General features: G+C 72.7%; 97 protein-coding genes and 6 pseudogenes (1 of these 103 only partly in view). 44 read left to right on the top strand and 59 right to left on the bottom strand.

Annotated features, from left to right (window positions below; genetic code table 11):
- Positions 1 to 536, bottom strand: a 536-nt coding sequence (locus AB0F03_RS02700) for an IS110 family transposase (RefSeq protein WP_361985839.1), incomplete at its 3' end; no start/stop codon positions are given.
- 432 nt (positions 537 to 968) lie between these two features.
- Between AB0F03_RS02700 and AB0F03_RS02705 the strand changes: the two genes are divergently transcribed.
- The 3 genes from AB0F03_RS02705 to AB0F03_RS02715 all read left to right on the top strand — a co-directional run bounded on the left by AB0F03_RS02705 (position 969) and on the right by AB0F03_RS02715 (position 3,660).
- Positions 969 to 1,235 (top strand): chaplin, encoded by a 267-nt coding sequence (locus AB0F03_RS02705; protein WP_361985841.1) that lies wholly within the window; start codon positions 969 to 971, stop codon positions 1,233 to 1,235.
- A gap of 112 nt (positions 1,236 to 1,347) precedes the next feature.
- Complete coding sequence (locus AB0F03_RS02710) at positions 1,348 to 2,940, top strand: sulfite oxidase (RefSeq protein ID WP_361985843.1); 1,593 nt, start codon at positions 1,348 to 1,350, stop codon at positions 2,938 to 2,940.
- Positions 2,941 to 2,997: 57 nt separating this feature from the next.
- Positions 2,998 to 3,660: a fasciclin domain-containing protein gene (locus tag AB0F03_RS02715; protein ID WP_361985845.1), complete on the top strand. Its 663-nt coding sequence runs from the start codon at positions 2,998 to 3,000 to the stop codon at positions 3,658 to 3,660.
- A 258-nt stretch (positions 3,661 to 3,918) separates the two neighbouring features.
- On the opposite strand, the gene AB0F03_RS02720 is transcribed toward AB0F03_RS02715, so the two are convergent.
- Together AB0F03_RS02720 and AB0F03_RS02725 are read right to left on the bottom strand one after the other, a co-directional pair.
- Positions 3,919 to 4,740 (bottom strand): HD domain-containing protein, encoded by an 822-nt coding sequence (locus AB0F03_RS02720; RefSeq protein ID WP_361985847.1) that lies wholly within the window; start codon positions 4,738 to 4,740, stop codon positions 3,919 to 3,921.
- Positions 4,741 to 5,107: 367 nt separating this feature from the next.
- Positions 5,108 to 5,992: an AraC family transcriptional regulator gene (locus tag AB0F03_RS02725; RefSeq protein WP_361986680.1), complete on the bottom strand. Its 885-nt coding sequence runs from the start codon at positions 5,990 to 5,992 to the stop codon at positions 5,108 to 5,110.
- A 145-nt stretch (positions 5,993 to 6,137) separates the two neighbouring features.
- On the opposite strand from AB0F03_RS02725, the gene AB0F03_RS02730 reads away from it, so the two are divergent.
- Positions 6,138 to 6,941: an alpha/beta hydrolase gene (locus AB0F03_RS02730; RefSeq protein ID WP_361985848.1), complete on the top strand. Its 804-nt coding sequence runs from the start codon at positions 6,138 to 6,140 to the stop codon at positions 6,939 to 6,941.
- Between the two features lie 180 nt (positions 6,942 to 7,121).
- On the opposite strand, the gene AB0F03_RS02735 is transcribed toward AB0F03_RS02730, so the two are convergent.
- From AB0F03_RS02735 to AB0F03_RS02755, 5 genes are all read right to left on the bottom strand, one after another.
- A complete protein-coding gene (locus tag AB0F03_RS02735) occupies positions 7,122 to 8,417 on the bottom strand; it encodes an FAD-dependent monooxygenase (protein WP_361985850.1) in 1,296 nt (431 codons plus the stop codon).
- 40 nt (positions 8,418 to 8,457) lie between these two features.
- On the bottom strand, positions 8,458 to 10,344 hold the full coding sequence (locus AB0F03_RS02740) for a hypothetical protein (protein WP_361985851.1): 1,887 nt from the start codon (positions 10,342 to 10,344) through the stop codon (positions 8,458 to 8,460).
- 741 nt (positions 10,345 to 11,085) lie between these two features.
- A complete protein-coding gene (locus AB0F03_RS02745) occupies positions 11,086 to 12,027 on the bottom strand; it encodes an alpha/beta hydrolase (protein ID WP_361985853.1) in 942 nt (313 codons plus the stop codon).
- A 392-nt stretch (positions 12,028 to 12,419) separates the two neighbouring features.
- Positions 12,420 to 13,016 carry an NAD(P)-binding domain-containing protein gene (locus tag AB0F03_RS02750; protein ID WP_361985855.1) on the bottom strand — a complete coding sequence of 199 codons (597 nt, stop codon included), beginning with the start codon at positions 13,014 to 13,016 and terminating at the stop codon, positions 12,420 to 12,422.
- Between the two features lie 41 nt (positions 13,017 to 13,057).
- Positions 13,058 to 13,876: a 3'(2'),5'-bisphosphate nucleotidase CysQ gene (locus AB0F03_RS02755; RefSeq protein WP_361985857.1), complete on the bottom strand. Its 819-nt coding sequence runs from the start codon at positions 13,874 to 13,876 to the stop codon at positions 13,058 to 13,060.
- Between the two features lie 138 nt (positions 13,877 to 14,014).
- Between AB0F03_RS02755 and AB0F03_RS02760 the strand changes: the two genes are divergently transcribed.
- A complete protein-coding gene (locus AB0F03_RS02760; RefSeq protein ID WP_361985858.1) occupies positions 14,015 to 14,923 on the top strand; it encodes a LysR family transcriptional regulator in 909 nt (302 codons plus the stop codon).
- Positions 14,924 to 15,326: 403 nt separating this feature from the next.
- Here the strand turns inward: AB0F03_RS02760 and AB0F03_RS02765 are convergent, their stop codons facing one another.
- Entirely contained in the window at positions 15,327 to 16,460 is a 1,134-nt protein-coding gene (locus AB0F03_RS02765; RefSeq protein ID WP_361985860.1) for an NAD(P)/FAD-dependent oxidoreductase, read from the bottom strand.
- 111 nt (positions 16,461 to 16,571) lie between these two features.
- Here AB0F03_RS02765 and AB0F03_RS02770 point away from each other — a divergent pair, with 111 nt between their 5' ends.
- Positions 16,572 to 17,300 (top strand): TetR/AcrR family transcriptional regulator, encoded by a 729-nt coding sequence (locus AB0F03_RS02770; RefSeq protein WP_361985862.1) that lies wholly within the window; start codon positions 16,572 to 16,574, stop codon positions 17,298 to 17,300.
- Between the two features lie 420 nt (positions 17,301 to 17,720).
- Here the strand turns inward: AB0F03_RS02770 and AB0F03_RS02775 are convergent, their stop codons facing one another.
- The 7 genes from AB0F03_RS02775 to xylB all read right to left on the bottom strand — a co-directional run bounded on the left by AB0F03_RS02775 (position 17,721) and on the right by xylB (position 27,114).
- Positions 17,721 to 19,244, bottom strand: coding sequence for an aldehyde dehydrogenase family protein (locus AB0F03_RS02775; protein WP_361985864.1), 1,524 nt, complete (start codon positions 19,242 to 19,244; stop codon positions 17,721 to 17,723).
- 56 nt (positions 19,245 to 19,300) lie between these two features.
- Positions 19,301 to 20,605: a GAF domain-containing protein gene (locus AB0F03_RS02780; RefSeq protein WP_361985866.1), complete on the bottom strand. Its 1,305-nt coding sequence runs from the start codon at positions 20,603 to 20,605 to the stop codon at positions 19,301 to 19,303.
- 74 nt (positions 20,606 to 20,679) lie between these two features.
- A complete protein-coding gene (locus AB0F03_RS02785; RefSeq protein ID WP_361986682.1) occupies positions 20,680 to 21,279 on the bottom strand; it encodes an N-acetylmuramoyl-L-alanine amidase in 600 nt (199 codons plus the stop codon).
- A 47-nt stretch (positions 21,280 to 21,326) separates the two neighbouring features.
- Positions 21,327 to 22,340 (bottom strand): acetamidase/formamidase family protein, encoded by a 1,014-nt coding sequence (locus AB0F03_RS02790; RefSeq protein ID WP_361985868.1) that lies wholly within the window; start codon positions 22,338 to 22,340, stop codon positions 21,327 to 21,329.
- A gap of 128 nt (positions 22,341 to 22,468) precedes the next feature.
- Positions 22,469 to 23,953 carry an APC family permease gene (locus AB0F03_RS02795; protein ID WP_361985870.1) on the bottom strand — a complete coding sequence of 495 codons (1,485 nt, stop codon included), beginning with the start codon at positions 23,951 to 23,953 and terminating at the stop codon, positions 22,469 to 22,471.
- 455 nt (positions 23,954 to 24,408) lie between these two features.
- The gene (locus tag AB0F03_RS02800; RefSeq protein WP_361985872.1) at positions 24,409 to 25,617 is read right to left on the bottom strand and encodes an ROK family transcriptional regulator; all 1,209 of its coding nucleotides are present in this window, start codon (positions 25,615 to 25,617) and stop codon (positions 24,409 to 24,411) included.
- A 51-nt stretch (positions 25,618 to 25,668) separates the two neighbouring features.
- Positions 25,669 to 27,114 carry a xylulokinase gene (gene xylB / locus AB0F03_RS02805; protein WP_361985874.1) on the bottom strand — a complete coding sequence of 482 codons (1,446 nt, stop codon included), beginning with the start codon at positions 27,112 to 27,114 and terminating at the stop codon, positions 25,669 to 25,671.
- A 153-nt stretch (positions 27,115 to 27,267) separates the two neighbouring features.
- On the opposite strand from xylB, the gene xylA reads away from it, so the two are divergent.
- Entirely contained in the window at positions 27,268 to 28,434 is a 1,167-nt protein-coding gene (gene xylA / locus AB0F03_RS02810) for a xylose isomerase (protein WP_361985876.1), read from the top strand.
- A 54-nt stretch (positions 28,435 to 28,488) separates the two neighbouring features.
- Here xylA and AB0F03_RS02815 read toward each other — a convergent pair.
- Positions 28,489 to 29,170 (bottom strand): annotated as a pseudogene (locus AB0F03_RS02815) (esterase-like activity of phytase family protein); the annotation flags it as partial.
- 231 nt (positions 29,171 to 29,401) lie between these two features.
- On the opposite strand from AB0F03_RS02815, the gene AB0F03_RS02820 reads away from it, so the two are divergent.
- Positions 29,402 to 29,584 carry a hypothetical protein gene (locus AB0F03_RS02820; protein WP_361985878.1) on the top strand — a complete coding sequence of 61 codons (183 nt, stop codon included), beginning with the start codon at positions 29,402 to 29,404 and terminating at the stop codon, positions 29,582 to 29,584.
- Positions 29,585 to 29,714: 130 nt separating this feature from the next.
- On the opposite strand, the gene AB0F03_RS02825 is transcribed toward AB0F03_RS02820, so the two are convergent.
- Both AB0F03_RS02825 and AB0F03_RS02830 read right to left on the bottom strand, forming a co-directional pair.
- Positions 29,715 to 30,602 carry a hypothetical protein gene (locus tag AB0F03_RS02825; protein WP_361985880.1) on the bottom strand — a complete coding sequence of 296 codons (888 nt, stop codon included), beginning with the start codon at positions 30,600 to 30,602 and terminating at the stop codon, positions 29,715 to 29,717.
- A gap of 142 nt (positions 30,603 to 30,744) precedes the next feature.
- Positions 30,745 to 31,041, bottom strand: coding sequence for a hypothetical protein (locus tag AB0F03_RS02830; protein ID WP_361985881.1), 297 nt, complete (start codon positions 31,039 to 31,041; stop codon positions 30,745 to 30,747).
- Between the two features lie 97 nt (positions 31,042 to 31,138).
- On the opposite strand from AB0F03_RS02830, the gene AB0F03_RS02835 reads away from it, so the two are divergent.
- The gene (locus AB0F03_RS02835; protein ID WP_361985883.1) at positions 31,139 to 32,044 is read left to right on the top strand and encodes an oxygenase MpaB family protein; all 906 of its coding nucleotides are present in this window, start codon (positions 31,139 to 31,141) and stop codon (positions 32,042 to 32,044) included.
- Here the strand turns inward: AB0F03_RS02835 and AB0F03_RS02840 are convergent.
- Positions 32,021 to 32,554 (bottom strand): PadR family transcriptional regulator, encoded by a 534-nt coding sequence (locus AB0F03_RS02840; protein ID WP_361985884.1) that lies wholly within the window; start codon positions 32,552 to 32,554, stop codon positions 32,021 to 32,023. The two genes, AB0F03_RS02835 and AB0F03_RS02840, sit on opposite strands and share 24 nt — an antisense overlap.
- A gap of 108 nt (positions 32,555 to 32,662) precedes the next feature.
- Between AB0F03_RS02840 and AB0F03_RS02845 the strand changes: the two genes are divergently transcribed.
- Positions 32,663 to 33,418, top strand: coding sequence for an alpha/beta hydrolase (locus tag AB0F03_RS02845; RefSeq protein ID WP_361985886.1), 756 nt, complete (start codon positions 32,663 to 32,665; stop codon positions 33,416 to 33,418).
- Between the two features lie 16 nt (positions 33,419 to 33,434).
- Here the strand turns inward: AB0F03_RS02845 and AB0F03_RS02850 are convergent, their stop codons facing one another.
- Both AB0F03_RS02850 and AB0F03_RS02855 read right to left on the bottom strand, forming a co-directional pair.
- On the bottom strand, positions 33,435 to 34,034 hold the full coding sequence (locus AB0F03_RS02850; protein ID WP_361985888.1) for a class I SAM-dependent methyltransferase: 600 nt from the start codon (positions 34,032 to 34,034) through the stop codon (positions 33,435 to 33,437).
- 124 nt (positions 34,035 to 34,158) lie between these two features.
- Positions 34,159 to 34,587, bottom strand: coding sequence for a PPOX class F420-dependent oxidoreductase (locus AB0F03_RS02855; RefSeq protein WP_361985889.1), 429 nt, complete (start codon positions 34,585 to 34,587; stop codon positions 34,159 to 34,161).
- 89 nt (positions 34,588 to 34,676) lie between these two features.
- Between AB0F03_RS02855 and AB0F03_RS02860 the strand changes: the two genes are divergently transcribed.
- Together AB0F03_RS02860 and AB0F03_RS02865 are read left to right on the top strand one after the other, a co-directional pair.
- Positions 34,677 to 35,090, top strand: a complete 414-nt coding sequence (locus AB0F03_RS02860; RefSeq protein ID WP_356824242.1) for a roadblock/LC7 domain-containing protein — start codon at positions 34,677 to 34,679, stop codon at positions 35,088 to 35,090.
- Between the two features lie 126 nt (positions 35,091 to 35,216).
- Positions 35,217 to 36,008 (top strand): annotated as a pseudogene (locus AB0F03_RS02865) (DUF6397 family protein); the annotation flags it as partial.
- A 523-nt stretch (positions 36,009 to 36,531) separates the two neighbouring features.
- On the opposite strand, the gene AB0F03_RS02870 reads toward AB0F03_RS02865, so the two are convergent.
- Positions 36,532 to 37,398, bottom strand: a complete 867-nt coding sequence (locus tag AB0F03_RS02870; RefSeq protein WP_361985891.1) for an acyl-CoA thioesterase II — start codon at positions 37,396 to 37,398, stop codon at positions 36,532 to 36,534.
- A gap of 19 nt (positions 37,399 to 37,417) precedes the next feature.
- Positions 37,418 to 39,931 carry a DUF3516 domain-containing protein gene (locus AB0F03_RS02875; protein WP_361985893.1) on the bottom strand — a complete coding sequence of 838 codons (2,514 nt, stop codon included), beginning with the start codon at positions 39,929 to 39,931 and terminating at the stop codon, positions 37,418 to 37,420.
- Positions 39,932 to 40,076: 145 nt separating this feature from the next.
- Between AB0F03_RS02875 and AB0F03_RS02880 the strand changes: the two genes are divergently transcribed.
- Positions 40,077 to 40,871 (top strand): metal-dependent hydrolase, encoded by a 795-nt coding sequence (locus AB0F03_RS02880; protein ID WP_361985895.1) that lies wholly within the window; start codon positions 40,077 to 40,079, stop codon positions 40,869 to 40,871.
- Positions 40,872 to 40,885: 14 nt separating this feature from the next.
- Here AB0F03_RS02880 and AB0F03_RS02885 read toward each other — a convergent pair whose 3' ends face one another.
- The 4 genes from AB0F03_RS02885 to AB0F03_RS02900 form a co-directional block, all read right to left on the bottom strand.
- Entirely contained in the window at positions 40,886 to 41,149 is a 264-nt protein-coding gene (locus AB0F03_RS02885; protein WP_361985897.1) for a type B 50S ribosomal protein L31, read from the bottom strand.
- Positions 41,150 to 41,191: 42 nt separating this feature from the next.
- On the bottom strand, positions 41,192 to 41,662 hold the full coding sequence (locus AB0F03_RS02890) for a DUF5709 domain-containing protein (RefSeq protein ID WP_361985899.1): 471 nt from the start codon (positions 41,660 to 41,662) through the stop codon (positions 41,192 to 41,194).
- A gap of 519 nt (positions 41,663 to 42,181) precedes the next feature.
- Entirely contained in the window at positions 42,182 to 43,963 is a 1,782-nt protein-coding gene (locus AB0F03_RS02895) for an ABC transporter ATP-binding protein (protein ID WP_361985901.1), read from the bottom strand.
- The gene (locus AB0F03_RS02900) at positions 43,960 to 45,885 is read right to left on the bottom strand and encodes an ABC transporter ATP-binding protein (protein WP_361985903.1); all 1,926 of its coding nucleotides are present in this window, start codon (positions 45,883 to 45,885) and stop codon (positions 43,960 to 43,962) included. The genes AB0F03_RS02895 and AB0F03_RS02900 overlap by 4 nt, the downstream gene beginning before the upstream one ends.
- A 265-nt stretch (positions 45,886 to 46,150) precedes the next feature.
- Here AB0F03_RS02900 and AB0F03_RS02905 point away from each other — a divergent pair, with 265 nt between their 5' ends.
- Positions 46,151 to 46,888, top strand: a complete 738-nt coding sequence (locus AB0F03_RS02905; protein ID WP_361986684.1) for a L,D-transpeptidase family protein — start codon at positions 46,151 to 46,153, stop codon at positions 46,886 to 46,888.
- A 75-nt stretch (positions 46,889 to 46,963) separates the two neighbouring features.
- Here AB0F03_RS02905 and AB0F03_RS02910 read toward each other — a convergent pair whose 3' ends face one another.
- Together AB0F03_RS02910 and AB0F03_RS02915 are read right to left on the bottom strand one after the other, a co-directional pair.
- Positions 46,964 to 48,910 (bottom strand): N-acetylmuramoyl-L-alanine amidase, encoded by a 1,947-nt coding sequence (locus tag AB0F03_RS02910; protein WP_361985904.1) that lies wholly within the window; start codon positions 48,908 to 48,910, stop codon positions 46,964 to 46,966.
- A gap of 262 nt (positions 48,911 to 49,172) precedes the next feature.
- Positions 49,173 to 50,762, bottom strand: coding sequence for a M1 family aminopeptidase (locus tag AB0F03_RS02915; protein WP_361985906.1), 1,590 nt, complete (start codon positions 50,760 to 50,762; stop codon positions 49,173 to 49,175).
- Positions 50,763 to 50,995: 233 nt separating this feature from the next.
- Here AB0F03_RS02915 and AB0F03_RS02920 point away from each other — a divergent pair, with 233 nt between their 5' ends.
- A complete protein-coding gene (locus AB0F03_RS02920; protein WP_361985908.1) occupies positions 50,996 to 52,642 on the top strand; it encodes a peptide-N4-asparagine amidase in 1,647 nt (548 codons plus the stop codon).
- 88 nt (positions 52,643 to 52,730) lie between these two features.
- Here the strand turns inward: AB0F03_RS02920 and AB0F03_RS02925 are convergent, their stop codons facing one another.
- Entirely contained in the window at positions 52,731 to 53,180 is a 450-nt protein-coding gene (locus AB0F03_RS02925) for a MarR family transcriptional regulator (protein WP_361985910.1), read from the bottom strand.
- Between the two features lie 114 nt (positions 53,181 to 53,294).
- Between AB0F03_RS02925 and AB0F03_RS02930 the strand changes: the two genes are divergently transcribed.
- Complete coding sequence (locus tag AB0F03_RS02930) at positions 53,295 to 55,097, top strand: ABC transporter ATP-binding protein (RefSeq protein WP_361985912.1); 1,803 nt, start codon at positions 53,295 to 53,297, stop codon at positions 55,095 to 55,097.
- Between the two features lie 43 nt (positions 55,098 to 55,140).
- Entirely contained in the window at positions 55,141 to 56,037 is an 897-nt protein-coding gene (mltG, locus tag AB0F03_RS02935) for an endolytic transglycosylase MltG (RefSeq protein WP_361985914.1), read from the top strand.
- Positions 56,038 to 56,049: 12 nt separating this feature from the next.
- On the opposite strand, the gene AB0F03_RS02940 is transcribed toward mltG, so the two are convergent.
- Positions 56,050 to 57,126, bottom strand: coding sequence for an NAD(P)-binding domain-containing protein (locus tag AB0F03_RS02940; RefSeq protein WP_361985916.1), 1,077 nt, complete (start codon positions 57,124 to 57,126; stop codon positions 56,050 to 56,052).
- A gap of 221 nt (positions 57,127 to 57,347) precedes the next feature.
- Between AB0F03_RS02940 and AB0F03_RS02945 the strand changes: the two genes are divergently transcribed.
- The gene (locus AB0F03_RS02945; RefSeq protein WP_356824227.1) at positions 57,348 to 57,770 is read left to right on the top strand and encodes a secondary thiamine-phosphate synthase enzyme YjbQ; all 423 of its coding nucleotides are present in this window, start codon (positions 57,348 to 57,350) and stop codon (positions 57,768 to 57,770) included.
- Between the two features lie 65 nt (positions 57,771 to 57,835).
- On the opposite strand, the gene AB0F03_RS02950 is transcribed toward AB0F03_RS02945, so the two are convergent.
- A complete protein-coding gene (locus tag AB0F03_RS02950; protein WP_361986686.1) occupies positions 57,836 to 58,624 on the bottom strand; it encodes a LuxR C-terminal-related transcriptional regulator in 789 nt (262 codons plus the stop codon).
- Positions 58,625 to 58,894: 270 nt separating this feature from the next.
- Complete coding sequence (locus AB0F03_RS02955) at positions 58,895 to 59,293, bottom strand: DUF5997 family protein (RefSeq protein ID WP_361985918.1); 399 nt, start codon at positions 59,291 to 59,293, stop codon at positions 58,895 to 58,897.
- A 121-nt stretch (positions 59,294 to 59,414) separates the two neighbouring features.
- On the opposite strand from AB0F03_RS02955, the gene AB0F03_RS02960 reads away from it, so the two are divergent.
- A complete protein-coding gene (locus AB0F03_RS02960) occupies positions 59,415 to 60,191 on the top strand; it encodes a LysR family substrate-binding domain-containing protein (protein WP_361985920.1) in 777 nt (258 codons plus the stop codon).
- A gap of 66 nt (positions 60,192 to 60,257) precedes the next feature.
- On the opposite strand, the gene AB0F03_RS02965 is transcribed toward AB0F03_RS02960, so the two are convergent.
- From AB0F03_RS02965 to AB0F03_RS02975, 3 genes are all read right to left on the bottom strand, one after another.
- The gene (locus tag AB0F03_RS02965; RefSeq protein ID WP_361985922.1) at positions 60,258 to 61,760 is read right to left on the bottom strand and encodes an MFS transporter; all 1,503 of its coding nucleotides are present in this window, start codon (positions 61,758 to 61,760) and stop codon (positions 60,258 to 60,260) included.
- Positions 61,761 to 61,846: 86 nt separating this feature from the next.
- Complete coding sequence (locus tag AB0F03_RS02970) at positions 61,847 to 62,554, bottom strand: HAD family phosphatase (protein ID WP_361985924.1); 708 nt, start codon at positions 62,552 to 62,554, stop codon at positions 61,847 to 61,849.
- A gap of 20 nt (positions 62,555 to 62,574) precedes the next feature.
- Positions 62,575 to 63,051 (bottom strand): Lrp/AsnC family transcriptional regulator, encoded by a 477-nt coding sequence (locus tag AB0F03_RS02975; RefSeq protein WP_189300821.1) that lies wholly within the window; start codon positions 63,049 to 63,051, stop codon positions 62,575 to 62,577.
- Between the two features lie 230 nt (positions 63,052 to 63,281).
- On the opposite strand from AB0F03_RS02975, the gene AB0F03_RS02980 reads away from it, so the two are divergent.
- Both AB0F03_RS02980 and AB0F03_RS02985 read left to right on the top strand, forming a co-directional pair.
- Positions 63,282 to 64,802 (top strand): FUSC family protein, encoded by a 1,521-nt coding sequence (locus tag AB0F03_RS02980; protein WP_361985926.1) that lies wholly within the window; start codon positions 63,282 to 63,284, stop codon positions 64,800 to 64,802.
- 240 nt (positions 64,803 to 65,042) lie between these two features.
- On the top strand, positions 65,043 to 66,080 hold the full coding sequence (locus tag AB0F03_RS02985) for a lactonase family protein (RefSeq protein WP_361985928.1): 1,038 nt from the start codon (positions 65,043 to 65,045) through the stop codon (positions 66,078 to 66,080).
- A 121-nt stretch (positions 66,081 to 66,201) separates the two neighbouring features.
- Here AB0F03_RS02985 and AB0F03_RS02990 read toward each other — a convergent pair whose 3' ends face one another.
- The 4 genes from AB0F03_RS02990 to AB0F03_RS03005 form a co-directional block, all read right to left on the bottom strand.
- Positions 66,202 to 67,128 (bottom strand): hypothetical protein, encoded by a 927-nt coding sequence (locus AB0F03_RS02990; protein ID WP_361985930.1) that lies wholly within the window; start codon positions 67,126 to 67,128, stop codon positions 66,202 to 66,204.
- A 124-nt stretch (positions 67,129 to 67,252) separates the two neighbouring features.
- Positions 67,253 to 68,251, bottom strand: a complete 999-nt coding sequence (locus AB0F03_RS02995) for a BadF/BadG/BcrA/BcrD ATPase family protein (RefSeq protein WP_361985932.1) — start codon at positions 68,249 to 68,251, stop codon at positions 67,253 to 67,255.
- Positions 68,248 to 68,925 (bottom strand): uracil-DNA glycosylase, encoded by a 678-nt coding sequence (locus tag AB0F03_RS03000; RefSeq protein WP_361985933.1) that lies wholly within the window; start codon positions 68,923 to 68,925, stop codon positions 68,248 to 68,250. The genes AB0F03_RS02995 and AB0F03_RS03000 overlap by 4 nt, the downstream gene beginning before the upstream one ends.
- Positions 68,926 to 69,157: 232 nt before the next feature.
- Entirely contained in the window at positions 69,158 to 70,246 is a 1,089-nt protein-coding gene (locus tag AB0F03_RS03005) for an exo-alpha-sialidase (RefSeq protein ID WP_361985935.1), read from the bottom strand.
- A gap of 273 nt (positions 70,247 to 70,519) precedes the next feature.
- Between AB0F03_RS03005 and AB0F03_RS03010 the strand changes: the two genes are divergently transcribed.
- Entirely contained in the window at positions 70,520 to 71,113 is a 594-nt protein-coding gene (locus AB0F03_RS03010) for a hypothetical protein (protein WP_361985937.1), read from the top strand.
- A gap of 116 nt (positions 71,114 to 71,229) precedes the next feature.
- On the opposite strand, the gene AB0F03_RS03015 is transcribed toward AB0F03_RS03010, so the two are convergent.
- From AB0F03_RS03015 to AB0F03_RS03030, 4 genes and pseudogenes are all read right to left on the bottom strand, one after another.
- Positions 71,230 to 72,495 (bottom strand): hypothetical protein, encoded by a 1,266-nt coding sequence (locus tag AB0F03_RS03015; protein WP_361985939.1) that lies wholly within the window; start codon positions 72,493 to 72,495, stop codon positions 71,230 to 71,232.
- 156 nt (positions 72,496 to 72,651) lie between these two features.
- Entirely contained in the window at positions 72,652 to 72,855 is a 204-nt protein-coding gene (locus AB0F03_RS03020; RefSeq protein ID WP_361985941.1) for a hypothetical protein, read from the bottom strand.
- A gap of 325 nt (positions 72,856 to 73,180) precedes the next feature.
- Positions 73,181 to 73,453, bottom strand: a pseudogene (locus AB0F03_RS03025) (HEAT repeat domain-containing protein); the annotation flags it as partial.
- A 144-nt stretch (positions 73,454 to 73,597) separates the two neighbouring features.
- Positions 73,598 to 75,283, bottom strand: coding sequence for a DNA alkylation response protein (locus AB0F03_RS03030; protein ID WP_361985942.1), 1,686 nt, complete (start codon positions 75,281 to 75,283; stop codon positions 73,598 to 73,600).
- Positions 75,284 to 75,354: 71 nt separating this feature from the next.
- Here AB0F03_RS03030 and AB0F03_RS03035 point away from each other — a divergent pair, with 71 nt between their 5' ends.
- Positions 75,355 to 76,119, top strand: a complete 765-nt coding sequence (locus AB0F03_RS03035; RefSeq protein ID WP_361985944.1) for a PaaX family transcriptional regulator C-terminal domain-containing protein — start codon at positions 75,355 to 75,357, stop codon at positions 76,117 to 76,119.
- A 93-nt stretch (positions 76,120 to 76,212) separates the two neighbouring features.
- Here the strand turns inward: AB0F03_RS03035 and AB0F03_RS03040 are convergent, their stop codons facing one another.
- The gene (locus tag AB0F03_RS03040; protein WP_361986688.1) at positions 76,213 to 77,001 is read right to left on the bottom strand and encodes a pectate lyase; all 789 of its coding nucleotides are present in this window, start codon (positions 76,999 to 77,001) and stop codon (positions 76,213 to 76,215) included.
- A 352-nt stretch (positions 77,002 to 77,353) separates the two neighbouring features.
- Between AB0F03_RS03040 and AB0F03_RS03045 the strand changes: the two genes are divergently transcribed.
- The 3 genes from AB0F03_RS03045 (at position 77,354) to AB0F03_RS03055 (ending at position 83,289) form a co-directional block, all read left to right on the top strand.
- Complete coding sequence (locus AB0F03_RS03045; protein ID WP_361985946.1) at positions 77,354 to 77,485, top strand: hypothetical protein; 132 nt, start codon at positions 77,354 to 77,356, stop codon at positions 77,483 to 77,485.
- 915 nt (positions 77,486 to 78,400) lie between these two features.
- Positions 78,401 to 78,946, top strand: coding sequence for a hypothetical protein (locus AB0F03_RS03050; RefSeq protein WP_361985947.1), 546 nt, complete (start codon positions 78,401 to 78,403; stop codon positions 78,944 to 78,946).
- Positions 78,947 to 78,954: 8 nt separating this feature from the next.
- The gene (locus tag AB0F03_RS03055) at positions 78,955 to 83,289 is read left to right on the top strand and encodes a cation-translocating P-type ATPase (protein ID WP_361985949.1); all 4,335 of its coding nucleotides are present in this window, start codon (positions 78,955 to 78,957) and stop codon (positions 83,287 to 83,289) included.
- A gap of 373 nt (positions 83,290 to 83,662) precedes the next feature.
- On the opposite strand, the gene AB0F03_RS03060 is transcribed toward AB0F03_RS03055, so the two are convergent.
- Positions 83,663 to 84,742: an NADH:flavin oxidoreductase/NADH oxidase gene (locus tag AB0F03_RS03060; RefSeq protein ID WP_361985951.1), complete on the bottom strand. Its 1,080-nt coding sequence runs from the start codon at positions 84,740 to 84,742 to the stop codon at positions 83,663 to 83,665.
- Between the two features lie 131 nt (positions 84,743 to 84,873).
- On the opposite strand from AB0F03_RS03060, the gene AB0F03_RS03065 reads away from it, so the two are divergent.
- Entirely contained in the window at positions 84,874 to 85,230 is a 357-nt protein-coding gene (locus AB0F03_RS03065) for a helix-turn-helix domain-containing protein (RefSeq protein WP_361985953.1), read from the top strand.
- 29 nt (positions 85,231 to 85,259) lie between these two features.
- Here AB0F03_RS03065 and AB0F03_RS03070 read toward each other — a convergent pair whose 3' ends face one another.
- The 5 genes from AB0F03_RS03070 to AB0F03_RS03090 form a co-directional block, all read right to left on the bottom strand.
- Complete coding sequence (locus tag AB0F03_RS03070) at positions 85,260 to 86,591, bottom strand: FAD-dependent oxidoreductase (protein WP_361985955.1); 1,332 nt, start codon at positions 86,589 to 86,591, stop codon at positions 85,260 to 85,262.
- Positions 86,592 to 86,862: 271 nt separating this feature from the next.
- Positions 86,863 to 87,531 (bottom strand): helix-turn-helix domain-containing protein, encoded by a 669-nt coding sequence (locus AB0F03_RS03075; RefSeq protein ID WP_361985957.1) that lies wholly within the window; start codon positions 87,529 to 87,531, stop codon positions 86,863 to 86,865.
- Between the two features lie 218 nt (positions 87,532 to 87,749).
- Complete coding sequence (locus AB0F03_RS03080) at positions 87,750 to 88,439, bottom strand: HAD-IA family hydrolase (protein ID WP_361985959.1); 690 nt, start codon at positions 88,437 to 88,439, stop codon at positions 87,750 to 87,752.
- A 9-nt stretch (positions 88,440 to 88,448) separates the two neighbouring features.
- Positions 88,449 to 89,093, bottom strand: a complete 645-nt coding sequence (locus AB0F03_RS03085; RefSeq protein ID WP_361985960.1) for a phosphatase PAP2 family protein — start codon at positions 89,091 to 89,093, stop codon at positions 88,449 to 88,451.
- A 172-nt stretch (positions 89,094 to 89,265) separates the two neighbouring features.
- Positions 89,266 to 89,817 carry a DUF5134 domain-containing protein gene (locus AB0F03_RS03090; protein ID WP_361985962.1) on the bottom strand — a complete coding sequence of 184 codons (552 nt, stop codon included), beginning with the start codon at positions 89,815 to 89,817 and terminating at the stop codon, positions 89,266 to 89,268.
- 179 nt (positions 89,818 to 89,996) lie between these two features.
- On the opposite strand from AB0F03_RS03090, the gene AB0F03_RS03095 reads away from it, so the two are divergent.
- Both AB0F03_RS03095 and AB0F03_RS03100 read left to right on the top strand, forming a co-directional pair.
- Positions 89,997 to 91,667 carry an FUSC family protein gene (locus AB0F03_RS03095; RefSeq protein ID WP_361985964.1) on the top strand — a complete coding sequence of 557 codons (1,671 nt, stop codon included), beginning with the start codon at positions 89,997 to 89,999 and terminating at the stop codon, positions 91,665 to 91,667.
- Positions 91,664 to 92,263 (top strand): MarR family transcriptional regulator, encoded by a 600-nt coding sequence (locus AB0F03_RS03100; RefSeq protein ID WP_361985966.1) that lies wholly within the window; start codon positions 91,664 to 91,666, stop codon positions 92,261 to 92,263. The genes AB0F03_RS03095 and AB0F03_RS03100 overlap by 4 nt, the downstream gene beginning before the upstream one ends.
- A 762-nt stretch (positions 92,264 to 93,025) precedes the next feature.
- Here the strand turns inward: AB0F03_RS03100 and AB0F03_RS03105 are convergent.
- Entirely contained in the window at positions 93,026 to 93,418 is a 393-nt protein-coding gene (locus AB0F03_RS03105) for a VOC family protein (RefSeq protein ID WP_361985968.1), read from the bottom strand.
- A gap of 72 nt (positions 93,419 to 93,490) precedes the next feature.
- Here AB0F03_RS03105 and AB0F03_RS03110 point away from each other — a divergent pair, with 72 nt between their 5' ends.
- The gene (locus AB0F03_RS03110) at positions 93,491 to 94,030 is read left to right on the top strand and encodes a GNAT family N-acetyltransferase (protein ID WP_361986690.1); all 540 of its coding nucleotides are present in this window, start codon (positions 93,491 to 93,493) and stop codon (positions 94,028 to 94,030) included.
- Positions 94,031 to 94,057: 27 nt separating this feature from the next.
- Here the strand turns inward: AB0F03_RS03110 and AB0F03_RS03115 are convergent, their stop codons facing one another.
- Complete coding sequence (locus AB0F03_RS03115) at positions 94,058 to 94,741, bottom strand: glycerophosphodiester phosphodiesterase family protein (RefSeq protein ID WP_361985970.1); 684 nt, start codon at positions 94,739 to 94,741, stop codon at positions 94,058 to 94,060.
- A 413-nt stretch (positions 94,742 to 95,154) separates the two neighbouring features.
- On the opposite strand from AB0F03_RS03115, the gene AB0F03_RS03120 reads away from it, so the two are divergent.
- The 5 genes and pseudogenes from AB0F03_RS03120 to AB0F03_RS03140 all read left to right on the top strand — a co-directional run bounded on the left by AB0F03_RS03120 (position 95,155) and on the right by AB0F03_RS03140 (position 99,581).
- On the top strand, positions 95,155 to 96,552 hold the full coding sequence (locus tag AB0F03_RS03120) for a DUF6421 family protein (protein ID WP_361985972.1): 1,398 nt from the start codon (positions 95,155 to 95,157) through the stop codon (positions 96,550 to 96,552).
- A 38-nt stretch (positions 96,553 to 96,590) separates the two neighbouring features.
- Positions 96,591 to 97,346, top strand: coding sequence for an SDR family oxidoreductase (locus AB0F03_RS03125; protein ID WP_361985974.1), 756 nt, complete (start codon positions 96,591 to 96,593; stop codon positions 97,344 to 97,346).
- Positions 97,343 to 98,413, top strand: a complete 1,071-nt coding sequence (locus tag AB0F03_RS03130) for a low specificity L-threonine aldolase (RefSeq protein ID WP_361985976.1) — start codon at positions 97,343 to 97,345, stop codon at positions 98,411 to 98,413. The genes AB0F03_RS03125 and AB0F03_RS03130 overlap by 4 nt, the downstream gene beginning before the upstream one ends.
- Before the next feature lie 84 nt (positions 98,414 to 98,497).
- Positions 98,498 to 98,860 (top strand): annotated as a pseudogene (locus AB0F03_RS03135) (transglutaminase); the annotation flags it as partial.
- A 10-nt stretch (positions 98,861 to 98,870) separates the two neighbouring features.
- Positions 98,871 to 99,581: a phenylalanine--tRNA ligase beta subunit-related protein gene (locus AB0F03_RS03140; protein WP_361985978.1), complete on the top strand. Its 711-nt coding sequence runs from the start codon at positions 98,871 to 98,873 to the stop codon at positions 99,579 to 99,581.
- A gap of 37 nt (positions 99,582 to 99,618) precedes the next feature.
- Here the strand turns inward: AB0F03_RS03140 and AB0F03_RS03145 are convergent, their stop codons facing one another.
- Together AB0F03_RS03145 and AB0F03_RS03150 are read right to left on the bottom strand one after the other, a co-directional pair.
- A complete protein-coding gene (locus AB0F03_RS03145) occupies positions 99,619 to 100,347 on the bottom strand; it encodes a lysophospholipid acyltransferase family protein (protein WP_361985980.1) in 729 nt (242 codons plus the stop codon).
- Between the two features lie 187 nt (positions 100,348 to 100,534).
- A pseudogene (locus AB0F03_RS03150) lies at positions 100,535 to 100,648 on the bottom strand (DUF4395 domain-containing protein); the annotation flags it as partial.
- Between the two features lie 69 nt (positions 100,649 to 100,717).
- Between AB0F03_RS03150 and AB0F03_RS03155 the strand changes: the two are divergent.
- The 5 genes from AB0F03_RS03155 (at position 100,718) to AB0F03_RS03175 (ending at position 105,316) form a co-directional block, all read left to right on the top strand.
- Positions 100,718 to 101,131: a thioredoxin family protein gene (locus AB0F03_RS03155; protein WP_361985982.1), complete on the top strand. Its 414-nt coding sequence runs from the start codon at positions 100,718 to 100,720 to the stop codon at positions 101,129 to 101,131.
- Positions 101,132 to 101,338: 207 nt separating this feature from the next.
- A complete protein-coding gene (locus AB0F03_RS03160) occupies positions 101,339 to 101,848 on the top strand; it encodes a flavin reductase family protein (RefSeq protein ID WP_361985984.1) in 510 nt (169 codons plus the stop codon).
- A 218-nt stretch (positions 101,849 to 102,066) separates the two neighbouring features.
- Positions 102,067 to 102,852: an electron transfer flavoprotein subunit beta/FixA family protein gene (locus AB0F03_RS03165; RefSeq protein ID WP_361985986.1), complete on the top strand. Its 786-nt coding sequence runs from the start codon at positions 102,067 to 102,069 to the stop codon at positions 102,850 to 102,852.
- A 53-nt stretch (positions 102,853 to 102,905) separates the two neighbouring features.
- Entirely contained in the window at positions 102,906 to 103,868 is a 963-nt protein-coding gene (locus tag AB0F03_RS03170) for an electron transfer flavoprotein subunit alpha/FixB family protein (protein WP_361985988.1), read from the top strand.
- A gap of 149 nt (positions 103,869 to 104,017) precedes the next feature.
- Positions 104,018 to 105,316, top strand: a complete 1,299-nt coding sequence (locus AB0F03_RS03175; protein WP_361985990.1) for an aldolase — start codon at positions 104,018 to 104,020, stop codon at positions 105,314 to 105,316.
- 272 nt (positions 105,317 to 105,588) lie between these two features.
- Here the strand turns inward: AB0F03_RS03175 and AB0F03_RS03180 are convergent, their stop codons facing one another.
- Entirely contained in the window at positions 105,589 to 106,638 is a 1,050-nt protein-coding gene (locus AB0F03_RS03180; protein WP_361985992.1) for a LacI family DNA-binding transcriptional regulator, read from the bottom strand.
- Positions 106,639 to 106,847: 209 nt separating this feature from the next.
- Between AB0F03_RS03180 and AB0F03_RS03185 the strand changes: the two are divergent.
- The 3 genes and pseudogenes from AB0F03_RS03185 to AB0F03_RS03195 form a co-directional block, all read left to right on the top strand.
- Positions 106,848 to 107,765, top strand: a pseudogene (locus tag AB0F03_RS03185) (ROK family protein); the annotation flags it as partial.
- A gap of 267 nt (positions 107,766 to 108,032) precedes the next feature.
- The gene (locus AB0F03_RS03190; protein ID WP_361985994.1) at positions 108,033 to 108,224 is read left to right on the top strand and encodes a hypothetical protein; all 192 of its coding nucleotides are present in this window, start codon (positions 108,033 to 108,035) and stop codon (positions 108,222 to 108,224) included.
- Between the two features lie 152 nt (positions 108,225 to 108,376).
- On the top strand, positions 108,377 to 109,420 hold the full coding sequence (locus AB0F03_RS03195) for an NUDIX domain-containing protein (protein WP_361985996.1): 1,044 nt from the start codon (positions 108,377 to 108,379) through the stop codon (positions 109,418 to 109,420).
- A 14-nt stretch (positions 109,421 to 109,434) separates the two neighbouring features.
- Here AB0F03_RS03195 and AB0F03_RS03200 read toward each other — a convergent pair whose 3' ends face one another.
- Complete coding sequence (locus tag AB0F03_RS03200) at positions 109,435 to 110,139, bottom strand: MBL fold metallo-hydrolase (protein WP_361985998.1); 705 nt, start codon at positions 110,137 to 110,139, stop codon at positions 109,435 to 109,437.
- A gap of 62 nt (positions 110,140 to 110,201) precedes the next feature.
- Positions 110,202 to 111,557 carry a dipeptidase gene (locus AB0F03_RS03205; RefSeq protein WP_361986000.1) on the bottom strand — a complete coding sequence of 452 codons (1,356 nt, stop codon included), beginning with the start codon at positions 111,555 to 111,557 and terminating at the stop codon, positions 110,202 to 110,204.
- A 133-nt stretch (positions 111,558 to 111,690) separates the two neighbouring features.
- Here AB0F03_RS03205 and AB0F03_RS03210 point away from each other — a divergent pair, with 133 nt between their 5' ends.
- Positions 111,691 to 112,833, top strand: the 5' portion of a protein-coding gene (locus AB0F03_RS03210; RefSeq protein ID WP_361986002.1) for a geranylgeranyl reductase family protein. The gene runs 99 nt beyond the window's last position; 1,143 of the gene's 1,242 nt are visible here — the first part of the coding sequence; its start codon is at positions 111,691 to 111,693; its stop codon lies off the right edge, out of view.

The following is a 112,833-nucleotide window of genomic DNA, read 5'->3' on the forward strand; positions in this document are numbered from 1 at the left end:
GGGTGGTCCAGGCGGGGTCCCAGGACGCGTTCGAGGCTCGGGTGGAACTGGGTGAGCAGACCGCGGATGCGGTTGGAGGTGCGGTTGGCCTCGCCGGCCAGGTCCTGGTCGAAGCCGACCAGCATGGTCAGCTCGGCGGTGATCTCGTCAGCAAGGTCGAGGGAGCGAAGGGTGTGAGGCATGGTGCGGGCGGCATCCGCGATGACAGCGGCGTCGCGGGCGTCGGTCTTGGCCTCACCCGGGTAGAGGTCGGCGATCCGGCGCATCGCGAGTCCGGGCAGGTAGGCGACCTGGCAGCCGGCATCGCGGGCGACGGTCAGCGGCAGGGCGCCGATGGATGCGGGCTGGTCCACGACCACCAGGACGGTGCCGAACTTGGCTTTGAGCTTGTCGAAGACGGCCCGCAACTGGGGTTCGCCGTTCGGCAGGGCCTTGTCGAAGACCTTCTTCCCGGCCGGGGTGAGTCCGTGGCCGTGATGGTTGTTCTTGCCGACGTCCAGGCCGAGGAAGACGCCCGTCCCGTCGATGTCGATCATCGTGCCCCCACATGCGTCGACGCTGTGCCGGCCTCGGCGGTGGGGCCGTTCGCGCGCATCCACGTTATGCAGACCTGCCGCCCGCGAGCTGCCCGGCATTGCGCCGGGCCGGGCGGTGGCCGGGCCTCTGATCAGCGTCTGTGACGGCACCCCTCGGGCCCGGTGACACCACCCCCCAGGTCATCCGATCGACAGGGGGCAACAGTCATGCCGGGCCCGGAGGCCAGCGGCCCTCTTGCAGGACCGCGAAGAAGATAACGGGGGATACCGCAGGCGCTCGCCGGGCCGCTGAGCTCCGTTGCTCCTTTCGAGTGGCTGTCGCGCATTCCAGCAAGCCGGAGCCTGCGGCAGTGCGGATTACTCGTGTCCGTCGCAAAAGCGGCGGATCCGGCGGACTCATCACGCCGGACGTCTTCAGAAGAGGAAAGCGTCATGGGAATGCGTACGAGCAGGAGTGCCGGCCTTTTGGCGGTGGCCGCTGCCATGGTGCTGGGCGGGGCCGCCGCGGCATCGGCGGACAGTGGTGCTCAGGGTGCGGCCGTCGGTTCGCCGGGTGTCGCCTCGGGCAACCTGATTCAGGTGCCGGTCCACGTCCCCGTCAACGCCTGCGGCAATACGGTCGATGTCATCGGCCTGCTCAACCCTGCCTTCGGCAACACCTGCGTGAACGTCAGCCGGGGCTGGGGCATGGGGCACTGACCGTCCTGGCGGCCACTACGTAGGCGTCGCAGGTGCGGATTGGTCCGGAAAAGAATTCCATCCGATGGAGTTCCGGACCAATCCGCCCACCTCGCACCACCGGATTACCCACGTGAGCGACGAGAAGAAGAAACCGCGGAATCCGGGGAGAAGGACACGGCTCGCGCTGAGTGCGCTGAGCGGTCTCCTGGCTGCTCTCGCCGCTCTCGCCGCGGCTGAATCGGTGGCGGCGGTCGTACGTCCGCAGGCCGGTCCCGTCGTCGCGGTCGGCGGGGCCGCCATCGACCGTACGCCCATCGCCGTGAAGGACTGGGCGATCCGTCATTTCGGGACCGACGACAAGCTGGTTCTTCAATGCGGCATCCTCGCCGTCCTCGCGCTGTTCGCACTGGCCCTCGGAGTTCTCGCCCTGCGCCACCGACGCATCGGCGCCGCCGGCGTCCTGCTCTTCGGCGTGCTCGGAGCGGTGGCGGCCACCAGCCGGCCGGATTCCTCGAGCTTCGCCGACGCGCTGCCCTCCATTCTGGGTGCGGTCACCGCGGCCCTGCTCCTGTACGCCCTCATCGGCCGGCTTCTGGCACCGTCCCGCGAACCGACGACGAACGAACCGGACGGATGGGACCGGCGCGGTTTCGTCATCACGGCGATCGCCGCCGCTGCCGCCTCAGCCGGAGCCGGGGTCCTGGGCCGGGCCCTGAACGGCTCCAGCAGCCAGAAAGCCGTCGCATCCCGCAACAACCTGAAACTGCCGCCCCCGAACTCGCGTGCCCCTGCGGTTCCACGGGGCGCCCAGGTCCGAGTCGCGGGCGCCAGCACGTTCATCACACCGAACAACGAGTTCTACCGCGTGGACACGGCCCTGGTGGTGCCCAAGGTCGACGCCACTGCCTGGCGGCTGCGCATCCACGGCGACGGTGTACGCCGTCCGGTGACGCTGTCGTTCGACGACCTGCTGCGGCGTGAACTGATCGAGCGGGACATCACGCTCACCTGTGTGTCCAACGAGATCGGCGGCCCGTACGTGGGCAATGCCCGCTGGATCGGTGTGCGGCTGGCCGACCTGCTGGCCGAGTGCGGGGTCGCACCACCCTCCCGGGGCGGCCCGGCCGATCAGCTCGTCGCGCGTTCCGTGGACGGCATGACCATCGGCAGCCCGGTCGAGGACGTCATGGACGGCCGCGACGCGATGCTCGCCATCGGTATGAACGGCCAACCTCTGCCGTTCGATCACGGGTTCCCGGTCCGCATGCTGGTGCCCGGCCTGTACGGCTACGTGTCCGCCTGCAAGTGGATCAAGGACATCGAGCTGACCACGTTCGACGCCTACGACTCCTATTGGGTCAAGCGCGACTGGGCCGAAGCAGCGCCCATCAAGACTCAGTCCCGGATCGACACTCCGAAGCCGTTCGCCCGGCCCGAGGCGGGCACCGTCATGGTGGCCGGTGTCGCCTGGGCCCAGCATCGCGGCATCGACAGGGTCGAGGTCCGCGTCGACGACGGCCCCTGGCAGGAAGCCACTCTGGCCGCCGAGGACTCGTACGACACCTGGCGTCAGTGGTCCTACGCCTGGCAGGCCACCAAGGGCGGTCGCACCCTCACCGTGCGGGCGACCGACCGTACCGGCGAGGTGCAGACCGACACACGCGCCCGCACCGTCCCTGACGGCGCCAGCGGATGGCACTCCGTTGTCGTGACCGTCGAGTGACCCACAGACCCCTGACCAGGCGGCAATCCCGCCGCACCTAGCAACAGGAGAGACATCATGCAGACCCTTACCCGCCGTATCGCCCTGACCGTGGCCACTGCGGCCGTCCTGCCGCTCGCGCTGACCGCCTGCTCCAGCAACGACAGCGACTCGGGCAAGTCGGACTCCAGTGACAAGGCGTCGTCGTCCGCGCCCACCTCCGAGGGCGACACGGCCGGTTCCGGCAACAGCGTCGCTGCCACGGACGAGCCGTTCGGCCCGGCCTGCGCCTCCGTGCCCAAGAACGGTGCCGGCTCCTTCGACGGCATGGCCAAGGACCCGGTCGCCACCGCCGCCTCCCACAACCCGGCACTGTCCACGCTGGTGACCGCGGTGAAGAAAGCCGGCCTGGTCGACACCCTCAACAACGCACAGAACATCACGGTGTTCGCCCCCACCAATGACGCCTTCGCCAAGCTCCCGAAGGCCACCCTCGACAAGGTCCTCAACGACAAGGCGCAGCTCACCAAGATCCTGACCTACCACGTCGTGGGACAGAAGCTGTCGCCCAACGACCTGGAGAACGGATCCTTCGCCACGTTGGAGAAGTCCGAGCTGACCACTTCGGGCTCGCAGGAGTCCTACACGGTCAACGACACCGCCAAGGTGGTCTGCGGCAATGTCAGGACCGCCAACGCCAACGTCTACATCATCGACTCGGTCCTCATGCCCAAGAAGTGACGGCCTGCCCGGTTCGCCGGACGCGCTCGGGTCGCGTCCGGCGAACCGGCCGCGGCGGCCTGACGCCCACGACGAGAAACTCGGCGACCGGCGCGACGCCGGTCACAGCCGCCGGCGCAGCCGGGGCCCCGTTGTGACGTCTCACCGCGACGGGACTCTCCGGCCACACGGGGGCCCTGTACGCAACGCCGCCTCTGGGCCTCGTGATCGGCCCGGTGGTCGAGAATGATCTCGCTCGTCGGCGTGGATGGCTGTCCGTCACTCTTCGAAGGGTGCGGCAAGCAGGAGATCCTCCACGGTGGGCACCTGGAAGTCCGACAGGTGACGGCGGCCGACCTCGGCGAAGGGATGCATGAGTACTGACATCGGCTTGGTGCGGCACAGCGAGAGTATGGTGTCGAGGGCGTCCTGTGTGAACCCGGCCCTGGGGAAGGCGGCGAGGATTTCGGTGAGAGCGTCGGCCGGGATCTGCTGGAGGCCGTTCCCGGTGAGATCGAGGCCGGAGCCGGCGGAGACCATGCCGATCTCCGGCCTTTTCCGGCTCGCGATGCCTACGTTGGTGTGCAGGGCGATGGCATCCCAGACGACTTCCACTCGTTCGGCTGGCACGTGCCGTCCCCGCAGGAAATTCCGGGCGGCGTCGGCGCCGTCGACTTCGAAGCGCTCATTCGGGGTCTGATAAGCCTTCACCAGCCCGAGGTCGTGCAGGACCGCTGCAACGAAGGCGAGTTCACGGTCGTAGCGGATGCCGCGTCGGTCGAACATCAGTGAGCCGTACAAATACGTTCGCACGACATGGTTGAAGAGGCTCTCCGAGGAGACCTTCCTCGCGAATTCCGTGACCGCCCGCGTCAGTTCACTGTCGGGGATGCGCACCCCGGCCACGACCGTCGACAGGGTCGTGCCACGCGAATGCGAGGAAGTGTCCTGCGCTTTCGCTCCTGGAACCGCGGCAGCGGCGGATGAACTCGACAGTGCGGCGGCGAGCGCGGAGGCCGCGCCGACGGCAGCGACACCGGCAGCACGCTCCAGCGCCGTGCGCCGGGTGACTTCCTTCGCCTCATCGGCCCTTTCAGACACGAGATCCGTCTTTCCGTCGGGGTTGGTTGGATGCCAGAAGCGTATGAACGGCGTTGCCTTTTCCGGCAGTAGCTAAATTGCCGAGAACCTACGCATTTTCGCCAGGAGCGAGGTCTTCACGGCAGGTGGTGCGCGGCCCGCCGACAGCGACGAGCAGGAGCGGCGAGCGCGGCGACGACGGGCCGAGGGCGCCGTCATCGGTCCGCAGGGCGAACGCCGGCGACCGCGAGTGTCTGGTCCGGCTCACGCGTCGGCTGGGCATGGGGTGAGGGCAGTCGGCCGCCCATTTGACTGGGGCCGGCAACAGCGCGAAGGCGAAGAGCGCCCAACCCCGAGCGGTCCGTGATCGTGAGGGGGCGCGGCGAGGTCAGGCCCCGCGGGTGTCGGGCGCGCCATAGGCGGCGCGCCAGGCGGCGGGGGGCGTGGCTGCCTGACGCCGGAAGAAGGCGGTGAAGTTGCCTGCGTCCCGGAAGCCGAGGCGTCGGGCGCAGCCGGCGACCGGCAGGTCGGTGTGGGCGAGGAGTCTCCTGGCTTCCAGCAGGATGCGCTGGTCGAGGAAGGTCTTGGCGCCCGTGCCGGTGGCTGCGCGTGTCGCTCGGGTGAGGGTGCGCACGTCGTAGCCGAGTGCCCGCGCGTAGTCGGCCACGTGGTGCCAATCGGTGAAATGTTCCTCGACGGCGGCCCGGTAGGCGCGGAACACCTCCGTGGACCGGTTGGCGGCCGGGACCGTGTCGGTGAGGGCTGGTGCGTCGTGGAACGCGCGCAGGACCAGCGCAGCCAGCAGGTGGGAGAGCAGCGCGGGAGATGCCAAGTGCGGGGTGTGCGCTGCCGCGTCGTGCTCGCGGCCGAGGTGTTCGGCCGCCAGCAGAGCCAGGGCCAGACGCTGCCGGTCCAGGTGCCGGCACACCGGGGCGGTGACCTCCGAGGTGGTGAGGCCGCGGAGGAAGCCCGGCCGGAAGAGGACCAGTGGGCCGTCGCAGGCGTCGATGTCGCTCCAGCGGTGCACCATGCCGGGCCGGATCCATACGGCGCTGCCTTCCGCCAGCCGGTAGGTGCGGAAGTCCGCCTCGTGGGTGCCGGTGCCGGAGGCGATCAGGGCGAGCACGTGGAAGTCGGGGCGCTGGGGGAGTACGCGACGGCGGTGGGTGTCCATGGAGCGCAGCGCGGCGAAGTCGAGGACCTCCACGCCGTGGGGCGAGCCGACGGCAGGCGAATAGCGCAGCTGTCGCACAGTGTGATGTCCGCTTTCCACAGCCACCATGCTCCTTTCCACCAGGGAGCGGGCCGTCTCTGACCTACCGTCGTGCCTGCGCCTGACAGGCAGGTCAGGCTACCCGTTCAAGGCTGCGACCCGCGCGACGTCGATCGCCTCACGCAGCCAAGTTGGAGGTGTGGCGATGACGGAAACGACAAGGCTGGTGCCGGTGACGGGCGGAGCCCTGGACGTGCGGGTCGGGGGCAGTACCGGACCGGCGCTGGTGTTCGTCCACTACTGGGGCGGCTCCGCCGACACCTGGAACGAGGTGATCGGTGAGCTGCCGCCCGAGCAGGCGACAGTCCGCTTCGACCAACGCGGCTGGGGCACCTCGCGGGCACTGCCCGGCCCCTATCACCTCGACCAGCTCGCCGACGACCTCGCTCGCGTCGTCGATGCGTGCGTGCCGGGGCCGTACGTCCTCGTCGGCCACTCGATGGGCGGCAAGGTGAGCCAGCTCGTCGCGGCCCCCCGGCCGTCCGGCCTGGCCGGCGTGGTGCTCGTCGCGCCCGCACCGCCCGAGCCGCCCGCCACGATGACCGAGGAGTACCGGAAGGGACTGTCCCACGCGTACGACTCGACCGAGACGGTGCGACACGCCCTCGACCACGTCCTGACCGCCACACCGCTGCCGGAGACGGCGCGGGCCACCGCGGTGCGCGACAGCCTCGCCGCCGGACCCGAGGCCCGGCAGGAGTGGCCACTGCGCGGAATCGCGCAGGACATCACAGGCGCCGTGCGCGGCATCACAGTTCCGGTGACCGTGCTGGCCGCGGAGCACGACGTGGTGGAACCGCCGAGCGTGCTCCGTGAGTGCCTCCTGCCGCACATCCCGCGCGCGACCCTGAACGTCGTCCCCGACGCCGGCCATCTGCTCCCCGTGGAAGCCCCGCGCGCCGTCGCGACCGCTCTCGGGGACTTCCTCCAGGTCCTGCCCGCCGGGTGACGCTGTGCCGGCGCCGCGCGAACTGGGTGAACACGCCGCCTCGGTGGTCGCCAGGTGGTCGTCGCCACTCGGCGTGGGGGCGCCAACCCGACCCTTGCCCACTTCGGCGCAGCCGCGGAGATCTTCCTCGTCCGCGAACCCTGAAGCGTCCGTCTCAGGACCGTATTCAGCCGGGGGCGATCAATCTTCCCCGGACTCACGCAGCCGGCACAACGCTCGCCCGAGCACAGCCGGCCGCAACAGTTTCGACGGCGGATCAAGTAGGGCCAAGACCCGGATGAGCTGGGCCGCGACCGTGGGGGTGGTAGCCGCCGCGGCCATCAGCCGGCTCATCATGGCGCCCTGCATCTTCTGTATCAGATTCGCAGGTTGTCCCGGCTCGTCGGCCATCCCCCACGGCGCGGTCAGAATACGCGTCGCCTGGGCGAAGAAGTTCGCGGCGACGTCGCGCCGGCCGGCTGAGAGCGTGTCGCGCAGCGCGCGGGCCTCCAGCGCCGCCACTGTCAGGCCCTGCGCGTTGACCGGGCTCAACGAGCACAGAGCGTCCCCGACGACGACCAGCCCGTCCGGAAGACCGGCGAGTTGGTCGTACCGGCGCCACCGAGTCGCGGGAAAGCGGTAGGCGACAATGTCGCTGAGCGCCTCGGCGGTCTTCAGCGCTGAGACCACGTCGTCCGGGGCCGCCGCGGCAACAAACTCCGCGAACCCGGCCTCGTCGGTCGGTGGACGCGCGGCGGGGCCGGTCCCGGTGACGGTCAGTACGTGCTGGCCGTCCTCGACCGCCAGCAACAGCAGCCCGCGGCCGTTGGCCTTGACGTCGCCGCCGATGAGCAGCGCCCGGTCGTGCTGGGGCGGGAGCCGGACAAGCCGGCTGGCGTAGGCGACGTCGACGTTGACGCGTTGCTCGGCGGGACGTTCGAATCCGAGTTGCTCGAGCCAGACCGGCGTGCGGCTGCCCCGGCCCATCGCATCGACCACCAGGTCGGCATGCAACGTCTCTTCGCTGCTGCTGGGCTCTTGCGGCAGGATGCGTACTCCGGTGATCCGCCGGTCATCGCCGATCAGCCCGACCACGTCAGTGCCGAGCTCCATCCGCAGGCCGTCCTGGGCGACCAGCCGCCGGCGCAAGTGGCGCTCGTAGAACGGCCGGGTGGCGTGGACGGAGTGCGCACCGACCGGCACTCGCGGCAATTCCTTCCCGCCGAGGTAGAAGCGGTAGTCCGACAGCACATCCGCCACAACCGCGCCATCGGCGCTCATCTCGTCGACCAGACCGGGAAAGATTTCGTCGACGACTCGTGCCCCGGCCGGAAGCAGGTTGTGGGCATGCCGGCCCTGAGGGACGCCCCGGCGGTATTCGCCGGGGGCCGGGTCCCGGTCGACAACCGTGACCCTCCGGTAGAAGTTGGTGAGCACTCCGGCGGTGAGGAGACCGGCGAAGCCGGCACCGAGGACGACTGCGTTTTCGTTTTGCATGAGACGTGATGCTCGGCGCTCCCTCCTGCCCAGAAACAGGTCAACCGGTGTCCACCGGGTGTCCGTAGACCTCGCGTTCCCACATCCAGTCCACGATGTGAGCCACTGCCAGGTCCCGGTGCCGGCGGTAGGTGCTGAAGGACAGGTGCAGCGACTGGGCCACGCGCTCCTGCGGGCCGGCCGGGTGCAGGAAGGTGCGGTCGACCACCTCGAACAGGCCGCGGCGGTCGGCCCGCAACGGCTCGGCGGCCATCGCGAGGAGCTCGTCGAGTCCCGCGGCTGATGACCGCACGACCCGCGATCGCATCAGCGGATTGCGCCTCAGAGCCTGCGGCACGTGCAGATCGCGCAGCGCCGCGCGGACCGACTGGGCGAACTCCGCCTGAGAGAGGACGAGTTCGGCCGACTGCTCCTGCGCCGGCCGGGCCGGGGCACCCACCTCGCGGGCCGCGATGAGCTCGAGCCACTCGGCGAGGCCGGTACGCCGCCAGTCGTGGACGAAGACCGGGTAGGTGGTATCCCCGATCGTGTACGTCGCCTCGGCTGCCGGCCAGAAGTCCAGATAACCGAGTGTCGGCCCCCACAATCCGGCATCCGCGTACGCCCCCACCAACGTCCAGGCCGAGCCATCACGAGTGAGGATGTCGAGGACCTGGCACACGGCGAACAGAGTCAGCGACGGCGAGGAAGCCTGCCCACGGTCACGGTCGAGGAAGAACCGCCAGGCCCGCACGTGCTCGCCGGGGCGTGCCGCGCCGTGCCGTCGGGTGTACTGCCACATGCTGTCGACACCCGGATCCACCCCCAAGTCCTCGGCGCACAGGTCGAGGCAGGCGCCGAACCCCTGCGGCTCCCCGTCCGGTCCGCGAAAGATCCGGAAGGCTCCGGGCTGGCGCCGCATCCAGTACGCCACCAGCTCGGCCTGTTCCGCCCCCTGAGCGCGGGTCGTCATCTCGACGATCGGGGCCGTGTCTTCCGGCCGCAGCGCATCGATGTGGTGATCGACCGGCCGTGCGGCCGCGACGTATGCCGCGAGCCTGGTCCGCGGGCAGGTCACGACTATGGCGTCGGCCAGGAGCCGTTGCTGCTCCCGTGCGTCCGGCGCCGAGCGGATCCGCGCGACCAAGTCGGCCCGCACCTGGTGATGCACCTCGGCGTAGCGCTCCGGGTCGCGCCATCGAAGGTCGGCGTCAAGGACGTCGCGGACCATGTCGTGCAGGAACAGACCGTAGAAACCCTCCTCGACGAACGACAACGTACGCAGCCACGTGAACAGCTCCCCGGCGTTGTCGCCGAGCACGGATCGCAGGACGTTCTCGGTGATGACGTTGGCGTGCGCGCAGACTTCCAACGCCAGCCGATGGCGCGGTCCCGGTACCTCGTCCAGGGTGCGGGTCAGCAAACCGCGCACCACGTCGGGCAGGTCCCCGAGTGTGCGCGGCAGAACGCCACCGCCCCGCCGCACCGCGTCCACGAGCATGGACAGGGTGAGTGGGTGGCCATGGCTGATGTCGAGCAGGTGCTCGTGGAACTCGGCGGGGACGTTCTGTCCCGCCAGGTAGGCGCGGCCGTCGCGCGGCGCGAGGTTTCGCAGCGCGACGACCCGGATCAGCTCGCGCCAGGCGGGGTCGGACAGCCATGGCGACGAGGGCGGTCGTCGTGCCGCGATGACCACGACCACGTCGGCGGGCAGCGCGGGCAGGAATTCGTCCCGTACCCAGTCGTCGATCGGGGCGAGCAGCTCGTAGGTGTCGAGGAACAGCACCGCGCGGCCGCCGATGGAGTGCGCTGCAAGGGAACTGGGGACCGGCGGCACGTGGCGGCCGTCGATCGTGATCGGATCGGCGCCCGCAGTCACGGCGACCTCGGCCAGAACATCCAGCAATGCGCTCTTGCCGATTCCGCCGGGACCGTGAAGAAAAAGCACGCCTCCTGCGCCCAGCATTGACCGGAACAGCTCGATCTCACCGATGCGCCCCGCAAAGGCACGTCGTCGTAGCTCACTCAGCCGTTGCCTGATGATCGTCACATCGCGACACTACCCATCATCGAACAGCACGTGCTGGCGGCCAGGTTGCGGCAGATCGCTGTTGCGACAGAGGACCGATTCCTGTCGATCTGCAGGCGCAGCATGACGGTCATGGTCCTGGCGCCTACCAGCCGGCCCCGGACACTCCGACCTTGCGCCGCGCCCGCGGCTGAGCGGTGCTGCGCGCTATGAGCGGCATCCTCGTCCGGGAGGCGGCCGTAGGCGGCCTGGCGAGCACGGCTCGGCGGTCTACATCACCGACGCGCGTCGCCCGGCGTGAGCAGACTACTGACTTCACTCGTTTCTTTGACTTCCTCTCCCCTCCGGCGCTCGATGGCCGCGCGGAGCCGGGGGCGTGAAGGTGCAGGACGCTGACGACGGGGTGGCGGACGTGCTCTCATCCGCTGAGACACAGGTGGACGTCGCGCGAGGCTCATCGGATGCGGTCGGCTTCATTGCGGGTGGACAGTTCTCCCGCGAGGTCGGTCAGTGCCCTGCTGCAGGGGTCCCGGCCGGCCTCGACGCGCAGCACCGATGCTGTTGGCGGTGACCTGCTCGTGGTCGACCCAGAAGTTGTGGGGTCGCGGGACGCCAGGCCCCCGCCGCGCCTTTGCGTGGTAAGCGGCAATGGTGGGCGGGTCAGTCGTTGAACGCCGTGGCCACAGCATCTGCGAGCTGATTCAAGACGTCCCGTGAGAGCTGCACCGACCCGGTGAACGAAAGGAAAGCGTGGGTGGCACCCTTGATCGGGAGGTGCGTGACCGGCACGTCGGCGTCGGCGAGCTTCTGCGCGTACCGGTCACCTTGGTCCCGCAGCGGATCGTGTTCGGCAGTGACGATGACGGCGGGAGGAAGCCCAGCCAGCTCGTCGGAGCGCGCCGGCGAGACGCGCAGGTCCGCGCCTTCGTCGGGCGTGTTGAGGTAAAGGCCCCAGAACCATTCGAGCCAGCTGCGGCTCAGCAACGGTCCGGCCATGTTCTCGTACATGGAGGGGCTGTCGTCGAACCGGTCGAGCGCCGGGTACGCCAGTACCTGCAGTGCGATGTGAGGTCCGCCGCGCCGCTGTACTTCCTGCACGAGGGCCGCGGCGAGGTTGCCGCCGGCGCTCTCGCCGAACACCGCAATGCTTTGCCCGTCGCCGCCGAAACTTCCAGCGTTGGCCGCGACCCATGTCAGGGCGGCGTAGGCGTCTTCGATCCCTGCCGGGAAGCGGTGTTCGGGCGCGAGCCGGTAGTCGACGGAGACCACGATCGTGCCGGAGCGGTTGGCCACGATGCGGGCGATGTGGTCCTGGCTGTCGAGATCTCCGAGGACCCATCCGCCACCGTGGAAGAAGACCGTCACGGGCCGCGGCCCGGAGCGCGGGAGGGTGGTGGGGGCGTAGATGCGGATGGGGACCTCAAGGCCTTCGGCCGCGGCCACTGCGTCGTGCACGCTGCCGACGGGCTCGACATCGCCCGCTAGGGTGGAGAAGCTGCTCACGAGGTGGCGGTTCTCCTCGACCGTTCGACTCTCCGGTGCCGGTTCGCGTCCTTCGGCCAACTTCTCGAGCAGGGCATCGATCTGAGGGTCGAGGGACATGATGAGGGCCTTCCTGGAGCTGGCGAAACGACATAGATTCAATGACTGTTCCAAGCCCTACACGTCGCGGCAGTGGAGCAGCGGCAGCGCGATGCCGTCCGGCGCTGCGCGACCCCGGTCACGGCCGGGCCCGCGCTCCACGCGTACGCGCACTTGGATCGGCGAGTGTGAGGCCGGTGTCGGCGGTCGCCGCCGCGGGTGTTCGCGGGCAGATGCGGGACCAGTTCGGCAACCGCGTACGCCGGTTGGACGGGCCGATTCCTCGGTGCGAAGCCGACGGCCTGGGTAAGTGCGGCCACGGGTCGCTGTCCGGTGCCGGATCGCCGGCCCTCGCTGCGCTGTCGTATCTGTTCTGACTGTGGGGCCGCCGGCGGCGGTGCACCGGGTGCGGATCAGCGGGCGATCGAGATCGCGAAGGGCGCAAATCCGGTGGAACGGATCACGTGTGGTACGAACAGTATTGCGGCCTCCGTGGCGCGGGCGGTCTGGATCCCGCCGAGATCGGTGATCCACGCCTTTTGCCAGCCGAGGTCGGTGAGCAGTTCGTGGACGGTTTGCTTGGCCTGCGGGTCGTCGCCGGAGAGGAACGCGGTCGGTGTCTGGGTGAGCGTGGCCGGCGCGGTCATCACAGGGAAGAGCATGGTGTTGAGTGTCTTGACGACGCGCGTTTCGGGGAGCGCTTCCTGGAGTTGCTCGGCGAGGCTTGAGCCGGGGTGGATCAGGTCGGCGGGCAGTCCGTCCGGTCCGTCGACGGTGGCGTTGGAGACATCGACGAGGATCTTGTCGCGCAGTTCCTCGCGCAGAGCGGCGAGCCGGTCCAGCGAGCCGGCGCCGGGGGTGGCGTTGATGACGATCTGGGCTGTCCGGGCGGCGTCGGCGGCGGCGCCGGGCGCGCGGTCCGCCACGGTCACCTCGTGCCCAGCCCGGGTGAGGGCTGTGGCCAGGTTGCCGCCGACGCGGCCGTTTCCGAGAACTGCGATCGTGGTCATGATGATCTGGTCCTTCCGTGCGTGCAGGTCGTGGTGCGCGGTCAGCGTGAGAGCGTGGCGACGGCCTCGGCGTGGACGCCGGGCGCGGCGGCCAGGAAGCTCTCGCTCTGCGGGGTCCAGGGGCTGCCCTCGGCGTCGGAGATCCGTCCGCCCGCCTCGGTGACGAGCAGCGCCCCGGGCAGCAGGTCCGCGCGGGCGCCGGCGAACTGCCAGAAGGCGTCGATCCGGCCGGCGGCCACGTTCAGCAGGTGCAGGGTGGCGGGCACGGAAGTGCGGACGACGAGCGCGTCGAAGAGCATCGAGGTGATCGAGGAGCCGACGCGCCGCACGACCTTCTCGTCCTCGTCCGGCCGGGCCTGGCTGGTGGCCACGATGCTCAGGCCGAGGTCCGCGGTCCGGGAGACGTGCAGCGGCCGGCCGTCGACGTGGGCGCCCCCGCCGGTGAGCGCGGTGTACGTCTCGCCGGTCAACGGCAGGTGGACCACGGTGAGCACCGGCTGGTTGTCGCGCACGAGGGTGGCGGTCACCGCCCACTCCGGCAGGGCGTGCAGGTGGTTGACGTTGCCTTCGGCCGGATCCACGACCCACCATTCGCCGGGCGGCAGCGCCCCGCCGTCAAGCTCGTCCTCCACCCAGCCGGCGTCCGGGCGCAGGCGCGTGAGGCGGGGGCGCAGGATGTCGAGGGCCGTGTCGTCGTTGCCGGCCAGCGCGCGCATCAGCTCTTCTCGGGTCTGGTAGCGGACCACCTCGCCGAAGCGCTCGCGGAGCGCCGAACCGGCCGTGCGCACGGCGATCGCCGTCTGGTCGAGCAGATCGGCGTCCGAGGCGGTGACGTCCGTGGTCCGAAGTGTTTCGGGCATGGTGAACTCCCGTGTCAGCAGGGGGTGGTGAGGCCGTTCGGGCCGAGCTGTGGGCGCTTGTTCAGCGCTCTGGTCTCGACGGTATACAGCCCCTTGATTAACTTCAAATGCATGTAAAGCACGGCTAGGATTACTCACATGCAATTGGATTTGAACCTGCTGGCCGCGCTCGACGCGCTGCTGGAGGAGGGCAGTGTGGCCGGGGCGGCCGCGCGCCTGCATGTCACCGCCCCCGCGATGAGCCGGAGTCTGGGCCGGATCCGGCGCACCACCGGGGATCAGATCCTGGTGCGTACCGGCCGCACGATGACCCCGACGCCGTACGCGATCGCCGTCCGGGAGCAGGTGCACGAGCTGCTTCATCAGGTCCAGGGGGTGCTGGCGCCGAGCCGTGCACTCGATCTGGCGACACTGGAGCGCACTTTCACCCTCCGCTGGCACGATTCCCTGGTCGCCTTGAGCGGTCCCGCACTGCTCGCGGCCGTGCGTGCAGAGGCGCCGGGCGTGCGATTGCGCTTCGTCGCGGAATCGAGCATCGACACGCCCGAGTTGCGGCGCGGCGAGGTGGACCTGGAGGCGAACGCCAACCGCCCGAGCGCACCGGACATCCGTGCCGAGAACGTGGGCGGGTCCCGGCTCGTCATCGTCGTCAGGCAGGGGCACCCCCTCACCCGCGTCAGGACCGTCACCGCACAGCGGTACGCCGCCGCCGAGCACGTCACCGTCTCGCGACGCGGGAACCTCAGCAATGCCCTCGACGACGCCCTCGCGCGGCTCGGCCTCACCCGCCGCGTGGTGGCGACCGTGCCCACGGAAGCGGCCGCGCTGGAGTTCGCGCGCGACTCCGATCTCCTGATCAGCGTCCCCGAAGCCACCACGCGCTCCGCGGTCGCCGACCTCGGTCTGGTCGTGCTCCCTCTCCCGCTCGAACTGCCTTCGGCACCGATATACCTGTCATGGCATCAGCGCTACGACACCGACCACGCCCACCCCTGGCTGCGCGGGCTGGCGCGAACCGCGCTGGCCATGGGCGGAGCGTCGTCGTAGTCTGCGCCGTCCGGCCGCTTCACCCATGCGTGCAGGCGACCATCACGATGCCGCACGGCCGGTCGCTGTGCGGACCCACGTCGGATCACCAGCCCCTGGCGGTAGACGTGCGCGTCCCACCTGGACGGGGTCGTGAAGCCCGAGTTCGCCGAGAAGGCAGGATACGAACGTCTTGACGGTCTTCTGGCCGCTTCCCCCCATGCTGTCGGCCCGCTGCCGTCACGCCTCCGTCCGCTCGCTGGGGCGGTACGCACGCCCCAGCGTCGGCGCGGTCGCTCGGCACGTCGCCGAACGCGGCGGCGATCTGTGACAACGTCAGCAGCGACTCGTCCGTGCGGGTACCGGCCGCAGCGGCGGCCAGACCGACGCCTGAAGCTCACGATCGCGGATCTGTGGGCCCTGCTCACTCGATCGGCTCCTGGCCGGTGAGCAGGTTGAGCAGGCCGGTGGGGGCGTTGTCGCCGAAGATGAGCTGGTGGTTCTTGTCGGATTCGGCGGCGAACCGGGCACTGCGGGGAAAAAGGGCCTGCTCGTACTCCGCAAGGGCGGCTTCGATGTCGTCGGGATGTGCGGCGATGGCTTTGCCGAGTTCGGCGCCGTCGAGCATGGCGAGGTTGGCGCCCTCCCCGGCGAACGGTGACATCAGGTGGGCGGCGTCCCCCAGCAGCGTCACTCCGGGAACGCGGTCCCACCGGTGGCCGATCGGCAGGGCGCTGATCGGGCGTGGGACCAGGGTGGTTTCCCCGTCAGTGATGAGTGCGGTGAGTTCAGGCGCCCATCCGGTGAATTCGGCCGCGACCTGGGCCACCGCCGTTTCGGGACTGGCGAGGACGGCGGCGATCCAGTCCTGCGGTTTATTGAGCGCGACGTACGTGTGCAGTACGGCGCCGGCCTCTCGATGGCCGAGGATCCCCTTGCCGGCCGTGACGGCGAACAGGGAACCGTCGCCGGTGGCCTTGGCCGCTGCGGGGTGGCGTTGGTCGGCGTCGTACAGGTAGGTCTCGATGAACGACGTGCCGACGTACTCGGGCTTCGCGTCGGAGAGCAGCGGCCGGATCATCGACCAGGCGCCGTCCGCGCCGACGAGGAGGCCGGTCGTCGCGGTCGGCCCGTCGGCGAACGTCAGCTCGTGCCTCCCGTCTCCGAGGGCGCGGACACCGGTGACCTTGTGTCCCCACTGGATCATCTCGCCGGGCAGCGAGTTGATCAGGATCCGACGCAGGTCTCCGCGGAGCACCTCGGGGCGCCCGCCTGTGCCGTCGTCGGGCTGGTCGAGCAGGACCGCGCCGTGCTGGTCGAGCACCCGCACGGCCTCGCCGCCTTCGTGGATGATCGCGCGGAACTCGTCGGTGAGGCCGGCCGCTTCGAGGGCGAGCTGGCCGTTGTACTCGTGGATGTCGAGCTGACCGCCCTGTGTGCGGGTGTCCGTCGATGACTCGGCTTCGTAGACGGTCGCGACGATGCCGTGCAGGTGCAGGACCCGGGCGAGGGTCAGGCCGCCGAGCCCGGCGCCGATGATCGTGACGGGAGTGGTCATGGTGGTTTCCCTTTCGACTGAATACGTTCTACTCGGGTACAGTGTTCGCAGTAATGGCGTCACGATAGCACTACTGCGAACAGCGAGCGCAGTAGTGAGGAGGGAATCCCGATGGGCGATGCTCACACGGTGGTCTGGAACCGGCCGGAGCGGGCCGCGAAAGGCCCCGCACCGTCACGCACCCGGGCGGAGATCACCAGCGCCGCCATCGCGATCGCCGACGCCGAGGGCATCGAGGCACTGTCCATGCGGCGCGTCGCCAAGGAACTGGGAACGGGCACAGCCTCGCTCTACCGCTACCTGGCGTCCAAAGACGACCTGCTCGATCTCATGCTCGACGCCGTAGCGGCCGAAGACGGCGGCCCGCCTGCCCCTACCGGCGACTGGCGCGGTGACCTGCGGACACTGGCCTATCGCTCCCGGGCCACCTTCCACCGGCATCCCTGGATGGCCTCCCTCGCGGCAGGGCGCCCATCACTTGGGCCGAACTCCCTCGATGCCATCGAACACGCACTCGCCGCCCTCGAACCCCTCGGCTTCGGCATCGACGTCATGATCACCGTCGTCGAGGCGCTGCACGCCTTCGTCCGCGGCTACGCCATCGGCGAACTCGCCCAACAGGAAGCCGTCCGACGCTCCGGAGTCGGCAACCAGGAATGGATGGACGCCCACGCGCCCTACCTCGACAAAGTCGTCAAGGGCGGGCGCCATCCACTCCTCGCCCGCGTCATTCGTGATGCCGAACTTCCCCACGCGGCCGACAGCGCCGAGCGCGGTTTCCGACTCGGTCTCGAACGACTCCTCGACGGATGGGAGGCCAACCTCCCCATCCGGCCCTGACGATCCGGCAGCGCCAACTGGAGGTTCATCGGGGAACTCCGCACCTGTGCGCCGGCCTCCGCGCGCTGAGCATCAGGACTTCACGATCACCCCTTTGCCCCTGTGGCACGCACCTCGGTCACGCCGCGAGCAGCCGTCGCTCGCGAAACGGATTCGTTCAGGGCGGCCAGGAGGTCGAAGAGCTCTCCCAGAACTGCTGGCTGTTTGGGCGCCGCTGCGGAGTATCGGCGGGTCGCTGCGCTCGTGAGCGGGCGGCCCGTGGAGTGATGTTCTTCGACGCTATTGGTCCGCGACTGGTCCGGCGGGAACTCCCTTGGATGCCAGAAAATAACTTGAAGGCCCCAATTGATTACAGTGGGTACCTGCCGTGTCGGGTTGCCTGGAGCGCAACGATGCCTCCAGGCAACCCGACTTCAGGATCTAGAAGAAGCCAAGTTTCTGAGGGCTGTAAGAACAAAGAAGGTTCTTGGTCTGCTGGTAGTGCTCCAGCATCATCTTGTGTGTCTCGCGGCCGATCCCGGACTGCTTGTAGCCGCCGAAGGCCGCGTGTGCGGGGTAGGCGTGGTAGCAGTTGGTCCATACCCGGCCCGCCTGGATGGCGCGGCCCGCGCGGTAGGCGGTGTTGAGGTCCCGGGTCCACACGCCCGCCCCCAGGCCGTACAACGTGTCATTGGCGGTCTTGATCGCGTCGTCGAAGCCGTCGAACGACGCCACCGACACGACCGGGCCGAAGATCTCCTCCTGGAAGATCCGCATCCGGTTGTCGCCCTCGAAGATGGTCGGCTGGACGTAGTAGCCGCCCTCCAACTCGCCGTCGTACCGCACCCGCTCCCCACCCGTCAGGACTTTCGCCCCTTCCTGCCGGCCGATGTCCAGATAGGAGAGGATCTTCTCCAACTGGTCGTTGGACGCCTGGGCGCCGATCATCGTCTCGGTGTCGAGCGGGTGCCCCGGAGTGATCCGCCGGGTGCGCTCGACCGCCGCCTCCAGGAACTCGGCGTAGTGGCCGCGCTGGATGAGGGCCCTGGACGGGCAGGTGCAGACCTCGCCCTGGTTGAGCGCGAACATGGTGAAGCCCTCGAGCGCCTTGTCCCGGAAGTCGTCGTCGTGCGCCCACACGTCGTCGAAGAAGATGTTCGGCGACTTTCCGCCCAGTTCGAGGGTGACCGGCTTGATGTTCTCGGAGGCGTACTGCATGATCAGCCGCCCCGTCGTGGTCTCCCCGGTGAACGCGACCTTCGCCACCCGCGGGCTCGAGGCCAGCGGCTTGCCCGCCTCCACACCGAAGCCGTTGACGATGTTCAGTACGCCCGGCGGCAACAGGTCCGAGACCAGGCTCAGCCAGTAGTGGATGGAGGCCGGGGTCTGCTCGGCCGGCTTGAGGACCACCGCGTTCCCCGCGGCCAGCGCCGGCGCGAGCTTCCACGTCGCCATCAGGATGGGGAAGTTCCACGGGATGATCTGCGCGACCACCCCGAGCGGCTCGTGGAAGTGGTACGCCACCGTGTCGTCGTCGATCTCGCCCAGCGAGCCCTCCTGCGCCCGGATCGCCCCGGCGAAGTAACGGAAGTGGTCGATCGCGAGCGGGATGTCCGCGGCCAGCGTCTCCCGCACCGGCTTGCCGTTCTCCCAGCTCTCGGCCACCGCCAACGGCTCCAGGTACGCCTCCATCCGGTCGGCGATCTTCAGCAGGACGTCGGAACGCTCCGCGACCGACGTGCGGCCCCACCCGGGTGCCGCCGCGTGGGCCGCGTCCAGCGCCCGCTCGACGTCCTCCGCGGTCCCACGCGCGATCTCGGTGAACGGCTGCCCGTTGACCGGCGACGGATTCTCGAAGTACCGCCCCCGCGCCGGCGGCACGTAGGCACCGCCGATGAAGTGGTCGTACCGTGCCTGGTAGGAGACGATCGCACCCTCGGTGCCCGGCGCCGCGTAACGAGTCATCTGATCTGTGCCTCCCGCTACCGCGCTGCCCGCCGTCGGGCAGCTCTGGCGCGAGGCTAGGCAGGGGGACGTTGCAAGTACGTTGCGCCGCGGGTCGGCCCCGCTGCCCGGACGACCGGCGCCGTCAGCTCGGCCTCCAGCGCCGCGAGCCGGGCACGCACCGGTGCCGTGGGACGCACCGCGGCGAGGACCCGCCACACCTCGACGTCGTCCTCGCCCCACGGCGCGTGCGCCCACTGCGCCAGCAGGTCCGGGTCGCGGTGTGCGATCAGCGCCGCGCGCAATGCGTTGGCGAGCCGCTCCCGCAGCCGGACGATCGCCGGGGACCGCGAGCCGGGCAGCAAGGGGCCGGCGTAGGCCTCCGCCGCCGTGGTGAGCGCACCCGTCTCCAGCCGCCGCTCGACCATGGTGGCGTCCGACTCGACCGCGGCCGTCAGCCGGTACGGCCGCGAGGCGAGCAGCTCCGGCCCCAACAGCCTGCGCAGCCGCGCCAGTTCGGCGCGCAGCGTCACCGGGGTCACCGATTCGTCCGCGTACAGCGCGCACAGCAGCTCGTCACCGCTCAGCCCTGCCGGATGCCGGGTGAGCAGCACGAGTATCTCGCTGTGCCGGCGGCTGAGTCTGATCCGCCGGCCGTCCAGGACGAGTCCGGCCTCGTCCCGTCCCAGCGCGGTCAGCAGCGCTGTATCCCCCGGACGTGCTGGGGTGAGCAGCGCGAGTTGTGCCTCGGCGGCCCGCGCCACCGCCTGCACGAAGCCGAGGCTGTGTGGATGGGCCAGCCCGTCGCCACCGGTGATGTCCACGGCGCCCAGCACCCGTCCGGTGCGCGGATCGTGCACCGGAGCGGCCGCGCACGTCCACGGCTGCACCCGCCGGATGAAGTGCTCCGCCGCGAAGACCTGCACCGGCCGGTCGACCGCCACCGCCGTGCCCGGCGCGTTGGTGCCGACGGCGCTCTCCGACCATCGCGCCCCCGGCACGAAGTTCATCCCGTCCGCCCGGCGCCGGGTCGCCGGATGCCCCTCCACCCACAGCAGCCTGCCGTGCGCGTCGCACACCGCCAGCAGATGCTCTCCGTCGGCCGCGAACGTGCCCATCAGCTCCCGGAACAGGGGCATCACCCGGGCCAGCGGATGCTCCGCGCGGTAAGCGCCGAGGTCGCCGCCGGTCAGCTCCACGCCGGCCGTGCCGTCCGGCCCGACGCCGGCCCGTGCGCTGCGCCGCCACGACTCCGCCACCACCGGCCGCACCGGGCGCGGCACCGTGCCCACCGAGGTGAACGTCTCGTGCGCCCGGCGCAGCACCCGGACGCGCTCGGCGGGGTCGGCGCCCGGCTCCAGGGCCACCCACGGATCGGTCACTGGGCCTCCCTGGTCGGTGAAACGGCGATGACGCGGCGGACACAGACCACTGTGCGACGACCGCCCGGTGTCGGCTAGGTGAAATTGACCATTCTGATGTAGCGCACCCAGTCCCAGTTCGGCCCAGGGTCGGTGTGGTCGGTGCCGGGCACCTGGTAGTGGCCGATGATGTGTTGTCTGTCCCGGGGGATGCCGTACTTCGCGCAGATCGCCGCCGTGAGTTTCGCCGACTCCGCGTAGAGGGCGTTCGTGAAGTAGCCGGGCTGGTCCACCCAGCCCTCGTGCTCGATGCCGATGCTGCGGGTGTTGTAGCTCCAGTTGCCCGCGTGCCAGGCGATGTCGGCCTCCCGCACACACTGGGCGACGTGTCCGTCCGCCGAGCGCACCAGGTAGTGCGCGGAGACCTGCCTCTGCGGATCGTTGAAGATCGCCAGCGTGTCGTCGTACGTCTCCTCCGTGACGTGGATGATCACGCGGTCGATCGCGTAACTGGCGGGGCGGCTGGACAACGTGTAGTTCGAGGCGCCGGCCGGCTGCCATTCGGCGGGCGGATAGTCGACGGTCGCGGTCCGCGCACTCGCGAGCGGGTCGGAAAGCAGCGTGCAGGGGACGGCGGCGAGTGCCGCGCCCTTCAGCAGCCGGCGCCGGCTGAGCCGGGGTCTGACTCGGTCCATGTCCATCGGGGAACGCCTTTCGGAGGTCTGGGGGTACGACGGGGACGTCAGAGGCGCAGGGCCCGCGCGGTGTCCCGCAGCCGTGCGTGCACACCGCGGTACGTCTCGCGCGCGGGCAGCCACTCTTTGCGGAGCTTGGCCACACACGTGTAGTTCGTGTCGCACACGTTGGCCAACGGTGACTCGACCGTCTGCGTGGCGAATTGGTACGCGTCCAGCTCACGGAACCCGTAGTCGCGCACCAGCCACTGCACCAGGTCGAGCTGCGATATCCGGAACGCGTCCTCCAGCGGGCGGGCGGACCCGGTCGAGATGATGTGCGTGTCGGACTCCAGCCGGGGCCACGGTGTGGCGACGTCCTTGAGGAGGTCCACGACCACCACCGTGTTCATCGCGCACTCGACGGCCACGCCGCAGGTCTCGCCCTCGCCCTGCCGGGCGTGCCCGTCGCCGAGACTGAGCAGGGCCCCTTCGACGTTGACGCCCAGATAGCAGGTGACGCCGGTCCGCATCTCGGGCGTGTCCATGTTCCCGCCGTGGGCGTCGGGGACCAGGGCCGAGCGCACCTCCAGGTTGGCGGGGGCCACGCCCACCGTGCCGTGCATGGGGTCCAGAGGCAGTTCCAGCCGGATGTCGTTGTCCTGGGCCCGGAAGAGGGCGGTGCGCTTGTCCCGGTCCAGCTGCCAGATCCAGACCCGCTCCGGCAGCGGAGGCTGGAGGGTGGCCGTGGTGTGCGTTGAGGTGAGCGCGCCGAAGAGGGGGACGGTAGTCGACGCCGCCCAGTCGCGGGCCGGTTCGATCGACACGAAGTGCACAGCCACGGTGTCACCGGGCTCGGCGCCCTCGATATGGAACGGACCCGTCTGCGGATTGAGGTAAGGGAACTCGCACACCTTTGACACGAGGTCCTTCTCGGAGCGGACGCGGCCGGCGAAGCAGTCCTCCGTGTACAGGTCGAGGACCGTACCGGGGGCGATCCGCGCCACGGGCGCCGCTCCACCGAAGGTCCAGGCGTACTGGTCCGGTTCCGGGCGCACGGTGAGGATCCGGGGGTCGGTCATCCTGGCATGACTCCCTTCTGGAGGATGGTCGTCAGGCTCGGGGCCGGGTGGCCAAAGCCGCGGTGTCTCGGTCCGGTGGAGGCGCGGCATCGCCTCGGCCGGGCCGTCGCCCCCGGGCTGAGGGGTCGTCAGCGGGGGACGATGCCGTCGCGCCGGTGGCCGGCGGGGGCGTACTCGTCGAGATGCACCCGCGCGGTCTCGGCTATGCGCTCGGGGTGTCGCCGTATCAGGATGAGCAGTACGACCACGCCCACGGCAATCCACACGCCGACGACCGGACCGGCGTAGGACACCGGGGCCGTCAGTGGGGTCACGAAGTCGAACACCGGGAGGCCGGCGGCCGTCAGCAGCGCGGGGACGAACGCGGCGATGCCGAGCACCGGGAACACCAGGTGCCGTACCGGTTTCAGAGCGGCCCGGCGGGACCGCAGGAAGTGCCCGGCGCAGGAGAGGTTCACCACGATGTAGACGCCGACGACGACCGTGACGATCACGGTGGCGAGGAGCAGGAACGCGGTGACGGGGTCGTAGCCGAAACCGAGCCCCAGTACCGCTGCGACCGCCACGGCGGTCTGCACCGCGATGCCGGCCACCGGGGACCGGTGCCGGGGATGCACTGTGGCGAGGAGGCGGGGGAGGACGCGGATACGGGCCAGGGCGAAGGCGGTGCGGGTCGAGACGTTCGCGCACGCGTTGGCGTTGGCGATCGTGGAGTTGACCACGGCGAGGAACACCAGCACCCAGAAGAGGCCGTACGAGGCCCGGGCGACTCCTTCCCAGGAAGCGCCGCCCGAGGCGCCGAACGTCGCGAAGCGGTCGGGGCCGAAGGAGACGGTCATCGCGTAGGTCGTCAGGACGTAGAACGCGCCGATGCCGAGAGCCGCTCCGAGGACCGCGCGGTGCATCGTGCGCCGGGGGTCGCGCGTCTCCTCGGCGAGCGGCGCCGCCGCCTCGAAACCGGAGAAGGCCAGGACCGTGTACACGGACCCGGCGAACACACCGGCGGCCCCCGGGTGTCCGTCGGCGGTGTGGGACGTACCGAACACCGACAGGGTGTTGGCGCAGCCCGCCCTGCCGATCAGCAGGACCGCGAACACCAGGAAGACCAGGATCTCGAAGACGCCCAGGACGGTGCCGAAGCGGGCCGAGGCGCGGACACCGAGGTAGCCGGCGGCGGTGATCACCACCGCCCCCGCCAGCGACCAGGGCCACCACAGGTCCGCCGGGTACGAGGACCATTCCGCGTGCAGCGTGCCCGCTGCCGTGAAGCCCAGTTGCAGGAGCAGCAGCGGCGGGACCAGCATCTCCACGAAGACGTAGGCCCAGCCGACGAGGAAGCCGACGGCCGGATGCAGACCGCGCGCCGCGTAGGTCGCCACCGAGCCCGCCGCGGGCAGCTCCCGCGCCAGCTCCGCCACGCACGATGCGGTGAAGAGGCAGGCCACGAGGGCGACCAGCACCGCCAGCGGCAGACTCCCGCCCGCGAAGGCGGCGCCGGACGGGATCGACGCGGCCACCGCGGCGGCCGGCGCCATCGCCGTGACGCTCTGGAACAGGACCTCGCGCAGGCCGATGGCGTCGCGCCGCAGTGTCCCGCTCGTCTCCCCGTTCATGTCTCCCCCGATACGTGTCGGCCTGCTGCCACCTGCTGCCCGCGTGTTCCTCTCATCGCACAGACGTCCGACCGGACGTGACGGTCCGTCGGCCGCGTCTCACGTGAATCACGGTACGGCTCGGGTCGGTTGCGCAGAAGAGTCCGCCACGGTTCCGTGGACAACGCGTGGGATGTGGAAAACCCGACCACTCGATCGGGCGATGACAGGGCGTCGGGAGGCCGGCGCCGCTGTGTCCGCGGCACCTCCACCCGTGGTCCACGCCGAACAGCAGGGGCTGGGTGCCTGTGCGGATCGCCGGTCTCCTCGGGCGTACCACTGCGCGCCGCCGGCCGAGCGATCCTCACCGTGGTCCGGCATCCCGCCGGACAGCCGCCGCCCGGCGCGGGGCGGCCAGGACTGGACGAGCGGCAGCTGAACGCGCGGCCTCCCGCAGTCGCCGTCCGCAAGCAGTGTCAGGACCGCCGCGCCACCACCGCCGGATCGTCCAGCACCGCCCGCACCACCGAGTGCGCGGCGCCCAGCAGCGGGCCCTGCGGACCGAGCCGGGACACCGTCACCGGGCAGGCCGGCCCCGTCGTCCGGCCCGTCAGCTCCGTCTCCAGCGACGGCAGCAGCCAGGGCGAGAGTCCGGCCAGGGCACCGCCCATGACCACGGTCTCGGGGTCGAGCAGGTTGACCGCCCCGGTCAGGGCGATGCCGAGGGCCGTACCCGCCTCCCGCAGCGCGGCCCGTACCCGTTCGTCCCCCTCCTCGGCGCGTTCCGCGAGCAGCCCCACCAGATCCTCGCGGGGCTCCAGCCCGGCCGCGCGCCGTACCGCCTCCTCGCCCGCGTACTGCTCCAGGCAGCCCCGGCCGCCGCACGGACAGGGGGGACCGTCCGGCCGGACGGGCACGTGGCCCAGCTCGCCCGCGAATCCCCGGGTTCCGCGCAGCAGGCTGCCGTCCACGACGACCGCGGCACCGATGCCGATCTCCGCCGACACGTGGAGGAAGTCCCCGGGCGTGCCGGCGCCGAGCCACAGCTCGGCCAAGGCGCCGAAGTTGGCCTCGTTGTCCACGGTCAGCGGCCATCCGCCGGGCATCAGGGGGGCGAGATCGGTGTCGTGCCAGTCGAGGTTGGGGGCTCGTACGACCGTGTGTCCGTCCCTCGCCACCAGTCCGGGGACGGCGATCGCGAGCCCGGCGGGCCAGAGCCCCGCCCGTTCGGCCTCCGCGACGACCTGGCGGATCAGTGCCGCAAGCTCCTCGGTCACCGGCTCGGGTGCCCGGCCCCGGTTGGTTCCGCGCAGGTCCGCCCGCGCGCGGACCTCGCCGCGCAGGTCCACCGCGCACACCGCGAGATGGTCGACGCCTATCTCGGCCCCGATACCGGCCGGGCCCCGGGCGCTCACCGTGAGCGCCGACCCCGGCCGGCCCACCCGGCCCGGCCGTTCCGGGCCCAGTTCCTCCAGCAGTCCCCAGCGGACCAGATCGTCCACCAGGGTCGACACCGCCGCCCGCGTCAGGCCGATCCGCGAGGCGACCGCCGCCCGGGACAGCGAGCCCTCCGCGCTGACGGCGTGCATCACCCGGGCGAGATTGCGCCGCCGCATGCCCTGCTGGGTGTCCGGCAGGGCGCGACCGGTGCCCGGTGGGCGCGCCTCGCGCAGCGGTTCGGTCATGCCTCCGTCAATCCTCGGTGTCCGCGGCCCGGCTCCGCGCAGGCGGCCGGGTCACTGGGTCCGCGTTCCCCGCTCCAGCAGCGGGGACGCGTCGGAGAGTACCCCGGTGATCCGGTCCAGCGTCGTCCGGTCCTGCTCCACGGCCTCCAGGACCGGTCCGGCCGCGGTGTTCCAGCGGCGGGCCACCGCCGCGGGATCCTCGCCGGTCAGCAGCCCCGCCGCCTGCGCCGCCGCACCCAGGGCGACCAGTTCCCGGGCCTCCGGTACCTGCACGGGCCGCCCCGACAGTCGGCGCACGGTCTGCTGCCAGGCCGTCCCCCGGGCCCCGCCGCCGATCAGCAGCAACGGAACGCTGCGGTCCGCGTCCGCGTCGAGGACCAGGTCGAGAGCCCCCAGCAGCGCGTGCACGGCACCGTCGTAGGCGGCCTGGAGCAGCTGGCCCGCGGTCGTGTCGTGCCGCAGCCCGTGCAGCAGACCGGACGCGTGCGGCAGGTCCGGGGTGCGCTCGCCGTCCAGGTACGGCAGCAGCGTCACCGAGCCGCCGGGCTCCACGGCCTCCCGGTCGCGGCCCAGCAGGGCCGCGACACGGTCCACGGCGAGCGTGCAGTTCAGTGTGCAGGCCAGCGGCAGCCAGTCCCCGCGTGCGTCGGCGAAGCCCGCCACCGTGCCGGTCGGATCGGTCGGGCGGTGCCTGGAGACGGCGTACACCGTGCCGGACGTACCGAGGCTCAGCACCGGGGTGCCAGGTTGCAGACCGAGGCCGAGTGCCGCCGCCGCGTTGTCACCGGTGCCCGCGGCCACCAGCGTGCCCTTGGAGAACGGCAGGTCGTGGCCATCGCGCACGGTGCCCGCCACCTCGCCGGGCCGCACCACCCGGGGCAGCAGCGCCGGGTCGAGGCCGACGTGCGCGAGCGTCTCCTCGTCGTACGCCTCCGTCCCGGACGCCCACCAGCCGGTGCCCGAGACGTCACCGCGGTCGGTGGTGCCCTGCCCGGTCAGGCGCTCGGTGAGGTAGTCGTGGGGGAGCCGTACCGCTTCGGTCGCGCGGACCGCCTCCGGCTCGTGCTCGGCGAGCCACGCCCACTTGGTGACCGTGAAGGACGCGCCGGGCACGCTGCCGGTGCGCTCCGCCCACGCCTTCGGCCCGCCCAGCTCCGCCACCAGGCGGCGGGCCTGCGGCGCCGAACGGACGTCGTTCCACAGCAGCGCCGGACGGACCGGCTCACCGTGCCCGTCCAGTGTGACCAGGCCGTGCTGCTGGCCGCCGATCGACACGGCCGCCGCCTCGTGCGCCGCGTCGCCGCACTGGCGCAACGCCGCGCACAGCGCGTCCCACCATTGGCGCGGATCACTCTCCCGGGCCGTCCCGGCGGTCACGGTGTGCGGCGCCTGGCCGCTCGCCACGACCTGACCGGTGGCAGCGTCGACGACCAGCGCCTTCGTGGACTGGGTGGACGTGTCCACGCCGACGACGAGCGGACCCTCGGCTGCTGACATCGGGCTCTCCCTCTTCCGCGGCTGCGCGGGATGTGCGGTGGGCTGACGAAGACACCTCGTGGTCGAAACATCTTGTCCCTTCCCACCGGTGCGTGCGCATACTAATTTGTAAAGCGCCATGACGAATAGTCGTACGCAGCAAGGAGCCGCGGCATGAACTACCAGCCCACCCCCGAGGACAGGTTCACCTTCGGCCTGTGGACCGTCGGCTGGCAGGGAAGGGACCCGTTCGGGGACGCCACCCGCCGTGCCCTCGACCCGGCCGAGACGGTGCGGCGCCTGGCCGAGCTGGGCGCCCACGGAGTCACCTTCCACGACGACGACCTGATCCCCTTCGGCTCCTCGGACACCGAGCGCGAGTCGCACATCAAGCGGTTCCGCCAGGCCCTGGACGTCACCGGCATGACCGTGCCCATGGCCACCACGAACCTCTTCACGCACCCCGTCTTCAAGGACGGCGCGTTCACCGCCAACGACCGTGACGTGCGCCGCTACGCGCTGCGCAAGACGATCCGCAACATCGACCTGGCGGCCGAGCTGGGCGCGAGGACGTACGTCGCCTGGGGCGGGCGCGAGGGCGCCGAGTCCGGGGCCGCCAAGGACGTACGCGCCGCCCTGGACCGCATGAAGGAGGCCTTCGACCTCCTCGGCGAGTACGTCGTCTCCCAGGGCTACGACCTGCGCTTCGCCATCGAGCCCAAGCCGAACGAACCCCGCGGCGACATCCTGCTGCCCACCGTCGGGCACGCGCTGGCCTTCATCGAGCGCCTGGAGCGGCCCGAGCTGTACGGGGTCAACCCGGAGGTCGGCCACGAGCAGATGGCCGGCCTGAACTTCCCGCACGGCATCGCACAGGCCCTGTGGGCGGGAAAGCTCTTCCACATCGACCTCAACGGCCAGTCCGGCATCAAGTACGACCAGGACCTGCGGTTCGGCGCCGGTGACCTGCGCTCCGCCTTCTGGCTCGTCGACCTCCTGGAGAGCGCCGGCTACGACGGGCCCCGCCACTTCGACTTCAAGCCGCCGCGGACCGAGGACCTCGACGGCGTGTGGGAGTCGGCGGTGGGCTGCATGCGCAACTACCTCATCCTCAAGGAGCGTGCGGCCGCCTTCCGTGCAGACCCCGAGGTGCAGGAGGCGCTGCGGGCGTCGCGGCTGGACGAGCTGGCCCAGCCGACCGCGGCCGACGGGCTGGAGGCCCTGCTCGCCGACCGCGCGTCCTTCGAGGACTTCGACGTGGAAGCCGCCGCCGCTCGCGGCATGGCCTTCGAACGACTCGACCAGCTGGCCATGGACCACCTGCTGGGAGCCCGGGGCTGAAACGGGGGGCGGGCCGGGGCGAGCGGCAGCAGCTCCCCCCGGCCCGCCCAGGTGTCAGTGCCCCACGGGCAGCCGGAGGTACGTCACGGTCGTCCTGATTCCGCCGTCGACCGGGCGGCCCTCGGCGTCGAAGGCGCCCGCTCCGTCGGTCATCCCGAAGTCGTTGTCGTTGATGAGCGCGAGCGTGTCGTCGTCCACGCGCGCGATGCCTTCGACCTTCCCCGGCGCCCCGTCGACCCCGGCCAGATCCACCACGAGCCGCTTGGACAGCACCGGCACACCCGCGGTCGCCGGGTCGTCCAGCTGCTCCAGCGACGGAGACGTCCTGTCGTCGTCCCACGGGTCACCGAGGATGTCCGGCGTGTGCCGCAGCCGGACCAGTTGCAGTCGGGCCGCCCTGTCCCTGCGCTCCTCGACGAGCAGCCGGTCTCGGCCCACGGCCACCGCGGACGAGGTCTTCAGCTCGGAGGCGTCGTCCTCGCCCGGGGTCGACCACGCCCACCGGGTCGAACCGGTAGGCGTACTCGGCGGTGACGGCCTTCTTGCGCGGCGAGAAACGCAGCAGACGGGTGGTGCGCGAGTCGTCCCCGGCGTGTGCGTCCGGGAGCGAGAGGGGGCTCTGTAGCGCCAGCACCAGGTCACCGCCGGGAAGCTGGGTCAGCCCCTCGAACCCGCGGTCGACCTTGCGGTGCAGCTGGACCGACGGCAGCGCCTCCACCAACGGGTAGTCCGCGCCCTTCAGGCATGTGACTACTCGGCCGGATCGCCGAGAGCGCTGGATGCCAAGGGTGTCCCGGCCTGCTGACATGACGACCGGGCTGACTTCACGGCCTCGACCGCGGGTACTCGTCCGCGACCCGGAAGGGCGCGTCTCAGGGATGTCTCAGGGTTCGCAGCCGGAACCGCGGGGAGCGGGCGGCCGTTCTCAGATCAGAGAGCGGCAGTGGCCGCGAAGGAGGCGACGTACATGTCCAAGAACGCGAAGATCGCCGCAGGGGGCGTGGCAGTCGGGTTGATCCTGCTGATCTGGCTGCCCTGGTGGGTGACGTTCCTGATCGTGGTGGGCGTTCCGGTCGCCGCGTACCTGACGCTGGACCCGTCCCAGCGGCGCAGACTGCGCCGGGTCTCCCGCAAGGAGATCGGCCGCTGACACACCGCGCCCACCGCCGGGGATCGCTCGCGCAGCGCCTGCCCGGACAAGCCGGGCCGCCGGGGATCGCGTCAGCTCGCGGGGCGCGGCTCCCGGTGGCATACGGCGACTTCTGTCCGGCCGGCCCGACTCACAGGGGCCGTACGGCCATCTTGTCCAGCGCCTCCAGCAGGCCCGGCAGCTCCGGGCCCCGGCCCACCGGCAGGACCCCGCCGGGTTCCTCGTCGAGCAGGACGAACGCGATGTCGTCGGTGCGGGCCACGATCGACCAGCCGGGACCGTCGGCGCGCAGCGTACGTGCCTCACCTGGAGCGAAGGACGAGCGGACCCGGCCGAGGGGTGGCGGCGAGTCGAGGTAGGCACGCGCCTGCGCGAGTACCCGGCGCACGCCCGCGTGACCGCCCGTCGAAGCGCCCGCGCCGCCCTTCGTGCCCGGCGTGCCCTTCGCGTCCGCCGTGCCTTCCTCGCCTTCCGGCGTGGACCCGGTCGCTTCCGAGCGCTCAGCAGGAGCGTTGAAGTCGGTGTCGCTGATCTGCTGCCGCCAGGCCGCCCACTGGAGCGCGATCTCGTCGGCTCCTAGACGGCGCTGAGCCGATCCCCAGACTCGGGTGTCCGGTGGGCACAGCGCCGGGCCGCCCGCCGTCTCGGGAGGCGGGTCGTGCGGAGCGGGCACGCCCGGTGCCGCGACGGCGACGGCCAGTGGCCACCCCGGCAGGGCGGTCACGACCGCGTGCTCGTCCGGTGACAGCTCGTACTCCATGCCGCAGTCCCAGGACGCGATCGCCACGGCGACCAGCGAGACGTCGTCGATGACGACCGTCCAGCGGGCGCCGTCCCCGTCCTGGCCCAGCACCAGTCCGTACCCGTCGGCGCGTGGCGCGAGACCCAGGGCCGCGCAGGCCTCCGGGTAGTCGTCGCCCAGCACGCTCGGGAACTGCGCCGGCGTCAGCAGTACCGCCGTCAGCACATAGAGCGCATCGTCCGCGGCGGCGACGGCCGCATCGTCCGTCCCGGCCATCCCAGCCTCCCCAGTGGTTCGTCCATCGGCGCGCACCTTAGTGCGAGCGGAAGCCGCTTGTCACGGGCCCGCACACCAGCGGAGCAGCAGGTTTCCACCTGGACAGGGGCGAAACGGCCACCTTCGGGACGTGGTGTCCTCCTCAGGCCGCGGGCAGCCCGAGGAGGTCGCGGGCCACCGTACCGGGTGACTGGGCGCGCTCCCGGGCCAGGGCGACGACCGCCCGGCAGGCCAGCTCGCTCACGCCGAACGACAGCGCCTCCGGGGAAACCCAGGCCGCCGCCTCCTCGACCCCGTCCTGGTCGTCCTGCGCTCGGGCCACCACATAGACGGCGGCCGCTTCGAACAAGTTGTGCGCGCGCCGCTCCCGGGCACCCGCCGGCTGCGCGTGCGTGGAGGTGCGGAGCCTGGCTGCATATCTGCGGACCATGTCGAACACGTGGATCACCCTCTGCCCGTACAGGATCAGTTCGATTCGTCCAACTGCTTTTCTCCAACGTAGAGTTGTGGTTTCGACGACATAAGGGGACGACGCGGTGAAGCGGTTCGAGCGGCTCGGTCGGATCCGCCTGCTGGACCCGGTGAGGGATGCGCCGGAGATCTACCGGATCAGTGTGACCCTCGAGTTCCCCTGGGACTACACGCGTGCCCTCGAGCTGGCTCTCTACCGCACCTACGCCGTGCCGAGCATCGGGCGGCTGCTGGCGCGGACGGCGGAGCTGACCGAGCGCACGCAGAAGCGGTACGACGACACCTCGCTGCTCCTCGACACCATTGTGGAACACGGCTTCACCGCGGAGCAGGGGCGTACCGCGATCCGTCGCATCAACCAGATGCACCGCAGCTACGACATCAGCGACGACGACATGCGGTACGTACTGAGCACCTTCGTCGTGGTGCCCCGGCGCTGGATCGACGCCTACGGCTGGCGGCGGCTGTCCCGGCACGAAGTCGTCGCGGCCACGGAGTACTACCGCACCCTCGGCCGGCACCTGGGCATCCCCGGCGTCCCGGAGACCTACGAGGGATTCGAGGCCCTTCTCGACGCCTACGAGGAGGCCCACTTCGGGTGGGACGAGGGGGCCCGCCGTGTCTCCGACGCCACCCTCGGCCTGATGACGTCCTGGTACCCGCGGCCCTTGGCGCCGTTGCTGCGTACGGCGACGCTCGCCCTGCTGGACGAGCCGCTGCTGCGCGCCTTCCGCTACCCGCGACCCGGCGCGGCCACCTCCGCGCTGGTGCGTCGCGCCGTGCGGACGCGGGGCCGGCTCGTCCGGCTGCTGCCGCCCCGCCGCACCCCGCACTTCGCACGCCAGAACCGGGAGATCAGGGGATACCCGAACGGCTACCGCGTGGCCGACCTCGGCACCCATCCGGTCCCCGGGCTGCGCGGCTGCCCGGTGCGGCCCCGGGACGGCTCAGCGGCCGATCCCGTCGAGTGACGTCAGGGTGTCACGCAGCCAGGCCAGTTCCGTCCGGCTCGTGGCCCGGGCGATGGTGAGCACACCCCGCCGGAAGGGGTCGTCCAGCTCCTCGGCGCGCAGCGGCCGGTCGCCCTGGTAGAAGAAGCTCGCCGGCTCCTCGAGAAAGGCCAGTCGGCGCCGCAGTACGGCCGCCTGCGCGGCGGGATCCGCCAGGTGCCGGAGGAACGCCAGCAGCGTGAACCAGTGATTCTCGTCGGTGATCTCGCGCTGCGCGGGCTCGGCGAGCCGACGCTTCAGCTCGCGCCTGCCCTCCTCCGTCAACCTCAGCACATGGCGGGGGGCGGCCACGGCACCGGGCTCGGTGGTCCGCACCAGCAGACCGGCCTTCTCCAGCCGCTTGATCGCCGGGTACAGCGTGCTCTCGGCGACGGGGCGCACATGGCCGGTGAGCGCGGCGATGTGACGGCGCAGGACGTACCCGTGCAGCGGGGCGTCGTACAGGAATCCCAGGATGGCGAGTTCGAGCATGACCGCATTCTTCCTCACGCATACATCGCCCCAGCGCTAGTACGTTGACGACGTACCTCGCCGCCGATGTATTTTCTGTTCGAAAGATGTCAGGAGGGGAGGGGCGCGGTGCAGCAGGCCACGTTCGACAGCAGGGGAAGCCGTATCCGATGGACCGAAGCGCCGGGAGCGGAGCCCGCTCGGGTGTATCTGCACGGGCTCGGGTCGATGTCCACCGCGTACCACGCGCACATCGCGGCCAGGGCCGCCCTCGCGGGCCGGCGCACTCTCTTCGTGGACCTTCCCGGACACGGCACGAGCGACCGCCCCCAGGACTTCGGCTACACGCTGGAGGAACACGCCGACGCGGTCGCAGCTGTCCTGGACGCGGCGGGGGCCGCCGGTGCCGAACTGATCGGGCACAGCATGGGCGGCGCCGTAGCCGTCGTGCTCGCCCACCGGCGGCCCGGCCTCGTCTCCCGGCTGGTCCTCACGGAAGCCAACCTGGACGCCTTCCCGCCGGTGACCGCGGCCAGCAGCGAGATCGCCTCGTACGAAGAGGACGAGTTCGTCGAGAGGGGGTACGCGCGCGTGCTCGACGCCGTAGGCCCGCTGTGGGCGGCCACCATGCGGCTGGCCGACCCTCGCGCCCTGCACCGCAGCGCCGTCGGTCTGCGCCGGGGCTCGGATCCGGTGATGCGCACACTCCTGGAGGAGTCGCCCGTCGACCGTGTCTTCCTCCAGGGGGCACACAGTGGTGAACTTCCGGGGCGGGAGGCTCTGGAATCGGCCGGGGTGCGGGTGGTGACGGTGCCCGCAGCCGGGCACAACATCATGTTCGACAATCCCGATGCCTTCGCGGCAGTGGTCGCCGGAATCTGCTGACCCCCCCTCCGGGGCGTCAGTCCTCGCGGACCGCGAGCGCGAGGAACCGCGCGTCCTCGTCGACGTACGAGGTCATGCGCCATCCCGAACGGCCCAGGAGCGGGCGGAGATTGCCCTCGGCGCGCAGGTCGTCAGGGGTGATCCGGCGGCCATGACGTGCTGCCAGGGCCGCGCGCCCGATGGGATGGAAGAGGGCGAGGGTGCCGCCCGGCCTGACCACGCGGGCCAGTTCCCGCAGGTTGTCCGCCGGATGTGGCAGGTGGGCGATCAGGCCGGCGGCGAACACGGCGTCCAGGACCCCTGGGCGCAGCGGCAGCGCGGCGACGTCCGCGAGCAGCAGCCGGCCGTCGCGGTCCCTGCCCGCCCGTACGGCGGTCCGCAGCATCGCCGGGGTGAGATCGGCGCCCAGCACCACCCCGGAGCGGCCCACAGCGGCCCGCAGAGGCGGCAGGGCGCGCCCCGTGCCGCATCCGGCGTCCAGCACGCGGTCACCCTCCCGCAGCCCGAGACCGGTGACGGCGGCGGCGTAGGCGGGCCCGTCGTCCGGGAACCGGCTGTCCCAGTCGGCCGCCCGCGCGGCGAAGAACTCCTGGACGTGTGTGTGGTCGACGCTCATGTTCCGCATGATCTCGCACCGCCACACGGAGAACTCCGGCAAGGAGGTGCTGATACGGCTCGTCGAGTGAGCCGGGCGGGTGCACAACACCCGGCTCCGGGACTCGGACGGCTGAACTCGCCGCTCAGGCCGTCAGGTCCCGCACGGCCACCACGTTGTCGATGGTGACGCGGACGAGCAGTTCGCCCGGCACGCCATTGCGGGCGCCGTACTCCTCGGCGCGCTCCTGACCCATGTACCGGGCGGCGATCCGGGTGGCCCAAAGACGCACCTCGGCCAGGTCCTCCGACAACCCGGCACGGCCGCTCACCACCACGAAGTGGAAGGGTGGACGGTCGTCGTCCACGCAGAGGGCGACCCGGCCGTCACGGGCCAGATTGCGTCCCTTCACCGTGTCCTTGCCGGTGTTGAAGACCAGTTCGTCCCCATCGAGCACGAACCAGATCGGAGCCACATGCGGGCTCCCGTCCGCGCGAACGGTGGACAGCTTGCCGGTGCGGGTGCCGTCCGAGACGAACGCCCGCCACTCCTCATCGGTCATCTTCTCTGCCATGGGCCCATCCTGCTTGCCCGCGCGCCGGTCGTGGGGAAGGCTGGCGGAGAGGTTCCTCCAGCCAGGGGGGACATCACACGGGGAGGGACATGGTGCAGAACCAGGGACTCGGCTGGCTCCTGGACGATCTGACCCAGCGGGTGGACCACGTGCGCCACGCGCTGGTCCTGTCGAACGACGGACTGGTCACGGGGGCGAGTACGGGCCTACGCCGCGAGGACGCCGAGCATCTGGCAGCCGTCGCGTCCGGCCTGCACAGCCTCGCCAAGGGCTCGGGACGCCACTTCGGTGCGGGCAGGGTGCGCCAGACGATGATCGAGTACGACGATGCCGTGCTGTTCGTGACCGCGGCCGGCGCCGGCAGCTGTCTGTGCGTGCTCAGCGGGGCGGAGGCCGACATCGGTCAGATCGCCTATGAGATGACCCTGCTCGTCAACCGGGTCGGCGAACACCTCGGCGTCGGCGCCAGACAACCTGAGAAGACGCGTATCGCGGACGCCTGACCAGCGTTTTCCTCCAAGCGCGTCGAGTTATCCACAGGGTCGCCACGGGTGGCGACGGAGCGGCTACGGTGTGTGCACGGCGAACGCACGGGGCGTGAGCCACTCACTCCACGGGGGAGTACGACCATGTCGGCAAACACCGTCGGCCCGACCCGTTCCAGCCGTTGCACACCGAGTCGTGCCGCTCGGGAACTGGAGCTCAAGCGAGGCGAGTTCGAACTCGCGGTGCACCTCGGCCGCATCCGGACCGTGCCCGACGGGGGCGGGGGCGGGGACCGCCGGGTGGAATGGGCGGAGATCGACCGCCTCCGGTCGCAGGACGGATTCCCCGGTGCCCTGCGCGAGCGGGTGCGGGTCTTGGGCACCGCGGAGGGCGCCGCCCTCATGGACATCTCGGCCGGCCGCTTCACCCGGCTCGCCCGACTGGGCCTGCTCGTGCCCATGACGTTCTACCTCAACCGCTACCGTGCCGTGGTCTGGCTCTATCTGGCGGAAGAACTGCGGGACTTCGCCGCGGACGCGAAGAACACGGGCCTGCTCAAGGGCCGTACACCCGAGAGCCTGCGCGGCCAACTGGCGGCCGGAGTGGATCTGCGGGCCCGCAACTGGCGGGGACGCCGCCTGGGGATCCTGCTGCGGCAGGCGGAGCATCCCTGGGCCCGGGCCGGGGCCGTGGCCGCCTTCCTCACCGCCGCCGAGGTCGCCGACATCGTCAAGGACCCGTACGAGCGTGCCTACCTGAACCGGTTCCGCCCGGTCCCGCCTGGTCAGGGCGCTGCCGGAACGCCCTCCGCGGAGCTTGCCGAGCGAATCATGACCGCCCAGGACACGGATGAACTCGGCTGGCTGCGCAGCGACCTCGCGCGCGCGACGGAAGAGGCCCGCACCCTCTCGCCCGTCCCGCGCCCCGCCGCCCACCGCGTTCCACCGGCGATCCGAGCGGCGGCGCGGCCCATTCCGCCGATGGCGCGCACGGTCACTCGGCCCATTGAGGACACAGCGAGGTTCCCGGGACCGGGGACGCGGTCCGGGCACCACGTGCCGCGACCACTTGAACCGACGGCGCGAGCGTCTGAGCCGACGGCGGGACTGTTCGGGACGCCGGCTCACCGATGCGGGTCGGCGGCGCGAGCGCCCGAGCCGGCGACCCGGCCGCTCGGGCGGGCGACCCGGCTGCCGGGATCGGCGACCCGGCCGGCACAGACGGCGGCACGGCCCCGGCTGCGGGCGGTGCGACCGGCAGCCGTACTCCTCCCGCCGGGGCACGGGGCCGAAGGGACCGGCCAAGCGGCGACCCTCCGCGTACGGCGAACGCCGCGGTCGGTGCCGCAGTCACCGCCGGAAGCCGCGCGGCCGTCCCGTGGTCTGCGAGCCTGGCTGCGGTGGAGAGGTCCACGAGCCGCACGGGTCTGACCACCCCGCCGGCATCCGCCGTCGGGTGTCACAGGGACCTGAACAGGCCTTCCTGGACGACCGAGACGAGCAGCCGTCCCTGTACGTCGTAGATGCGACCGCGGGCCAGGCCGCGCCCGCCGGTGGCGATCGGCGACTCCTGGTCGTACAGGAACCACTCGTCCGCCCGGAACGGCCGGTGGAACCACATCGCGTGGTCCAGGGAGGCCATGTCGAAGTTCCGCGGTCCCCAGAGCGGCTCGACCGGGATGCGCACCGCGTCCAGGAGGGTCATGTCACTGGCGTAGGTCAGCGCGCACGTGTGCACCAGCGGATCGTCGCCGAGCGGGCCGACCGCGCGCATCCACACGGCGCTGCGCGGCTCGGCGCCCTGGATCTCGTCGGTGTTCCAGCGCAGGCGGTCGACGTACCGGATGTCGAACGGCTGGCGGCGTGCCATCCGTTCCAACTGCTCGGGCAGCGCGCCGAGATGCTTGCGTATCTCCTCGGTGACCGTAGGCAGCGACTCGGGGTCCGGTACTTCACGGGCCGGCGGGAGCTGGTGCTCGAACGGTCCTTCCTCAGGCTTGTGAAAGGAGGCGGTCAGATTGAAGATCGTGCGGCCCTGCTGCACGGCCGTGACCCGGCGTGTGGTGAACGAACGCCCGTCGCGGACCCGCTCCACCTGGTACACGATCGGCACGCCGGGACGGCCCGGCCGCAGGAAGTACGCGTGCAGCGAGTGCACCGGGCGCTCGCCGTCCGTGGTGCGGCCGGCGGCGACCATGGCCTGTCCCGCCACCTGGCCGCCGAAAACCCGCTGGAGGGACTCCTGCGGACTACGGCCACGGAAGATGTCGACCTCGATCTGCTCCAGGTCCAGCAGGTCGACCAGTCTCTCGGCCGGATTCGTCATCGGTGGGTTTCTCCTGTGCTCACAGCTGGCCGACATCGGTGACGCGGACGACCGCGCGGCCCTCGGCGTCCGAGGCGGTGAGGTCGACCTCTGCACTGATGCCCCAGTCGTGGTCGTCGTTCGGGTCGTCGAAGATCTGGCGGACGCGCCACAGAGCGTTCTCCGGCTCTTCGTTGATGACCAACAGTTTGGGGCCGCGGGCGTCGGGGCCGGTGCCCAGGTCGTCGTACTCGTCCCAGTACTTGTCCATCGCCTCACCCCACGCGTCGGCGTCCCAGCCGGACTCGGCGTCCATCTCGCCCAGTTCATCGACGTGGTCGAGGGCGGCCAGCTCCACGCGGCGGAACATGGCGTTGCGGACGAGGACGCGGAAGGCGCGGGCGTTGGCGGTGACCGGCTTCACCTCGTCGGCCTTCTCCTGGGCCTCCTCGGCGGTCATCTCCGCCGGGTTGGCCAGCTGCTCCCACTCGTCCAGCAGGCTGGAGTCCACCTGGCGCACCATCTCACCCAGCCACTCGATCAGGTCCTGGAGATCCTCGGACTTCAGGTCGTCCGGGATGGTGTGGTCGAGCGTCTTGTAGGCACTGGCGAGGTAGCGCAGCACGATGCCCTCGGTGCGGGCCAGCTCGTAGTGGGACACCAGCTCGGTGAAGGACATCGCCCGCTCGTACATGTCCCGGACGACCGACTTCGGGGACAGCGGGTGGTCGCCCACCCACGGGTGGCTCTTGCGGTAGGTGTCGTACGCGTGGAAGAGCAGCTCCTCCAGCGGTTTCGGGTACGTGATGTCCTGGAGGCGCTCCATCCGCTCCTCGTACTCGACACCGTCCGCCTTCATCGCGGCCACGGCCTCACCGCGCGCCTTGTTCTGCTGGGCGGCCAGGATCTGCCGCGGGTCGTCCAAGGTGGACTCGACGACGGAGACCATGTCGAGGGCGTAGGACGGCGAATCGGGATCGAGGAGTTCGAACGAGGCGAGGGCGAACGTGGACAGCGGCTGGTTCAGCGCGAAGTCCTGCTGGAGGTCGACCGTGAGCCGGACGATGCGGCCCTCGGCATCCGGTTTGTCGAGCTTCTCGATGATGCCGCCGTCCAGCAGCGAGCGGTAGATCGCGATCGCCCGGCGGATGTGCCGGAGCTGCTGCCTGCGCGGCTCGTGGTTGTCCTCCAGCAGGTGGCGCATCGCCTCGAACGCGTTGCCCGGGCGGGCGATCACCGACAGCAGCATCGTATGCGTCACCCGGAACCGCGAGGTCAGCGGCTCCGGATCCGACTCGATCAGCTTCTGGAAGGTGTTCTCCGTCCAGCCGACGAAACCCTCCGGCGCCTTCTTGCGTACCACCTTGCGCCGCTTCTTCGGGTCGTCGCCCGCCTTCGCCAGCGCCTTCTCGTTCTCGACGACATGCTCCGGCGCCTGCGCGACGACGAGCCCGGCCGTGTCGAAGCCGGCCCGGCCGGCCCGGCCCGCGATCTGGTGGAACTCCCGGGCCCGCAGTGTCCGCACGCGGTTGCCGTCGTACTTGGTCAGTGCCGTGAACAGCACCGTGCGGATGGGCACGTTGACGCCCACGCCGAGCGTGTCCGTGCCGCAGATGACCTTCAGCAGCCCGGCCTGCGCGAGCTTCTCCACCAGGCGCCGGTACTTGGGCAGCATGCCGGCGTGGTGCACGCCGATGCCGTGCCGGACGTAACGGGAGAGGTTGCGGCCGAACTTGGTGGTGAAGCGGAAGTTGCCGATCAGTTCGGCGATCCGGTCCTTCTCCTCGCGCGAACACATGTTGATGCTCATCAGCGCCTGCGCCCGCTCCACGGCCTGCGCCTGCGTGAAGTGCACGATGTACACCGGCGCCTGCCTGGTCTCCAGCAACTCGGTGAGCGTCTCGGTGAGCGGGGTGAGCTGGTACTCGTAGGAGAGGGGCACCGGGCGCGTGGCCGAGCGGACCACCGCCGTGGGGCGGCCGGTACGCCGGGTGAGGTCCTTCTCGAAGAAGGACATGTCGCCCAGAGTCGCCGACATCAGAATGAACTGTGCTTGCGGCAGCTCCAGCAGAGGGATCTGCCACGCCCAGCCGCGGTCACCCTCGGCGTAGAAGTGGAACTCGTCCATGACGACCTGGCCGACGTCCGCGCCCCTGCCGTCGCGCAGCGCGATCGACGCCAGCACCTCGGCGGTGCAGCAGATCACGGGTGCGTCGGCGTTCACGGACGCGTCACCGGTGAGCATGCCGACGTTCTCGGTGCCGAAGATCTTGCACAGCTCGAAGAACTTCTCCGACACCAGCGCCTTGATGGGGGCCGTGTAGAAGGTGACCTCGTCGCGGGCCAGCGCCGCGAAGTGCGCGCCCGCGGCGATCATGCTCTTACCGGAACCGGTGGGTGTCGACACGATCACGTTCGCCCCGGAAACCACCTCGATCAGCGCCTCCTCCTGGTGCGCGTACAGGGTGAGGCCGCGCTCCTGCGCCCACGACTCGAAGGCTTCGTACAGGGCGTCGGGGTCGGCGGTCGGCGGCAGCTGATCGATGAGGGTCACGCCCCCATCTTGCCTGGCCTCCCGCCTGACCGGGGAATCGGCTGCGGCGTCGAAGATCACGACCGCTACGCTGTGTCGCCGGCGCAGCGCCGGTGCACCAGGTCAACTGGACAGCGGCACAAGAGGAACGGGGCGGGAAGCGGCCATGATGGGACCAGCACACTCACTGTCGGGGGCCGCGGCCTGGCTCGGCGTCGGTGCGGCTGCCGCCGCGGCCGGTCATGCGATGCCCTGGCCGGTCCTCCTCACCGGCGCGCTGATCTGCGCCGGTGCCGCGCTCGCCCCGGACCTCGACCACAAGGCGGCCACCATCTCCCGGGCCTTCGGGCCGATCTCCCGCTGGATCTGCGAGATCGTCGACAAGCTGTCGTACGCCGTCTACAAGGCGACCAGGAAGCAGGGCGACCCACGCCGCTCCGGCGGTCACCGCACGCTGACCCACACCTGGCTCTGGGCGGTGCTCATAGGCGCCGGCTGCTCAGCGGCGGCGATCACGGGCGGCCGCTGGGCGGTGCTGACGATCCTGTTCGTGCACATGGTGCTGGCGATCGAGGGCCTGCTGTGGCGGGCGGCGCGCGGTTCCAGCAGCGACGTCCTGGTCTGGCTGCTGGCGGCCGCCAGCGCGTGGATCATCGCGGGAGTGCTGGACAAGCCGGGCAACGGCTCCGACTGGCTCTTCACCGCGCCCGGGCAGGAGTACGTGTGGCTGGGGCTGCCGGTCGTGCTGGGGGCGCTGGTGCACGACATCGGGGACGCGCTGACCGTGTCCGGCTGCCCGATCCTGTGGCCCATCCCGGTGGGCCGCAAGCGCTGGTACCCGATCGGGCCGCCGAAGCCGATGCGGTTCCGGGCCGGCAGCTGGGTCGAGCTGCGCGTGCTGATGCCGGTGTTCATGCTGCTCGGGGGGGTGGGCTGTGCAGCGGCCCTCAACGTGATCTGAGGAACCCTGCCCGGTCAGCTCGTCTCACCCGCGTCCGCCCCGCCGTACCGGCGCTCGAACCGGGCGATGCGGCCCTCGGTGTCCACTGTGCGGGCCTTGCCCGTGTAGAAGGGGTGGCTCTCCGAGGAGATCTCCACGTCGATCACCGGGTAGGTCCGGCCGTCGTCCCAGTCGATGGTCTGCTCGCTCCGTGCGGTGGACCGGGTCAGGAACGCGTATCCGGCGGCCCGGTCGCGGAAGACGACGGGGTGGTAGTCGGGGTGCTTGTCCTGCTGCATGGCGGCTCCTCCTGCGGGGCGGTCGGGCCGGTGGTGTGCGGGTCAGCCGGGGAGCGAGTCCTCGTCGACGATGTGGATCGCGGCCTCCTCCGCAGAGGCGGCGGCACCGTCGATGCCGACGTCGGTGGCCACGAGAGCGGGCTCCTCGTCCTCGTGCGCGCCCTCGTCGGGGGCCACCAGCCGGCCGGAGCGGAGGTTGCCGACCTCGTTGTCGAGGAGTTCCCCGTCCGTGCCGTCACAGTCACCGATGCCGTCGCCGCGGGGAGTGGCCAGGTCGGGCAGCTCCTCGGCGAGCCGCTGGTCGAGGGTCTCGCCCGCCTTGCGTTCGGCAGCCGTCACACCGATGTGTTCCACCGCCCACGGCCGCTCGGGAGGGGACCAGCCGCGGTCGAGCGGTTCGGCGATGCCGTCGAAGTCCAGTGTGTCCTCGACGTCGAGCACTCCCGAATCCTCCGGTATCTCCGATGCATCGGGTTGGTAGACGTCGTCCCCCCAGCCGTCGGCGCTGTCCACGAGTACCTCCAGGTGGTGAGGACGGCCGGGTGCCGCCCCAGCGGACGGCGGGCCGTCGGCGCGCCCGGCACGGGGGGTACGCGCCGCGAACCGAGTGGTTCCCGCGCGTTCCTCCGACCGGTGCCGCTTTCCAGCCTTCCACCCCTGCTCGGCACCGCGCAACGGCACGGGCCCCGGCGAGGAGCCGGGCCTCCGCACCGATGCCGGGTGCGGCCTGCGGGGCACCGGTACGGAGGCCGCACCGGCATGGCCGATCCGTCCCGCCTCGGCCGTGCCGGCACAGGTGCCGCGGGCCGTCGCCCCGTAGCCGGAGAGGACGCCAGGGCCGCGGACCGGCCTATCACCGTCGGCTCAGACACCGGCCCGTGCACCGGCCCCAACCCCGCAAGCCGCGGCGCCGGCCCAGGCCTCGGCCCAAGCCCAGACCCCGGCTCAAGCCCCGCCCTCGGCCCAAGCCCAGGCCCCGCCCTCGGCCCCGGCCCAGGTACCGGCCCATGCACCGGCAACCCAGCCCCACCGTCACCCGTGCCAGGAGCGCCACAGGGCCGCGTACGCCCCGTCCGCGGCGACCAGCTCCTCGTGGCTGCCCAGCTCGCTGATCCGGCCGTTCTCCACGACGGCGATCACGTCGGCGTCGTGGGCGGTGTGCAGGCGGTGGGCGATGGCGACGACGGTGCGGCCGTCGAGGACCCGCGCCAGCGAGCGTTCGAGATGGCGGGCCGCGCGCGGATCGAGCAGCGAGGTCGCCTCGTCCAGGACGAGGGTGTGGGGATCGGCCAGTACCAGCCGGGCCAGCGCGATCTGCTGGGCCTGCGCGGGCGTCAGGCCGAGTCCGCCGGAGCCGACCTCGGTGTCCAGGCCGTCGTCGAGCGCTCGCGCCCAGCCGTCGGCGTCGACCGCGCCCAGCGCCGCCCACAGCTCGGCTTCCGTGGCGCCGGTGCGGGCCAGCAGGAGGTTGTCGCGCAGGGAGCCCACGAAGACATGGTGTTCCTGGTTGACCAGGGCGACGTGCGAGCGTACGCGTTCCGCGGGCATCCGGGACAGCTCCGCCCCGCCCAGGGTGACCCGGCCTGCCCGGGGCGCGTAGATCCCGGCGAGCAGTCGGCCCAGGGTCGACTTGCCCGCGCCGGACGGTCCGACCAGGGCCAGCCGGGTGCCCGGCGCGACCTCCAGGGAGACCGTGCGGAGCACGTCGACGCCCTCGCGGTAGCCGAAGTGCACCCGGTCGGCGCGTACGTCCCGCCCGTCGGGAGCCAGCGCGGCGTCTCCCGCGTCGGGCTCGACCTCCCGCACCCCGACCAGGCGGGCCAGCGAGACCTGGGCGACCTGCACCTCGTCGTACCAGCGCAGGATCAGGTTCACCGGGTCGACGAGCATCTGCGCGATGAGTGCCCCGGTGGTCAGCCGGCCCACATCCAGCCAGCCGTGCAGCACGAGCACTCCGCCGACCATCAGGACCGAGCCGAGCACGATGACGTGCACGGCGTTGATGACTGGGAAGAGCACCGAGCGGAGCCAGAGGGTGTAGCGCTCCCAGGCGGTCCATTCCTTGATCCGCCGCTCGGAGAGGGCGATGCGGCGGGCGCCGAGACGGTGTGCCTCGATGGTGTGGCCCGCGTCCACGGTCTCGGCGAGCGCGGCGGCGACGGCGGCGTACCCGGCGGCCTCGGAGCGGTAGCCGGAGGGTGCCCGTCTGAAGTACCAGCGGCAGCCGGCCACCAGCACCGGTACGGCGAGCAGCACGGCGGCGGCCAGTGGCGGGGCCGTCACCACGAGGCCGCCGAGCAGCAGCAGGGCCCACACGAAACCGATGGCCAGCTGCGGCACGGCTTCGCGCATCGCGTTGGCCAGCCGGTCGATGTCGGTGGTGATCCGGGAGAGCAGGTCACCGGTGCCGGCCCGCTCCAGCACCCCCGGCGGCAGCCCTACGGACCGGACGAGGAAGTCCTCGCGCAGGTCGGCCAGCATCCGCTCGCCGAGCATCGCGCCCCGCAGCCGTACCTGCCGGACGAAGACGGCCTGCACGGCCAGTGCCAGTACGAAGAGTGTGACGGTCAGGCCCAGGTGCAGTTCCCGGGAGTCGTCCGTCACCCGCTGGACCAGGTCGCCGAGCAGGTAGGGACCCGCCATGGAGGCGAGCACGGCGACCGTGTTGACGGTGACGAGCAGCAGGAAGGCCCCGCGGTGCCGCCGGAACAGTTCGGTGACGTACGCACGCACGGTGGCGGCGGTGCCGACGGGCAGGGTGGTGGCGGTGGTCGGGGCCGCCGGGTCGTACGCCGGGGGCGCAACGCCGATCATGCGCTTTCCTCCATCTCTTCCAGTTCCATCAGCACGCCCTCGCCGGAACCGGCGGGCCTCCCGTCGGTTCCGGCGAGTTCCTCACGGGGCGCGGCCAGCTCCTCGTCGGTCTCCCGGGTCACCACGGCCCGGTACCGCGGCTCGCTGTCGACCAGCTCCCGGTGGGTGCCGACCGCGATGACATCCCCCTCGCGGACCAGGACGACCCGGTCCGCGCGGTCGAGCAGCAGCGGGGAGGAGGTGAACGCGACCGTCGTCCGCCCCGACCGCAGCCGGCGCAGACCGTCCGCGATACGTGCCTCGGTGTGCGAGTCGACCGCGGAGGTCGGCTCGTCCAGCACCAGCACCTCCGGATCCGTGATCAGCGACCTGGCCAGCGCGAGTCGCTGGCGCTGGCCGCCCGAAAGGGAGCGTCCGCGCTCGGTGATGCGGGCGTCCATCGGGTCGGCGGCGTCCAGGGAACCCTGCACGAGCGCGTCCAGTACGTCCTCGCACCGGGCCGCGGCCAGCGCGTCCGCGGCCCGGACGGCTCCGGAGGCGGGTACGTCGAGCAGCTCGCGCAGGGTGCCGGACAGCAGCACCGGGTCCTTGTCCTGGACGAGGACGGCGGTCCGGGCGGTGCTGAGGGGCAATCCGTCCAGGGGCACCCCACCGAGCAGCACCGACCGGTCCGGTTCCGACGGGTGGCCGCCCAACCGCTCGGCGAGCGTGCCCGCCGCGTCCGGGTCGCCGCACACCACGGCCGTGAACCGGCCGGCGGGGGCGAGCAGACCGGTCTTCGGGTCGTACAGGTCACCGGCCGGCACCCCGGCCTCAGCATCAGCCCCTGCTTCGGGCTCGGGCTCGGGCTCGGGCTCGGTCGAGGCCGAGTTCTGGTTCCCGTACCTGTCACCGTCCCCGTCCTTGTCCGTGCGGAGGGGAGCCGTGGACCGCTCCAGCGACAGCACCCGGGCGGCCCGGGTGGCCGAGGGGCGGGAGAAGGAGTACGCCATGGCGATCTCCTCGAAGTGCCGCAGCGGGTAGTTGAGGATCATGACGGCGCTGTAGACGGTGACGAGTTCGCCGACCGTGATCCGGCCCTGGCGGGCCAGGTGGATGCCGTGCCAGACGACGGCGATGAGCAGCAGTCCGGGCAGCAGTACCTGGACGGCGGAGATCAGCGACCACATCCGGGCGCTGCGCACGGCGGCGTGCCGTACCTCCTGGGAGGCGTGGCGGTAGCGGTCGAGGAACAGTTCCTCGCCGCCGATGCCGCGCAGCACCCGCAGTCCGGCGACGGTGTCCGAGGCCAGCTCGGTGGCCCGGCCGGCCTTCGCGCGCTGTTCGTCGGCGCGGCGCGTCGCCCGGGGCAGCAGGGGTAGCACAGCGAGTGCCACGACGGGCAGCCCGACGGCGACGACCACGCCGAGCGCCGGCTGGTAGACGACCAGGCCGACGCAGACGATCACGACGGTCAGTGCGGCGGCGGTGAAACGGGAGACGGCTTCGACGAACCAGCCGATCTTCTCCACGTCACCGGTGGAGACGGCGACGACCTCGCCGGCCGCGACCCGCCGGGTCAGGGCGGAGCCCAGCAGGGCGGCCCTGCGGGCCAGCAGTTGCTGGAGGCGGGCGGCGGCGGTGATCCAGTTGGTGACGGCGGACCGGTGCAGGAAGGTGTCGCCGACCGCGATGGCCGTGCCGCAGACCAGCATCAGACCACCCGTCAGGGCCAGCCGGGTGCCGGAGCGGTCGATGACCGCCTGCACGGCCAGACCCACACAGAAGGGCAGGGCGGAGACGCCGACGAAGTGCAGCAGGCCCCAGGCGAGTGCCTTCAGTTGTCCGCCCAGCTGGTTGCGCCAGAGCCACCACAGGAATCGGGGACCCGAACGCGCGTCGGGGACGCCCGGATCGGAATACGGAAGGTCTTGAATCTGCATGACGTCCCAGTGGCTCGTGTCAGGGAGGGGGAGAGGGCGATGAGCGGCAGCAAGCCGTGAAAGGTTCGCGTCGCACGGAGGTGAATTTCAAACGGTTTTCCCGCCGGGCCGCGCCGTGTCCGTGGGTTCCGGCCAGACACGGGGAGCACAGCGCGGCACGTTGTTCGAAGGACCGTCACCCGACACGGTGAACGCCTGAAACGTCGCACAATCGACCGGAGCGTGATGCCACCATGAGCGGGTGCAGATCCACAGTGCGCGGCGCATGACGCTCGCGGCGGCGGCCCTCGGAACCCTCCTCGCGACGCTCTCCGCCTGCGGCACGACCGCCCCCGGACCCGCCTCCGACCGCGGCGCGCAAGGTGCCCATGCCCCGCTCGGGCCGGTTCCCACCGTGTCGTCCGCCCGCACGACCGATCCGACGCGCATCCCGGGCATCGGCGACCGCCTGTACCGACGGATTCCCGCCGGCTCCCGACAGGTCGTGGCCGTGTACGGCGAGGACGACGACTCGCCCGAGTCCAGGCTGGTGCTGTACACGCGGCGCGGCGCCGCGTGGCGCCCGGTGGGCAGTTGGCCCGCTCACAACGGGCGCGGCGGCTGGACCACCGACCACCACGAGGGTGACCAGCGCAGCCCGATCGGCGTGTTCACCCTCACCGACGCGGGCGGTGTCCTCCCCGACCCGGGCACCCGGCTGCCCTACGACCGGGACGAGGACGCCTACGCGCCCCCGGCGGAGTGGGACGAGGCACACCAGCACGACTTCGACTACGTCATCGCCATCGACTACAACCGTCTCCGGGGCACCCCGCCGCGGGACGCCACCCGCCCCGGGGGCCCGGGCAAGGGCGGCGGCATCTGGCTGCACATGGACCACGGCAGCGGCACCTCGGCCTGCGTCAGCGTCTCCAAGGAGGCCATGGAGCACCTGCTGCGCACACTCGACCCCGCGCGCGATCCCGTCGTGGTGATGGGGGACAGGGCGACCCTGATGGCCTAGCGACGGCGCCGGGCCGTGTCGACCTGGCCTGTCGTCCGACCCCGTGCCCCTTCTGCCGTCCCGGCTGTCGCCGCGTCATCGATGCGCCGGGCCGTCCTTGCCTGCCGGAGCGCCCGCCGCCGGGGGTGTGTCCACCACGTCCACGTCGCTGGCGTGGACGTACGCGAGCCGGTGGCCGAGCTGGATCTCGTAGTAGCGCTCCCGGCCCCAGACGACCGGGTTGGGCGTGTCGGTGAAGGACGACCTGGCGGTGTAGGAGCTGCCGACCCGGGACTGCGTGACGTACCGCTGGCCCGCGAGGAGGTTGTACGGGAGCGGTGACTCGGGCTGCTCCGGCACGTCGTCCGGGTAGGCGTCCCCCTCCGGGAGGGCACGTCCGTACACCGGGATCTCGTCCCGGCCCTGCTTCGGCGTGACCATGCGCCCGGCCGCACCGACGGCGGTCGGCTGCTTCTTGGGGTTCTTGAACCACGCTTTGTGGCCCTGGTACCAGATGGCGGTCCAGTCACCGTCGCGGCCGGCGACCGCGAAGGTCTGGCCGGTGGAGACGCGGGAACCCAGGTCGTTGACGTCCTCCGTGGAGTCGTCGCCGTCCGGCTTGCGGCCCGGGTCCTGGATCAGCGGGGCGTTCTCGTCCGGTTCGGTGTGCAGCCGTACGGCACTGGAGCCGTGCGGCGGACACGGTGAACCGCTCTGGGCGCACCCCGTGTACCGCGGCTTGTTCTTGGCGTAGTCCGGCAGAATGGTCACCATGTCGCTGTCGGGTCCCGCCGTCGCCCGCAGCGGCGCGCCGAGGAGGTCGAAGTAGTGCCGCCAGTCCCAGAAGGGGCCGGGGTCGTCGTGCATGTCGGGGATGCTGTCGGCGGTCGGGGACGGCACGTTGTCGTGGCCGAAGATGTGCTGCCGGTCGAGCGGGATGCCGTACTTCTTCGCCAGGTATCGCACCAGGCGGGCCGAGGCCCGGTACATCTGTTCCGAGTACCAGGTGCCGGGCTGCCTGAGGAAACCCTCGTGTTCGATGCCGATGGAGCGGGTGTTCACGAACTGGTTGCCGGAGTGCCAGGCCTCGTCCTTCGTCCTGACGTGCTGGATGACGTGGCCGTCGCTGGAGCGGATCGAGTAGTGCCAGGACGACTCCGTCGGGTCCTGGACGGTTTTGAGCATGTTCGGCAGCACGGCCTCGGTGTCGTGGATGACGATGTACTCGATCGACTGGTCGCGGGGCCGGTCGGCGAGGTCGTGGTTGCCGTACTCGTTGTCGTCGATCTCCTCGTACGGCGCGCCGAGCCAGTCGCAGGACAGCTCGGCCGGGCACTCGACGTTCTTCGGCTGCCGGGCGGCGTGGGGGCGGGTGTGCGGCCGCACGCCGGGGGTGGCGGGAAGGGTGACGTCCTGTCCTTCGGCGGTCGTGCGGTGCGTTCCCCGCCGGATGAGGGCGAAGACGTCGTCGGCGTACGTCGCGGCCGACGTGACGTCCCGGGTGCCCGGGAAGCGGGCCACCGCCTCCCACCAGTCCGCCGGGTCGGCGCTGAGCTTGTTGCCGAGCTGCCGTTGGGTGGCCGCCAGGAGCGCCGCGCCGCCGCGCACGTTCGCGGTGGCGTCCGTCCGCAGCCGTCCGACGGGGGACTGGATCAGCCGGGCCGCCTGCCGCAGGTCCGCGGGCTGTACGGCGCGATCGGAGGCGGCGTCCGTGGTGCCCGCGACGGGCGCCCCCGCCTCCCCCACGAGAGGCGGGGTGAGGCCGCCCTCCGGTGGTCGCGGGCCGGGTTCCCGGGCCGGGGCCTGGCCGCGCTGGGCGTCCACCAGGTGCATCGGCCCGAAGCCGCCCGCGACGCTGGGCGCGCCCGGATGGGAGTCCCACCGGGACTGCATGTAGGACACGCTCATGAGCACGCTGCGCGGTACGTGGAACTCGTGCGCGGCGTCCGTGAAGGCGTCCTCGAGGCGCCGGTCCGCCGCATTGTCGGTGCCGTACATCGGAAGGATCAGCAGGGGCGACAGCACAGCCGCCGACGCGATCACGCATGCCGTCCTGCGGCATCTCCGGACGACTCCGGGCACTTGTGCGGCGACTCTTCTTCTCATTGCGGGGCTCCCAACCAGGCTCGGCACAACCAGGACAAAGGTGTTGCCCTGCCGTCACACCACCCCTCGTAGGTTTCCGTGCCCGGCGCGCCGCGTCGTGGCGAGCGTCACCGGGGTGGACCAGCGGCCCGGCAGAGGCCACCCGGTCGGCGGCAGTCACTCCGCCTCCTGGGGCATGCCGCGCGACCGCGGGCGGCCTTCAGTCCTCGACCGGATCCACCTGCCAGTCGGGGTGGCCGGGCATGGGCGGGGTGTGCGCCCCGTACAGCCACGGGGTCAGGAAGGGGCGCAGGTCCTCGCCCGCGATCCGGGACGCGAGCGCGATGAAGTCCCGGGTGCCGGCCGCGCGGCCCCGGTACTCGGTCACCCAGGCCCGCTCGATCCTGTCGAAGGTCTCGGTACCGACCTTCTCCCGCAGCGCGAACAGCACCAGCGCCGAGCCGTCGTACCGCATGACCTTGAAGAGCGTCGCCTCGGTGGGTTCGGCCGGAGCCCCGTCGTCCTGCCGCCACTGGTCGTGCTGTTCGTAGGCCGCCCGCATCGCGGACTCCAGGCTCACGCCGCCGTGCTCCTCGGAGTACAGACGTTCGTAGAAGCGGGCGTGTCCCTCGCTGAGCCACAGGTCTGACCAGCGCCGGATGGCGACGCTGTCGCCCGTCCAGTGGTGCGTCAGTTCGTGGACGAGGTTGCGTTCGGCGTCGACCCGGTCACCCAGCAGGTCGTCCTTCGGTACGACGGACAGGGACTGGGTCTCCAGCGCCACGGGCAGGTCGGTGTCCCCGACCAGCACGCCGTAGCGGCGGAACGGGTACGGGCCGAGCCGCCGTTCCAGCCAGGCCAGGTGCTCCCCGGTGAGTGAGCGGTGGGCCGCGGTGTCCGTGACCAGGGCGTCGGGGACCACGTCGCGGACGGGCAGCCCGTGCGGGCCGCTGCTGTCGACGAACGTGAACCTCCCGATCGCCATCTGGACCAGTTGTGCCGCGACCGGCTGTTCGGAGTCGTAGGTCCATCGGACGCGGCCGTCCGGCCGCCGGACGGTGCCGACGAGCCGGCCGTTGGCCACCGCGGTGAGCCCCGCGGGGGTGGTGATCCGGAAGGTGACCGGTGCCCGCAGGCTCGGGTGGTCGTTCGCCGGAAAGATCATTCGAGCGCCGTCGGGCTGCGCGCAGAGCAGGGTGCCGTCGGGCGTGGGAACCCAGCCGTAGTCCTGGATGGCGTCGTCGCGGTGCCGGCTGCGGGCCGGGTCGGCGGTGTAGGTGACGCGGACGGTGAACGTGCTGCCGCGGGGAATCGGCTCGGCGGGCGTGACGACGAGTTCGTCGGCTCTGCGGGCGGCGGTGGCCCGCGTGCCGTCGACGGTGACGTGGTGCAGCGTGTTGCCCGCGAAGTCCAGGTCGAAGCGGGACAGGGCCTGGGTGGCGGTGGCGCTGATGGTGGCGCCGGCCTCGAACGGCGTCCGGGGCGCCCGCCAGTCGAAGTCGAGCGTGTAACGGCGGACGGTGTAACCGCCGTTGCCGGCCAGCGGCATCAGCGGGTCGCCGATGCCCGGCGCGCCGGGGGACGGGGCCGGGCCGGCCGAGGCGCCGGGGGCGGGAGTGCCGCGGCTCCCGTGCCTGGCTCCGCCGGCGAAGAGCGCGCCACCGGGGGGTGCGAGGGATCCGGTGAGAGCGAGCGTCCCGGTGAGTGCGACGGCTCCGGTGACGGCGAGGGCCAGCGCCGTGTGCCGTGTGCGGAGGGCCTGGCGGCGACGCGGACGCCGGGGGTCCGGATGCCTGGAGCGCGCCTTCACCGGCGGAGTTCGTGCGGGTCGCGGCATCGGGAGGACCGGCTCGCGGCCGTGTGCCCCGATGGACTGACGGCGGTCATGATCTCCATGGCGGCACTATGACAGGAAAATGTGCTCATATCACTGAATGTCCGTCAAGTGGGTGCTCGTACGGAGGTCGCGTGGGCCGTCCTCATCGCGCCGGTCTGCCCGAGGCGTCATTGCGGGAGCCGGGCCCAGCCCGTAGAACACCGGCCATGAGAAGACGGTTAGTCATGTCCATGCTCGCCTTGGCGGCACTGCTGGCGAGCGCGCTCTTCGGCACGGGGGCCCCGGCCGCCCGAGCCGCCGGCGTACCGGTCGAGTTCGGTGCCGACTGGCACGACCCGGTGACCGCGGCCCCGCCCGTAGGGCGGCCGCACACCCGGTCCTGCCAGGTGACTCTCGCCGACGTGCGGTTCCGCGACTTCACCCCCTACCGGGGCACGTACACACCCCCCGACGGCTGCGGTGACCGCTGGAGCAAGGTCGTCCTGCGCCTCGACGGCAAGGTGAAGGGCCGCCAGTACGACCGTCTCGGCTATCTGCGTGTCGGCGGGGTGGAGGTGCTGCGCACCTCCACCCCGGAGCCCTCGCCCGACGGCATCGAGTGGCACGTGGAGAAGGACGTCACCCGTTACAGCGACACCTTCCGCCGCGCCCGCGATGTCGAGATGCTGATCGGCAATGTCGTCGACGACACGTTCACCGGTGTCATCGACGTACACGTCACCCTGACCTTCTACGCGGGCCGTCCGGCCGCCCCGGCCCCCGACCGCGTCCTCACCCTCGCCGACACCTCCGGCGGCACGACCCTCACCACGCCGCGCAACAGCGAACGGATCGTCGCCGAGGTCTACGCGACCGGATCGGGCGGCGGCTGCGAGGAGTTCTGGTACCTGACCGTGGCCGACCCGGCGTCGTACTCCTGCAAGGCCGACCACGGCCCGTACCGCGAGGTGCAGATCGAGGTCGACGGCCGGCTCGCCGGCATCGCCGCGCCCTACCCGCACGTGTGGACCGGCGGCTGGTCCAACCCCTTCCTCTGGTACGTGCTCCCGGCGCCGCGCGCCTTCGACGTGCGGCCGGTCGAGTACGACCTCACGCCCTTCGCCGGCCTGCTCGACGACGGCCGCCCGCACCACGTCGCAGTCTCCGTCGTGGGTGTGCCCACGGGGCAACAGGGCTGGAGCACCCCCGTGAACGTCCTGGTCTGGCAGGACGCGCACCGCGCCCGGCTCACCGGCGCGCTCACCACGCACCACGCGACCGGCCTCGCCAACTCCTCCGTGTACACGCCCGGCGCACAGAACCGGGTGCGCACCGAGGCCGGGCACCGGCTCACCGTCTCCGGCTACCTCGACACCTCGCACGGCCGGGTGACCACCACCGTCACCCGGACGCTGGCCAACAGCTCCGTCCACCGCTGGACCGACGACGAGACCACGGACGGACTCGACGCGAGCTGGACCGACGACGAGACCGTCACCGTCAACGGCCCCGGGCAGGGACACGATGCCGGACACGGACCCGGGAGCGTTCCCGTGCGGACGACGCACACGCACCGGACGTACACCATGAACGGCGCCACGACCCTCGGCGCGGACAGCCGGCTGCGTACCGTGCTGGCCCTCGCTGACCGGGCCTCGGCGGTGGTCGGCGAAGGCGGCCGGCGCACCGCGTGGTCGCGGCTCGACGACACCTACAGCGGCGACGCGGCGTACACGACCGACGTCCCGCGCGACCAGCGGCACGCGGTCGGCACCTCGACGGAGCGCTACCGCCTCCTCGGTCCGGACGGCTGCCACGACCGTTCGCTGACCACCGTCCAGGGCGTGCTGACGCAGGACCGCAACCGCTGCTGAGACGCGCGCCCCGGGGTGTCCGGCCTCCCCGCGGCGGCTGCCGGCGGCCCCGTCCCGTCTCCGGGGGCCAGGGGCGGGGCCACGGTGGTCAGCAGGGCTGCCGGGCGTCCCCGTCGATCAGTGTGTCGAGCAGCACCCCGAGCACCTGGCGCTCCTTCTCCGTCAGGGGAGCGAGCATCTCCTCGGCCGCCGAGCGGCGTGCGGCACGCAGCTCACGCAGGGCGGTGTGACCCTCGTCCGTCAGCTCGATCCGGGTCACACGCCGGTTCGCCGGATCCGCCACCCGGCGCACCCGGCCGCTCGCCTCCAGCCCGTCCACCAGCGTGGTCACCGCGCGGGGTACGACCTCCAGGCGTTCGGCGAGATCGGCCATGCGCGGAGGGGAGGGGTAGTGCGCGAGGGTGCGCAGCAGCCGGGACTGCGCCGGGGTGATGCCCAGGTCATGCTGTTCCAGATGGCGTTTCTGGATGCGGTGCACCCGGCGGGTGAGCCGTAGCAACTGCTCGGCGAGCAGACCGTCGGGATCGGGGGTGGTCATGCGGGAACAATATCAGGACGCCGTTCATTGTGAGTATAGGTAACAATGAGCTACGATCCATCAGACATCGCCGGCCGACCCCTGACCGGCGCCCGCTCACCTCCGTAGGAGCCCATGCACCCCGACCGTGAACCCGCCTGGACCCCACCTGCCGACGCCGGCGAACAGCCGCGGCAGGTGCGCCGCATCCTGAAGCTCTTCCGTCCCTACCGCGGGCGTCTCCTGATCGTCGGCCTGCTCGTCGGCGCCTCCTCGCTGGCGTCGGTGGCCACGCCCTTCCTGCTCAGGGAGACCCTCGACGTCGCGATCCCCGAAGGCCGCACGGGGCTGCTGAGCCTGCTCGCGCTCGGCATGATCGTCAGTGCCGTCCTGTCCAGCGTCTTCGGCGTGCTCCAGACGCTCATCTCCACCACGGTGGGCCAGCGGGTCATGCACGACCTGCGCACCGCCGTCTACGGCCGGCTGCAAAGCATGTCGCTGGCCTTCTTCACCCGCACCCGCACCGGTGAGGTGCAGTCCCGCATCGCCAACGACATCGGCGGCATGCAGGCCACCGTCACCTCCACCGCCACCTCGCTGGTCTCCAACGTCACCAGCGTGGTCGCCACCATCGTCGCGATGGCCGCCCTGGACTGGCGGCTGACGATCGTCTCCCTCCTCCTGCTGCCGGCGTTCGTGTGGATCAGCCGCCGGGTCGGCAACGAACGCAAGAAGATCACCACCCAGCGGCAGAAACAGATGGCCTCGATGGCGGCCACGGTCACCGAGTCGCTCTCGGTCAGCGGCATCCTGCTCGGCCGCACGATGGGCCGCTCCGACTCGCTCACCGCGTCCTTCGCGGAGGAGTCCGAGCGCCTCGTCGACCTGGAAGTCAGATCGAACATGGCCGGCCGCTGGCGCATGGCCGTGATCACCGTCGTCATGGCCGCGATGCCCGCCGTCATCTACTGGACCGCGGGCCTCGCCCTCCGGTTCGGCGGTCCCGAGGCCTCCCTCGGCACCATCGTCGCCTTCGTCTCGCTCCAGCAGGGCCTGTTCCGCCCCGCCGTGAGCCTGCTCGCGACCGGCGTCCAGATCCAGACCTCGCTCGCGCTCTTCCAGCGCATCTTCGAGTACCTGGACCTGCCCGTCGACATCACCGAACCCGAGCGGCCCGTCCGGCTGGACCGGATCAAGGGCGAAGTCCGCTTCGAGGGTGTCGAGTTCCGCTACGACGGCAAGGGCGGCCCCGTCCTCGACGGCATCGACGTCACCGTCCCCGCCGGCGGCAGCCTCGCCGTCGTCGGCCCGACCGGCGCCGGCAAGTCCACGCTCGGCTGTCTGGTGCCCCGCCTGTACGACGTCACCGGCGGCCGCGTCACCGTGGACGGCGTCGATGTCCGCGACCTCGACTTCGACACCCTCGCCCGCGCGGTCGGTGTCGTCTCGCAGGAGACGTACCTCTTCCACGCCTCCGTCGCCGACAACCTCCGCTTCGCCAAGCCGGACGCCGACGACGAGGACCTCCACGCGGCGGCCAGGGCGGCACAGATACACGACCACATAGCCGCGCTCCCCGATGGCTACGACACGGTCGTCGGCGAACGCGGCCACCGCTTCTCCGGCGGTGAGAAGCAGCGCCTGGCGATAGCCCGCACCATCCTGCGCGACCCGCCGGTCCTCATCCTCGACGAGGCGACCAGCGCGCTGGACACCCGCACGGAGGCCGCCGTGCAGCAGGCCATCGACGCACTCTCGGCCGACCGGACGACGATCACCATCGCCCACCGCCTGTCGACGGTCCGCGATGCCGACCAGATCGTGGTGCTGGACTCCGGACGGGTCGCCGAACGGGGCACGCACGAGGAACTGCTGGAGCTGGACGGCCGGTATGCGGCCCTGGTGCGCCGGGACGCGCAACTGCAACCGACAAGTTGAACAGATGCCAGGTTTGTGACGATATGCGTATTACCGTGCCCGCATGCAGACGAAGACTCCGCCACGGAGCACGATCCGACTGACACGCCGGGGCAGACTCGCCCTCGTCGTGGCCGGCGCCGTCGTCGCCGGTACCGCCGTGGCGGTGCCGCTGCTGACGCTGGTGGACCTCCACGAGGAGACGAAGCCCGCCACGCTGGTCATCCCGGAGGGCTGGCGCGCCGGTCAGGTCTACGACGCCGTCGACAGGGCGCTCGAGCTGCCGCCGGGAAGCACCCGTAAATCCCTCGGCAAGGCCGCCCTGAAACTTCCGGGCGAGGCCGAGGGCAACCCCGAGGGCTATCTTTTCCCCGCGACGTATCCCATCCGGAAAGGGGCGACGCCCGAGTCCCTGGTGCGGCTCATGGTCGACACCGCCAACCGGAAGTACGACGGCGCACCGGTCGCGGCCGGGGCCCAGCACACCGCGATGAACGTCTACCAGGCCGTCACCATCGCCAGCATCGTCCAGGCCGAGGCAGCGACGAAGGAGGACATGGGCAAGGTGGCCCGGGTCGTCCTCAACCGGCTGGAGCGCGGGATGCCGCTCCAGATGGACTCGACCCTCGACTACGCGCTGAACCGCAGCACCCCGCGTACCAGCCAGGACGACATCCAGATCGAGAGCCCCTACAACTCCTACCAGCGCATGGGTCTGCCGCCGACACCGATCGGCAACCCCGGCGACGACGCGATGCGCGCCGTGCTCAACCCGACGCCGGGCGACTGGCTGTACTTCGTCACGGTCAGACCCGGCGACACCCGCTTCACCGCGGACTACGCCGCGCACCTGAGCAACGTGGCGGAGTTCAACGCCCTGCACCGGCGCACGGGGACGGCGCAGCCGCCGACCGGTAGCCCGGCGCAGTCCCCGGCCTCCGCACAGCCCCCGGTCCGCTGACGCGGCGCGAGGTCACGCGGCGACCGGCTCCCCGGCCAGCAGCCGCCTGATGTCCCGGACGGCCGTGCGCCCGGCGCGGTTGGCGCCGACGGTGCTGGCCGAGGGGCCGTAGCCGAGGAGATGGATCCGCGGATCGGCGACCACGCGGGTGCCCTCGACGCGGATGCCGCCGCCCGGCTCACGCAGTCGCAACGGAGCCAGATGGTCCAGCGCGGCCCGGAAACCGGTCGCCCACAGGATCACGTCGGCGGCCACGTGCCGGCCGTCCCGCCACTCCACGCCGTCGGGGGTGATCCTGCCGAACATCGGCTGCCGTTCCAGCACACCGTCGGCCAGACCCTGCCGGACGGCGTCGTTCAGGGGCAGCCCGGTGACCGAGACCACGCTGCGCGGGGGCAGCCCCCGGCGTACCCGCTCCTCGACCAGCGCGACCGCCGCACGGCCCGCCTCCTGGTCGAACGGCCCCTCCCGGAAGACCGGGGGCCGCCGGGTGACCCACGTGGTCGCGGCGGCGTACGGGGCGATCTCCAGCAGATGCTGGGTGCCCGAGGCCCCGCCGCCCACGACCACGACCCGCTGCCCGGCGAACTCCTCGGGCCCGGCGTACTGCGCGGTGTGCAGCTGCCGCCCGCGGAAGTCCTCCTGGCCGGGATAGCGCGGCCAGAACGGGCGGTCCCAGGTGCCGGTCGCGTTGAGCAGCGTCCGTGTCGACCAGGTGCCGTCCGGGGTCTCCACGAGCAGCCGTCCTCCGTCGCCCTCCCGTACGGCGCGTATGTCGACGGGGCGCCGTACCCGGAGGTCGAACGCCCGCTCGTACCGGTCGAAGTACTCCCCGATCACGTCCGCCGAAGGCCGCGACGGGTCGGCGTCCTCGAGCTCCATGCCGGGCAGCGCGTGCATCCCGTGGACCTTGCCGTAAGTCAGCGAGGTCCACCGGTACTGCCAGGCGCCGCCCGGCCCGGGGGAGTGGTCGAGGACGACGAAGTCGCGGTCCGGCTCGAAGCCGCCGCGGCGCAGATGATAGGCGCCGGCCAGACCCGCCTGACCGGCACCTGCGACGACGACATCGACCTCGCGCGTTGCGTTCACGCCTCCCTCAACGGACCCTCCCGCACGGATCTTCCCGACCGGGTGGCGCGTTGGGGCCCGCCGCCGGACAGCGTCCTCGGCCGGGCGGCGGGCGTCGGTCCGGTGGCCGAGGCCGACCAGGTCCGACGCACGTGAGCGCGCGCAGGCCGTGGACACCGTCCATAGCGGAATTCGACGCCGTCACGGCGTGTGGGAAACGGCGTACGGGTCAGGATGGGGTCATGTCCGATGCCTTCACCACGCGCATGCTGAACGTCTCCACCGGCTCCCGGGAACGCGTCGTCGACCTCACCGCCGACTGCGAGGAGTTCCTGCGGGAGGCCGCCGCCGGCCGGGACGGCCTGCTCAACATCTTCGTCCCGCACGCCACCGCCGGGATCGCCGTCATCGAGACGGGTTCCGGAAGCGACGACGACCTCCTCGCGGCCCTGCACACCCTGCTCCCCGCCGACGACCGCTGGCAGCACCGGCACGGCAGCCCCGGCCACGGCCGCGACCACGTCATGCCGGCCATCGTCCCGCCGCACGCGACCCTCCCGGTGATCGGCGGCCGTCTGGAACTGGGCACCTGGCAGTCGGTGTGCCTGGTGGACACCAACAAGGACAACCCCGACCGGCGGGTGCGGCTGAGCTTCCTCGGCTGACCCGACCGGACCAGCCCCTCCCCGTGGCCGGTCCCGCCACCGCGCCACCGCGGCGCGGTGGCGTGTCATGGGGAGCGGGTCCGGGCGGCCCCGGGTGGCCGCGGCGCCGGCACCAGGCCGAGCCGTTGGGCACGCAGCACGGTGCCGACGCGGTCGCGGGTGCCCAGCTTGCGGTAGATGTTCTCGACGTGCTTGTGCACGGTGCGGACCGAGATGCCGAGGCGTCGGCCGATGGCATCGGCCGTGAGTGCGTCGGTGAGCAGCAGCAGGACGGACGTCTCGCGCGGGGTCAGCGCGCAGTCCGCCGCGCGCTGGTCCGGCGACCCGGCCGCACCGAGCGCCCGCCGCCACTCCTGGAGCAACTGCCGCTGCCGCTCGACGGCGGCCAGCAGCGGCTGCGCCCGCTCGGCCATCACCAGGTGGTCGTCGGTGAAGTCGGTGCCGGCGCGGTAGACGAGGCAGCCGGTGATCGGGGCGGTGCTGCCCGGCAGCGGGACGCCCAGCACGTGGTCGACGTCAAGGACCCCGGCGAGCAGCCGCGCCGTGGGACTGCCCGGCCAGGTGGCGCCGACCGCCCGGTGCGCGGTGACCGGCGTGCGGTCGGTCCGGGGCGTGTAGTGGCGGGCGAAGGGGTAGCCGGCGCGCAGCAGAGCGAGGTCGGCGTCGCCGAGCCGGGCCAGTTCCGCGGCGGCGGCGTCGGGCACCGCACCCATGGTGCCCTCGCTCTCGTTCCAGTCGTCCAGCTTGTGGATGGCCGCCTCACCGCCGCACAGGTCCGCCAGCGTCCCGGCCAGCAGGGGCCACAGCCGCTCGGGCTCCCGTTCGTGCAGCGCCGTCACGGCGACGGCCGCCATGCGTTCGTAGGCCCTGTCCAGCCGCACGTGGTCCTCTCCGGTCACCGTGTCCGCCCGTCCTTCCGCGGGCGTACGCACTTGTACGCATACCCCGGCGGTCCCCGGCTGGTACAGACTTCGATCCGGCGACACCGGCCTGCGCGGACGCAGTGCGTCCGACGGGCCGCCGGCACGGGGGAACGGCGGCCCGTCCGGTGCCGTCGGCGACGCGCCCGGCAACGGACGACGCCCCCCGGCAGAGCCGAAGGGCGTCGCGGACGGTCGGGCGGGTCAGCCGCGCTCGGCGCCGCTCTCCTTCTCCTGCTTCAGGTTCTTGATCCGCGCGGCCTCCTTGCGGACCTCGGCCTGCGTGGCGCGCTCCTTCTCCAGCCACTCGGGCCGCTCCTGCTTGAGCGCCTCGATCTGCTCGGTGGTGAGCGGCTCGGTGACCCCGCCGCGGGACAGGCCGGCGATGGACACGCCCAGCTTGGCGGCGACCACCGGACGCGGGTGGGGGCCGTTGTTCCGCAGTTCGCGCAGCCACTCCGGCGGGTCGGTCTGGAGCTCGTTCAGCTCGGCACGCGAAACCACGCCTTCCTGGAAGGAGGCGGGGGTGGCGGGGAGGTACACACCCAGCTTCTTCGCCGCGGTCGCGGGCTTCATCGTCTGGGTGCTCTGCTGCGACTTCATGAGGTCAAGGGTATCGGCCGCGTACGGAAGGCCTGACCATGCCCGCGGTGTGAGGGCCGGCGGTGGCCGTGCCCGAGGGCGCGCGGTGAGGGGGGCCGGTGGCGGACGGTAACCTGGGCTGGTGACAGGCTCGGAGGAATCACCGTCGTTCCGGCTCGCGTACGTTCCCGGAGTGACGCCCGCCAAGTGGGTGAAGGTCTGGAACGAGCGCCGGCCCGGCGTCCCGCTCACCCTCGTCCAGGTCGAGGCCGCCGACGCACCCGGGGTGCTGCGCGCGGGTGAGGCCGACGCGGGGCTGGTCCGGCTGCCCGTCGACCGTACGTACTTCAGCGCGATCCCGCTGTACACGGAGACCTCGGTGGTCGTCGTCCCCAAGGATCACGTGATCACGGCGGTGGAGGAGGTGACCCTCGCCGACCTCGCCGACGAGGTGCTCTTCCACCCCCTGGACGACCTCTTCGACTGGGACGCCCCGCCGGGCGAACCGGCCTTCGAACGGCCCGCCACGACCGCGGACGCGATCGAACTGGTCGCGGCCGGCGTCGGCCTCCTGATCGTCCCCCAGTCCCTGGCCCGTCTCCACCACCGCCGGGACGTGACCTACCGACCGGTTGCCGACGCACCGCAGTCCAGCGTCGCCCTGTCCTGGCCGGAGGACGCCACCACCGACCTGGTGGAGGACTTCATCGGCGTCGTCCGCGGGCGCACGGTCAACAGCACCCGGGGCCGTACGACGGCGAACACCCCGGCCGACCGGACGCCCAAGCGTTCCGGACAGGGCGGCAGCCGGCAGACGCCCGCGGCGAAGGCGCGGGCCAAGTCGGCGGGCGGCACGGCACGCGCCCGCACCAGCGGCGCCAAGCCGGCCAAGCGGGGGAAGCCGCGCCGCAGGTCGTGAGCCCGGCGCGCGCCGCCGCCTCGGCGCGGAGTCTCCGGCCCGCACCCCGCCGCCCGGTCCGGGCGTTCAGGAGGCGCCCCGGACCCGCTCCTCGGTGCCGCCCTCCTGCGAACCCCGCCGGACCGTCTCCCCGGCCCTGCCCGGTTCCGGATGCACATGGCGTTCCCGCAGGTCGGCGATTGCCAGCACGAGTGCGGCCACGATGATCCCCACGGCGGTGAGCAGCCCGAGCTGGACTGCCGTACCGGCACTGCCGTGGTTGGCGAGGTGAGCGAAGTACACCGCGCCCACCACGGCGATGCCGGCCGCCGAGCCCACGCGCTGGCCCGTCTGGAGGACGCCGCCGGCCGCGCCCGCAAGGCGCACCGGGACCCGGGTGAGGGTGAGGGTCGTGTTCGGGGAGACGGTCAGACCGGAGCCGATGCCTCCGATGAGCATCGGCAGCGCCGACGCCCACCCCACGCCCTGCCCGGGCACCAGCTCGACCGCCGCGACCACGCCGAGCAGTCCCAGTGCCACCCCGCTCAGACCGATCACGACCAGCGTGCGGCCGTAGCGCAGCACCAGCCGGCCGCCGACCGCCGCTCCGACCGCCGAGGCCGCCGCGAAGGGCAGCACGCTGAGACCCGCGGCGAGCGCGCTGTACCCCACGTTGTTCTGGAGGTACAGCGTGTAGACGAAGAAGACCGTGGTGAAGCCCGCGAAGTACGAGAGGCTGACCAGGGCGCCGAGGGTGAAGGACCGCAGGGAGAACAGCGCCAGGTCCACCAGCGGGGCGTGCCCGCGCAGCCCCTGCCGTCTCTCCCACACCCAGAACGCACCCAGCAGCACCACGGCCACCGGCATCAGCGCCCACTTCTCCCGCCCGGTCCACTGCTGCTCCTGCACCAGGGGCAGCATGAGCGCGACGACACCCGCGCCGAGGAGCAGTACGCCGAACGGGTCGAACTCCTCGCGCTTTCCCGCCGGTACCGCGAAGCGGGGCAGCAGCCGGAGTCCCGCGACGAAGGCGGCCACCCCGATCGGCAGATTGACGAAGAACACCCAGCGCCAGCCGTCGTCGGTGCCGACGGCGTCGATCAGCAGGCCGCCCGCCAGGGGGCCCACCGCCGTCGAGACGCCGATGACGCTGCCGAGCAGCCCGAAGGCCTTGGCCCGTTCGGCGCCCTGGAACATCTGCTGGATCAGCCCCGAGGTCTGCGGTGCGACCATGCCCGCCGCCGTGCCCTGGATCAGCCGGAACAGCACCAGCCAGGAGGGGCCGGGGGCGAGCCCGCACGCCGCCGAGGCCACCGTGAACAGGGCGAGCCCGACCAGGAAGGCCTGACGCCGGCCGCGCATGTCACCCAGCCGGCCCGCCGGGACCAGGGCGAGCCCGAAGGTGAGGGCGTACCCGGAGACCACCCACGACTGAGCGGCCTGGGAGGCTCCCATCCCGTGTTCCATGGAGGGCAGTGCCACGTTCACGATCGAGGTGTCGAGAAGCGAGATGAAACCCGCCGCGAGACAGACCCCGAGCGCCTTCCACCGCCGGTCGTCGGGGGCGGGCCGGGTCTGAACTGTGCTCATGGGGTCACGCTATGCAGCCACGGCCCAGCCCGCACGGTGAGGCTCGGCGAGCCGGCCCCGGACCGGCGGCCGTCCGGAGCGCCGGTTCAGCGCGCCGCGTCCCTCAGCCACGCGTACACCGAACGTGCCGAGAACTCCTGCTGGCCGCCCCGTACGAGCAGGGCCGCCGTGGCGAACTCGGGGGCGTCCGCGCGGGCACGGACGTACGGAACGGCGACGCAGCGCATCCCGGCCGCGTGGGCGGCGGCCGCACCGGGGGCCGCGTCCTCCAGCACCACGCAGTCCGCGGGTTCCGTGCCGAGCCGGCGGGCCGCCTCCAGGAAGACGTCGGGGGCGGGCTTGCCGCGCGGGACCTCGTCGGCCGAGACCGCCGTGCGCAGGAAGGCGTCCAGGCCCGTGCCCGCCAGGACCGCCTCGATGGCCTCGGGGGAGGATCCCGAGGCCACCGCCATCGGCACGGTCTGGGCGGCCAGACGTTCGACGAGTGCGCGCATCTCCGGGTACGCGCGCGTGCCGGCGCGGGCCAGGTCCAGATAGCGCTGGTTCGCGCGGGCCAGCAGGTCGTCCACCGGGGCGCGCAGACCGTAGCGTTCCCGCCAGATAGCCGCCGACTCCCGGGTGCTGACGCCTACGTAGTCCTCGTGATCCGCCCAGGTGTAGACCGGAACGCCGTGCTCGGCGAGGGTCTGCCGGCTCGCCTCGTAGTAGTGCGGCTCGCTGTCCACCAGCGTCCCGTCGAGATCGAAGATGACCGAGAGAGTGCCGAGACCGCTCCTGGTGTCCAGATCGCTCATGGCGTCCATGATGCCGACCGTCAGGCGCGTGCCGCCCGGCCGACCGACTCCACCAGCGGCAGCAGCCGGTACGGAACGCGTTCGCGCAGCGCCACCTCCGTGCGGGTGCGCACGACGCCGGGGAGGCTGATCAGCTTCTGGATCACGTCCTCCAGGTGGGCGTTGTCCCGGCCCACCACGCGCGCGAGCAGGTCTCCGCCACCCGTGATCGAGAACGCCTCCACGATCTCCGGTACGGCGGCCAGCGCGTCGCCCACGTCGTCCAGATGGCCCTGCGTGACTTCGATGTGCACGAATGCCAGCACCGGATGGCCCAGGGCGGCGGGGGAGAGGGAAGGACCCGTACCGGTGATCACGCCGTCGCGTTCCATCCGGTCCAGCCGGGCCTGGAGCGTGCCGCGGGCGACACCGAGGATGCGGGCGTACTCGCGCACGCTGGTGCGCGGCTGCTCGAGAAGCAGTCGCAGAATGCGGGTGTCGAGTTCGTCCACGGCCATGACGTACGACTGTACCAATGGCCCAGGTCACGGGAGGGGGCCTGGACCCTCCCACCTGGTCCGTTGGCATTCCGTCAACCGCTTCTGTCACGCCGTCACGTAGCCAATGGCCCAGTGATTCGGGCAACACTTGAGCCAGTGACCTTCGTGATGCTCTCATGGGGGTGTCGATGGCGCTGCGGATCCCCGCGGCGCCTTTTCCGTGCCGGTGTTCCCAGGGGAGGGCAGCAGTGCTGAAGAGGGTGTTCGTGGCTCCGGACCCGGGGCGGGGGCGGTTGCGCTTCGCCGCACGGGCCGTCCTCGGCATCGGACTGGCAGTCGTGGTCTGTCTCGGTGCCGGACATTCCCTCCCCGGCGCGGTCGCCGGTGGCCTCGCCGCCCTGCTCGCCCTGTTCACCGTCGCCGACGCGACCGTGCGCGGCCAGGCGGTCACCACCGCCCTGCTGCCCGCCGTGGGCCTGCCGGCGCTCGCCGTGGCGGCCGGGCTGCACGACGTCCCCGTCGCCCGTGACCTGGCCTTCCTCGCCGTCGTCGGCGCCGGCGTGTACGCGCGCCGCTGGGGGCCGCGGGGACACAGCCTCGGCGTGTTCGCCTTCATGACCTTCTTCGTGGCCCAGTTCCTGCACGTCACGCCGGCCCAGCTGCCCGAGCTGTACGCCGCGGTCCTGCTGTCCGTGCTCAGCGCGGCGGCGGTCCGCTTCGGCGCGTGGTGCTACGAGCGTCGGCTGCCCCCGGCCGTCGTACCCGCCCCGCCGGGCGCGACCGGGCTGGCCCGGGTGACCACGCGGCAGGCGCTCCAGGCGACCGCGGGTGCCGGGTTCGCGCTGGTCGCCGGCCAGTTGCTGTCGGGGCAGCGCTGGTACTGGGCCGTCGGCGCCACCTGGTGGATCTTCGTCAACACCGCCTCGCGCGGCGAGACGCTGGTACGCGGCTTCCGCCGGGTCCTCGGCACGGTGATCGGCATCGGCCTCGGCCTCCTCGTCGCCGTCCCCCTGCACGGCGCGCCCGTCCCGACGGCCGCCCTGGTCGCGGTCTGCGTCTTCGGCATCTTCTACACGGCCGCCGTCTCCTACACCTGGATGATGCTCTGGGTGACGCTGCTCGCCGAACTGCTCTACGGCCTGCTCGGCGTCCTCAGCCCCGCACTGCTGGCGCTGCGGCTCGCCGAGACCTGCGTCGGCGCACTCGGCGCCGCGCTCGCGGTCCTGCTCGTGCTGCCCGTCACCACCCACGCCACCACCGACGCGTGGATCCAGCGGGCCCTGCGCTGCGTCCACGCCTGCACGGCGGAGGCCGCGGCACGCCTCGCCGGTTCCGCCACGGCCGACCCGGCGCCGCGGGTGGCCGAACTGGAGCAGCTGCTCGGCCGCGTCCGGCTCTCGGTGGCACCGCTGGTCCATCCGCTGAACCCGATGCCGGCCCGCAAGGCGCGCGCCCGCCGGGTCCTGGCGCTGCTCGACGACTGCGCACGCGAGGTCAGGGGCCTGGTGGCGGTGGCCGCCGACCCGGAGGCCTCCCACGACGCGCGCCTCGCCGCCGCCTGCTGGCGCGTCGAGACCGCCGTCGAGGCCCTCACCGCCGGCCGCGGAGAACCGCTCCACCGCCCCGCCGAATCGCCCGCCGAGCCCGTCCTGGCCCACCTGCACGGCCTGGAACGCGCCCTGGCCGCCCTCGCCGAACCGCTGCGGACACCGTCCGGGCCGAGGCCGGCGGGAGCGGAGGCCCTGGCCGGGCGGCCGGACGGCTTCTGACGCCCGCTGTCGCGTCCCGCCGTGCGCCCGCCGGAGGGCGCCCCACGGCGGGGCGCCCGCGCGCCGGCTCCTGCGGGACCCGTGCCGGCGGCGGTACCGATGCCCTGCCGGGCGCCTCGGGTGTCACGTCCGCGTGATGAACCGGCCGGCCACCCCCTCTCTTGGTCTAGCTTGGTCTAGACCGCGGGCAAGGGGCTGCTACCGTCGGCCCCGGACTGGCTCGACCGAGAGGGGACAGCGGTGGCAGAGGGCGGCAGGCCGGGCAGACGCCGGGCGTTCATCGGCTCGTTCACGGCGGCGGGTGGCCCCGGACTGGTGACCGCCGAGGTGGCACCGCACGGCGGCGCCCTCACCGTCGTCGCCGCCGCGGACGACCTGCCCGACCCCTCCTACCTGGCCCTGTCACCGGACGGCGCCACGCTCTACGCGGTCAGCGAGACGGCCGAGGGCGCCGTCGCCGCCTACCGCGTCACCGGTGACCGGCCGGAACCCGTCGGCGCGCCCGTGCCGGTGGACGGCAGCGGCCCCACCCACCTCGGCCTGTACGCCGGGCACGTGCTGACCGCCAACTACGGCTGCGGCAGCGTCACCGCCGTACCGCTGCGCCCCGACGGCACCCTCGCAGCCAGGGCCTCCGGCCGGCTCCGGCACAGCGGCTCCGGCCCGCACGACCGGCGCCAGCGCGGCCCGCACGCCCACCAGGTGCAGGCCGACCCCAGCGGCCGGTGGGCCGTCAGCGTCGATCTCGGGACGGACTCGGTCCGCGTGTGCACCCTCGTGGACGGCACCCCCGCCGTGCACCGCGAGACCGCCCTGCGCCCGGGCTCCGGCCCCCGCCACCTGGCCTTCCACCCGGATGGTGAGCACGCCTACGTCGTCAACGAGCTGACCCCCACCGTGACCGTGTGCCGCTGGGACGCCGGGACCGGCTCCCTGAAGCCGCTCACCGAGGTCCCCCTGCTGCCCGGCGCCCCGGCCGGGGACGCCTACCCCTCCGGGATCGTCGTCTCGCCCGACGGCCGCTTCGTGTGGACCGCGACCCGCGGCGAGGACGTCCTGTCGGTGCTCGCCGTCGGGGCCGACAGCCTCCGGCTGACCGCCACGGTGCCCTGCGGCGGGCACTGGCCGCGCGCCCTGGCCGAACACAACGGTCGTCTGTACGCCGCCAACGAACGTTCCGGGGACGTGACCTGGTTCACCGTGGACGAGGCGACGGGCCTGCCCCGCTACGACGGCTCGGTGCGGGTCGCCGCGGCCTCCTGCGTCGTCTTCGGCTGAGCACGCCGGGTCCCGGCAAGGCGAAGCGCCCGCCCGGAAAGCGGCGAAGGTCCCCCTCCGGCACGGCGAAGGGCCCGCTCCGCAACGGGAGCAGGCCCTGCTTCGTACGGGCGCCGGCGGGTCAGCGGACCGGCGCGCCCTGTGCCTGCTGCGGGGCGATGCCCAGCGCCGTCGTGTACTTGGCGAGGGCCAGCTTGCCGATCGCCGGGTACGCGCCGAGCGCCTCCGCCGTGGCGCAGCCCGCCTCCGCGGCCGCCTCGGCCGTCAGCGCCGGGTCGATCTCCGGACCGATCAGATACGGCGCCAGGGCCAGCTGTTGCGAACCCGAGGAACGCAGTTGCTCGGCCACCGAGGAGATGGAGCCCTCCTGGTCCAGCGCCGCCGCCATCACCGGCACGGCCAGGCGCGCGGCGAGCAGCATGCCGGTGATACCGGCCGCCTGCACCGCCTCCTCGCCGCCCACGGAGGCCAGGATGATGCCGTCGGCGGCGGTGGCCACCGTGAACAGCCGGGCGCGGTCGGCGCGGGCCAGACCCGCCTCGGACAGCCGCACGTGCAGCGCCTCGGCGAGCAACGGGTGCGGGCCGAGGACATCGGTCAGTTCGGCGGCGACCCGGCTGTCCATCACGGCCTGACGGATGTGACGCAGCAGCGCGCCGTCCGGACCGGCCAGCAGCGGGACGACGACGGCGACCGGGCCGTCGGGCTCCCTGACCCCCTCGACCCCGGCGGCGACGGCCCGCTCATAACGGGCGGTGCGCTCCTCGGCGGCGTGCGCCAGCACGGAGCGGAGCGTGGCGAACTCCGAGTCGTCCCCGTCCAGGTACCCGATCCGGGCGTCCAGGCCGGGCAGCTCGGAGCGGGCGATGCTCACGACCTCCTCGGCGAGGCTGCGCGTGGCGGCGCTGGGCACGCCGGGCACCGCGAGGACGAGCGCCGGCGCGCCCTCGGGAGCCACCAGCGGTTCCGGGCGGCGGTGGCGTCCGGGCTGGCGGGGTCGCGGCATTCGTACGGGCAGGCCGGACGCGGGTCCAGTGGGGGAGCTCATGGCGCCGAATGTTACTGGCTCATCGGGCTACGCCGTTTGGGGAGGGTGCAGGTGAACGGTATCCGTCCGGTTTTGTCTGATGAGTTACGTATGACTGACGCCTGTTCGGGGCGCACTCCGCCGATCACGGGCCGCGACCGGGAACAAACCGCTGGTGAACGTCACGCATCACGCAGAGCATGGCCGTTTCGGTCGGCAGGGGCAGCCGGCCGGCCACCAGCGCCCGGGCGATCCGCACCGAGCCGTCCAGCGGGTCCCCTTCGGCCGGTACCTGCCGGGCGTGCGGCAGCCTGCGCGCCAACTCCTCGCGCACCGGTACGAGGAGCGGGTCGCCCATCGCGAACAGACCGCCGGTGAGCGCCACGTCGGGTGTCCCGTCGGCCGGGCACACGGCGGCGGCCGACTCGGCCATGTGCCGGGCCGCCGCGCGCAGGATGCCCGCGGCGACCGGATCGTCCCCGGCGCACGCGGCCACCCGGGGCGCGAAGGAGGCGAGCACGGCGGGCCGGTCGGTGCGCGGATAGAGCAGGCCGGGCAGCCCGCGCACCGGGCCGAACTGCCGTTCGGCGCCGGCCAGCAGCGGCGCGGAACCGCCGTCCCGGCCGTCGTGGGCGCGCAGCGCCGCCTCCAGGCCCGCCCGGCCGATCCAGGCTCCGCTGCCGCAGTCGCCCAGCAGGTGCCCCCAGCCGTCGGCCCGCCGCCAGCCGCGCAGATCCGTGCCGACGGCGATCAGCCCGGTGCCCGCGGCCAGCACCGCGCCCGGACGAGGCCCGAGGGCGCCGACGTACGCGGTGACGGCGTCCGCGGCGAGCGCCACGGTCCGCACACCCAGCTCCCGCGCCAGGGCGCCGGGCAGTTCGGCGCGCAGGGCGTCGCCCAGGGTGGCGAACCCGGCGGCGCCGACGACGGCCGTGCCCAGCTCGCCCACCCCCGCCTCGGCGGCCATGGCGCGGGCCACCGGGAGGAGTTGTTCCATGAGATGGTCCGGATCGAGGCCGCGCGTGCCCGTGCGGACCGGTTCCCGGATCTCCCGCCGGACCGGGGTCTCCCGCTCCGGGACACCGACGGCGACCCGGAGGCCGGAACCACCGGAGTCCACGGCGAGGAACCCCGGTGAGGTCACGGCAGGCGCCAGTCCACCGGCTGGCCGCCCTGCCGGATCAGCAGGTCGTTGGCCCGGCTGAACGGGCGCGAGCCGAAGAACCCGCCGTCCGCCGACCTGGGTGAGGGGTGTGCGGACTCCACCGCCGGGAGACTGCCCAGCAGCGGACGCGCGTTACGGGCGTCGCGGCCCCACAGGACGGAGACCAGAGGCTTGCCACGCGCCGCAAGGGCCCGGATCGCCTGCTCGGTCACCGCCTCCCAGCCCTTGTCGCGGTGCGCCCCGGGCCGGCGCGGTGCGGTGGTCAGCGCCCTGTTGAGCAACAGCACGCCCTGCTGCGTCCACGGCGTGAGGTCGCCGGTGGACGGCTGGGGCAGCCCCAGGTCGCTGTTCAGCTCGCGGAAGATGTTGATCAGGCTCGGCGGCAGTGGACGCACCTCGGGCGCCACGGAGAAGGACAGGCCCACCGCGTGCCCGGGCGTGGGGTACGGGTCCTGACCGATGATCAGAACCCTCACCTCGTCGAAGGGTTGCTGGAAGGCCCGCAGGACGTTCGGTCCGGCCGGGAGGTAGGTGCGTCCCGCGGCGATCTCCGCGCGCAGGAAGTCGCCCATCTCGGCGATCCGTCCCGCGACGGGTTCCAGGGCCTTCGCCCAGCCCGCTTCGACGATCTCATGCAAGGGTCGTGGTGCCACGGGCGTCACCCTACTGCCGCGCACCCGCCGGCGATCAACCGATGGCCGGAGCACACCCACGGGCGCCCACGGTCCCGCACGCCCGTTCCACCACTGACCACCCGTGCGCCCGGGCAACCGTCCACCGCGACTTGTATGCCCGCACACCGGCCATCGCCGCCCGAGCCTCACTCAGTAGGCCACCGTCACCCGCGAGCCTTGCTCAACCGTCTGTCGCCGCCCCCGAGCCCGCTCAACCGACCACCGCCGCCCGCACGCACAGCACGTCCGGGAGGTGGGCGGCCAGCAGTCGCCAGCTGTCGCCGTCGTCGGCCGATGCGAACACCTCGCCGTTGCGGTTGCCGAAGTACACGCCCGCCGGGTCGGCGTCGTCCGTGCACAGGGCGTCCCGCAGCACCGTGCCGTAGTGGTCCTCCTCCGGCAGCCCCTCGGTCAACGGCTCCCACGTGCCGCCCGCGTCCGCGGTACGGAAGACGCGGCAGCGGTGCCCGGCGGGCACCCGGTCGGCGTCGGCGTTGATCGGGAAGACGTACGCCGTGCCGGCCCGGCTCGGATGCGCGGCCACCGCGAAGCCGAACGTGGACGGCAGGCCCTCGCCGATGTCGGTCCAGTGCCCGGCCGCGTCGTCGCTGCGGTACACCCCCCAGTGGTTCTGGAGATAGAGCCGGTCCGGGGCACCCGCGTCTCTGGCCACCTTGTGGACGCACTGGCCGAACTCGGGGTTCGGGTCCGGCAGGAAGACGGCGGACACACCGGAGTTGGACGGGGCCCAGTTCGCCCCGCCGTCGGCCGTGCGGAACACCCCCGCCGTCGACACCGCCACGGTCACCGCCCGCGGGTCGCGTGCGTCGGTGAGCACCGTGTGCAGGCCCTCACCGCCCCCGCCCGGCACCCAGTGCGAGCGGGTGGGGTGCTCCCACAGCGGCCGGATCAGCTCGAAGCTCTCACCTCGGTCCACCGAGCGGTACAGCGCCGCGGGTTCCGTGCCCGCGTACACCACGTCGGGCTCGGCGGCGGCCGGGTGCAACTGCCAGACACGCTCCAGGGAGGCGCCGGTGTCCCTGGGGAACCGGACGGCCGGCTGCGCCGGTTCGGTCCACGTGCGGCCCAGATCGTCGGAGTGGAACACCGACGGCCCCCAGTGCGCGCTGTCACCGCCCGCCAGCAGCCGGGGCCGCGGGCCCCGGGTGTCGATCGCGACCGAGTACACCGCCTGCGCGTTGAAATACGGGCTCTCGTCGAACTCCCAGGGGCCACCGCCCCGCTTCCGCCCGATGAACAGGCCTTTACGGGTGCCCACCGCGAGCAGTACCTCGGCCATGCCGATCACCTCCGGGACGTCTTTGTCCAGGTAGCCGCCAGATATCGGCCAGTGTGCACCCCACCACTGACACTCTCCCCCGGTGAGGGTGTCACCGCAGGTCACCGTCGTGTCGCCGGCCCGGGGCGAAGATCGGCCCGGGCCCGTTCCGGCATGCGCCTGCGCGAGAGGGGGGCCTCGTGCGACCGTCGGGGAGACGGCTCGTCGTGAGCAACGGAGCGATCTCTCCCGTATGGGAGGGCGGTCCGGCCGGTCGGTGCGCTCGTGAGGAGGATGCCCTTGAAGGCGTTCCGTGGTCCGAAGGTGTGGCTGTGGCGCTGGCGGCGCAACCCGCTCAAACGCCGGGCCGACGTGCTGGAGGCCTGGGTGGTGCTCGGTACCTTGCTGCTGACCGTCCTGGCCGGAGTGCCGGCCGGCCTGGCGGCGGCCCGCTCGGTGGAGCACGGACTCGCCCGCGAGCGTGCCACCTGGCGCCCCGCTGTCGCCTTGGTCGCCGCCCGGATCCCCGGGGTGTCCCGCCCCGCCCCCGGCCACGCCTCCGCCGGTGAGCGGTTCTGGGCCAAGGTCCGCTGGACCGCGGCCGACGGCTCCGCCCACACCGGCCGGGTCCGGGTGGAGCCCGGCGTCGGACCCGGCACGCCGGTCACCGTCTGGACCGATCCGCGGGGCCACCTCGTCAGCCGTCCCACGACCGCGTCGGAGGCCGCCTTCCGGGCCACGCTGATAGGGCTCCTGGCCGGCGTGAGCACCGCCGCCGTACCTTTCATCGGCGGTCTCGCCGCACGAGCCCGCCTGGAACGCCGCCGCCTGGACGCCTGGGACACGGAGTGGGCCCGCCTCGGTCCTCAGTGGGGACGCACGGTCTGAACCGGTCGGCGGGTCGGGGGTTCTGTGCCGGGGGGTGCCTTCCTGTGCCGTGGTGGGGCAGTCGGTTCGGGCCGGTTGCCCCAGGAGTGGCCGCAGTGGTCCCCGGCACGCGCCCCCTACAGGGCTGCCAGCACCTCGCGGCACAGCCGTACCAACTCCTCGTCCGCCGGTATGTCATGGCTCCCGTACGCGCCCTCGCCGCCGGTCAGGTGGCGGTGCCCAGCGGCCAGTTCCGAGGTGAGCAGGCCACGGAGCGGCGCGGCGGCCGGGCCCATCATGAGGAGGCAGCGGGCGACGGGGACACGGGTGTGGGGGGCCTCCGCCCAGGCCGCTCGTAGCACCGGCCGAACAAGACCCGCGTCGGCGGTGACGCGCCACAGCGCGCACGCGGCCGGTACCCGTTCGTGCGCCGGCCCCGACCGGGCGAGCCCGCGCAGCCCGGGCAGGGCGGCGCGGGCGGCCGGCCCCATGCTGCCCAGCGCGCGGACGGCGTGCTGGCGGGCCACCGGATCAGCCCGCGTCAACTCGCGGACGAGGACCGGGAGTACGGCGGACACGTCCCCGTCCGCCGACCACAGCGCGCCCGCCGCGACGGCCGCGTGCCGGGTGTCCAGCAGCCGGCGGAGCAGTGGTCTCGCCTGTGCCGCGGCCCCCAGGTCCGTCAGTGTCTCGATCACCTGGCCGACGACCGCGTCCCGCGCTCGCGCGCCGCCGGGCGTGTCCGACAGCAGCCGTAGCAGCTCCGGGACCGCGTCCGCGTCGCCGGTGGCCCTGACCGCGGTCAGCAGCGGCGCGGCGAGCCGGGCCGCGCTGGGGGAGGCGAGCGGAATGCGGCCGAGCCGGTGCCGCAGAGCGGGGGCCAGGGGAATCGCGGCCCGGCCCAGGTGCGCGACCTCCAAGCCGAGGCCCACGGGTGCCGCCGGGCCGGCCAGGAGCTGCGCCAGGACCGGGACGGCGCGGTGATCGCCACTTCTGGCCAGCGCCTTGAGCGGGCCGCCCAGCGTCGGCGGGCAGCGCTCCCAGCGGTGCGTCCACAGGTCGGGCCGGGTGGCCACGAGCGCGTGGAGGTCGTCCGCGGCGGGCGCGGCCAGCGCGAACAGCTCCGCCAGGACCGAGACCGCCGCGTCCCGTAACCGGTCCTCCTCGGTGCCCAGTTGGGCACCGAGGAGCCGCACCACACCGCTGTGGTCGCCGCGCCAGCCGCGGAACAGCACCGCCGACATCCACGCGGCATTGCACCGGTCCACCGGGTCCGGGCTGGTCAACTGCCCGGCGAGCAGGGCGAGCCGCTCGTCCACCCGGTCACCGAGCGCGCTGTGCAGCGTGCGCAACAGCGCGGCGCCCTCCTCGTCGGAGGGCCGCAGCCGCCGTATGCGGCCCACCAGGGTGTCCGGGCCGCGGTGTTCCGGGGCGAGGACGCGACGCGCGGACCGTTCCCGTAACAGCCGGACCGCCGTCGGCACCAGGCCGGCGGGGAGCCGGCCCGGCGCGCGGAGCGCGAGCTGTCCGAGTGCCGCGAGCCGTAGCGCGGGCGAGGACTACGGTCCGCTCTGTTCGGCCAGGAGGGCCACCGCGGCGTCGGCGTGCGCGGGGTACCGGTGGGCGAACAGGCCGAGGGCCTCCGTGAGGGCGAGCAGGACACAGTCGTCCCGTTCCCCGCGCAGCCGCTGCCGCAGCAGCTCCAGGACCCGCGGCGGCTCGTCCAGGAAGCGCACCACAGCGCCGGCCGCCGCCCGGCGCACGGCCGGCTCCGGGTCCGTGGCGAGCCGGACGAAGGAAGCGGCACCCGCGCGGACCGCCTCCCGTGCCCGCCGGTCCCGGCCCCCTTCCTCGCCGCTCTCCCGGCCGACGCCGCCCAGGTCGCCGACGCGAGTCCCGCCGGTCCCGCCGACGCCGCCGGTCCCCCCGATGTCGCCGACCCCGCCGACCCCGCCGACGCCGCCGACCCCGCCGGCCGGGCGGTGAGGGGGTGGAGGTGGATGGGGTTGCGGTCACCGGACGCGGCGCCGTACCGCCGTCCCACGTCCCCGGCGAGCCGCCACTCGGCGAGGTCCCCCCGATGTCGCCGAGGCCGCCGATGCTGACCAGGAGTTCCACGATGCCGCCCCGGTCCGGCACGTCCTCACGTGCGGCGAGCGCGAACAGGAAGGGGACGCAGGCCAGCGTGGAGTCGTACACCCTGCCCTGGTGGTGCACCGCGCCGTACATCCCGTCGAGCGCGGTGGCCCGCTCGGCGGCGTCCGAGGACGCCAGCGCCCGTAACCGTCCGGGCACGTCCTCCGCGCTGCCGTGCGCGTGCCGCAGCGTGGCCCAGTCGACCTCGTCGATCCCCGTGAACACGTTGTCCTCCCCAGGCGAGCGCCCTCTGATCGGGAGTGTGCACCACGGCGCCGACAGCGGTCCGGAAGCGGATGCTGACTGTGTGCGATCCGTCGGCGATCACCGGCCACGCGTCGAGCTCGCCCGCACGCGCGCGTGAAGGGATCAGTTCCGGCCGGGAAGGGCGCGCTCCAGGATGCGGTCGAGGTCGGTGCCCGCGGGAAGCGTGCCGAAGGAGTGTCCCCAGTCGCCGCCCAGCCGGGTCGCGCAGAAGGCGTCCGCGACCGGGTGCGGAGCGTGCCGGACGAGCAGTGAGGCCTGGAGCGCGAGCGCCATCCGCTCGACCAGCCGGCGGGCGCCCGTCTGATCGGTTCCGGCCAATTGGTCCTTGAGCGCGGTCACGGCCGTGTCGAGGCGGGGGTCCGCCCCGCGCGCGAGGGCGAGTTCGGCGAACAGCGCCTCGGCGGCGCCCGGTTCGCGGCTCAGGGCGCGCAGCACGTCGAGCGCGTTGACGTTCCCGGAGCCCTCCCAGATCGACAGCAGCGGGGCCTCCCGGTAGTGCCGGGGCATGCCCGACTCCTCGACGTACCCGTTGCCGCCCAGGCATTCCAGGGCCTCGGCGGTGAAGGCCGGGCCCCGCTTGGTGACCCAGTACTTGCCGACGGCGGTGGCGATGCGCCGGAACGCCCGCTCTCCGGCGTCCCCGCGCACCGCGCGGTCCGCCGCGCCGGCCAGCCGCAGCGTGAGCGTCGTCGCCGCCTCCGACTCCAGCGCGAGATCGGCCAGGACGTTGCGCATCAGCGGCTGGTCGAACAGCCTGGCACCGAACGCGCTGCGGTGCCGGGTGTGATGCCCGGCCTCGACCAGCGTCTTGCGCATCAGGGTCGCCGAGGACATCACACAGTCGAGCCGGGTGCAGTTGACCATCTCGATGATGGTCTTCACCCCCCGCCCCTCCGGCCCCACCAGCCAGGCCACGGTCCGGTCGAACTCCGGTTCCGAGGAGGCGTTGGACCGGTTGCCCAGCTTGTCCTTCAGGCGCTGGATGCGGAACGTGTTGCGGGTGCCGTCCGGCAGGACGCGCGGCACCAGGAAGCAGGAGAGCCCGCCCGGGGCCTGCGCGAGCACCAGGAAGATGTCGCACATCGGCGCCGAGGTGAACCACTTGTGCCCGCGCAGCGTGTACACGCCCGGTTCGCCGGTGGGCGTGGCCGCGGTGGTGTTCGTCCGGACGTCGGAACCGCCCTGCTTCTCCGTCATGCCCATGCCGGCGAGCAGCCCGGGTTTGTCGGTGGGGACACGCAGCTCGGGATCGTACTCCCGGCTGGTGAGCAGGGGCTCGTACACCTTGGCGAGATCCGGCTGCGCACGCAGGGCGGGGACGGCGGCGTACGTCATCGACGTCGGGCAGCCGTGTCCGGCCTCCGTGTGTCCCCACACCAGCCCGCCCGCGGTCCGGGCCACGTGCGCCCCCGGCCGTTCGTCGCCCCACGGAGCGCCGGCCAGGCCCTCGGCGACCGCGGTGCGCATCAAGTGGTGCCAGCTGGGATGGAACTCCACCTCGTCGACGCGGTGGCCGAAGCGGTCGTGGGTGCGCAGCACCGGCTCGTGCCGGTTCGCCTGCTCGCCCCAATCCTGCGCCTCCACGCTGCCGGCCCGCGCCCCCAGCCGCCGGACGTCCTCCTCGGCCCAGCCGGCGCCCTCCCGGCGCAGCCCTTCGAGCAGGGCCGCGTCCTCGGCGGCGTCGTAGGGGGCGAGTGGCGGGGCCTGGTTGGTGACGTCGTGCGTGGCGTACGGCTGCTGGAGCTGCGGCTCTGACTGCGACTGCGGCTGCGTGGGAATCGAGGCCATAGGAGTATGTTGCACCTTCTCGGCGGTCGCAGCAATATTGCAACAAGGGGGCGCACGTACAGTACGGGCCCATGCGTATGAACCTCTCGGCCGAGCCGGAGCCGGCCGGCCTGCGGCCGCTGTCCGCCCGGTCGGTCGTCCTCAGCCTGCTGCTCGGCGCGCATCCGCCGGAGCTGCCGGTGAAGGACCTGGTGCGGCTCGTGGAGCCGTTCGGGGTCGGAGGCTCCACGCTGCGGGCCGCGCTGAGCCGGATGGTCGCCGCCGGCGATCTCCGGCGCGCGGACGCCGTCTACCGGCTCAGTGACCGTCTGCTGGCCCGGCAGCGCCGCCAGGACGACGCGCTGCATCCCCGCACGCGCGCATGGGACGGCGACTGGGAGATGGTGGTGATCACGGCGACGGGCCGCGGCCCCGCCGAACGTGCCGACCTGCGCGCCCGGCTGACCGCCCTGCGCCTGGCCGAACTCCGTGAAGGCGTCTGGCTGCGTCCGGCCAATCTCGACCGCCCCCTGCCGGCCGGCCTGCGCGAGGTGGCCCTGACGTACCGCGCGCGGCCCGAGGAGCCCCCGGGCGACCTCACCGCGCGCCTCTGGCCGCCGGCGGACTGGGCGGACACGGCGCGTTCCCTGCTGGCTCACGCCACCGGCGCCGGCCACCCGGCCGTCCGCCTCACCGCCTACGCGGCGACCGTACGCCACCTGCTCACCGACCCCGTACTGCCGCCGGCGCTGCTGCCGGCCGACTGGCCGGGGGAGGCCCTGCGTACGGCTTACGCCGCCTATCGGCGGGAGCTGGCCGGAGCGCTGGGCGGGCGGACGGAAAGGGGAGAGGGCTGACCGGGCGGCGATCGGAGGGCAGGCGCGGGGCAGCCGTCGATGACGCCGGGCGTTCCGGGGGCGTCGGTGACACCCCCGGAAGCTCAGCCGGCGCTACTTGTAGGTGATGTCCGAGCCGGCGTACTTGCAGTACGTGCCGTCGGGCCCGGACCCGTTCGTGGTGGGCTCCTTGCCGGTGTTGTTGCCGGTGTACTTCTGGCACGGAGTGATCTTCTTGCCGGTGTCCCCGACGATGGTGATGTTCTTCAGCGTCGCGCTGTCGCCGTAATTGGTGTTGATGCCGACGAGCTTGTTGCCCTTGTAGGTGGCCTCGATGCCGCTGAGGTTGATGGTCCGCTTGTACTGCGTCTTGCAGTTGCCGCAGGACCGGGCGAAGGTGCCGAAGTTCTTCACGGCGAAGCCGGAGACGTTCAGCGTGCCGGCGCCGTTGAACTGGAACACCTTGTCGCTGGCCTCCTTCGCGCCGCCCCCGCTCACGGTGTAGACGTTGGACGACGAGGAGCCGAGGAAGGTGGCCGCGTCCTCGCCGACGTCCTCCCACCACACGTTCTGGAGCGTGCAGCCGCCCAGGCAGTGGATGCCGTCCGCGGCGGGGGCGCCGATGATGACGTTCTTGACGACGGCGCCGGGGGCCAGCTCCAGAATGGGGCCCTGGTCCTCGTCCTGGCTGTCGGAGCCGAGGTCGCCGCTGCCGTACAGCCGCTTCATCCCGTAGTCCTTGGTACCGGACACCGAGATGGTGGAAGAGACGGCCTGGCTGCCGTTGGCCGAGGGCCAGGTGGCCGCGCCGGCCGCCGCCCCCGATGTCATGATCATGCCAAATGTGAGGCCGAGCGTGGCCAGTCCGCCCAGTAATGCGCGTGGGGATGCGTGTGAGGTCATGTCCCGGATGCCTTCTTCCGAGTGGGGTTCGGACATGTAGGTGAAGGGCTGCCGCTCCGCGGAGCGCGGAGCGCACTTGTGTCGCAGCCGGGGCCGCCGTTGCGGCTCGGCGGTCAGGCTCATGAACAGACCGTAGACGGTAAGCGCTTTCTGGTCAACGCTCCGCGCGCTGGTTCTCAGCTACCGGAGCCGGATGGGAAAGGGCTTGTGCGAAGGAAGGTTGGGAGCTCTTCGACTCAGGGCGCTGATCCCCGGCACGGCCCCGGTCCCGCCGCCGCGCCCCCGGCCGGCCTGGGTGAACACGTGGACCGGGATGCCGAGCCGGCCGGTCCGGCGCCCGCGCCGTACACGCGTGGACGCGCGGGAAGTCCGTCCCACCGGCTCGATGGCGCTCACGCCGGCCCTACCGGGCGCGACCGCCGTCGACCACTGGTACCTGCTCGGCGATGTCGAGGTGCCACGCCGGGCCGCACCGCGGCAGTGACCGTCATCGGCGACTCGTTCACCGACGGGCGCCGCTCCACGACCGACGGCAACGACCCCTGGCCCGACCGGCTCTTCGACGCATCCGGAGCCGCCCGCACACCCCGGGCATCGCCGCCCTCGACCAGGCGGCCGGCGGCAGCCGCGTCCCCGCCGACGGACTCGCCCCCATGTGTTCACCCCCTCGACCGCGGCGTCCTCTCCGCAGCGGGGTGGCCTGGCTGATCGTCTCCGAGAGCGTCGACGACAGGTACCGTCGAGGCCCAGCGCGCGGTGACCGCCGACCCGACCACCAGGTACCGGATACCGGCAGATCATGGTCCGCGCCCACGCGCAGGGCATCCGGGTCCACGGCGCGACGCTCACGCCGTCCAGCGGCGACACCCCGGACGACGACCCGGCGGGGGATCGGGAGGCTTCCCGGCAACGGGTCAACGCATGGATCCGCGCGCCCGGCCACATCGGCGCGGTGATCGACTTCGACCGGGCGGCAAACGCGCCCCCGCCGCACCGCCCCGGACCGGCTGCTGCCCGCCCCGCACGCCGGCGACCGGCCGCACCTCGGCCCGCAGGGCCACCGCGTCCAGGCCGCCGCCGTACCCGAAGACCTTTTCCGCCCCGCCCGGTGAGACGCACCGGCCCGGGCGACCCGCACCACGGGCGGTCCGGCTTCGGACGCCCGTGGTCCCGGCCCGGCGGGACGGGTGGCGCCGGCGGGATCCGTGGCGTTCCCTGGGAGAAGGGCGTTCCCCGGAGGCCCGCGCCAAGAGGTGGAACGTCCCGGAGAAGGGCCTTCCCCGGGAGAGGGCCGAGGTCTTCCGGAAAGCGCGAGGCGTTCCCCCGGGCGAAGACGGGATGACCGGTGCCCTCGTGGGCACTCGGCGGGCATACAGGACGAACTCACCCGAGGAGAGTCATGGCTGAGACGAAGTCGTCGTCGGTCCTCACGGCGCCCCTGCGCGGCGCGGCCTCGGTACTGCGCAAGGTGCCCGGCGCCGGGACGGTGGGCAGGGCGGCGGAGGAAACCCTGGACAAGGTCGGCGCGGTCTCGCCGCGCGGACGGCGCATCGCGGTGTACGCCGGGGCCGGGCTGCTCGGTGCCGCGGGCGTGGTGGAGTGGCCCGTCGCCCTCACCGGAGCGGCGGTCGCCTGGCTCACCCAGCCCCGGCCCGCCGTGCCGACGGACGTCGGGCAGGGCGCCGCGGACGCGGGCACGCCCCACCCCGAACCCGCGCACGATCTCGGCACCGCGTCCCTCCGCTCCGGCGGGGAAGGCCCCGGACCGGTGCCGGTGAAGGAGAAGGCGTCCGAGCACCGCGCAACACCCGCCGGGGCCGAGGACGCCGAAGACAGCGAGGCATCCGCTCCACCCGAGGCGGCTCCCGGCGGCGCGGCCCCGGCGCCCACGACGTCCCCCGGGCCCCTCGGTCCGACCGCGCGGCCCGACCGCACCACGCTCTGAGGAGGGTCATGGTCCTCGGCCTGCTGACGGCACCCTCGGCCGCCGCCCGTCTGATCCCGGCGGCACCACGTCTGCTCGCACGGGCGGCGGCACCGGCGGCCGGGATGGCCGCCGGTGCCGCCGCCGGAACGGCACGCGCGGGCGTGCGCGGCGCGGACGCCGCCGCACGGGTCGTACGGGTGGCCCGCAACGCGCTGCCCGGCGCCGGCGATCACTGGCGGTCCGGCGCCCGCGCCCACCTGGCGCTGCGCCCCCTCGCACGCGAGGAGACGCGCCGCGCCGGTGGCACGGGACATCTCGCGCGCCGGATGGCCGCGGCGCTGGCGGAACACCCCGACGTACTCGTCGCCTACTGGGACCAGGGGCTGGCCCGCCTGGTCGTGAACGCCGCCGAGGAGGAGGCCGTAGATCGCGTCATGGAGTACGCGGCCGAACTGGCCGGACAGCACGGCCTCGTCCTGGCGGGCGAGGACGAGGACGAGACCACGCATCCGGCCGACCCGGCCGGTGTGCGCGCCGCGGCGGCCACGCTCGCGGCCGACGGCGCGGGCATCGGCGTCGCCCTCGCCGCGTACGCGCTGCGGCTGCCGCCCTCACCCCGGATGGTGACGGCGCTGGTGACGCTGCTGCGGGAGAACCCGCGCTTCCGCGCCTGGCTGCGCGCCCGGCTCGGCGACTCCCGGATGGACCTCGTGCTGGCCTGTGCGAACGCCGCCGTGCACGGCGCCGGGCAGACCCCCACCTCCCTGGTGCTCGACGGTGTTCTGCGGGCCTGCCAGGTGGCCGAGACGGTGGCCCGTTCGGCCGCCTTCGACGCGGTGCACGACGAACTGTGCGCACCCGAGCGGATCAGCCTCGCCCCGGAGGGCCCGCCACGCCCGCCGCTGCGCGAGTCCCCGGCCCAGGAGTACGCCTCCCACGCCTCCGCGGGCAGTCTGCTGGGCGCGGCGGCGACCCTGCTCGTCAAGCACGACGGCGCGGAGACGGCGGAGGCCGTGCTCTCCGGCTCGCCGAAGGCCGCCCGCTACGGTCCCGCCGCCTTCCACGCCGTACTCAGCGCCGCGCTGGCCCGTACCGGCGTCCTGGTCCGCGACCCGGCCCGGCTGCGTCAGCTGGAGATGGCCGGCACGGTCGTCCTGCATTCCGGCGCGCTGTGCACCGAGAAGGGCGAGGCCGACCCGTGGACCGAGCCGGTGCTCGACGCGGCCCGCCGGGCGGGTCTGCGGGTGGTGGTCGTGGACGACCCCGCGCTGGAGGACTTCACCGGACTCGCGGACCAGGTCGTCGACGCCCGCCGCCCACTGGACGACGTCGTGTACGAGGCGCGCGGCGACGGGGGTGCCGTGCTGGTGGTCGCCCGGGTCCGCGAGGCGGCCCGGCACGACGTCCTGGCCGCGCTGCGCGCCGCCGACATCGCGGTCGCCATGACGGACCGGGACGGAGCCGTGGTGTGGGGCGCGGACATCCTGGCCCTGCACGGCCTGCCGGACGTATGGCGGGTGCTGACCGCGATCCCGGCCGCCCGCGCGGTCGGCCATCGCGCCCAGACGCTGGCCCGTTCGGGTGCCGCGCTGTCCGGGCTGCTCGTGGCCGTCGGCGAGTCCGGCGGCGGACGCGGACGCCGTTCCCTCCTGCCCGGACTCCGGCACGCGCCCGTCGACGCCGGCGCCGCGTCGGCCCTGTTCTCCGGGGTACGCGCCGCGCTCACCGTGGCGGGGGCCGGCGCCCCGCACCCGCGCCCCCGCGTGCACTGGCACGAGCTGGACCCCGACCAGGCCCGGGAACGGCTGGCGCACGAACCGGAAGCCGAGCCGGGCCCCTTCGAGGAGCTGACCACCCGGGTGCGCAAGGCGACCCGACGCGTCACCCGGCACCCGGCCGCCGCCCCCGCCCGCTGGACCTACCAGCTCGGCCGCGCCGTCCGCGGCGAACTCCAGGACCCGCTCACCCCCGTACTGGCGGTCGGTTCGGCGGCGTCGGCGATCCTCGGCTCCGTCGCGGACGCGCTGCTCGTCCTCGGCGCCCTCGACCTGAACGCCCTGGTCGGCGGCATCCAGCGGCTGCGCGCCGAGCGCGCGCTCTCCGGACTGGTCGCGGACCAGAAACAGAAGGCACGGCTGGTGCCGCCGGAGAGCGAGGCCCCGGCGGGCGGCACCCGCACCGTGGAGGCGGGCCGGCTCCGGCCCGGCGACGTGATCCAACTGAAGGCGGACGACGTGGTTCCCGCCGACGCCCGGCTGCTGTGGCAGGACGGCCTGGAAGTGGACGAGTCGGCCCTGACCGGCGAGTCGCTGCCGGTGGAGAAGCAGACGGACCCCACCCCGCACGCCCCCGTCGCCGACCGCAGCTGCATGGTCTTCGAGGGGACGACCGTGGCCGCGGGACAGGCCCGGGCCGTCGTCGTCGACACCGGTGAGCGCACCGAGGCCGCCCGCGCCGTCCACCTCGCGTCCCGTACGCCCCCGGCCGCGGGCGTCCAGGCCAGGCTCCAGGAACTGACCCGCAAGGCACTGCCGCTGACCCTGGCGGGCGGCGCCGCGGTGACCGGCCTGGCGCTGCTGCGCGGCACCCCGATCCGCGAGGCGGTCAGCGGCGGGGTCGCGGTGGCCGTGGCGGCCGTACCCGAAGGGCTGCCCCTGGTGGCGACCGTCGCCCAGCTCGCGGCCGCCCGGCGGCTGAGCCGCGGCGGTGTACTGGTCCGCACCCCGCGCACGCTGGAGGCGCTGGGCCGCATGGACACCATCTGCTTCGACAAGACCGGCACACTCACCGAGAACCGGCTGCGTCTGGTGCGGACCTGCGACGCCGACGGCACGGTCCACGGCGTGGACGACGCCGGGTCCGAGGGCACCGTACGGGCCGCCGCGCGGGCCTGCCCCCGGCTGAACGGCGGCTCCGACCGGCCGGTGCACGCCACAGACGAGGCCGTCCTCGCCGCCGCGGGCCCGGACCCGGACTGGACCCAGCTCGCCGACCTGCCGTTCGAGGCCGCGCGCGGTTACGCCGCCGCCGTGGGCCGCAGCGGCGACGGGCCGCCCGTGCTCGTGGTCAAGGGCGCCCCGGAGACCGTGCTGCCCGCCTGCGCCGGCCTCCCGGAGCACGCCGCCGACTCGGCGCACGCGCTGGCCGGGAGCGGCCTGCGGGTCCTGGCGGTGGCCGAACGGCGGCTCGGCGCGGGCGAGCAGGAGTCGGACGCGCTCGAACGGGCGCTGGATGGGCTGGAGTTCACGGGCCTGCTGGCGCTCTCCGACGTACCGCGCGAGACCTCCACGGCGCTGGTGAGCGGCCTCAACGGGGCCGGGGTACGTCCCGTCATGCTCACCGGCGACCATCCGCAGACCGCGCGGTCCATCGCCGCCGACCTGGGCTGGCCGGAGGACACCGTGGTGGTCACCGGGGACGAACTGGCCGCGGCGGACCGTGCGGCCCGGGCCCGGATGCTGCGCGACGCGGGCGTGGTGGCCCGGGTGGCGCCCGAGCAGAAACTCCAGGTCGTGGAGGCGCTGCGGGACGCGGGCCGGGTGGTGGGCATGGTCGGCGACGGCGCCAACGACGCCGCGGCCATCCGCGCCGCCGACATCGGCGTCGGCATCAACGCGCGGGGCTCGGCCGCCGCGCGCAACGCCGCGGACATCGTGCTGACCGACGACGACCTGACGGTGCTGATCGACGCGGTCGGCGAGGGCCGCGCCCTGTGGCACAGCGTGGCCGACGCCATCGCCATCCTGATCGGCGGCAACGCCGGAGAGGTCGGGTTCGGCATCATCGGCACGCTGCTGTCCGGGCGGGCCCCGCTGTCCACCCGGCAGATGCTCATGGTGAACCTGTTCACCGACCTGTTCCCGTCGATGGCGGTCGCGGTGACGGAGAAGGAGGGCGAGGCGGACCTGGGCCACGTGGAGGAGGCGGCCGGTGTGCTGGGCGAGCCCCTGCTGCGGCAGATCCGGCACCGGGCCCTGACCACCTGCCTCGGCGCGGTCACCGCCTGGCTGATCGGCCGCTTCACCCCGGGCACCGCCCGCCGCTCCAGCACCATGGCGCTGTGCGGGGTCGTCGGCACCCAGCTCGTGCAGACCTTCCTCGACCGGCGCGACAGCCGCCTGGTGCAGGTCACCTCGCTGGGCTCGGCGCTGGCGCTCGTCGCCGTGGTCCAGACCCCCGGCGTCAGCCGCGTCGTCGGCTGCACCCCGCTCGGGCCGGTCGCCTGGGCCGGCGTCGTGGCCGCGATAGCGCTGGCGCTGGCGGGCCAGCGCACCCTGCCCCGCCTGGAGGAGACGATCGGCCGCCTGCTCCCGACCTCTGACGGATCGCATCCCGACCTGATGGAGCACATCCTGACCTGACGGATCGCAACCGGACCTCACGGAGCACATCCCGACCTGACGGTTCGCAACCCGACCGGGCGGACCATGTCCCCGACCGCACGGAGCATGTCCCCGACCGCATGCAGCACGTCCTGAACACACGGGTCACGCCCCGACCGGCTCCCGACCGGACGGCACCGGCCCGCCGGAAACCGGCACGCCGGTCACCGCCTGCGGGGCCGCAGGGGCCGAGCGGACCCTGCGGCCCCTGGAGGTCGCGGCGGAAGAGGCCGAGGACGAGGAAGCCGCCCGCGACCCTGTGCTCGACCGGCAGGGTCGGTGCCGGGCCGGGGAACCGCGCCCGGCCCTGCCGTGGTGGACCTGGCTGTCGGCCGGTACGGGGCGGCCGGGGTCAGACCGAGCGGTGGTACGGGTCCGGCACCCGGACCTCGCCGCCCAGCTCGCGTGCCGTCTGCCGGGCCCAGGACGGGTTGCGCAGCAGCTCCCGGCCGAGCATCACCGCGTCGGCCTCGCCGTTCGCCACGATCTTCTGGGCCTGGCCGGCCTCGGTGATCAGGCCCACGGCGCTGACCGGCAGCGGGGTCTCGGCCTTGACCCGGGCGGCGAACGGTACCTGGTAGCCCGGCCCGGTCGGGATGGTGACACCGGCGGCGTTGCCCCCGGTGGAGACGTCCATAAGGTCGATGCCGTGGGCGTGCAGGTCGTGGGCGAAGCGGACGGTGTCCTCGACGGTCCAGCCGCCGTCCTGGAGCCAGTCGGTCGCGGAGATCCGGAAGAACACCGGCTTGTCGTCGGGCCAGACCTCCCGTACGGCGTCCACGACCTCCAGGGCGAACCGGGTGCGGTTCTCGTAGGAGCCGCCGTAGGCGTCGGTGCGGTGGTTGGAGTGCGGGGACAGGAACTGGTTGATCAGATAGCCGTGGGCGCCATGGACCTCGACGACCTCGAAGCCCGCGGCGTGTGCCCGGCGCGCGGCGTCGGCGAACTGCCCGACGACCTCGCCGATCTGCTCGACCGTGAGCTCGGTCGGGACCGGGTGGCGCTCGTCGAACGGCACCGCGCTCGGGCCCAGCGGCTGCCAGCCGTGTGCCTCCGGACCGATGGGCGCGCCGCCCTTCCACGTCCGCTCCGTGGAGGCCTTGCGGCCGGCGTGCGCGAGCTGGACCCCCGGCACGGTGCCCTGCGCGACGAGGAAACGGGTGATCCGCCGGAAGGCCTCCACCTGGGTGTCGTTCCACAGGCCGAGGTCGTACGGGGAGATCCGGCCCTCGGGCGAGACCGCGGTGGCCTCGGTCACGATCAGCCCGGTGCCGCCGGTCGCCCGCGCCCCGTAGTGCGCGAAGTGCCAGTCGTTCGGGGCGCCGGTGAGGGGGCCCTCCGACGCGGCCGAGTACTGGCACATGGGGGTCATCCACACCCGGTTCGGGATGGTCGTTTCGCGCAGGGTGAGGGGCTGGAAGAGCGTGCTCACGACGGACTCCATTCGTCACGGGACCGCTGGTCGACTCGTACGATAGCCCTCGTACTACGATGGATGTCAAACTACGACGGTTCTCGTACAGTTGTGGCAGCCAACGCACTCCGCGACGAAGGGCAGCCGCCGTGACCGACTCCGCCGCCACCGGCCGCGACCTGCCGCACCCGGAACGGGAGGACATCCGGCTGGAGGCCGTGCTGCACGCGCTGTCCGACCCGATGCGGCTACAGATCGTGCGGGAACTGGCCGACAAGGAAGCGGAGTTGACCTGCTCGCAGTTCGACCTGCCGGTGACCAAGTCCACCACCACGCACCACTTCCGGGTGCTGCGGGAGAGCGGGGTCGTCCGGCAGGTCTACCGGGGCACCGCCAAGATGAACGCCTTGCGCCGGGACGACCTGGACAGCCTCTTCCCGGGGCTGCTCGACAGCCTTCTGTCCGCCGCCGACCGGCAGTCCCTCCGCCTCGGCGTCGGCGCCTGACCCCTGTCCCGCTCAGCCGGGCGAGGGATTCAGGCGGCCCCCGCCGCCCCGAGCAGCGCCGCCCAGTCGGACAGCTTGACCACGCTCCGCCCCAGCCGCGCCCCCAGCTCGGCCTCGGCCCGCTCGATCGCCAGCCACCCCGTCCAGGGCACCGGGTCGATGCCGGCCGCCCGCAGCCCCTCGACCGGATCCGGTCCGTCCGCACGGCCGAGCGCGGGGGCGTCCGCGAGCAGGGAGGCCACCGTCTCCTTGGCGCAGGGCCGGTTGGTGCCGATGACACCTGTCGGGCCGCGCTTGATCCACCCGGCGACGTACTCGCCCGGAGAGGGCGTGCCGTTCCGCAGGACGCGGCCCTCCTCGTGCGGGACCGTGCCGCCCGCCGGGTCGAACGGCAGCCCGTCGGGCGGTACGCCGCGATAGCCCACCGAGCGCAGCACCAACTGCGCGGGCACCTCCTCGTAGCGGCCCGTGCCCGTCACGCCGCCCCGGCCGTCCGGCGCCGTGCGTTCGAAGCGGACCGCACCCACACCGCCGCCCTCCGCGAGCAGTTCCACCGGGCGCAGGAAGAACCGCAGCCGGATGCGCCGGACGGCCGTCGCGGCGGGCCGTGCGGCCCAGTCCCGCAGCACCTCCACATTGCGGCGCTGACCCGCGGGCAGGCTGCCGGGGTCGGCCGGATCGAGCGCCAGCTCGTCCTCCTCCACGGTCACCTCGGTGCCCGGGAGCCCGCCCAGCTCGCGCAGCTCCTTGGTGGTGAAACGGGCCTGCGCGGGCCCGCGCCGGCCCACCATGTGCACCTCACGGAGCCCGCTCGCCGTGAGCGTGTCCAGGGCAGCCTGCGGGATGTCGGTCGGACGCAGTTCGGTGGCTCCCCGGACCAGCATCCGGGTGACGTCCACCGCGACGTTGCCGACCCCGATGACCACCGCCGACCGCACCCCGCGCAGGAAGCCCGCGTCCGCCGCGTCCGGATGGGCGCTGTACCAGGACACGAACTCGGTCGCCGACCAGCTGCCCGGCAGGTCCTCGCCGGGAATGCCCAGCCGGCGGTCGGCCGCGGCGCCCACGCAGTACACCACCGCGTGGTAGAGCTGCCTCAGCCGCTCCACGGGCAGGCCGTCGGGGCCGCCCACCCGGACCCCGCCGAGGAAGCGCACGCGCTCGTGCTCCAGGACCGTCCGCAGGCTGCCCTGAAGTGACTTGATCTTCTCGTGGTCGGGGGCGACGCCGTAGCGGACCAGGCCGTAGGGGCACGGCAGCCGGTCCAGGACATCCACCCGGACCTCGGCGTCACGCTGGACCAGGTTCTGGGCGGTGTAGCACCCGCTCGGCCCGGAACCGACGACGGCGACACGCAGCACGGCGGTACTCCTCGCCCGAAGGAGGGTGTGCGGACAGTTCCAGCATGGCACCGCCCCGCGCGGGACGGCAGGGGCCGGCGGGGTGACACGGACGCGGGCCCGTTCGCAAGCGCAGGCATGCCGATGTCCCGATACGCGGCAGACCGGGGGCGGGGGGCGAGCGCGGGACCGCGGACGGGAGCCGGTCCCGAGCTGGATTGACGGTGTTCGTGGCCGTGATCCTCCAGCCACTGCTGTTTCGCTCGGCGCCGGGACGGGACACCGGGCCGTGTCAGGGGCTGCCCGGGCGCTCCTCCGTGGCGAAGAACCGGGACAGGTCCGGCTGCCGCGCCGCCGTGCCCGGGTCACGCTCCGGGGGCACCCCCAGTTCCCAGTCGAGCCCGTAACGCCGGAACAGCTCGCCCCGCAGCAGCGGGACCGGCATCGGGACCCCCGGCACCAGCGCCGCGTACACCGCGCCCATCAGCAGGGACCGCAGCACCGGGTAGCCAGCGGCGACATCCGGCGAGCCGTACCGGGCGACCGTGTCGCTGAGCAGCTCCGACAGCCGGCGCTGTTCCGGGCACTGCACGAAGCCCTCGCCCTGGAGCAGACCCGCCATGTGCTGGCGCATCAGCACCGGCCGGTCCCGGGCCAGGCCCAGGATCGCGTCGATGGTCCGGGCCAGCCGCTCCCGGCCGTCCTCGGTGCGCGGCTCCCGCTCCAGCGCCTCCTCCAGGCTGCGGTGCATCAGCCGGTGCACCGCGGACTGCACCAATTGCCGCTTGCCGGGGAAGTAGTACGACACCAGTCCGCGCGCGGAACCGGCCCGGTCCGCGATGGCGCCCAGCGTCGTGGCCTCGAAGCCGTGCTCGCCGACCAGTTCGACGGCGGCCTGGAGCAGCCGTTCCCGGGAACGCCGCCGCAATTCTTCATTGACCGAGGCGCTGCGCGGGGACATCCTGTAACTCCTGCGTTGACTGGCTGCCAGCCAACTATACTCAACGCAGCGGGCATCCCTGTGAGTTGGGGACCTGCCCAGGGCGGCTGTCCGTCTGGGGCGACGCGGGGGATCGTCTCAGACGGACGGCGCGCGGCTTCGGTCCGAAGCCCCGCCGGCGCCCGCACCCCGCCGCGAGGCCCCTGCCGGGCCGGGCGGCGGACCGGCCCACAGCGTGCTCAACCTGCCAGCTCAAGCACCCTGAGCAGTGCGTCGGGGCGCTGGGCCACCGGCAGGTGGTCCACGAAGTGCACGCGGCAGCCGAGCGCCCTCGCGCCGCCGTCCGCCACCTTGTTGTCGCCGACCATCAGCACCTGCCGTGGATCGGCGCCGAGCGCCTCGCAGGCGACCGAGAACAGCCTCGGGTCCGGCTTCTGCACCCCGTGCTCGTACGACAGCACGTACGCGTCGACATACGCGTCGAGTCCGTGCTCGCGGAACACCGGCCGCGGGTCCCAGCCGATGTTGCTGACGACACCGATCGCGGTCCCGCGCTCGCGCAGGGTGCGCAGCACCTGCGCGGCATCGGGGTACGGGGACCAGGCGGCGGTGGACATGTGCCGCTCGTACAGGGCGTCGTGCAGCCCCGGGTCGGGCAGCGGCACCCGCCGGGACAGGCCCGTGTAGGCGGCCCGGTGCAGCTCCGCGTTCTTGTCGCGCCCCGCCCAGACATCCGCGAGCTCCGCCGGCACCTCCACCGGCGCCGCACCGCCCGGCAGCGCACCGGCCGCCTCCAGCGCCCGTGCGGTCCTCGCGAGTTCCGGGCCGGGCAGAACGCGGCCGGACTCGGCCAGTACCGCCCGCAGCCAGGACTCGGCGGACTCGACGCGGAAGAGCGTCCCGGAGAAGTCGAACAGCACGGCAGTCATGCCCACGACCTACCCACGCCGGTCCGGCGGTACCCCCGCCCGGCCGGTCCACGACCGCTCGTAGACCGCCACCGCCACGGCCACCAGCAGGGCCCCCAGCAGCCAGCCGCCCAGCACGTCCGAGGGCCAGTGCACACCCAGCCAGACCCGGGTCACACCCACGCCCGTCACCGAGACCAGCGCCACCGCCACGGCCGTGAGCCACAGGGCGCGGCCCGGGCCGTGGCGGTGCAGCAGCCACAGCAGCAGGCCGCAGACCACGGTGGCGGTCAGGGCGTGACCGGAGGGGAAGGCCGCGTAGTGCGCGGAGTCGACGGGATCCGGCCAGACCGGGCGGGGCCGGCCGACGGCGGCCTTCACCACCTGCTGCACAACCGCGGCCACGGCGCAGGTGGCCGCCAGCCACACAGCCGTCCACCAGGCCGCACGCCGCCACACCAGCCACACCGCGACCGCCGCGCACGCCAGGCGCATGGTCAGCGGATCCCACACCCAGTCCGTCAGCACCCGGAAGACATGCGTGACACCGGGGACGGAGACCGCCCAGCGGTGGGTGGTGCGGGAGATGTCGCCGTCCACGGTGAACAAGGGTTGCCAGTGAACGGCGACCAGGACCAGCAGCGCGAGGGAGCAGGCGCCGAGGACGGCGGCCACACGGGCGGCCGTGCGGAGCGTCGCCGGCCGGCGGGGCGAAGGGGCGGGCGGGGGAGGTGGGGGAGCGGTGGGGCGTGGGTGCATAGCAACGATCCTGGGCGACGGACGGGCCGTGGCCAAGCCCCCCTGGCCCCGCCTCCCCGGCCCGCGGGAGGCGGGCTCGCCTCAGCGCTCACATCGTCAGCAGCATGGTCACCATGCCGATGCCCATCGACAGCCGGCAGGCCCGGGCCAGTTCCGGGCGGTCGCCCCAGCGGGCCGGGCCGGCCGCGCCCGCCGTGCCGGTGGCGGGCACCAGCCGCGCGCCGGCGAGCAGTACATAGCCGGTGAAGTACAGCAGGAGCGCGCCGGTCACCAGCGGCACGCCGCTGCCGCCGTGCGCGTGGTGGACGGCGGGCGGCGTCCCGGCCATCGTCACCGCCATGTAGACCATCGCCGAGCTGCCCATCAGGTGGTGCAGATGGCGGGGCCCGCCACGCGCGGTCCACAGCGCGTGCACCGCCGCCGCGCCGAACACGGCGGCGTACACCGGCCAGGCCCACCTCGGCGGCGTGAACACCGCCGCCGGTACGGCCATCACGGCCATGCCGAAGCCCATCAGCGCCTCGCCGCCGGCGGCCCGGCGCTGCTCCTCGACACCGCTGCGCAACCGCAGCAGACAGTAGGACCCGGTCGCCCCGCAGAGTGCGACCAGCAGCCAGGCTGCCGACACCGGTCCGTGCAACGCGCACCTCCCCGCTCGACGGTCGGTCGAGGGATGCGATGCCCATGGCGGACGGAGCGCACGCGAGCGCAAGGATGTACACGGGGAGCATGCGGGGGAGCACGCACCGTGATCGCGAGACCGGTCCGCCGCCGTATGGATAAATGCTTTACAGGTAAAACACATGTTAAGTTAGTGGGATGAGCAGCGCGACCCCCCACCGTCTTCCCCTCGCCGGAGTGCTCCGTCTCGGGCGGCCCTCCGACATCTGGTTCAAGCCCGCGCTGAGCGTGGCCGTCGCGGTCGCCCCGCCCAACCTGATCCTGCTGGCGCTCGGCCGCCTCGACCTCGCGATGTACACCATGGCCGGATCGCTGTGCGCGCTCTACGGCCACAACCGCCCCTACGCCGCCCGCGCCCGGCTCCTGGCCTGGGTGGTGCTCGGCATGATCGGCGGCCTGGCCGTCGCCCTGCTCGCCGCGGCGTTCACACCGCACGCCGTCGTCCTGGTGGCCGTGGGCGCCGTCCTCGCGGCGGCGCAGAAGGCCGTCTGCGACGCCACCCGCGTCGGACCGCCCGGCAACGTGGTGCTGACCTTCATCAGCTCCGCCTCGCTGTTCGCGCCGCAGACCCCAGGTCAGCTTCCCGGACACCTCGGACTGGCCGTCGCCGCGGGCGCCTGGGCCTGGCTCGTCGGCATGGCGCCCGGGCTGTTGCGCCCGCACGGCCCCGAGCGCCGCGCCACCGCCCAGGCCCTGCGGGCCGCCGCCGCGTACGCGGACACCCGAGGCACCGGCGACGGACACGCCCGGGCCCGCGCCGCCGGCGCCGCCGCCGTCCACGCCGCCTGGCAGTCGCTGCTGGCCGCCGGCGCCCGCCCCGACCGCACCCGCCGCGCCCTCGAACAACTCCTCGCCCGCGCCGAGGTCGCCCTCGCCGCGCCCGCCGACGCCGACCCCGTCCGGCTGCGCGCCTGGGCCCGTGACCTGCGCGGCACCGGCCGTGTCCCCCGCGTCGCGGCACCGCGCGAGCACACCGACGTGCTGCTCGGCGTCACGGTCGAACAGGCCTCCCCGCGCCCGTCGCTCCGGCACCGCCTCGCTCCCCTCGCGCCGCTCGCCGCCCGTACCGCGACCGGCTGCGCCCTCGCCGGCTACGCCTCCCTCGCCCTCGGTGTCGGGCGCCCGTACTGGGCGCTGGTCACCGCGGCCTCCCTGTACCAGGCCAACGTCACCCTCACCTGGAGCCGAGGCGTCCAGCGCGTCGTCGGCAATCTCGTCGGTGTCCTCCTCTTCGCCGCCCTCGCCCCGCTCGCCCATCTGCACCCGGCCGCCCTGGTGCTGTGCGCCCTCGCGCTGAACTGCGCCGCAGAGGCGCTGATCGGCCGCAACTACTGGCTGGGCACCGTCTGCGTCACCCCGATGGCCCTCCTCGTCACCGAGTTCGCCCACGTCCAGGACTCCACCGAGCTGATCACCGAGCGGGTCGCGGACACCCTCGTCGGCGCGCTGGCCGGTTTCGTCGCCGCCGTCGTCGTCACCAACCGGCGCGCCGGCGACCGCCTGGAACAGGCGCTGACCGCGGCGGACCGCGCCCGCGAGAACGCCGCCCGGCTGCTCGCCGGACCACAGCCGGCGCCGCACGCCCTGGACTCCGCCCGCCGCGGTCTGGCCGCCGCCCTGGTCGACCTGCGCGCCACGGCCGACGCCGCGGCCGGCGAGTGGTGGCAGCGCGCCCTGCCCCAGGACCGGGTCGTGCTCACCGAGCGGTCCGGACACCGTACGCTCGCGGCGACGGTACGGCGTCAGGGGCTCGTGCCGCGGCACCGGGACCAGGACCCGGGCAGGACGACGGAGGACATACGGCCATGACGGCGACGAACGGCGCGGCGACGCCCGCGAGCGACGCGACCGGTGGCCGGGCAGGTGCCGGCCCCGGCCCCGGCCCCGGCCCCGGCACCGCGCGGAACGACACCGTCGCCGCCGTCGTCCGCCAGTGGCGGGCCGTCCACCCCGAGCTGGACACGGGACCCATGGAGGTCATCGGCCGGATCAACCGCTGCGCCGCCCTGCTCCAGCAGGCCGAGGACGCGCCGCTGCGCCGGGCCGGGCTGAGCCGTCCCGAGTTCGACCTGCTGGGCGCGCTGCGCCGCACCGGGCACGAGCTGACCCCGGGGGAGCTGGCTCGGGAGACCTTCTCCTCCGGGGCCGCCGTCACCAAGCGGCTCAAGCAGCTGACCGAGCGCGGCCTGGTGGAGCGGCGCGGTGACACCCGGGACCGCCGCGTCGCCCACGTCCGCCTCACCGACGCCGGCCGCGACCTGGTCGACGGCATCCTCCCCGAGCAACTCGCCTACGAGACGGCCGTCCTGTCCGTCCTCGACCCGGAGGGCCAGGACGGACTCTCCGGCCTGCTCGCCGAGCTGCTCAGCCGCCTGGAGGGCCGGATGAACGCGCTACGCGCGTAGCGCACCACCGGGACGCGGAGGCCAGACACCTCCGCCCCCGGCTCCGGGCCCGCCCCCGGCTCCGATCCCGGGTTCCCGCACCCGGCTCTGACCCCGACACCGGCTCCGGCCCCGGGTTCCCGCCCCGGCTCTGGCCCCGGGCTTCGGAGGGCCCCCGCCTCCGGTCCCGGTCCCCGCCTCCGGTCCCGGACCGGACCCGGTATCAGCGCCGGCTCAGACCCCGGCCCTTGGTCGGGCCCCGGCCTCCGGCTCTAGCCATCGGCCCCGGGGTTCGGGGTTCGGGCTTCGGAGCTTCGGGCCCCGGCCTCCGGCCCTGGGTTTGCGTTCCCGGCTCCCGCCCGAGCCGACGGTGGAGCGCGGGTCGGCCCCGCCGCCCGGGTTCAAGCCTTCAGCCCCCGCCCATTCCCGCCCGGCATTCCGGCTCCGCCCCCGGCCCCCGGCATTCCGGCTCCGCCCCGGCCCCCGGCACTCCGGCTCTGCCCCTGGCCCCCGGCATTCCGGCTGCGCCTCAGGCCCCCCGACACTCCGGCTCTGCCCCCAGCCCCGGCATTCCCGCTTCACGCCCGGCCCTCCGCCCGCAGCCCCGGCACCGGCCCCCAACCTTTCAGCCCCGGCGCCGGCCCCTCCGGCACCAGCCCTCCGCCCCCAGGCCAGGTGCTCAACCCCGCCCCTCCGCCCCCAGGGACTTCACCCCGCCCCTCCGCCCCCAGGTACTCCACCCCGCCCTCCACCCACCGCCTCACCCCCACCCCTCGCAGAGGGCTAGATCCCCGCCCGGTGGCGCAGTGGGTGGTCGGACGGGATCTCCACCAGGACGATCGGGGTGCCGTCCGGGTCGGTGATCCACATCTCGACCAGGCCCCACGGCTCCCGCACCGGTGGACGTACGATCTCCACGCCCCGCGCCCGCAGTTCCTCGCACGCGGCCGTCACGTCCTCGACCTGCAACCACAGCCGCACCGCGGGCGACGGCGGGGCGTCGGAGCGGCCGGACAGCTCCAGGAAGCCGCCGCCGAGGAAGTAGACCGTCCCGCGCTCGGGGCCGGTACCGAACTCCCGGTAGACGGACAGCCCCAGCTGCTCGCCGTAGAAGTCGCGTGAGCGTTCGGGGTCGGTGGGCCGGAGAAGTGTCCGGCTGCTGAGTACATGCACCATGCACGGGAGGCTAGTGGCAGGGTTACCCTCATGCCTGGCTCAGCCACGCCCGAGATCGGAGACCACCGCCCCATGGACACCCCCGCCACAGCACTCACCTTCCGTGACGCCACCGACGCCGATGTCGACGCCCTGGTCACGCTGATCGAGTCGGCGTACCGAGGAGACAGCAGCCGGACCGGGTGGACCACCGAGGCGGACATCCTGGAGGGACAGCGGACCGACACCGAGGGCGTGCTGGAGGTGATCAAGGCGCCCGAGAGCCGGCTGCTGGTCGTCGAGCGGGACGGCGGTGTCGTCGCCTGCTGCCAGCTGGAACACCGCGGCGACCACGCCTACTTCGGGATGTTCGCGGTCAGCCCGGCCCAGCAGGGCTCGGGCCTCGGCAGGACCGTCATGGCGGAGGCGGAGCGGCTGGCCCGCGAGACCTGGGCCGTCACCGAGATGCGGATGACGGTGATCTCCGTCCGCGACGACCTGATCGCCTGGTACGAGCGCCGCGGCTACCGCCGTACGGGACAGACCGAGCCGTTCCCGTACGGCGACGAGCGCTACGGCATCCCGCAGCGCGACGACCTGGAGTTCGAGGTGCTGGTCAAGCCGCTGGTGTGACGCCCCCGCGGGAAGGCCGCCGCCGGGTCACGCGGTGAAGCGGCCCGTGCGCTTGATGTCCGGGTAGTCGGTGGTCGCGCCGTCCAGCTCCAGGGCGCGGACCAGCCGCAGCTGGGGCTGGGAGTTGACCACCCAGCCGATGATCCGCAGCCCGGACGCGCGCGCGTGCTCGACGGTCTCCAGGGTGAGCCGCCGGATGTTCAGGCACACGGTCGCGGCCCCCACGGCGACGGCGCGGTCCACCACGTCGGGGCCGTAGCGGCTCGCGACCAGCGCGGTCCGCACCCCGGGCACCAGCCGCGCGATCTCGGCGACGGCCTCGTCGTGGAACGAGGACACCTCCACCCGCCCGGTCAGATCCCGCGCGCGCATCACCTCGGCCAGCGCCCGGGCCGCCGTCACGTCCTTGATCTCGGCCTGCAACGGTGTGTGCACCGCGTCCAGGACCTCTTCGAACACGGGCACCCGCTCCCCACGGCCCGCGTCGAGGGCGCGCAGTTCAGGCAGGGTCTTCTCGCTGATCGGCCCGGAGCCGTCCGTCGTACGGTCCACGTCCGTGTCGTGCATGACGACCAGGGCGCCGTCCTTGCTGAGGTGCAGATCGAGTTCGATCAGGTCGAGGCCGGCCTGCTGCGCGGCGACGAAGGAACGGAGGGTGTTCTCGGGCTCGACGCCCATGACCCCGCGGTGACCGATGGTAAGGAAGTTCAAGGTTCAACTCGCTTCCGTCGACGGCGGCTCGGCGACGCGCGGACCGGCGGCCCCCGTACGGACGTCGTCGTCCACGCGGCAGGCTCGCAGCCTAATGGCCGGGCCGCACGATGAACCCGCATGTGCGCCGGGCGCGGGAGCATCGGCGGCGCACCGTACGGCCGATGGCCGCCCGGGCCGTCACCCTCCCGTGGGCGGGTCCCCACTCTCGTTGACGGGGCCCGCCGGCCGGATCGAGGTGACATGGCGACCGCGCTCTCTCGGCGGAAGTGAGCGCCGTCACGGTTTGCGACAGGAAAAATGTCGGTCATCCTGGCGTCGGACAGAATAATTTCCCGGTCAAGCACTTGCTGAGAGAAACCGGCTATGCGTACGGTGTCTCCGACGCGAGGTTCTCCCGTGGAGGATGGGACATGACGGAAATTCTTGTGCAGGCCGGTGCGGAGGAGCAGGTTCCTTCGCTGATCAGGGTGGTTGAGCACCCGGCGTGGCCCGTGCTCAAGAATGCCGTGGAGCAGATCCGGCCATGGCAGTCGACGGACGGATCCATAGACCTCGGCGCCGAGGGCGCCCCGCGGCGGGACGACGCCGTCGCGGCCGTCGAGCGTGTCGTCGCCGCGGTCGAGCAGCTCTCCCCGCTGCTCCCGCACGACGCCGCCTACCACCAGGCCCTCGTGCAGGACCTGCGCCGCTGGGCCGAGGACGGCTTCGGGGTGCCGGACTTCCTGGACTCGCTGCTGGCCTTCAACCCCGCCGCCGACCGCGCGGACGGCCTCCAGCACCTGGTCGTCTTCCCGATGTACACGCAGAACGGCAACCCGGACCGCAATCTGGAGGCGGTCGTGCTGCGCATGGTCTGGCCCGAGTGGCTGGCCGAGCTGGAGCGCACCCGCTACGACAACCCGCTCTTCTGCGGCATCACGTTCGAGGACTTCACCTCGGGCTACGACACGAACTCCGCCGTGCTCTTCCCGGAGACCATCGCCGTCCGCGAGGCGCCGGAACGTTTCTCCTGGGGTGGCATCTTCTGCGACCGCGAGGCCGCCCGCTTCCGCCGGGTCACCGACGCCGCCGTCGACATCCTCGGCCTCGACCTGCCCGAGGACATCGCCGCGATGGTCCACGACCAGAAGCGCTGCGAGGAGGCCTTCGTCCTGTGGGACATGGTCCACGACCGCACCCACAGCCACGGGGACCTGCCGTTCGACCCGTTCATGATCAAGCAGCGCCAGCCGTTCTGGATGTACGGCCTGGAGGAGCTGCGCTGCGACCTCACCGCCTTCAAGGAGGCCGTGAAGCTCCAGGCGGACGGCGTCCCGCAGGCCCGTGACGTGCAGTACGCGGTGCTCTTCGACCGCATGTTCCGCTTCCCGGTCACCGGCGACCGCGTCCGCAACTACGACGGACTCGGCGGCCAGCTGCTCTTCGCCTACCTGCACAAGCACGACGTCGTCCGCTGGACCGACAACCGGCTCTCGATCGACTGGGAGCGCGCCCCGCAGGTCACCAACCAGCTCTGCGCCGAGATCGAGAAGCTCTACAAGGACGGCATCGACCGCCCGAAGCTGGTGCACTGGTTCGCCGGCTACGAGCTGGTCTCCACCTACCTCGCCCCGCACCCCGGCTCCCGGTGGGCCAAGGGCCCGGACGCCCTGGACCTGACCCAGCCGCCGCGCAAGCTCGTGGACGACGTGCTTCCGGACGAGTTTCCGCTGAGCATGTTCTATGAGGCGCTGTCCAAGAAGCTGAAGAATGTCATCGCCTCGACCCGGGGCATCAAGGCGGACGGCGCCGAGCGGCTCGCCGCGTGAGCGACCGCGTCCAGCACACTGCGTCAGAGGGGAAGACCATGAGGAACGGGGCGAACGGGACACTCAGCGGTGCGGTGATCGCGGTGGCCGGCGCGGGCGGGCCAGCGGGGCGCGCGGCGCTGCTGCGGCTGGCGGAGGCCGGGGCGACCGTCATCGGCGCGGACAACGACCCGGAGCGGCTGTCCGAGGCGGTGGACGCGGCCCGCTACGCCGCCGGCGGCGCCACCGTCACCGGCGACACGGTGGATCTGCTCGACCTCCAGTCCACCCGCGACTGGGCCACCCACATCGAGAAGGACTTCGGCCGGGTCGACGGGCTCGTGCACCTGGTCGGCGGCTGGCGCGGCAGCGAGACCTTCACGAAGACCAGTCTCGACGACTGGGACTTCCTGGAGATGCTGCTGATCCGCACGGTGCAGCACACCTCCCTCGCCTTCCACGAGGCGTTGCAGCGCAGCGACCGCGGCCGGTACGTCCTGATCAGCGCCGCCGGCGCGAGCAGGCCCACCGCGGGCAACGCCGCCTATTCCGCGGCGAAGGCCGCCGCCGAGGCGTGGACGCTGGCCATGGGCGACTACTTCCGCAAGGCGGGGGGCGCCGAGGGGCCGACGTCCGCGGCTACGATCCTGGTGGTGAAGGCGCTGGTGCACGACGCGATGCGCGCCGAACGCCCCAACGCGAAGTTCGCGGGCTTCACGGACGTCAAGGACCTGGCCGAGGCCATCGAGGGCGTCTGGAGCAAGTCCGCCGCCGAAGTGAACGGAAACCGTCTGTGGCTGACCGAGAAGCCGTGAACCCTCCCAGGACCGACGCGCGTCGCCATCACGACCCGGAGGTCCGCGGTTTCGCCAGCGACAACTACGCCGGAGCCCACCCCGAGGTGATGGCGGCCCTGGCCCTGGCCAACCACGGCCACCAGGTGGCGTACGGCGAGGACGACTACACCCAGAACCTCCAGCGGATCATCCGCAGCCACTTCGGGTCGACCGCGGAGGCCTTCCCGGTCTTCAACGGCACCGGCGCGAACGTGGTCGCGCTCCAGGCGGTCACCGACCGCTGGGGCGCGGTGATCTGTGCCGAGAGCGCGCACATCAACGTCGACGAGGGCGGTGCCCCCGAGCGCATGGGCGGCCTGAAGCTGCTCACCGTGCCCACGCCCGACGGCAAGCTCACGCCCGAGCTGATCGCCCGGCAGGCCTGGGGCTGGGAGGACGAGCACCGCGCGATGCCGCAGGTCGTGTCGATCACCCAGAGCACGGAGCTGGGCACGCTGTACACGCCCGAGGAGATCCGCGCGATCTGCGAGTACGCCCACGCGCACGGCATGAAGGTGCACCTGGACGGCTCCCGGATAGCCAACGCCGCCGCCTCCCTGGACGTGCCCATGCGGACGTTCACCAACGCGGTCGGCGTCGACATCCTCTCCCTGGGCGGGACGAAGAACGGCGCGCTGTTCGGCGAGGCCGTCGTGGTCCTCAACCAGGACGCGGTGCGACAGATGAAGCACCTGCGCAAGATGTCCATGCAGCTGGCCTCCAAGATGCGCTTCGTGTCCGTGCAGCTGGAGGCGCTGCTGGCCAAGGACCTGTGGCTGCGCAACGCCCGGCACGCCAACGAGATGGCCCAGCGGCTCGCCGAGGGCGTGCGCGCGGTGCACGGCGTGGAGATCCTCCACCCGGTGCAGGCCAACGGCGTCTTCGCCCGGCTGCCGAACGACGTGAGCGAGCGGCTCCAGAACCGGTTCCGGTTCTACTTCTGGGACGAGGCCGCCGGGGTGGTGCGCTGGATGTGCTCCTTCGACACCACGGAGGACGACGTCGACATGTTCGTGGCGGCGCTCAAGGAGGAAATGGCGCGCTGACCCACAAGCTGCATAGATATGCGGTCGCCTGTAACGTCATTGACGTTCGGGTGACCGCATTTCTATGCTCTGCAGCTGACCCTGCGGACCGGCATCTGCCACGCCAAGTCCCACGCCCTGGCGGCCCTGCTGCGGGCCGAGGACATCCCCGCCGCGCTGTGCTACCAGCGGCTGCTGCACGACGGCGGGGGCGGCCATGTCGTGCACGGTCTGGTCGCCGTCCGTTTCCACGGCGCCTGGCACCGGCAGGACCCGCGCGGCAACAAGCCCGGCGTGGACGCCCGGTTCTCGCTGGAGGGTGAGCGGCTGGCCTGGGTACCGGACTCCGCGTCCAATGAGATGGACTATCCGGTCCTGTACGCTGAACCGCACCCGGCCGTCCTCGCCGCCCTGCGGGCTGCCCCCGACCGGCCGCACCTGTGGAAGACGCTCCCCAGCACCCTGTGAGGCCAGGCAGATGACCTTCACGCTCACCGTGTCCGACGAGGTCCGTGCCCTCGCACCCGGCTTCACCCACGTCGCGATCGAGGCGCACGGCCTGGTCAACGGGCCGAGCACGGACGCGAGTTCGGCCCTGCTGGACGACGCGGTCCGCCGCCTCACCGCCCGCCTGGCCGGCCGCGCGCCGCACGAGGACCCGCACATGGCGGCCTGGCGCGCGGCGTACACCGCCTTCGGCGCCAAACCCTCGCGCACCCGCAACTCCGCCGAGGCGCTGGCCAAGCGGGCCCTGTCCGGCGCCGGCCTGCCCCGGATCAACCTGCTCGTCGACCTCTACAACGCCATGAGCGTCGCCCACCTGATCCCCGTCGGCGGCGAGGACCTCGACCGCATCCAGGGCGGGATGCGCCTGGTGCGGGCCACGGGGGAGGAGGACTTCGTGACGGTCGCGGGCGGCGCGGAGGCCGTCGAGCACCCCGAGCCGGGCGAGGTGGTGTGGCGCGACGACGCCGGTGTCACCTGCCGCCGCTGGAACTGGCGCCAGGGCCCGCGCACCCGCCTCACCGAGCGGACGGTCTCCGCCGTCTTCCTGCTGGAGACCCTGGCCCCGATGCCCGTCCCCGAGGCCGAGGCGGCGGCCACCGAACTCGCCGAACTGCTGGCGAAGTCCAGCCCCGGGGCACGTCTCGAGGTGTGCGCGCCGGTGTCGTCAGGCGCCGGCGCCTGAACCCGGCCGGGTCGGCGCGGCGCGCGACCGGGCAGGATCAGTGGGCCTCTGCGGCGCGCAGCTGGTCCGTCGTGGGCGCCGTGCCGCCGAGGTGGGCCGGCAGCCACCAGGAGTCCTCCGCGTCCCTGGGGCGCGCGGGGTAAGCCCGCTGGGCGGCCTCCAGCAGTTCCTGGACGCGCTCGCGCAGGCGGCGGGTGATGGCGCCCGCGTACTGGTCGCGCGGGGCCTCGACCGGCTCGCCGACCCGGATGGTGACGGGGGTGTGGCTGCGCCCGAAGTTGCGGGGCTGGCCCTTCGTCCAGAGCCGCTGGGTGCCCCACACCGCCATCGGGACGAGCGGAACGCCCGCCTCCTGGGCCAGCCGCGCCGCGCCGGACTTGAAGCTCTTCAGGGTGAACGACTCCGAGATCGTGGCCTCGGGGAACACCCCGATGACCTCGCCGGAGCGCAGCGAGTCCAGCGCGTGCGCGTAGGCCTCCTCGCCCTGCCGGCGGTCCACCGGGATGTGTTTCATGCCGCGCATCAGCGGGCCGGAGACCTTGTGCCGGAAGACGGATTCCTTCGCCATGAAGCGCACCAGGCGCTTCTGCGGAAGAGCGGCCAGGCCGTTGAAGATGAAGTCCAGGTAGCTGATGTGATTGCTCACCAGCACGGCGCCGCCCGAGCGCGGGATGTTCTCCGAACCCTTGCAGTCGATCCTCAGGTCCCAGGCCTTGAACAGCGTCTTGGCGAGACCGATGACGGGGCGGTAGACCAGCTCTGCCATGGGCGGGTGGACCCTTCCTGCTCTGCTCGGGAAAGGGGGCTCCCGGCGGGAGGTTACGCGGCCGTAGGTTCAACGGCGTCTCGCAGATCGTGCCCGAAGAACGGACGGGTAGCCAGTCCTGGTGCCACGCGGCGGCGAGATCCTCGTCACGTCCGCCCGCATGCCGCGCGTGGACCTTATGCCCTGCTTACTCCACCCGTACCGTGACCCTCCTGAGAAGCAGGAGCAACTCGCACCCCTGACAGTGTCCGAACGCCGTGTCCGGGAAGGCGGCGAGTAGGACCCCGGTCGCGGCCCGCCCCGCGTTCCGCGGGGACGACTCCGCCGGGCGGCGGAAATTTTCGCGGCCCCCTCGACGCTTGTGCGGAAGATGGCCGGACTGGTGATGTGTCCGGGGGCGCTCGCGGCGGCGCGTGTCCACGGAGTGCCGCACGAGCGGCGGAACGGGAGGACGCGGGTGCGCGGGCGGGACGACGGCAAGCAGCTCGGAGCGGCCGAGCTGGGCGGCGAACTGGGGGAGCGGGCCACGCTGGTGCAGTTCTCCAGCGCCTTCTGCGCGCCCTGCCGGGCCACCCGGCGCGTCCTCGGCGAGGTCGCCGCGATGGTCCCCGGTGTGACCCACGTCGAGATCGACGCGGAGGCCCGGCTGGACCTCGTACGCGCGCTGGGGATCCTCAGGACGCCCACGGTCCTGGTCCTGGACTCCGCGGGCCGGGTGGTGCGGCGCGCCGCCGGGCAGCCCCGCAAGGCCGACGTCATCGCGGCTCTGGGGGAGGCGGTGTGAGGGGCTTTCAGCGCCCGGTGCCGCGGCTTCCGGATCCCGGGACCGACTTGACTGTCCCCGCCACCTCTCGTCAGCCTGACCCTATGCCGACCGAACTCCTTCTCCACGGGCGGGTCCACGTCGACCTCGCCCGCACCGCGAGCGCGCGCTGTCCGGACTGTTGAGCAGCCACGGCCCGTTCCCCCTCCCTCGCAGAAGGACACCTCCATGACGGCCACACCCGGCCTCGGCACTCCTCGGCTCGGCTCCCCCGACCTGCTGCGCTCCACGTTCCGCCGGCATGCCGCCGGCGTCGCGGTGATCACCGCGCGCGGTGCCGCCGGCCCGGTCGGCTTCACCGCCACCTCGCTGACCTCCGTCTCCGCCGAGCCGCCGCTGGTCTCCTTCGGCGTCGGCACGGGCGCCTCCAGCTGGCCCGCGATAGCCGAGGCGGACCACGTCGGCGTGCACATACTCGGCGAGCACCAGAGCGAGCTGGCCGCGACCTTCGCCCGCAGCGGCGCCGACCGCTTCGGCGCGCCGACGGCGTGGCGGGACGGCCCGGAAGGCGTACCGGTGCTGGACGACGTACTGGCCTGGCTGGTGTGCCGGGTCGTCGGACGCGTCCCGGCGGGTGACCACCGGATCGTGCTCGCGCAGGTCGTCCTCGGTGACCCGTCCGGCACCGGCCGCCCCCTCCTCTACCACCAGGGCCGCTTCGGCGGTCTGCGGGATTGATCACGGCGTCCCGCCCTGCGCGGCCGTCCGATTCCGGTTACGCTGCGTTGCGAAGGTCACAGTTCAAAGCGCTTGCTTAGCGGGCAGGAACTGGGTGTACTGGTGAGTAATATTTCGGTCGGAGCGCGCGGACGCCCCGACCGGGATCGGCCGCTTCAGGCGCCTATGCTGCCTGCAAGAGGCAGCCCGGAAAAAGACGATGCAGTAGGAGAGCCGGCGTGAGCTTGAGGATCGTTGTCACTGTGAAGTACGTGCCCGACGCCACCGGCGACCGGCACTTCGCCGATGACCTGACCGTCGACCGCGACGACGTGGACGGTCTGCTCTCCGAGCTGGACGAGTACGCCGTGGAGCAGGCCCTCCAGATCGCGGAGAACGCGGACGACGCCGAGGTCACCGTCCTGACGGTCGGCCCCGAGGACGCCAAGGACGCGCTCCGCAAGGCCCTGTCCATGGGTGCCGACAAGGCCATCCACGTCGAGGACGACGACCTGCACGGCACCGACGCCATCGGCACCTCCCTGGTCCTGGCCAAGGCCATCGAGAAGGCCGGCTACGACCTCGTCGTCTCCGGCATGGCCTCCACCGACGGCACCATGGGCGTCGTACCCGCGCTGGTCGCCGAGCGCCTGGGCGTCCCGCAGGTCACCCTGCTCTCCGAGGTCTCCGTCGAGGACGGCACGGTCAAGGGCCGCCGCGACGGCGACGCCGCCTCCGAGCAGCTTCAGGCGCAGCTCCCGGCGGTCGTCTCCGTGACCGACCAGTCCGGCGAGGCGCGCTACCCGTCCTTCAAGGGCATCATGGCGGCGAAGAAGAAGCCGGTTCAGTCCTGGGACCTGTCCGACCTGGACATCGAGGCCGAGGAGGTCGGTCTCGACGGCGCGTTCACCAAGGTCGAGACCGCGACCGAGCGTCCGGCCCGCACGGCCGGCACGATCGTCAAGGACGAGGGCGAGGGCGGCAGGCAGCTCGCCGAGTTCCTCGCGAGCCAGAAGTTCATCTAAGGGCTCGCCCCCGCCGACCGCCCCTCAACTTCGTTACGCAGGAGAGCAATCCCATGGCTGAAGTCCTCGTCTACGTCGATCACGTGGACGGTGCCGTCCGCAAGCCCACCCTGGAGCTGCTGACGCTGGCCCGCCGCATCGGCGAGCCCGTCGCCGTCGCGCTCGGCAACGGCGCCGCCGACACCGCCGCCACGCTCGCCGAGCACGGCGCGGTGAAGGTCCTCACCCACGATGCGTCCGAGTACGCCGACTACCTGGTCGTGCCGAAGGTGGACGCCCTCCAGGCCGCCCACGAGGCCGTCTCCCCGGCCGCCGTGCTCGTGCCGTCCTCCGCCGAGGGCAAGGAGATCGCCGCCCGCCTGGCGCTGCGCATCGGCGCCGGCATCATCACCGACGCCGTCGACATCGAGGCCGGCGACGAGGGCCCGGTGGCCACCCAGTCGGTGTTCGCCGCGTCCTTCACCACCAAGTCCCGGGTCATCAAGGGCACCCCGGTCATCACGGTCAAGCCGAACTCGGCCGCCGTCGAGGCCGCCCCGGCCGCAGGCGCGGTCGAGGCCCTGTCCGTGACCTTCTCCGAGCAGGCCACCGGCACCAAGGTCACCGGCCGCACCCCGCGCGAGTCCACGGGCCGCCCGGAGCTGACCGAGGCCGCGATCGTGGTCTCCGGCGGCCGCGGCGTCAACGGCGCCGAGAACTTCTCGCTCATCGAGGCGCTCGCCGACTCCCTCGGCGCGGCCGTCGGCGCCTCCCGCGCCGCGGTGGACGCCGGCTGGTACCCGCACACCAACCAGGTCGGCCAGACCGGCAAGTCGGTCTCGCCGCAGCTGTACATCGCGAACGGCATCTCCGGCGCGATCCAGCACCGTGCCGGTATGCAGACCTCCAAGACGATCGTGGCCGTCAACAAGGACGCCGAGGCCCCGATCTTCGAGCTGGTCGACTTCGGCGTGGTCGGTGACCTCTTCGACGTCGTCCCGCAGCTCACCGAGGAGGTCAAGGCCCGCAAGGGCTGAGCCCCCCCGCGGTACGAGGCCCCCGTGACCAGTGCGGTCACGGGGGCCTCGGCGCATCCTGGACACGGTGTTGACCAGCGGGAAGCGCGCCGGATAACTTCATTCTACGGATTGTTGATTCCGGAAAGCGGAAAATCGGAGGGTGTGGGATGGGTCAGCAGGAGAAGGTGGCGACCAGCCTCGCGGGTGCCGTCAGCGAGGAGATCAGCGCCTCCCTCGCACCGGTCGACGCGGAGCTGGAACGCCGCTACCCCGGAGACCCCGGCACCCGGCAGCCCGTCCACACCGTCTACGTACCCGGCGACGCCTTCACGGCCGACACCCTGCGCAGCTGGGGCGACCAGGCACTCGCCCTCCTCGACGCCCACGCCCCCGACGCCGCCTCTCTCGCGGCCGTCCTCGGCCTCGCCGACGACCTCGCCGAACCGGTGTACTCCCGCGTCCGCGCCAAACTGGAGCGCGAGCCGGTCGAGGACCTGCGCGTCGACTTCGAGGACGGCTACGGCCCCCGCCCCGACGCCGAGGAGGACGCGACGGCGGCCCGCGCGGCCCGCCTGATCGCCGAGGCGTACCGGGACGGCACGGCCGCGCCGTACATGGGCATCCGCATGAAGTGCATGGAGGCCGCCGTACGCGACCGGGGCATCCGCACCCTCGACGTCTTCCTCACCGGCCTGATGGAAGCCGGCGGCCTGCCCGACGGCTTGGTCCTCACCCTGCCGAAGGTGACGTACGCGGAGCAGGTCAGCGCGTTCGTCCGCCTCCTGGAGGCCTTCGAGAAGGTGCACGGCCTGGACGCCGGCCGCCTCGGCTTCGAGATCCAGATCGAGACCAGCCAGGCCATCCTCGCCACCGACGGCACCGCCACCGTCGCCCGTATGATCCAGGCCGCCGAGGGCCGCGCCACCGGACTCCACTACGGCACCTTCGACTACAGCGCCTGCCTGGGCGTCTCCGCCGCCCACCAGGCCAGCGACCATCCCGCCGCCGACCACGCCAAGGCCGTCATGCAGGTCGCCGCGGCCGGCACCGGCGTCCGGGTCTGCGACGGCTCCACCAACGTCCTGCCGGTCGGCCCGACCGAGAAGGTCCACGACGCCTGGCGGCTGCACTACGGCCTCACCCGTCGCGCCCTCTCCCGCGCCTATTACCAGGGCTGGGACATGCACCCCGGCCACATCCCCACCCGCTACGCCGCCGTCTTCGCGTTCTACCGCGAGGGCTTCGCACAGGCCGCCGCCCGCCTGACCCGGTACGCCCACCGCGCCGGCGGCGACGTCATGGACGAGCCCGCGACCGCCAAGGCCCTCAGCGGCTACCTGCTGCGCGGCCTGGACTGCGGCGCCCTGGACATCGCCGAGGTCGCCCGCCTCACCGGTCTGACCCGCGCCGACCTGGAGAGTTTCGCCGCACCCCGGCGCGGCGACCTGACGGCCTCCGCGCAGTAGACGGGGCCGCCACGGGCCCGGCCGGCAGGAGTGCGGGAGACGGCGTACCGGTGCCGGGAAGGGCCGGCGGCCGGTCGGCCGGGACACTGGCGAGGACCGGGCGGCGCCGCAGCCGTGACCGGCGTCACGGCCGCGACCGGCACCATGGCGAGGGCCGCGCCACGGCGAGGCCGCGCTATGACGAGGGCCGCGCTACAGAGAGGCCCGGCGCCACGGCCCGGCATGCCCCCAGAGGGCGGACCTTCCGAGCGCCGGGCCCACCGGAGGGCGGTTCAGTCCGCGGGCGGCAGTTCGCCCGAGCCTCGGGTGATGAGCCGGGTGGGCAGCAGGATCCGCTCGGGCGGCAGGAGGACGCCGTCCAGCTGGCGGAAGAGGCGTTCGGCGGCGGTACGGCCCAGCGTCGCCGCGTCCTGCGCGACGACCGTGACCCCCGGCTGGAGCAGGTCGGCCAGCTCGATGTCGTCGAAGCCGACGAGCGCGGTCCGGCGCGAGTGCCCGGCGAGGACCCGGATCACCGTCACCGTGACCCGGTTGTTGCCGGTGAAGACCGCGGTGACGGGGTCGGGCCCGGACAACATCTCCTCGGCCGCCCGCCGCACCCGCTCCGGGCTGGTCGTGCCGAGGGACATCCAGCGCCCCTCGACGGGTATGCCCGCGTCCTCCATGGCCGCCCGGTAGCCGCGCAACCGCTCGGCCGCGGTGTGGATGCGCGGCATGTCACCGATGAACCCGATCCGGCGGTGGCCGTGCGCGATGAGGTGGGCGACACCGTCGCGGGCACCGCCGAAGTTGTCGGACAGGACCACGTCGGCCTCGATCCGCCCGGCCGGCCGGTCCACGAACACGGTCGCCACCCCGGCCCTGATCTCCGGCTCCAGATAGCGGTGGTCGTCCCCGGCCGGGATCACCACGAGGCCGTCCACCCGGCGCGCGCACAGCGCCAGCGCCAGCTCCTGCTCACGCTCCGGGTCCTCGGCGCTCGAGCCGTTGATCAGCAGGGCGCCGTGCGCGCGGGCGACCTCCTCCACGGCACGGCTGAGCGGGCCGTAGAACGGGTCCGCCAGGTCCTCCAGGACCAGGCCGATGCTCGCCGTGCGGCCCTTGCGCAGCACGCGCGCGCTGTCGTTGCGGCGGAAGCCGAGCGCCTCGATGGCCTCATGCACCCGGCGCTCGGTGTCCGGGGTGACCCCCGGCTCACCGTTGACCACGCGGGAGACCGTCTTCAGCCCCACACCGGCGCGTGCCGCCACGTCCTTCATCGTCGGGCGGTTGCCGTACCGGTTCCCGGGGAGGCGTTCTGCACGGCGGGTGGTCTCGGGCACGGGGCGCTGTCCTGTCTCTCGTCCGTCTCATCCACGGCGGTGATGCGTGATCCGTGGTCCTGTATGAGGATGTGGCGTCGAGCATAGAGCCTGGACAACGTTGTCAGATGCGGGAGAGACTGTCCACCGCTGTCCCGGCCTGCGCCCCCACCGTATGCCCGGCCTGTGGCATTCCGCTTTCACGTTCCAACGGGGAGATCTGACTCTTGATGCACACCGACCTCGTGGCGGCCCTGGACATCGGCGGCACCAAGATCGCCGGCGCGCTGGTGGACGGCGACGGACGGATCCTGGCCCGGGCCCAGCGTGCCACGCCCGCCCAGCAGGACGGCGAAACGGTCATGCGGGCCGTGACGGGGGTGCTCGGCGACCTCGCCGGGTCGCCCCTGTGGGGACGGGCCGCCTCGGTCGGCATCGGCAGTGCCGGCCCGGTGGACGCCTCGGCGGGCACCGTCAGTCCGGTGAACGTGCCGGGCTGGCGTGAGTTTCCGCTGGTCGAGCGGGTACGCGCGGCCACCGGCGGCCTGCCGGTCGAGCTGATCGGCGACGGCGTCGCCATCACGGCGGCCGAGCACTGGCAGGGCGCCGCACGCGGCCATGACAACGCGCTGTGCATGGTGGTGTCGACGGGGGTGGGCGGCGGACTGGTGCTGGGCGGCCGGCTGCACCCCGGCCCGACCGGCAACGCCGGGCACATCGGCCACATCAGCGTGGACCTCGACGGCGACCCCTGCCCGTGCGGTTCGCGCGGCTGTGTGGAGCGCATCGCGAGCGGCCCCAACATCGCCCGCCGGGCCCTGGAGCAGGGCTGGCGGCCCGGCCCCGACGGTGACGCCTCGGCCGCCGCGGTGGCCGCCGCCGCCCGCGCCGGCGACCCGGTCGCCGTGGCCTCCTTCCAGCGGGCCGCGCAGGCGCTGGCGGCCGGTATCGCGGCCACCGCGACCCTGGTCGAGATCGACATCGCCGTGATCGGCGGGGGCGTCGGCAAGGCGGGCGACATTCTCTTCACCCCCCTGCGCGCGGCTCTGGCCGACTACGCGGCCCTGTCCTTCGTCCAGCGGCTCACGGTCGTGCCCGCCCGGACAGGCACCGACGCGGGCCTGGTCGGCGCCGCCGCGGCAGCCCTGATGAAGGAGGACGGCCGCCGCCGCGGTGAGTCTGTGGGCGCCGCCCCGGCCGGCATGCCCGCCCGGGCGGCCCGGTCCGAGCCGCCCGCGTCACCGGTGCCGGACGGCTCGCGCCGGTGAAGGGGGCCGGGCCCCGGTGGGCGCGGGCCGGGGTCGACCCGCAGCCGGTGGCCGGCCTGCCGCTCCGGCCCCCGTACGACCGTCCGACCGGGCGCACGCCCGTGATGTTCCGCGTGACCCCCGGCCGGTTCCGCAGTTGATCAGGGCATGAAGAAGCGCAGCATGCTGGCCCTCGCCACCCTCGCCACCGGATTCGTCGTGGCCGCCGTCACCCCGTCCCACGCGGCCGACACCGCTCCCCTCGGTGACCTGAGCGTCTCGGACACCCCCGGCACGGCAGGTCACCTCGTCAGCCAGGACGGCCCGGCCGTCGATCAGGAGGACTTCGGCCAGGAATAGGGCCGACGCACGTACGGAGCGCGTGCCGGTGTCCCCGCCGCGGGGGGCACCGGCACGTTCCTGTGTGGTGACAGGCGCCCTCACCGGGACGGGGTTTCCGTGGCAGGGTGGAGCGGGCAAGCCACAGGGGGCCAACAGAAGAGGGGGAGTCCGTGACCGTCGTCTGGATCAACGGCGCGTTCGGTGCGGGGAAGACCACCGCCGCACGGGAGCTGATCGAACTGATCCCGCACAGCACGCTCTTCGACCCCGAGGTCATCGGCGGGGCGCTCGCACACCTGCTGCCGCCCAAGCGCCTGGCCGAGGTCGGCGACTTCCAGGATCTGCCGGTCTGGCGCCGGCTGGTGGTGGACACCGCCGCCGCCATGCTCGCCGAACTGGGCGGCACCCTCGTGGTGCCCATGACCCTGCTCCGCCAGGAGTACCGGGACGAGATATTCGGCGGTCTCGCCGCCCGCAGGATCGCCGTGCACCATCTGCTCCTCGCCCCGGCGGAAACGATCCTGCGCGAGCGGACGGCCGGCCGGGAGACACCGCCCGACCTCCCCGACGGCGAACTGCGGACCCGCCAGTGGTCCTACGACCACATCGAGCCCTACCGGGCCGCCCTCGCCTCCTGGCTCACCGCCGACGCCCACCTCGTCGACACCAGCGCCCTCACGCCGTACGAGACCGCCGTCCGGATCGCCGACGCCGTCGGCAGTGGTGCCGTACCCGCCTGCGACATCGTGCAGACCCCGGAGCCGACCGCCGAGACGCTGGCCGCCGGGGTACTGCTCTTCGACGACCAGGACCGGGTGCTGCTCGTCGACCCCACCTACAAGCCGGGCTGGGAGTTCCCCGGTGGGGTGGTGGAGCGGGGCGAGGCCCCCGCCCGCGCCGGGATGCGCGAGGTCGCGGAGGAGACGGGGATACGGCTGCGGGAGGTGCCGCGGCTGCTCGTCGTGGACTGGGAGCGGCCCGCGCCGCCCGGATACGGCGGGCTGCGGCTGCTGTTCGACGGCGGCCGGCTGGCGCCCGCGCAGGCGTCCCGGGTGCTGCTGCCGGGCCCGGAGCTGCGCGCCTGGCGCTTCGCCACCGAGCAGGAGGCCGCCGCGATGCTCCCGCCGGTCCGCTACGAGCGGCTGCGCTGGGCGCTGCGGGCGCGCGAGCGGGGCACCGCGCTCTATCTGGAGGCCGGGGTGCCGGTCGGCTGACCGCCGGCCGCCGGTCAGGCCGTGGCCGCCGCCCGGCGCAGTGCGGCGGCGGCGCCTCCCACCACCGGGTCACCGTGCCCGAAACAGGCCACCTCCGCTTCCAGACCGGCCAACGTCCGCACGGAGTCGAGGAGTTGAGCGCGGTCGAGGTTGAACACCCCGGGCATCGGCGTTCCGTCGGCCGGTGCGGCCGCGACCGTGTCCCCGGTGAACAGCACGCCTTCGGCGGGCAGGAACAGCGCGATGCTGCCGTCCGTGTGCCCCGGGACGTGGAGCACCCGGGCGCCACCGCCGAAGTCCAGCACCTCGCCGCCCGACAGGCCGGTGACGGCGGCCGGCGGCACCGGATCGCCCGCGGGCAGGTGCGCTGCCGCCGCCGCGTGGAGCGGCAGCTCCCACTCCTCGAACCGCGGCGCCGGGCCCGGGAGTCCACCTCGTACGAAAGGGGCGTCCCGCTCGTGCGCCAGCACCTGGGCACCGGTCAGCGCGGCCAGCTCGCCCGCCCCGCCCGCGTGGTCCTCGTGGAAGTGGGTCAGCACGATCCGCCGTACGTCCCGCGGCGCGTGCCCGAGCGCCGTGACCGCGTCGGCGACGGGCCGGCCGGAGCCGAGGGCGCCCGCGTCGATCAGCGTCAACTCGTCGCCGTCGCGCCAGAGATAGGCCTGGCCGACCGGGAAGCGCAGGAGGTGCAGGCGGGGGAGGAGCTGGATGACGTCCATGCGCCGACCGTAGGCGGGGGCCCGCCCGCCCGGCGAGGGCCCTCTGCCGTGGGCAGAGCGGTTCAGCCGGCCGCGTAGTTGCGCAGGAACAGCGCCTCGGCGACCGAGAGCCGCTCCAGTTCCTCGGGCGACACGCTCTCGTCGACCGCGTGGATCCGCGCCTCCGGCTCGCTGAGCCCGATGAGCAGGATCTCCGCCTGCGGGTAGAGGCCGGCGAGGGTGTTGCACAGCGGGATGGAGCCGCCGTGGCCGGCGTACTGCATGGTCTCGCCCGGGTAGGCCACCGCCATCGCGTCGGCCATCGCCCGGTAGGCGGGACTGGAGGTGTCGGCGCTGAACGGCTGGCCCTGCCCGGTCTGCTCGGTGGTGACCCGGGCGCCCCACGGGATGTGGGCCTCCAGGTGCGCCTGGAGCAGCTTGGTGGCCTCCGCCGCGTCGACGCCCGGCGGCACCCGCAGGCTGATCAGGGCGCGGGCGCGGGACTGCACGGAGGGGGTGGCGCCGACGACCGGCGGGCAGTCGATGCCGATGACCGTGACGGCCGGGCGGGTCCAGACGCGGTCGGCGACCGAGCCGGTACCGATCAGGCCGACGCCGTCCAGCACCTTGGCGTCCTTGCGGAACTGCTCCTCGGTGTACTCCAGGCCGTCCCAGGTCCCCGTGGCATCCAGCCCGTCGACGGTGGTGGAGCCGTCCTCGGCGCGCAGCGAGTCCAGGACCCGGATCAGCGCGGCCAGCGCGTCCGGGGCGGCGCCGCCGAACTGACCCGAGTGCAGGTTGCCGGCCAGGGTGTCGACCTGCACCCGGACCATCGTCATGCCGCGCAGGCTGGTCGTGACCGTCGGCAGGCCCATCCGGAAGTTGCCCGCGTCGCCGATGACGATCGTGTCCGCCGCCAGCAGCTCGGGGTGCTGCTCGGCGTACCGCTCCAGGCCGCCCGTGCCCTGCTCCTCCGAACCCTCCACGATCACCTTGACGTGCACGGGCACGCCGCCGTTCGCCCTGAGGGCGCGCAGCGCGAGCAGGTGCATGAGGAAGCCGCCCTTGCAGTCGGCGGTCCCGCGGCCGTACCAGCGGCCGTCGCGCTCGGTCAGCTCGAACGGCGGAGTGGTCCAGCCGGCTTCGTCCAGCGGCGGCTGGACATCGTAGTGCGCGTACAGAAGAACCGTTTTCGCACCCTCCGGGCCGGGCAGCCGGCCGTACACCGACCGGGTGCCGTCGGGGGTGTCCAGCAGGGCGACGTCGGCGAAACCCTCGGCACGCAGCGCCTCGGCGATCCAGTGCGCGGCGGCCTCGCTCTCGCTCTCCGGGAACTGCGCGAAGTCCGCCACCGATCGGAAGGCGACCAGTTCGGCCAGCTCCTCCTTCGCCCGGGGCAACAGCGAGGCCACGGTCTCGGCGACCGGATTCGGCGACATGGGCACGCTCCTCGTGGGTGCGACGTTGTACGGGGGTGAGTCCGCCGATCCTCCCACAGTGGCCTGCGCCGACGGCCGCCGTAGGATGCGGGGGGACACTTCGGCGGCGGCTTGATCGGAGCGACAGACCATCGTGAGCGGCGACAATTCTTCGGCGGACGACGTGCAGCGGGTGTGGGACGTCGTCGTGGTGGGCGCGGGACCCGCGGGGGCCTCGGCCGCCTACGCGGCCGCGGTCGCGGGACGGCGCGTACTGCTGCTGGAGAAAGCCGAGCTGCCACGCTACAAAACGTGCGGCGGCGGCATCATCGGACCTTCGCGCGACGCGCTGCCGCCGGGCTTCGAACTGCCCTTCCGGGACCGGGTGCACGCGGTCACCTTCTCCCACAACGGCCGCTTCGCCCGCACCCGCCGCTCCAAGCAGATGCTGTTCGGGCTGATCAACCGGCCCGAGTTCGACCAGCAGCTGGTCGAGCACGCCCAGAAGGCGGGCGCCGAGCTGCGTACGGGCGTCACGGTGCAACGTGTCGAGCAGCACGGCTCCACCGTGCCGGACCGGCGCACGGTCGCCGTCGTCCTTCAGGGCGGGGAGACGGTGCTGGCCCGCGCGGTCGTCGGCGCCGACGGCAGCGCCAGCCGGATAGGGGCCCACGTCGGGGTGAAGCTGGACCAGGTCGATCTCGGCCTGGAGGCGGAGATCCCGGTGCCGGACACGGTCGCCGAGGACTGGAAGGGCCGGGTCCTCATCGACTGGGGCCCGATGCCCGGCAGTTACGGCTGGGTGTTCCCGAAGGGGGACACGCTGACGGTCGGTGTGATTTCCGCGCGCGGCGAAGGGGCCGCCACCAAGCGCTACTTGGAGGACTTCACCGCCCGGCTCGGCCTGGCCGGCTTCGAACCGTCCCTGTCCTCCGGGCATCTGACCCGCTGCCGCGCCGACGACTCGCCGCTGTCCCGCGGCCGGGTACTGGTCTGCGGGGACGCGGCTGGGTTGCTGGAGCCGTGGACCCGCGAGGGCATCTCGTTCGCGCTGCGCTCCGGCCGGCTGGCGGGGGAGTGGGCGGTGCGGATCGCCGAGTCGCACGACGCCGTCGACGCCCGCCGCCAGGCCCTGAACTACGCGTTCGCGGTCAAGGCGGGGCTCGGTGTCGAGATGAGCGTCGGCAAGCGGATGCTGGCGGTCTTCGAGAAGCGCCCCGGCCTCTTCCACGCCGCCCTCACCGGCTTCCGTCCGGCGTGGCGGGCGTTCCGGGACATCACGCAGGGCTCGACCACG

This window comes from Streptomyces sp. NPDC028722, from assembly GCF_040637655.1.
Taxonomy (GTDB): domain Bacteria; phylum Actinomycetota; class Actinomycetes; order Streptomycetales; family Streptomycetaceae; genus Streptomyces.

What these genes read in the sequence shown, in the direction of transcription:
- xylA (WP_361985876.1), top strand. Translation starts at nt 27,268, where the DNA reads ATGAACTACCAGCCCACCCCCGAGGACAGGTTCACCTTCGGCCTGTGG.
- AB0F03_RS03035 (WP_361985944.1), top strand. Translation starts at nt 75,355, where the DNA reads ATGCGTATGAACCTCTCGGCCGAGCCGGAGCCGGCCGGCCTGCGGCCG.
- AB0F03_RS03155 (WP_361985982.1), top strand. Translation starts at nt 100,718, where the DNA reads ATGGCCGGACTGGTGATGTGTCCGGGGGCGCTCGCGGCGGCGCGTGTC.
- AB0F03_RS02955 (WP_361985918.1), bottom strand. Translation starts at nt 59,293, where the DNA reads ATGAAGTCGCAGCAGAGCACCCAGACGATGAAGCCCGCGACCGCGGCG.
- AB0F03_RS03205 (WP_361986000.1), bottom strand. Translation starts at nt 111,557, where the DNA reads ATGTCGCCGAATCCGGTCGCCGAGACCGTGGCCTCGCTGTTGCCCCGG.
- AB0F03_RS03075 (WP_361985957.1), bottom strand. Translation starts at nt 87,531, where the DNA reads ATGTCCCCGCGCAGCGCCTCGGTCAATGAAGAATTGCGGCGGCGTTCC.
- AB0F03_RS03055 (WP_361985949.1), top strand. Translation starts at nt 78,955, where the DNA reads ATGGTCCTCGGCCTGCTGACGGCACCCTCGGCCGCCGCCCGTCTGATC.
- AB0F03_RS02880 (WP_361985895.1), top strand. Translation starts at nt 40,077, where the DNA reads ATGATGGGACCAGCACACTCACTGTCGGGGGCCGCGGCCTGGCTCGGC.
- AB0F03_RS03050 (WP_361985947.1), top strand. Translation starts at nt 78,401, where the DNA reads ATGGCTGAGACGAAGTCGTCGTCGGTCCTCACGGCGCCCCTGCGCGGC.
- AB0F03_RS02825 (WP_361985880.1), bottom strand. Translation starts at nt 30,602, where the DNA reads ATGGCCGGGACGGACGATGCGGCCGTCGCCGCCGCGGACGATGCGCTC.
- AB0F03_RS02760 (WP_361985858.1), top strand. Translation starts at nt 14,015, where the DNA reads ATGCAATTGGATTTGAACCTGCTGGCCGCGCTCGACGCGCTGCTGGAG.
- AB0F03_RS02750 (WP_361985855.1), bottom strand. Translation starts at nt 13,016, where the DNA reads ATGACCACGATCGCAGTTCTCGGAAACGGCCGCGTCGGCGGCAACCTG.
- AB0F03_RS02885 (WP_361985897.1), bottom strand. Translation starts at nt 41,149, where the DNA reads ATGCAGCAGGACAAGCACCCCGACTACCACCCCGTCGTCTTCCGCGAC.
- AB0F03_RS03080 (WP_361985959.1), bottom strand. Translation starts at nt 88,439, where the DNA reads ATGACTGCCGTGCTGTTCGACTTCTCCGGGACGCTCTTCCGCGTCGAG.
- AB0F03_RS02770 (WP_361985862.1), top strand. Translation starts at nt 16,572, where the DNA reads ATGGGCGATGCTCACACGGTGGTCTGGAACCGGCCGGAGCGGGCCGCG.
- AB0F03_RS03200 (WP_361985998.1), bottom strand. Translation starts at nt 110,139, where the DNA reads ATGGACGTCATCCAGCTCCTCCCCCGCCTGCACCTCCTGCGCTTCCCG.
- AB0F03_RS02870 (WP_361985891.1), bottom strand. Translation starts at nt 37,398, where the DNA reads ATGACGAATCCGGCCGAGAGACTGGTCGACCTGCTGGACCTGGAGCAG.
- AB0F03_RS02900 (WP_361985903.1), bottom strand. Translation starts at nt 45,885, where the DNA reads ATGCAGATTCAAGACCTTCCGTATTCCGATCCGGGCGTCCCCGACGCG.
- AB0F03_RS02905 (WP_361986684.1), top strand. Translation starts at nt 46,151, where the DNA reads ATGACGCTCGCGGCGGCGGCCCTCGGAACCCTCCTCGCGACGCTCTCC.
- AB0F03_RS03095 (WP_361985964.1), top strand. Translation starts at nt 89,997, where the DNA reads ATGAGCAGCGCGACCCCCCACCGTCTTCCCCTCGCCGGAGTGCTCCGT.
- AB0F03_RS02705 (WP_361985841.1), top strand. Translation starts at nt 969, where the DNA reads ATGGGAATGCGTACGAGCAGGAGTGCCGGCCTTTTGGCGGTGGCCGCT.
- AB0F03_RS02975 (WP_189300821.1), bottom strand. Translation starts at nt 63,051, where the DNA reads ATGGCCGTGGACGAACTCGACACCCGCATTCTGCGACTGCTTCTCGAG.
- AB0F03_RS03120 (WP_361985972.1), top strand. Translation starts at nt 95,155, where the DNA reads ATGACGGAAATTCTTGTGCAGGCCGGTGCGGAGGAGCAGGTTCCTTCG.
- AB0F03_RS02735 (WP_361985850.1), bottom strand. Translation starts at nt 8,417, where the DNA reads ATGCAAAACGAAAACGCAGTCGTCCTCGGTGCCGGCTTCGCCGGTCTC.
- AB0F03_RS03110 (WP_361986690.1), top strand. Translation starts at nt 93,491, where the DNA reads ATGGACACCCCCGCCACAGCACTCACCTTCCGTGACGCCACCGACGCC.
- AB0F03_RS02795 (WP_361985870.1), bottom strand. Translation starts at nt 23,953, where the DNA reads ATGAACGGGGAGACGAGCGGGACACTGCGGCGCGACGCCATCGGCCTG.
- AB0F03_RS02820 (WP_361985878.1), top strand. Translation starts at nt 29,402, where the DNA reads ATGTCCAAGAACGCGAAGATCGCCGCAGGGGGCGTGGCAGTCGGGTTG.
- AB0F03_RS02775 (WP_361985864.1), bottom strand. Translation starts at nt 19,244, where the DNA reads ATGACTCGTTACGCGGCGCCGGGCACCGAGGGTGCGATCGTCTCCTAC.
- AB0F03_RS02920 (WP_361985908.1), top strand. Translation starts at nt 50,996, where the DNA reads ATGAGAAGACGGTTAGTCATGTCCATGCTCGCCTTGGCGGCACTGCTG.
- AB0F03_RS03175 (WP_361985990.1), top strand. Translation starts at nt 104,018, where the DNA reads ATGGGTCAGCAGGAGAAGGTGGCGACCAGCCTCGCGGGTGCCGTCAGC.
- AB0F03_RS02790 (WP_361985868.1), bottom strand. Translation starts at nt 22,340, where the DNA reads ATGACCGACCCCCGGATCCTCACCGTGCGCCCGGAACCGGACCAGTAC.
- AB0F03_RS03145 (WP_361985980.1), bottom strand. Translation starts at nt 100,347, where the DNA reads ATGGCAGAGCTGGTCTACCGCCCCGTCATCGGTCTCGCCAAGACGCTG.
- AB0F03_RS02965 (WP_361985922.1), bottom strand. Translation starts at nt 61,760, where the DNA reads ATGAGCACAGTTCAGACCCGGCCCGCCCCCGACGACCGGCGGTGGAAG.
- AB0F03_RS03010 (WP_361985937.1), top strand. Translation starts at nt 70,520, where the DNA reads ATGCCCTTGAAGGCGTTCCGTGGTCCGAAGGTGTGGCTGTGGCGCTGG.
- AB0F03_RS02860 (WP_356824242.1), top strand. Translation starts at nt 34,677, where the DNA reads ATGGTGCAGAACCAGGGACTCGGCTGGCTCCTGGACGATCTGACCCAG.
- AB0F03_RS03100 (WP_361985966.1), top strand. Translation starts at nt 91,664, where the DNA reads ATGACGGCGACGAACGGCGCGGCGACGCCCGCGAGCGACGCGACCGGT.
- AB0F03_RS02715 (WP_361985845.1), top strand. Translation starts at nt 2,998, where the DNA reads ATGCAGACCCTTACCCGCCGTATCGCCCTGACCGTGGCCACTGCGGCC.
- AB0F03_RS02930 (WP_361985912.1), top strand. Translation starts at nt 53,295, where the DNA reads ATGCACCCCGACCGTGAACCCGCCTGGACCCCACCTGCCGACGCCGGC.
- AB0F03_RS02755 (WP_361985857.1), bottom strand. Translation starts at nt 13,876, where the DNA reads ATGCCCGAAACACTTCGGACCACGGACGTCACCGCCTCGGACGCCGAT.
- AB0F03_RS02745 (WP_361985853.1), bottom strand. Translation starts at nt 12,027, where the DNA reads ATGTCCCTCGACCCTCAGATCGATGCCCTGCTCGAGAAGTTGGCCGAA.
- AB0F03_RS03005 (WP_361985935.1), bottom strand. Translation starts at nt 70,246, where the DNA reads ATGGCCGAGGTACTGCTCGCGGTGGGCACCCGTAAAGGCCTGTTCATC.
- AB0F03_RS03125 (WP_361985974.1), top strand. Translation starts at nt 96,591, where the DNA reads ATGAGGAACGGGGCGAACGGGACACTCAGCGGTGCGGTGATCGCGGTG.
- AB0F03_RS02990 (WP_361985930.1), bottom strand. Translation starts at nt 67,128, where the DNA reads ATGAGCTCCCCCACTGGACCCGCGTCCGGCCTGCCCGTACGAATGCCG.
- AB0F03_RS02945 (WP_356824227.1), top strand. Translation starts at nt 57,348, where the DNA reads ATGTCCGATGCCTTCACCACGCGCATGCTGAACGTCTCCACCGGCTCC.
- AB0F03_RS02765 (WP_361985860.1), bottom strand. Translation starts at nt 16,460, where the DNA reads ATGACCACTCCCGTCACGATCATCGGCGCCGGGCTCGGCGGCCTGACC.
- AB0F03_RS02950 (WP_361986686.1), bottom strand. Translation starts at nt 58,624, where the DNA reads ATGGCGGCCGTCGCCGTGACGGCGCTGCACGAACGGGAGCCCGAGCGG.
- AB0F03_RS03170 (WP_361985988.1), top strand. Translation starts at nt 102,906, where the DNA reads ATGGCTGAAGTCCTCGTCTACGTCGATCACGTGGACGGTGCCGTCCGC.
- AB0F03_RS02840 (WP_361985884.1), bottom strand. Translation starts at nt 32,554, where the DNA reads ATGCTCGAACTCGCCATCCTGGGATTCCTGTACGACGCCCCGCTGCAC.
- AB0F03_RS02785 (WP_361986682.1), bottom strand. Translation starts at nt 21,279, where the DNA reads ATGGACCGAGTCAGACCCCGGCTCAGCCGGCGCCGGCTGCTGAAGGGC.
- AB0F03_RS03030 (WP_361985942.1), bottom strand. Translation starts at nt 75,283, where the DNA reads ATGGCCTCGATTCCCACGCAGCCGCAGTCGCAGTCAGAGCCGCAGCTC.
- AB0F03_RS03105 (WP_361985968.1), bottom strand. Translation starts at nt 93,418, where the DNA reads ATGGTGCATGTACTCAGCAGCCGGACACTTCTCCGGCCCACCGACCCC.
- mltG (WP_361985914.1), top strand. Translation starts at nt 55,141, where the DNA reads ATGCAGACGAAGACTCCGCCACGGAGCACGATCCGACTGACACGCCGG.
- xylB (WP_361985874.1), bottom strand. Translation starts at nt 27,114, where the DNA reads ATGTCAGCAGCCGAGGGTCCGCTCGTCGTCGGCGTGGACACGTCCACC.
- AB0F03_RS03140 (WP_361985978.1), top strand. Translation starts at nt 98,871, where the DNA reads ATGACCTTCACGCTCACCGTGTCCGACGAGGTCCGTGCCCTCGCACCC.
- AB0F03_RS02850 (WP_361985888.1), bottom strand. Translation starts at nt 34,034, where the DNA reads ATGAGCGTCGACCACACACACGTCCAGGAGTTCTTCGCCGCGCGGGCG.
- AB0F03_RS03160 (WP_361985984.1), top strand. Translation starts at nt 101,339, where the DNA reads ATGACGGCCACACCCGGCCTCGGCACTCCTCGGCTCGGCTCCCCCGAC.
- AB0F03_RS02855 (WP_361985889.1), bottom strand. Translation starts at nt 34,587, where the DNA reads ATGGCAGAGAAGATGACCGATGAGGAGTGGCGGGCGTTCGTCTCGGAC.
- AB0F03_RS02970 (WP_361985924.1), bottom strand. Translation starts at nt 62,554, where the DNA reads ATGAGCGATCTGGACACCAGGAGCGGTCTCGGCACTCTCTCGGTCATC.
- AB0F03_RS02925 (WP_361985910.1), bottom strand. Translation starts at nt 53,180, where the DNA reads ATGACCACCCCCGATCCCGACGGTCTGCTCGCCGAGCAGTTGCTACGG.
- AB0F03_RS02800 (WP_361985872.1), bottom strand. Translation starts at nt 25,617, where the DNA reads ATGACCGAACCGCTGCGCGAGGCGCGCCCACCGGGCACCGGTCGCGCC.
- AB0F03_RS02730 (WP_361985848.1), top strand. Translation starts at nt 6,138, where the DNA reads ATGACGGAAACGACAAGGCTGGTGCCGGTGACGGGCGGAGCCCTGGAC.
- AB0F03_RS03040 (WP_361986688.1), bottom strand. Translation starts at nt 77,001, where the DNA reads ATGACCTCACACGCATCCCCACGCGCATTACTGGGCGGACTGGCCACG.
- AB0F03_RS02895 (WP_361985901.1), bottom strand. Translation starts at nt 43,963, where the DNA reads ATGATCGGCGTTGCGCCCCCGGCGTACGACCCGGCGGCCCCGACCACC.
- AB0F03_RS03190 (WP_361985994.1), top strand. Translation starts at nt 108,033, where the DNA reads ATGAAGAAGCGCAGCATGCTGGCCCTCGCCACCCTCGCCACCGGATTC.